General features: G+C 67.5%; 70 protein-coding genes and 2 pseudogenes. 41 read left to right on the plus strand and 31 right to left on the minus strand.

All coding sequences use genetic code 11. The features are described 5' to 3' along the window. A partial coding sequence (locus AWC08_RS36605) for a PE family protein (RefSeq protein ID WP_159460006.1) occupies nucleotides 1-1,262 on the plus strand: 1,262 nt, incomplete at its 5' end. Here AWC08_RS36605 and AWC08_RS18345 read toward each other — a convergent pair. The 6 genes from AWC08_RS18345 to ligD form a co-directional block, all read right to left on the minus strand. Then, nucleotides 1,263-2,666, minus strand: coding sequence for a nitrate/nitrite transporter (locus tag AWC08_RS18345; protein WP_065135676.1), 1,404 nt, complete (start codon nucleotides 2,664-2,666; stop codon nucleotides 1,263-1,265). It abuts the gene before it with no gap. A 123-nt stretch (nucleotides 2,667-2,789) separates the two neighbouring features. Next, the gene (locus AWC08_RS18350; RefSeq protein ID WP_069434763.1) at nucleotides 2,790-3,323 is read right to left on the minus strand and encodes a GNAT family N-acetyltransferase; all 534 of its coding nucleotides are present in this window, start codon (nucleotides 3,321-3,323) and stop codon (nucleotides 2,790-2,792) included. Between the two features lie 24 nt (nucleotides 3,324-3,347). Next, a complete protein-coding gene (locus AWC08_RS18355) occupies nucleotides 3,348-4,226 on the minus strand; it encodes a 5-oxoprolinase/urea amidolyase family protein (RefSeq protein ID WP_065135678.1) in 879 nt (292 codons plus the stop codon). A gap of 8 nt (nucleotides 4,227-4,234) precedes the next feature. Continuing rightward, nucleotides 4,235-4,903 carry a 5-oxoprolinase subunit B family protein gene (locus AWC08_RS18360; protein ID WP_069434762.1) on the minus strand — a complete coding sequence of 223 codons (669 nt, stop codon included), beginning with the start codon at nucleotides 4,901-4,903 and terminating at the stop codon, nucleotides 4,235-4,237. 85 nt (nucleotides 4,904-4,988) lie between these two features. Next, nucleotides 4,989-5,978, minus strand: a complete 990-nt coding sequence (locus AWC08_RS18365) for an ABC transporter substrate-binding protein (protein WP_065135680.1) — start codon at nucleotides 5,976-5,978, stop codon at nucleotides 4,989-4,991. Nucleotides 5,979-6,010: 32 nt separating this feature from the next. Further along, nucleotides 6,011-7,246 carry a non-homologous end-joining DNA ligase gene (gene ligD, locus AWC08_RS18370; protein WP_069434761.1) on the minus strand — a complete coding sequence of 412 codons (1,236 nt, stop codon included), beginning with the start codon at nucleotides 7,244-7,246 and terminating at the stop codon, nucleotides 6,011-6,013. Between the two features lie 69 nt (nucleotides 7,247-7,315). Between ligD and fadD2 the strand changes: the two genes are divergently transcribed. Beyond that, entirely contained in the window at nucleotides 7,316-9,067 is a 1,752-nt protein-coding gene (gene fadD2, locus AWC08_RS18375) for a long-chain-fatty-acid--CoA ligase FadD2 (protein ID WP_082986545.1), read from the plus strand. A gap of 70 nt (nucleotides 9,068-9,137) precedes the next feature. On the opposite strand, the gene AWC08_RS18380 is transcribed toward fadD2, so the two are convergent. After that, the gene (locus tag AWC08_RS18380; protein ID WP_065135682.1) at nucleotides 9,138-11,312 is read right to left on the minus strand and encodes an acyl-CoA dehydrogenase family protein; all 2,175 of its coding nucleotides are present in this window, start codon (nucleotides 11,310-11,312) and stop codon (nucleotides 9,138-9,140) included. 153 nt (nucleotides 11,313-11,465) lie between these two features. Here AWC08_RS18380 and AWC08_RS36610 point away from each other — a divergent pair, with 153 nt between their 5' ends. Further along, nucleotides 11,466-11,621, plus strand: coding sequence for a hypothetical protein (locus AWC08_RS36610; RefSeq protein ID WP_156781368.1), 156 nt, complete (start codon nucleotides 11,466-11,468; stop codon nucleotides 11,619-11,621). A 53-nt stretch (nucleotides 11,622-11,674) separates the two neighbouring features. Here the strand turns inward: AWC08_RS36610 and AWC08_RS18390 are convergent, their stop codons facing one another. Next, nucleotides 11,675-12,790, minus strand: coding sequence for an alpha/beta hydrolase (locus AWC08_RS18390; protein WP_172835211.1), 1,116 nt, complete (start codon nucleotides 12,788-12,790; stop codon nucleotides 11,675-11,677). Beyond that, nucleotides 12,787-13,413 (minus strand): TetR/AcrR family transcriptional regulator, encoded by a 627-nt coding sequence (locus tag AWC08_RS18395; protein ID WP_065135684.1) that lies wholly within the window; start codon nucleotides 13,411-13,413, stop codon nucleotides 12,787-12,789. The genes AWC08_RS18390 and AWC08_RS18395 overlap by 4 nt, the downstream gene beginning before the upstream one ends. A gap of 72 nt (nucleotides 13,414-13,485) precedes the next feature. On the opposite strand from AWC08_RS18395, the gene AWC08_RS18400 reads away from it, so the two are divergent. Next, nucleotides 13,486-14,067, plus strand: coding sequence for a VOC family protein (locus AWC08_RS18400; RefSeq protein ID WP_065135685.1), 582 nt, complete (start codon nucleotides 13,486-13,488; stop codon nucleotides 14,065-14,067). 17 nt (nucleotides 14,068-14,084) lie between these two features. Next, nucleotides 14,085-14,630, plus strand: coding sequence for a hypothetical protein (locus AWC08_RS18405; protein ID WP_065135686.1), 546 nt, complete (start codon nucleotides 14,085-14,087; stop codon nucleotides 14,628-14,630). Here AWC08_RS18405 and AWC08_RS18410 read toward each other — a convergent pair. Next, entirely contained in the window at nucleotides 14,557-15,261 is a 705-nt protein-coding gene (locus AWC08_RS18410; RefSeq protein WP_065135687.1) for a TetR/AcrR family transcriptional regulator, read from the minus strand. The two genes, AWC08_RS18405 and AWC08_RS18410, sit on opposite strands and share 74 nt — an antisense overlap. 75 nt (nucleotides 15,262-15,336) lie before the next feature. Here AWC08_RS18410 and AWC08_RS18415 point away from each other — a divergent pair, with 75 nt between their 5' ends. The 16 genes and pseudogenes from AWC08_RS18415 to eccE all read left to right on the plus strand — a co-directional run bounded on the left by AWC08_RS18415 (nucleotide 15,337) and on the right by eccE (nucleotide 36,477). Then, nucleotides 15,337-16,242, plus strand: a complete 906-nt coding sequence (locus tag AWC08_RS18415; protein ID WP_065135688.1) for an oxygenase MpaB family protein — start codon at nucleotides 15,337-15,339, stop codon at nucleotides 16,240-16,242. A gap of 183 nt (nucleotides 16,243-16,425) precedes the next feature. After that, nucleotides 16,426-18,018 (plus strand): PPE family protein, encoded by a 1,593-nt coding sequence (locus AWC08_RS18420; RefSeq protein WP_085088068.1) that lies wholly within the window; start codon nucleotides 16,426-16,428, stop codon nucleotides 18,016-18,018. 235 nt (nucleotides 18,019-18,253) lie between these two features. After that, on the plus strand, nucleotides 18,254-19,870 hold the full coding sequence (locus AWC08_RS18425) for a PPE family protein (RefSeq protein WP_085088071.1): 1,617 nt from the start codon (nucleotides 18,254-18,256) through the stop codon (nucleotides 19,868-19,870). 134 nt (nucleotides 19,871-20,004) lie between these two features. After that, nucleotides 20,005-20,901: a class I SAM-dependent methyltransferase gene (locus AWC08_RS18430; protein ID WP_085088074.1), complete on the plus strand. Its 897-nt coding sequence runs from the start codon at nucleotides 20,005-20,007 to the stop codon at nucleotides 20,899-20,901. A gap of 44 nt (nucleotides 20,902-20,945) precedes the next feature. Beyond that, nucleotides 20,946-21,494: pseudogene (locus AWC08_RS18435) on the plus strand (PPE family protein); the annotation flags it as partial. Nucleotides 21,495-21,823: 329 nt separating this feature from the next. Then, nucleotides 21,824-23,677 (plus strand): type VII secretion AAA-ATPase EccA, encoded by a 1,854-nt coding sequence (gene eccA / locus AWC08_RS18440; protein WP_065135693.1) that lies wholly within the window; start codon nucleotides 21,824-21,826, stop codon nucleotides 23,675-23,677. Beyond that, nucleotides 23,674-25,269 (plus strand): type VII secretion protein EccB, encoded by a 1,596-nt coding sequence (gene eccB / locus AWC08_RS18445; RefSeq protein WP_069435416.1) that lies wholly within the window; start codon nucleotides 23,674-23,676, stop codon nucleotides 25,267-25,269. The genes eccA and eccB overlap by 4 nt, the downstream gene beginning before the upstream one ends. After that, on the plus strand, nucleotides 25,266-29,258 hold the full coding sequence (eccCa, locus tag AWC08_RS18450; RefSeq protein ID WP_065135695.1) for a type VII secretion protein EccCa: 3,993 nt from the start codon (nucleotides 25,266-25,268) through the stop codon (nucleotides 29,256-29,258). The genes eccB and eccCa overlap by 4 nt, the downstream gene beginning before the upstream one ends. Beyond that, complete coding sequence (locus tag AWC08_RS18455) at nucleotides 29,255-29,563, plus strand: PE family protein (RefSeq protein ID WP_065135696.1); 309 nt, start codon at nucleotides 29,255-29,257, stop codon at nucleotides 29,561-29,563. The genes eccCa and AWC08_RS18455 overlap by 4 nt, the downstream gene beginning before the upstream one ends. Continuing rightward, nucleotides 29,563-31,095 (plus strand): PPE family protein, encoded by a 1,533-nt coding sequence (locus AWC08_RS18460; RefSeq protein ID WP_065136222.1) that lies wholly within the window; start codon nucleotides 29,563-29,565, stop codon nucleotides 31,093-31,095. Before AWC08_RS18455 ends, AWC08_RS18460 begins: the two co-directional genes overlap by 1 nt. Nucleotides 31,096-31,119: 24 nt before the next feature. Next, the gene (esxG, locus tag AWC08_RS18465; protein ID WP_065136223.1) at nucleotides 31,120-31,413 is read left to right on the plus strand and encodes a type VII secretion system protein EsxG; all 294 of its coding nucleotides are present in this window, start codon (nucleotides 31,120-31,122) and stop codon (nucleotides 31,411-31,413) included. A 27-nt stretch (nucleotides 31,414-31,440) separates the two neighbouring features. After that, the gene (locus AWC08_RS18470; RefSeq protein WP_055580201.1) at nucleotides 31,441-31,731 is read left to right on the plus strand and encodes a WXG100 family type VII secretion target; all 291 of its coding nucleotides are present in this window, start codon (nucleotides 31,441-31,443) and stop codon (nucleotides 31,729-31,731) included. 10 nt (nucleotides 31,732-31,741) lie between these two features. Beyond that, nucleotides 31,742-32,614 carry an ESX secretion-associated protein EspG gene (locus tag AWC08_RS18475; protein WP_065136224.1) on the plus strand — a complete coding sequence of 291 codons (873 nt, stop codon included), beginning with the start codon at nucleotides 31,742-31,744 and terminating at the stop codon, nucleotides 32,612-32,614. 61 nt (nucleotides 32,615-32,675) lie between these two features. Further along, nucleotides 32,676-34,085, plus strand: a complete 1,410-nt coding sequence (eccD, locus tag AWC08_RS18480) for a type VII secretion integral membrane protein EccD (RefSeq protein ID WP_065136225.1) — start codon at nucleotides 32,676-32,678, stop codon at nucleotides 34,083-34,085. A 44-nt stretch (nucleotides 34,086-34,129) separates the two neighbouring features. Next, on the plus strand, nucleotides 34,130-35,494 hold the full coding sequence (gene mycP / locus AWC08_RS18485) for a type VII secretion-associated serine protease mycosin (protein WP_232008018.1): 1,365 nt from the start codon (nucleotides 34,130-34,132) through the stop codon (nucleotides 35,492-35,494). Then, on the plus strand, nucleotides 35,491-36,477 hold the full coding sequence (gene eccE, locus AWC08_RS18490; protein ID WP_065136227.1) for a type VII secretion protein EccE: 987 nt from the start codon (nucleotides 35,491-35,493) through the stop codon (nucleotides 36,475-36,477). Before mycP ends, eccE begins: the two co-directional genes overlap by 4 nt. Here eccE and AWC08_RS18495 read toward each other — a convergent pair. Then, entirely contained in the window at nucleotides 36,464-37,678 is a 1,215-nt protein-coding gene (locus AWC08_RS18495) for an alpha/beta hydrolase family protein (RefSeq protein WP_065136228.1), read from the minus strand. The genes eccE and AWC08_RS18495 overlap by 14 nt on opposite strands. 164 nt (nucleotides 37,679-37,842) lie before the next feature. On the opposite strand from AWC08_RS18495, the gene AWC08_RS18500 reads away from it, so the two are divergent. Continuing rightward, entirely contained in the window at nucleotides 37,843-38,625 is a 783-nt protein-coding gene (locus AWC08_RS18500) for a trans-aconitate 2-methyltransferase (protein ID WP_065136229.1), read from the plus strand. On the opposite strand, the gene AWC08_RS18505 is transcribed toward AWC08_RS18500, so the two are convergent. The 3 genes from AWC08_RS18505 to AWC08_RS18515 are packed head-to-tail and all read right to left on the minus strand — an operon-like array spanning nucleotide 38,614 to nucleotide 41,202. Then, nucleotides 38,614-40,020, minus strand: a complete 1,407-nt coding sequence (locus AWC08_RS18505; RefSeq protein WP_065136230.1) for a sulfatase family protein — start codon at nucleotides 40,018-40,020, stop codon at nucleotides 38,614-38,616. The genes AWC08_RS18500 and AWC08_RS18505 overlap by 12 nt on opposite strands. 6 nt (nucleotides 40,021-40,026) lie before the next feature. Next, nucleotides 40,027-40,695 carry a 5,6-dimethylbenzimidazole synthase gene (gene bluB / locus AWC08_RS18510; protein ID WP_065136231.1) on the minus strand — a complete coding sequence of 223 codons (669 nt, stop codon included), beginning with the start codon at nucleotides 40,693-40,695 and terminating at the stop codon, nucleotides 40,027-40,029. A 24-nt stretch (nucleotides 40,696-40,719) separates the two neighbouring features. Continuing rightward, nucleotides 40,720-41,202: a hypothetical protein gene (locus tag AWC08_RS18515; RefSeq protein ID WP_065136232.1), complete on the minus strand. Its 483-nt coding sequence runs from the start codon at nucleotides 41,200-41,202 to the stop codon at nucleotides 40,720-40,722. Nucleotides 41,203-41,259: 57 nt separating this feature from the next. Between AWC08_RS18515 and AWC08_RS18520 the strand changes: the two genes are divergently transcribed. Next, nucleotides 41,260-41,925 carry a phosphatase PAP2 family protein gene (locus AWC08_RS18520; protein ID WP_065136233.1) on the plus strand — a complete coding sequence of 222 codons (666 nt, stop codon included), beginning with the start codon at nucleotides 41,260-41,262 and terminating at the stop codon, nucleotides 41,923-41,925. Between the two features lie 43 nt (nucleotides 41,926-41,968). Further along, on the plus strand, nucleotides 41,969-42,637 hold the full coding sequence (locus AWC08_RS18525) for a L,D-transpeptidase family protein (protein WP_065136234.1): 669 nt from the start codon (nucleotides 41,969-41,971) through the stop codon (nucleotides 42,635-42,637). 18 nt (nucleotides 42,638-42,655) lie between these two features. Here the strand turns inward: AWC08_RS18525 and AWC08_RS18530 are convergent, their stop codons facing one another. Beyond that, on the minus strand, nucleotides 42,656-43,162 hold the full coding sequence (locus AWC08_RS18530; protein WP_065136235.1) for a nuclear transport factor 2 family protein: 507 nt from the start codon (nucleotides 43,160-43,162) through the stop codon (nucleotides 42,656-42,658). A gap of 194 nt (nucleotides 43,163-43,356) precedes the next feature. On the opposite strand from AWC08_RS18530, the gene AWC08_RS18535 reads away from it, so the two are divergent. The 4 genes from AWC08_RS18535 to AWC08_RS18550 all read left to right on the plus strand — a co-directional run bounded on the left by AWC08_RS18535 (nucleotide 43,357) and on the right by AWC08_RS18550 (nucleotide 47,812). Continuing rightward, nucleotides 43,357-45,282, plus strand: coding sequence for an Hsp70 family protein (locus tag AWC08_RS18535; protein WP_065136236.1), 1,926 nt, complete (start codon nucleotides 43,357-43,359; stop codon nucleotides 45,280-45,282). Nucleotides 45,283-45,480: 198 nt separating this feature from the next. After that, the gene (locus AWC08_RS18540; RefSeq protein ID WP_065136237.1) at nucleotides 45,481-46,899 is read left to right on the plus strand and encodes a DUF7159 family protein; all 1,419 of its coding nucleotides are present in this window, start codon (nucleotides 45,481-45,483) and stop codon (nucleotides 46,897-46,899) included. Between the two features lie 33 nt (nucleotides 46,900-46,932). After that, nucleotides 46,933-47,361, plus strand: coding sequence for a hypothetical protein (locus AWC08_RS18545; protein ID WP_065136238.1), 429 nt, complete (start codon nucleotides 46,933-46,935; stop codon nucleotides 47,359-47,361). 40 nt (nucleotides 47,362-47,401) lie between these two features. Beyond that, a complete protein-coding gene (locus AWC08_RS18550) occupies nucleotides 47,402-47,812 on the plus strand; it encodes a hypothetical protein (RefSeq protein ID WP_082986633.1) in 411 nt (136 codons plus the stop codon). Nucleotides 47,813-47,839: 27 nt separating this feature from the next. Here AWC08_RS18550 and AWC08_RS18555 read toward each other — a convergent pair whose 3' ends face one another. Beyond that, complete coding sequence (locus AWC08_RS18555) at nucleotides 47,840-48,559, minus strand: DUF3060 domain-containing protein (protein WP_065136240.1); 720 nt, start codon at nucleotides 48,557-48,559, stop codon at nucleotides 47,840-47,842. Between the two features lie 47 nt (nucleotides 48,560-48,606). Here AWC08_RS18555 and AWC08_RS18560 point away from each other — a divergent pair, with 47 nt between their 5' ends. Next, nucleotides 48,607-49,620: an NADP-dependent oxidoreductase gene (locus AWC08_RS18560; RefSeq protein WP_065136241.1), complete on the plus strand. Its 1,014-nt coding sequence runs from the start codon at nucleotides 48,607-48,609 to the stop codon at nucleotides 49,618-49,620. Between the two features lie 142 nt (nucleotides 49,621-49,762). After that, on the plus strand, nucleotides 49,763-50,638 hold the full coding sequence (locus AWC08_RS18565; protein WP_232008017.1) for a glycoside hydrolase family 16 protein: 876 nt from the start codon (nucleotides 49,763-49,765) through the stop codon (nucleotides 50,636-50,638). Between the two features lie 12 nt (nucleotides 50,639-50,650). On the opposite strand, the gene AWC08_RS18570 is transcribed toward AWC08_RS18565, so the two are convergent. Continuing rightward, nucleotides 50,651-50,881, minus strand: coding sequence for a hypothetical protein (locus AWC08_RS18570; RefSeq protein ID WP_065136242.1), 231 nt, complete (start codon nucleotides 50,879-50,881; stop codon nucleotides 50,651-50,653). A gap of 96 nt (nucleotides 50,882-50,977) precedes the next feature. On the opposite strand from AWC08_RS18570, the gene AWC08_RS18575 reads away from it, so the two are divergent. Both AWC08_RS18575 and AWC08_RS18580 read left to right on the plus strand, forming a co-directional pair. After that, nucleotides 50,978-51,292: a hypothetical protein gene (locus tag AWC08_RS18575; RefSeq protein WP_065136243.1), complete on the plus strand. Its 315-nt coding sequence runs from the start codon at nucleotides 50,978-50,980 to the stop codon at nucleotides 51,290-51,292. A 35-nt stretch (nucleotides 51,293-51,327) separates the two neighbouring features. After that, on the plus strand, nucleotides 51,328-52,827 hold the full coding sequence (locus AWC08_RS18580; protein WP_065136244.1) for a bifunctional phosphatase PAP2/diacylglycerol kinase family protein: 1,500 nt from the start codon (nucleotides 51,328-51,330) through the stop codon (nucleotides 52,825-52,827). Here the strand turns inward: AWC08_RS18580 and xylB are convergent. Genes xylB through AWC08_RS18595 form a run of 3 tightly spaced genes read right to left on the minus strand, consistent with a single transcriptional unit; the run spans nucleotide 52,817 to nucleotide 56,420 of the window. Then, complete coding sequence (gene xylB, locus AWC08_RS18585; protein ID WP_065136245.1) at nucleotides 52,817-54,199, minus strand: xylulokinase; 1,383 nt, start codon at nucleotides 54,197-54,199, stop codon at nucleotides 52,817-52,819. The two genes, AWC08_RS18580 and xylB, sit on opposite strands and share 11 nt — an antisense overlap. Then, a complete protein-coding gene (locus AWC08_RS18590; protein WP_065136246.1) occupies nucleotides 54,196-55,590 on the minus strand; it encodes a mannitol dehydrogenase family protein in 1,395 nt (464 codons plus the stop codon). The genes xylB and AWC08_RS18590 overlap by 4 nt, the downstream gene beginning before the upstream one ends. Next, entirely contained in the window at nucleotides 55,587-56,420 is an 834-nt protein-coding gene (locus AWC08_RS18595) for an AraC family transcriptional regulator (RefSeq protein ID WP_065136247.1), read from the minus strand. Before AWC08_RS18595 ends, AWC08_RS18590 begins: the two co-directional genes overlap by 4 nt. A 9-nt stretch (nucleotides 56,421-56,429) precedes the next feature. Here AWC08_RS18595 and AWC08_RS18600 point away from each other — a divergent pair, with 9 nt between their 5' ends. Next, nucleotides 56,430-57,128, plus strand: coding sequence for a class I SAM-dependent methyltransferase (locus AWC08_RS18600; protein WP_244906511.1), 699 nt, complete (start codon nucleotides 56,430-56,432; stop codon nucleotides 57,126-57,128). 147 nt (nucleotides 57,129-57,275) lie between these two features. Then, nucleotides 57,276-58,217, plus strand: a complete 942-nt coding sequence (locus AWC08_RS18605; RefSeq protein ID WP_142283660.1) for a hypothetical protein — start codon at nucleotides 57,276-57,278, stop codon at nucleotides 58,215-58,217. An 8-nt stretch (nucleotides 58,218-58,225) separates the two neighbouring features. Here the strand turns inward: AWC08_RS18605 and AWC08_RS18610 are convergent, their stop codons facing one another. The 5 genes and pseudogenes from AWC08_RS18610 to AWC08_RS18625 form a co-directional block, all read right to left on the minus strand. After that, the gene (locus AWC08_RS18610; protein ID WP_065136249.1) at nucleotides 58,226-59,110 is read right to left on the minus strand and encodes a cyclopropane mycolic acid synthase family methyltransferase; all 885 of its coding nucleotides are present in this window, start codon (nucleotides 59,108-59,110) and stop codon (nucleotides 58,226-58,228) included. A 72-nt stretch (nucleotides 59,111-59,182) separates the two neighbouring features. Then, a complete protein-coding gene (locus AWC08_RS18615) occupies nucleotides 59,183-62,392 on the minus strand; it encodes an MMPL family transporter (RefSeq protein WP_065136250.1) in 3,210 nt (1,069 codons plus the stop codon). A gap of 82 nt (nucleotides 62,393-62,474) precedes the next feature. Beyond that, nucleotides 62,475-62,621: pseudogene (locus AWC08_RS39665) on the minus strand (TauD/TfdA family dioxygenase); the annotation flags it as partial. A gap of 28 nt (nucleotides 62,622-62,649) precedes the next feature. After that, on the minus strand, nucleotides 62,650-63,675 hold the full coding sequence (locus AWC08_RS18620; protein WP_065136251.1) for an AbrB family transcriptional regulator: 1,026 nt from the start codon (nucleotides 63,673-63,675) through the stop codon (nucleotides 62,650-62,652). 63 nt (nucleotides 63,676-63,738) lie between these two features. Next, on the minus strand, nucleotides 63,739-64,500 hold the full coding sequence (locus AWC08_RS18625; RefSeq protein ID WP_065136252.1) for an alpha/beta hydrolase family protein: 762 nt from the start codon (nucleotides 64,498-64,500) through the stop codon (nucleotides 63,739-63,741). 70 nt (nucleotides 64,501-64,570) lie between these two features. On the opposite strand from AWC08_RS18625, the gene AWC08_RS18630 reads away from it, so the two are divergent. The 4 genes from AWC08_RS18630 (at nucleotide 64,571) to AWC08_RS18645 (ending at nucleotide 70,134) form a co-directional block, all read left to right on the plus strand. Beyond that, nucleotides 64,571-65,209, plus strand: coding sequence for a cutinase family protein (locus tag AWC08_RS18630; protein WP_065136253.1), 639 nt, complete (start codon nucleotides 64,571-64,573; stop codon nucleotides 65,207-65,209). A 136-nt stretch (nucleotides 65,210-65,345) separates the two neighbouring features. Further along, a complete protein-coding gene (locus AWC08_RS35505) occupies nucleotides 65,346-67,547 on the plus strand; it encodes a DUF7159 family protein (RefSeq protein ID WP_142283661.1) in 2,202 nt (733 codons plus the stop codon). A 134-nt stretch (nucleotides 67,548-67,681) separates the two neighbouring features. Continuing rightward, nucleotides 67,682-68,905 carry a formylglycine-generating enzyme family protein gene (locus AWC08_RS18640; RefSeq protein WP_065132147.1) on the plus strand — a complete coding sequence of 408 codons (1,224 nt, stop codon included), beginning with the start codon at nucleotides 67,682-67,684 and terminating at the stop codon, nucleotides 68,903-68,905. A gap of 128 nt (nucleotides 68,906-69,033) precedes the next feature. Continuing rightward, on the plus strand, nucleotides 69,034-70,134 hold the full coding sequence (locus tag AWC08_RS18645) for a ferritin-like domain-containing protein (RefSeq protein ID WP_065132146.1): 1,101 nt from the start codon (nucleotides 69,034-69,036) through the stop codon (nucleotides 70,132-70,134). Here AWC08_RS18645 and mug read toward each other — a convergent pair whose 3' ends face one another. Next, nucleotides 70,135-70,641, minus strand: coding sequence for a G/U mismatch-specific DNA glycosylase (gene mug / locus AWC08_RS18650; protein WP_065132145.1), 507 nt, complete (start codon nucleotides 70,639-70,641; stop codon nucleotides 70,135-70,137). Between the two features lie 44 nt (nucleotides 70,642-70,685). On the opposite strand from mug, the gene AWC08_RS18655 reads away from it, so the two are divergent. Beyond that, the gene (locus AWC08_RS18655) at nucleotides 70,686-71,189 is read left to right on the plus strand and encodes a hypothetical protein (RefSeq protein WP_065132144.1); all 504 of its coding nucleotides are present in this window, start codon (nucleotides 70,686-70,688) and stop codon (nucleotides 71,187-71,189) included. 6 nt (nucleotides 71,190-71,195) lie between these two features. Here AWC08_RS18655 and AWC08_RS18660 read toward each other — a convergent pair whose 3' ends face one another. Both AWC08_RS18660 and mtnA read right to left on the minus strand, forming a co-directional pair. Beyond that, on the minus strand, nucleotides 71,196-73,796 hold the full coding sequence (locus AWC08_RS18660) for a flavin-containing monooxygenase (protein ID WP_065132150.1): 2,601 nt from the start codon (nucleotides 73,794-73,796) through the stop codon (nucleotides 71,196-71,198). A 33-nt stretch (nucleotides 73,797-73,829) separates the two neighbouring features. After that, entirely contained in the window at nucleotides 73,830-74,795 is a 966-nt protein-coding gene (gene mtnA, locus AWC08_RS18665; protein ID WP_065132143.1) for an S-methyl-5-thioribose-1-phosphate isomerase, read from the minus strand. Nucleotides 74,796-74,976: 181 nt separating this feature from the next. On the opposite strand from mtnA, the gene adhE reads away from it, so the two are divergent. Beyond that, nucleotides 74,977-77,610: a bifunctional acetaldehyde-CoA/alcohol dehydrogenase gene (gene adhE / locus AWC08_RS18670; RefSeq protein ID WP_264074389.1), complete on the plus strand. Its 2,634-nt coding sequence runs from the start codon at nucleotides 74,977-74,979 to the stop codon at nucleotides 77,608-77,610. Here adhE and AWC08_RS18675 read toward each other — a convergent pair. The 3 genes from AWC08_RS18675 to AWC08_RS18685 all read right to left on the minus strand — a co-directional run bounded on the left by AWC08_RS18675 (nucleotide 77,570) and on the right by AWC08_RS18685 (nucleotide 82,148). After that, entirely contained in the window at nucleotides 77,570-79,315 is a 1,746-nt protein-coding gene (locus tag AWC08_RS18675) for an ATP-binding cassette domain-containing protein (RefSeq protein WP_065133172.1), read from the minus strand. The genes adhE and AWC08_RS18675 overlap by 41 nt on opposite strands. Nucleotides 79,316-79,353: 38 nt before the next feature. Further along, entirely contained in the window at nucleotides 79,354-80,535 is a 1,182-nt protein-coding gene (locus tag AWC08_RS18680) for a type III polyketide synthase (RefSeq protein WP_065133174.1), read from the minus strand. A gap of 113 nt (nucleotides 80,536-80,648) precedes the next feature. Next, nucleotides 80,649-82,148, minus strand: a complete 1,500-nt coding sequence (locus AWC08_RS18685; protein ID WP_083271223.1) for a fatty acid desaturase — start codon at nucleotides 82,146-82,148, stop codon at nucleotides 80,649-80,651. A 301-nt stretch (nucleotides 82,149-82,449) separates the two neighbouring features. Here AWC08_RS18685 and AWC08_RS18690 point away from each other — a divergent pair. Further along, nucleotides 82,450-83,507: PE family protein (locus AWC08_RS18690; RefSeq protein ID WP_085088079.1), on the plus strand; the 1,058-nt coding region annotated here is incomplete at its 3' end.

The raw sequence follows: 83,507 nt of genomic DNA on the forward strand, positions 1-83,507 counted from the left end.
GCGCCGGCGGCGGCGGCGGATGGTTGTTCGGCAACGGTGGCAACGGTGGCAGTGGCGGCGCCGCGACCTCGGTGACCACGGCCGGCGGCACCGGCGGCGCCGGTGGCAGTGCCGGGCTGTGGGGCTCGGGGGGCAGCGGTGGACACGGTGGCGCCGGCATGGCCGGCGCAAACGCCGTCAACCCCGCATCGGCCACCGACGCAACGCTCAACGGCGAGGACGGCATGAGCAATCAGGTCGGGAATACCGGATTCGCCAGGGGTGGGCCGGGCCTCGACGGCCAGCCCGGCGGCGCGGGTGTCAACGGGGGCAGCGGGGGTGACGGCGGCAACGCGGACGTCACGCAGACCAAGGGCGTGACCAGCGCCGCCAACGCCGTCGCCGGCAACGGCGGAGACGGCGGCACCGGTGGTGCCGGTGGGGCCCGCGGTGGTGACGGCGGCGCGGCCGGCGCAGCCCGTGCCGTGAATGGCGGTGCGGGCGCGGCTTTCGGCGGTAACGGCGGTGACGGCGGCGTGGGGTTCGACGGGCAGTCCGGCGGCGTCGGGGGCGCCGGCGGAGACGGGGGCCGCGGCGGGTTGCTGATCGGCAACGGCGGCAACGGCGGCGTGGGCGGCAGCGGCGGCCTCGGCGGTAGCGGTTCGGTCGGCGGCACCGGTGGTGACGGCGGGGGGCACCGCACCACCGACTCGAGTTCCACCAACGCGGCCTACAGTTCCGGCGGCAACTCCTTCGGCGGGAACGGCGGATCGGGCGGCGACGGTGGCCGGGGCGGGCACGGTGGGTTGGGCGGCGCCGGTGGCGCGGGCGGAAACGCCGGTGCCGGAGGCTATTTGATCGGCAATGGCGGGGCCGGCGGCAGTGGCGGTGTCGGGGGCGGCGGTGGAGCCGGCGGTCTAGGTGGCAATGGTGGGGTCGGGGGGCCAGGCGGAACCGCCGGTGCTCCTGAGGGTTTGGCGGCCGGCGGCTCAGGTGGTAACGGCGGCGACTCGGGCCACGGTGGTGACGGAGGTGGCGGGGGCGAGGGCGGCCACGGCGGCTCGGGCGCGCGCGGCGGACTGTTCGGCAGCCAGGGCCCGGACGGGGGCGGCGGTGACGGTGGCATCGGCGGCACCGGCGGCTTGCCGGGCAGCGCCGGCAGCGGCGGCGCCGCCGGGTTAGGCCTTGGGACGCCCCCCTATAACGGCCTACCCGGACTCGACGGCGCCAGCGGCCCCGACTTCGACGGGACCACTGGCGCCAACGGACGAGCCGGCTGCTAGCTACACGTACGCCAGACCCGGGGCACCGCTCGCATGACCGACCGACGCCAGCGGCCGGCGCACGTAGATCGTCCAGGTCAGTACCGAGGCGGCGATGTAGAAGCCCACGAAGACCCAGAACGCCGAGGTGGCGGTGCCGCTGCTCAAATAGGATTGGCGCAGAGCGAGATTGACCCCGACACCGCCGAGCGCGCCCACGGCCCCGGCGAATCCGATCAGGGCGCCGGACATTGAGCGCGACCACTGCCGTCGTTCGGCCTCGCTCAAGGGCAGCGAGTGGCTGCGGGCTTCGAAGATCGACGGAATCATCTTGTACACAGAGCCATTGCCGATTCCGGACAGGATGAACAGCGCCACGAAGCCCACGATGTAACCGATCATCATCGAGGCGGGCGCCGGACCGGTGCGGTGATCGCCGAAAGTACTGACGCTGACCAGTATTCCGGCCGCGAGTATCATCGCGCAGAACGCGATCAAGGTGACTCGCCCGCCGCCGACCCGGTCGGCCAGCCGACCGCCGTACACCCGCGACAGCGATCCCAGAAGTGGTCCCAGAAACGCGATCTGGGCGGCATGCAGGGCGGCCTGAGCGGTGCTCTGGCCACCGGCGACGAAGTTGATCTGCAGCACCTGACCGAACGCGAAGGAGAACCCGATAAACGAACCGAAGGTGCCGATGTAGAGCATGGAGATCACCCAGGTGTGCGGCTCGGCCAGCACCTTGCGCATCGTGTCGATCTCGATGCGGTACTGCTTGAGGTTGTCCATGTACAACGCCGCGCCGATACCGGCTACCGCCAGCAGCACCAGGTACACCGCGCAGACCCAGTAGGGACTGCGGTTGCCCAGTGTGGCGATCACCAGCAGACCGACCAGCTGGATCATCGGCACTCCGAGGTTGCCGCCACCGGCGTTGAGCGCCAGCGCCCAGCCTTTGAGCCGTTGCGGATAGAACGCGTTGATGTTCGTCATGGACGAGGCGAAGTTGCCGCCGCCGAAGCCGGCCAGCGCGGCGCACACCAGATACGGCCACAGCGGTAAGCCCGGATTGGCCAGCAGCACAATCGTTCCGACGGTGGGGATGAGCAGGACCAGCGCCGAGAAGACGGTCCAGTTGCGCCCGCCGAACTTCGCGGTTGCGAAGGTGTAGGGAAACCGCAGGCAGCCCCCGACCAGCGTCGCCGTGGCACCCAGCAAGAACTTGTCGCCGGCGGAGAAGCCGTACACCGACGCCGGCATGAACAGCACCATCACCGACCAGATCGACCAGACGGAGAATCCGACGTGCTCGGCGGCCACCGACCAGATCAGGTTGCGCCGGGCGATGTCCTTATTGCCGGCCTCCCACGCAATGACATCTTCGGGATCCCACTCGGAGATAGCGTGCGAACGGCGGGCGAACATGAAGACTCCTAACGTCATCGACCTTGCCGCTCACGCTAAAAATCCTTTGTTGCTCGGGCGCTTCCGCCAGTGACCCGGGCGTGTGAATTTCCGATCACCGCAGCGCCACCCGCAGTGTGAGACTTACCAGACGTCCCCGTCGCGCCAATCGCACATCAGCTCCGCGGAGGTGTCCAGGGACACACACACCGGAAGGACGAAGATCGAGCCGTCGTCCTCGGGAGTGCGGGCCGCACCGGTGGGCGCCAGCACCGAGGTCGGTCCGAGCCAGGGCAGCCAGCCGCGGGCCGCATACAGTCCGCGCGCATCCACCGTGGAGCTGAGCGCTCCGAGTTGGTAGGCGCCGCGCATCACCTGCTCGACTCCGTCCAGCAGCGCGCGGACCAGTCCCTGGCCGCGCCAATCCTCGCGTACCGCAACACCTTCCACGTACCCACAGCGCAACGCGTGGCCACCGTAGATCAGCCGCCGCTGCACCACCGCGGCGTGCGCGATGATCGCGCCGTGGTGCCAGACCAGTGCGTGCATCCCGCCCAGCGTGTGTTCCCAGTCGGTGTCGGTGAAGTCGCCGGCGAACGCCGTGGTGACCATCTGATAGATGCTCTGGCGCGTGTGGCTGTCCAGATCGGCGGTGTGGACCAGGCGTGCGGTGTGCACGTCCCTTGTTCTACCAGGCCGTGCTCATCGGGGCAGCCGCGGACGCGCCCAGTGCAGGCGCACGTGCTGACCGGGCCGCACCTGGGCGGCCTTGTCGATGTCCTCGTCGATCAGCACGCCGATCACCGGGTAGCCACCGGTGACCGGGTGATCCGGTCCCAGAATCACCGGTAGCCCGTTGGGCGGCACCTGGATCGCACCGCGGGTGGCACCCTCGCTCGGCAGCTGCCGGTCCGGATCGCGGTGCCGCAGCGGACGCCCGACGAGCCGCATTCCCACCCGGTCGCTGCGGTCGGAGGCCACCCAGTCGGTGTGGACCAGGACATCGGGGTCGACGAACCAGTCGTCGCGCGGACCGGGTATTGCCAGCAACTCGACCGCTTCCGTGGTGATCGCGGCCACCGGTGCCTGATCCAGCTCGGGGTAATCGTCGGTGTGCTCGCCGACCGGCAGCACGTCGCCGGCCTGCAGCGGCAGTGGGCCGATCGCCGACATCACGTCATAGCTGCGTGAGCCCAGCACCGGCGTGACGCAGATGCCGCCGCGCACCGCCAGATAGGTGCGCAATCCAGCCCGCGGCGTGCCGAGGGATATCACCTGCCCGTCCCGTACGTGGTGAATGCTGTTGGTGCCGAACATGATTCCATTGACGGTCGGGTCGGTGTCGGCGCCCGTCACGGCGATGTCGAGGTCCCCGCCGCGCACCCGGGCGGTCAAACCCCCGAACGTCACCTCCACGGTGGCCCGGTCGTCGGGGTTGGCGACCAGCCGGTTGGCCAGGGTGTGCGAGCGGCGGTCGGCGGCCCCGGAGGGGCCGACGCCCAGGTGGGCGAGCCCGGTGCGGCCGAGGTCCTGCACGATCGCCAGCGGCCCGGTGCGCAGGATTTCCAGAGTGGTGGTCATGACGCCCCCTAATCGGCCCGGAACCGGACCCAGCAGCCCTGGGTGAGCAGCGCCGGGTCGGGTCGGTCGATGTCCCACAGGACGGCCTCGGTGTGACCGATGATCTGCCATCCGCCCGGCGACTGCCGCGGGTAGACCGCGCTGAATTCGCCGGCCAGGCCCACCGCGCCGGCCGGCACCGAGGTCCGCGGTTCGGACCTCCGCGGCACCCGAAGCCGCTCGTCGCCGCCGATCAGGTAGGCAAATCCGGGTGCGAACCCGCCGAAGCCCACCCGCCACCGGGTGCTGGTGTGGGCGTGGATGACCTGGGCGGGGCTGAGGCCCGTATGGCTGGCGACGTGGGCCAGATCGGGGCCGTCGTAGACGACGTCGATCACGATGTCCTCGGCAGGGTCGCCGGCGTCGGCAGTGAGCGCGTCGGCGGCCACCCGCAACCTTCTGATGCGCTGCCGGGTGACGCCCTGGAAGCGCGGGCCGTCCAGTTTGACCAGGACCGTTACCGAGGCCGGGACGATGTCCAGCACCCCCGGTAATCTGGCCGCCCGCAGCGCCTCCGTCCATGCCAACACCTCGGCGGTGGTGTCACACTGCAGGATCAGTGCTTGGTCGCCGTAGTCGACCACGGTCATTGCCATGTCGACGCCCCTCGAGAAATCGGTGATCTCCGTCACACTCATGATTCGACGGTAGCCCCGGAACGAAGCCGCGTGCGAGCGATTTCGAGCTCTGCCAGAGCTGCCTTAGCAAACGCTCAGAGCGCTGTCAGCCCAGAACTTTGGCCAGTTGTGGCGGCAGCTGATCGGCAACCACCGGATAGCTCAGCGGGGAGGCGAAGGCGATCGCCCCGGCGAGGTCCTTGGAGGTAAAGATGTGACGCTTACGCTCGGTCGCCTGCGACGCCGCCACCTCGGGGTCGGCCAGTAACGCCTGTTCCTCTTCGGGACTCTCCGTCGACCAGATCACCACATCGGCGGAATCCAGCACATCCTTGATGCGATCGCGGGGGATCACCGCGCGATGGTCGCTGGCGTAGGGCTTGATGCTGTCGGCCACCACCAGTCCCATCTGATTGAGAAAATCGGTGCGCCAGCCCGCCACGGTCGCCACGATCGTGCCCTGCCATATGCGGCCCTGCATCAGCAGCGCCTTGCGGCCCTTCCAGGACGGATTCTTCTGCCCGACGTCGGTGAACTTGCTGTCGACGGCGTTGACCAACGACTTCATCTGGTCGGCCTGGAACACCGCCTGGCCGATCGTGGCGGCCTGGTCTTTCCACGGCTCGAAGAAGGCTTCCCCTTCGGACTGTGCGACGGTCGGCGCGATCGCAGACAGCTTTTGATAGGTGTCGGCGTCCAGGCCGGCGTTGGTCGCCACGATCAGGTCCGGCTTGAGGCCGGCGATCTGGTCGACTTGTATCCCGTTCTCCAAATTGAGCAAAACGGGTTGTGCCGCACCAAGTTTCGGCTGAGCCCAGGGCCACACCCCGAAGGGCTGGTCGCCGAACCAGTTGGTCACCGCGACCGGAACCACGCCCACGGCCAACAGGTCGTCCTGTTCGGTGTAACCGGCGCTGACCACCCGTTTGGGTGGTTCCTTGACGACGGTCTGACCGAACAGGTGGGTGACCGTCACCGACCCGCCGCCGGCCGATCCAGGTGCCGGCTTCGGGTCGGAGCATGCAGCAACCAGCCCGGCCACCCCCGCCACCCCGGCGGCCTGCAAAAACCCCCGCCGACTCCATCCCTGGTGCACAGCGAGAGAGTATCGCGTGTCTTACCGAGCCGTCAGTTACGCGGCCGGGGCTTCGGTGTGTAGTTCTCCCAGGGGGAGTAGTCGGCGATCAGTTCCTCCTGCGGTGGACGTTGATCAGCGGGTACGTGCTGCAGGTTGATGCGGATTCGGTACCAAATCGAACTGGGGCCGCGCATGCCGTCGACCAGCACGTCGACCGGCTCCAGCAGCGCGGCCGCCGCGGGATGACGCTCCCGCCAGGTGTCCAGCGCGGCCAGCGCCTCGTCCTTGGTCTTGGTGCGGGCGACCTCGATCAACGGCATCGAGGACTGACGGCGCCCGTCGGCGGACTTCTGCGCGCCGCGCGGCGCCTTCTCCGGCGGTCCCAATTCTTCGGCCAAGGCCAGCAGCCGGTCCAGACCGCCCACCGCGTCGTCCATGCCGGCCCAGGGGTCACCCAGCTCGGCGAACCGGCCGGGCACCGTCGAGATGGTGAACTTCTCCGGGCGGCACCCGGGCACCTCGTCCCAACGCAGCGGGGTGGAGACCCGGGCGTCCGGGGTGGCGCGCACCGAGTACGCCGACGCGACCGTGCGGTCCTTGGCGTTCTGGTTGAAGTCGACGAACACGCCCTCGCGCTCTTCCTTCCACCACCGGCTGGTCGCCAGGTCGGGAGCCCGTCGTTCGACCTCACGCGCGACGGTCTGCGCGGCCAGCCGCACTTTGGCGAACGGCCACTGCGGAGCGATCCGGGCGTAGATGTGGAAGCCGCGCGACCCGGACGTCTTGGGCCAGGGCGTCAGGCCGTAGTCCTCGAGCACCTCCCGGGCCACCAACGCCACGTCGACCATGCGCTGCCAGTCGACGCCGGGCATCGGGTCCAGATCGACCCGCAGCTCGTCGGGATGCTCGAGGTCGTCGGCGCGCACCGGATGCGGGTTCAGGTCCACACACCCCGTGTTGATCACCCAGGCCAGGCCGGCGGCGTCATGGATTACCGCCTCGTCGGCCGAGGTGCCCGATGCGTAGCGCAACGTGGCGACGTCCACCCAGTCCGGCCGGTTGGCCGGCGCGCGCTTCTGGAACACCGCCTCCTCGGTGATGCCTTTGACGAACCGCTTGAGGATCATCGGCCGCTCGGCCACCCCGCGCAACGCGCCGTCGGCCACCGACAGGTAGTAGCGGATCAGATCGAGCTTGGTCACCCCGAGAATAGGAAAAACGACCTTGTCCGGATGGGTGACGGTGACCTGGTGGCCGGTCACTTCCAGCGACGCGGGTTTGGTCATAGAAGCCGATGGTAATTCGGGGGAAACCTACCCGTCGCTTTGCGACCTCCGTCACATATGGTGAGGAACATGCCTAACCTCAGCGACCTGCCCGGGCAGATCCCTGCCAAGATTCAGCAGTACGTCGAACGCGGCGCTGCCGAACTGCACTACGTGCGAAAGATCTTCGAAGCGGGCGCGTTCAAGATCGAGTCGCCGCTCAAGACCGCGGCCATGGCAGCCGATATCGCCAAGTGGGGCGAATTCGGCATGCTGCCGTCGCTGAACGCCCGACGCCATCCCGACGCCCGCGCCGTCATCGACGAAGAGGGCTCGATGACCTACAAAGAACTCGACGAAGCCGCCCATGCCGTGGCCAACGGCCTCATCGAGATGGGCGTCAAGGGCGGCGACGGGGTGGCCATCCTGGCCCGCAATACCCGGTGGTTCGTCATCGCCAATTACGGTGCCGCCCGAGCCGGTGCGCGCATCATCCTGCTCAACAGCGAATTCTCCGGACCGCAGGTCAAAGAGGTCTCCGAGCGCGAAGGCGCCAAGGTGATCATCTACGACGACGAGTACACCAAGACGGTCAGCAAGGCCGAGCCGGAGCTGGGCAAGCTGCGGGCGCTGGGCACCAACCCGGACAGCGACGAGGAGTCCGGCAGTAAGGACGAGACGCTGGCCGAGCTGATCAAGCGCAGCAGCAAAGAGCCGGCTCCCAAGGCCAGCAAACACGCCTCGATCATCATCCTGACCAGCGGTACCACCGGAACCCCGAAGGGGGCCAACCGCAGCACGCCGCCGACGCTGGCGCCGGTCGGCGGCATCCTGTCGCACGTGCCGTTCAAGGCCAACGAGATCACCTCGCTGCCCGCGCCGATGTTCCACGCGCTGGGCTACCTGCACGCCACCATCGCCATGTTCCTGGGCTCGACTCTGGTGCTGCGCCGCAAGTTCAAGCCACCGCTGGTGCTCGAAGACTTGGAGAAGCACAAGGCGACCGCCATGGTGGTGGTGCCGGTGATGCTGTCGCGCCTGCTCGACGCCATCGAGAAGATGGACAAGAAGCCCGATCTGTCGCACCTGAAGATCATCTTCGTGTCCGGCTCACAGCTGGGCGCCGAGCTGGCCCAGCGCGCGCTCAAAGACTTCGGCCCCGTCATCTACAACATGTACGGGTCCACCGAGATCGCGTTCGCCACCATTGCCGGGCCCAAGGATCTGGAGAAGAACCCGGCGACGGTCGGGCCGGTGGTCAAGGGCGTCAAGGTCAAGATCCTCGACGACAACGGCAACGAGAAACCGCAGGGCGAGGTCGGGCGGATCTTCGTCGGCAACGCCTTCCCCTTCGAGGGCTACACCGGCGGTGGTCACAAGCAGATAATCGACGGCTTGATGTCCTCGGGGGACGTCGGCTACTTCGACGAGGGCGGTCTGCTGTACGTCAGCGGCCGCGACGACGAGATGATCGTCTCCGGTGGTGAGAACGTGTTCCCGGCCGAGGTGGAGGACTGCCTGAGCGGGCATCCCGACGTGGTGGAGGCCACCGCGATAGGCGTCGAGGACAAGGACTGGGGGCACCGGCTGCGTGCGTTCGTCGTCAAGAAGGACGGCTCCGATGTCGACGAGGACACCCTTAAGAAGCATGTGAAGGAGGAGTTGGCCCGGTACAAGGTGCCGCGCGAGGTCATCTTCCTCGACGAGTTGCCGCGCAACCCCACCGGCAAGATCCTCAAGCGCGAACTGCGTGAGCTCGACGTCGACGATGAGGACGAGGCGAAGGACAAGGCCAAGGAGATGGCCCAGCAAAAGGGTGAGGACGCCGAGAAGGGCGACTAACAACCGCGAGCAGACACAAAAGCCCCTCGGAGCGGATGCTCCCGGGGGCTTTTGTGTCTGCTCGCGCCCCCTACGGGTCGCGGGGAAGCCCCAGCAGTCGCTCGGCGATGATGTTGAGCTGTACCTCCGAGGTGCCGCCGTAGATGGTGGTGGCCCGGCTTGACAGCAGGAACTCACCCCACTTGCCTTGCGGGGTGTGCGGGTCGCCGATCACGGCGTCGGTGCCGAAGGACGAGACCGCGAACTCGGCGTAGCCCTGGCCCGTGCGCATCGACAGCAGCTTGGAGATGGCCGCCGACGGCATCGCGTCGCCGCCGGCCAGGGTCAGCAACGTCGACCGCAGGTTCAGCACCTTGGCGGCATGGCCCTCGGCAATCAACTGGCCGGCGCGGTGGCGGGCGACCTGATCGAAATGGCCGTCCCGCACGAATTCGACGAACTGCTGCAGGCTGGCCAGAAAGTTCAGATCGCTACCGCCGATCGAAACCCGTTCGGCGGTAAGGGTATTGCGGCTGACCTCCCAGCCGCGGTTGACCTCGCCCAGCACGTACTCGTCCGGCACGAACACGTCGTCGATGTAGACGGTGTTGAAGAACTCCTGACCGGTGAGCTCACGCAGCGGCTTGACCGTCACGCCCTCGCTTTTCATGTCGAGCAGGAAGTAGGTGATGCCCTGGTGCTTTGGGGCGTTCGGGTCGCTTCTGGCCAGTAGCGCGCCCCACTGCGAGAACTGCGCGGCAGTGGTCCAGATCTTCTGCCCGGTGATGCGCCAGCCGCCGTCCACCTTGGTCGCCTTGGTGGACAGGCCGGCCAGGTCGGATCCGGCTCCCGGCTCGGAAAACAGTTGGCACCAAACCATTTCGCCGCGGAACGTCGGCGGCAGGAAGCGCTGCTTCTGCTCCTCGGTGCCGAACGCGACGATAGACGGGATGATCCACGCCGCGATGCCGACCTGCGGCCGCTTGACCCGCCCGGCGGCGAATTCCTGGGCAATGATCACCTGCTCGACCGGACTCGACGCCCGTCCCCACGGCTTGGGCAGGTAGGGGAGCACCCACCCGGCCTCGGCGATCGCGACCTTGCGCGACTCGCGGTCCATCTCCTTGAAGGCGGCCACCTCGGCCCGGATCTCGGCGCGGAGCTTCTCGGTGTCGGGATCGAGATCGATGTCCACCGCGCGCATCCCGCTGGTGGTCGCGGTGTCCACCACCCGTTGCGGGTATTCCGAGGCGCGGCCGAAGCAGGCGGCCAGCATCAATGCCCGGCGGTAGTAGACGTTGGTGTCGTGTTCCCAGGTGAAGCCGATGCCGCCGTGCACCTGAATGCAGTCCTGTGTGCACCGCTGAGCCGCGGCCGGTGCCAGCGTTGCCGCCACGGCCGCGGCGAACGCCAAGTGCTCGCTGTCTTCATCCAGAGCACGCGCGGCGTCCCACACCGCGGCGGTGGCCCGCTCGGTGTCGGCGATCATCTCGGCGCACTTGTGCTTGATGGCCTGGAACTGGCCGATCGGCCGGCCGAACTGCTCGCGGATCTTGGCGTAACCCGAGGCCGCGTCGGTTGCCCAGCGCGCGACCCCCACCGCTTCGGCGGACAGCAGCGTGGTCATCAGCGCGTGGGCTTTGGTCATGCTCAGGTCGGCCAGCACTACGTCGTCACCCACCTCGACGGCATTGGCGCAGATGTCGGCGATGGGCCGCAGTGGGTCGAGGCTGCGCACCGGATTGATCTCCAGCTGCTCGCTGCGCAGCACCACCCACTCTTCGCCGCTGTCGATGGCCACCGGCAGCACCAGGATGGAGGCTTGCGCGGCCGCGGGCACCGCACGCACTTCGCCGCGGATCACCAGCACGTCGCCTTGTCGGGTGGCCGTCAGTCCCGAGTCCAGCGCATAGGCGCCGATGGCCGCTCCCGACGCCAACTCGGAGAGCACCTTGCAGTCCGGGTCGTGCGCGGCGATCAGCGCGCTCGCGATCGCCGATGGCACGAACGGCCCGGGCACCGCGCCGTGGCCGAACTCGGCCAGCACGACGGCCAGTTCGAGGATGCCGAAGCCCTGTCCGCCGACGGATTCGGCCAGGTGCACGCCCTGCAGACCCTGTTCGGCGGCGGCCTGCCAGTACGGCGGAGGGTTCTCCACCGGTGTTTCCAGGGCCGCATGCAGCACCTCCGACGGTGCTACCCGCGACACCAGTGACCGCACTGAATCGGCCAGGTCTTGGTGCTCCGGGGTGATCGCGATCGGCATTGGTCGCCTTTCCCATGAGGTTCGTGGGCTTCACTTGTGCGCAGCATCTTCCAACCTAACAACTGGCTGGTTGGGGCCACTCAGGACGTTCTATTGAAAATGATTGTCGTATTCAGTACGCTCCGCATGTCACTGATTGAAAGGGAGCCATTCATGAAAGCTAAGTCCGGAAAAATTGCGCTGACGGCGCGGGTGTTGGGCCTGGTCGCGGCTGCGGTGGTGGGATCCTCGGCGCTGTCGGGGTGCGAGGCGCTGTACCACCAGCTCGAGCCTTTTGCCCCGGGTGATCACACCGGTCACGACCACTGATTGAGGACCGCCTGCCGCACGCACGCTGGGCGCCTTTGGTCAGGGTCTGAACCTCACGGCCACCGTTTGGTGATCCAATCGGCGATGACGTCGGCCTGGGCCTCGCGTGCGCCGGGTGTGGTGAAGTAGTGATCGGTGTCGATGACGGCCTGTGATTTGTCGGTGCCGGCCAGTGCGTCGTAGATCCGTTTGGCGTCGGACGGGAACACGCCGGTGTCGGCTTCGGCGTTGATCACCAGGGCGGGGCAGGTGATCCGGCTCAAATGCGGCTCGGCCCTGGTCTGGGCCACCCGCAGGCTCCACATACCCAGCCAGCTGCGCAGCGTGCAGGCCGCGGCGATGCCGAGCGCGGATCTATTGGCCTTGACCGGGCGGCCGGCGTAGCACGAATTGGCCTGACGGTTGGTGGGTTCGATGCTCGGATCGACCATGCGGGGGTCGGCCCAGGTGCGCATCACGGTGAACGGCCGGTCGGAGAAGCCGGCCGCCCGGATCCTTTTGAGTTCGGCTTCGGCCCAATCGGTGATGGCGTGGTTGCGCGCCACCTGTGCCTGCCGGTAGCGCTGTACGAACTCTGTCGAATACGGCGGGCCGTTGTCCTCGTTGAACAGATCCAGGTCGGGATCTGTTGCCACCGGATCATTTTCGTCGACGACGGCGCCGTCCATCCAGGCGGTGAGTACGTCCGGTCGTCCGGGATGTGCGGCGGTGGCGACATACCCGTCGGCGGCGGGCAACTCGGTGACGCCCTCAGCGGGCCGCATGCCTTCCAGCGGCGTCACGTTCGGGTGCACCGCCTGGGACTGGTAGGCCGACATCAACGAACCACCACCCGAGTTGCCGAGCAGGACAACGGTTTCCACGCCGGCAACGTCCCGTAGCCAACGGATGCCCACGCCGATATCGACCAGCGCGTGATCGAGCAGAAAGCTGCTTTCGAAGCCCCGGAACCGGGTGTTCCAGCCCAGGAACCCGATGCCGCGGGCAGCGAGGTAGTCGGCGATGTAGTGCTCGGAGAAGTCGATTTGGTAGTGCGTGGCGATCATTGCCACCTTGGGCCGCTGGCCCGCCGCGTGATGGTAGAGACCCTGGCACGGGTGTCCGCCCGCTCCGGCGCGTCGGGCGGTCGGGGACGGCAGCCCGATGAATTCGCGGATGATCTCGGTCACGAGCGCTGCTCCTCGCTGTAGATGGCCCGGAAGTAGATGTTGGCCAGCGTCCGGATGCAGGCCTCGTCGTCCGGCTCGCCGGACTCGCCGGTGAGCTGGATGTAGCAGAACTGGTTGAACATGGCGACCAGCGCCTCGGCGAGCAACTGCGGGTCGTCGTTGGGGCAGTAGCCCTGCCGCTGCGCACGCCTGACCGAGTCGGCGATGAAAGCAATTGGTATCGAGCACATCTCGGCCCAGTGCTGGGCGAAGTCGGGGCTGACCATCGCGAGTTGGGACACGCTGACCATCTCGGCGAGGCGGTGCCGGTAGGTGTGCCAGTGCGCGGCGGCTGCCTGGTGTGCGCGCTCGCGTTCGGAGAGGCCGTGCTCGGTCACCGCTGCTGCGCGCTCACCGGCCTCGTCGCGGAAGCGCAGCGCCCACTGGCGCACCATCGCCTCTTTGGAGTCGTAGTAGTTGTAGAACGACGCCGCCGACCGGCCGGCCTCGGCCGCGATGTCGGCGACGGTCGTCGCCAGTATCCCCTTGCGGGCGACAACCTTTCGGGCGGCGGCGTCGATCGCGGCCTGGGTTTGCCGGCCGCGGTGGGTAGGGCGCCCGGATGGGGCTGCCGTGCTGGTCACGCGCGCCTTCCCTGGAACGAACCTGAATCTGATGTTAGATTCAGATTTGGATCTTAGGTAGGGGCCGCGAACATGATCAAGCCGCACAACACCAACAGTGAATTCGAGCTCGGCGGAATCAACCACGTCGCGCTGGTGTGTTCGGACATGCAGCGCACGGTGGATTTCTACAGCAACATCCTGGGCATGCCGCTGATCAAGTCGCTGGACCTGCCCGGAGGGGCAGGGCAGCACTTCTTCTTCGACGCCGGCAACGGTGACTGTGTCGCGTTCTTCTGGTTCGCCGAGGCGGCCGACCGGGTGCCGGGCATTTCCTCGCCGGGTGCGCTGCCGGGTCTCGGGGACATCACCAGCGCGGTGAGCACCATGAATCACCTCGCCTTCCACGTGCCGGCCGACAAGTTCGACGCCTACCGGCAACGGCTGAAGGACAAGGGTGTTCGGGTCGGCCCGGTGCTCAACCACGACGAGAGCCCGATGCAGGTGTCCGCAACCGTGCATCCCGGGGTCTACGTGCGCTCCTTCTACTTCCAGGACCCCGACGGCATCATGCTCGAATTCGCTTGCTGGGTAAGGGAATTTACGGAAGCTGACACGCCTGCGGTGCCCAGGACCGCGGCCGATCGCCGCCCGCCGGTGGCGGCCGGCCGGTAGCCGTCGATACTTCTTGGGTGACCGAGGGCATTCTTACCGACGAACAGATCGAGGCGCTGAGCCCTCAACAGCGGCGGGAGTTGATCACCCGGCTGGAGAAGCCGCTGAGCGATCTGGAAGACCCTGAGGTGCTGGCCCGGATGCGGCGGATCCGACTGAGTCTGATCGTCGGCGGCTTGATCGTGATGATCCCCTGGATCGGCTACCTGGCGGTCACCCTGCCGCAGAAGTACGTGGCGCACAACTGGCCGGTCACCTGGATCGGGTTCGACATCCTGTTGCTCGGCTTCATGGCCGCCACGGCGGTGCTGGGCTTTCTGCGCCGTCAGTTGATCGTGCTTACAGGGTTCACCACCGGAGTGCTGCTGATCTGCGACGGGTGGTTCGACCTGATGACCGCCAAGCCTGAAGACGCTGCCGTGTCGGTGGTGACCGCAATGCTGATCCAGGCGCCGATGGCGTACCTGCTCATCTCCGGCGCCTTGCGGATCATGCGTCTGACGTGGCTGCGCCTGTGGCTGCATCCCGAGATGCGGGTGTGGCAGGTACCGCTGATGCCTTAGCCGACCGGTAGAGGCTGGGCTCGGTCAGCTCCAGCAGCAGTGCGGCCAGGTGGTCGGCCAGTTCCTCGGGCTCCATCTTCACGTCGCCTTCCAGCCACGCGCTCAGTGTCTGCCCCACGCCGCCGACCGCGAAATGCGTCGCCGCCTTGACCTGTTCGTTCTCGGGTGCGTGCAGCATGTCGACGACGTGCCGGCCGGTCACCAGGGCGAACAGCGCGGTGGACTCGGCCCGTTTGCGCATCACCACCGCGTTCGCCAGCCTGGTGCTGAACACCAAGCGGCCGATACGGGCGTCCTCGGCGACCGTGCGCACCACGACACCCATCCCAGCGCGGGCCTGCTCATGTGTCGGTCCGGTCGCCGCGGCGGCCTGGATGTTCGCCGCCAGCTTGGCGATCACCCAGTCATACACGTGTGCGACCAACTCGTCTTTGTCGCTGAAGCTCTCATAGAAGTAGCGGGCCGACAGGCCGGCACGCTCGCAGACGCTGCGGACCGTCAACTCCGGTTCATCGGGGGCGCCGAGCAGGTCCAACCCCGCGGCCAGCAACTGATTGCGGCGCGCGGCCAACCGTTCGGTCGCCTCGACGCCGCGATACGGCCGTGCGCTGCGGGGCGTCATATCGACCATCTTGACATCAGTGGCCGGCAGCGGACAATATCAGGAAACATGCGTTGTCAAATTGAGGGACCGCGGGAGCCGACGATGACTATTGACCAGGCCGCGCGCCAGCACGTTCCGCACGTCGAGCGCCCGATAGCCGATCCGCCGCGGACGGGGGGCCCCCACCGCCGGCGAATCGCCGCCGACTACGGACTGATGGGTGTCGCGCTGCTGGCCGGTCCGGCCAACGTGATCATGGAGTTGGCCCGGCCCGGCGTCGGCCACGGGGTGGCGGAAAGTCGTGTGGAAAGCGGGCGCATCGACCGCCATCCCATCAAGCGCGCCCGCACCACCTTCACCTACATCGCGGTGGCCAACTCCGGCACCGACGTTCAGAAGGCGGCCTTTCGTCGCGCGGTCAACCGCGCCCACGCCGAGGTCTATTCGACGCCCGACAGTCCGGTGCCCTACAACGCGTTCGATCCCGAACTGCAGTTATGGGTCGCCGCCTGCATCTTCAAGGGCGGCATCGACATCTACCGCACCTTCGTCGGGGAGATCCCCGAAGACGAGGCCGACCGGATCTATCGCGACGGCATGTCCATCGGCACCACCTTGCAGGTGCCACCGGAAATGTGGCCGCCGGATCGAGCGGCGTTCGACAGGTACTGGGAAGAGTCGTTGGAGCAGGTGCACATCGACGACTCTGTCCGGGAATTTCTGTATCCGATCGCGGTCTCCCGGATCAAGGGTGTGCCGCTGCCGGACTGGCTGCGCACCCCGTTGGAGAGCTTCAATCTGCTGATCACCACGGGCTTCCTGCCGCAACGGTTCCGCGACGAGATGCGGCTGCCGTGGGACGACGCCCAACAGCAGCGTTTCGACCGGCTGATGGCGGTGATCGGGGCGGTGAACGGAGTGCTGCCGAAAGTGATCCGGCAGTTCCCGTTCAACCTGATGCTGTGGGACCTGGATCGCCGGATCAAGGCGGGTCGGGCGCTCGTATAGCAAATCCAGGCCCAACAGGCTCAGTCGGCAAGCCCTGTTATCTGCTCGATAGCCGGTAGATCGGGTGCGCCAATCCCACCGGAGCCGCTTGGTCGGTTATCTAGCGACGTCGCACTAATTGAAAATGATTGTCACATGCAATAAGGGCGTGCCCTGAAGTCGGTGCAGAAGGGGTGGCTTGGCATGGGCACGGTGTGGATGGCGGCGCCGCCGGAGTTGCATTCGACGCTGCTCAGCAGCGGGGCGGGGCCGGGCTCGTTGGTGGCGGCCGCGGCGGCGTGGTCGGCCCTGAGCACCGAGTACACCGAGGTGGCCGACGAACTCGTCGCGCTGCTGGCCGCGGTGCAGGGCGGTGCCTGGGAAGGCCCGACCGCCGCAGAGTACGTCGCCGCCCATGCGCCTTTTCTGGCGTGGTTGACGCAGGCGAGCGTCAACAGCGCCACCGCGGCTGCCCAGCATGAGATTGCGGCCGCGGCGTACACGGCCGCGCTGGCCGCGATGCCCACGCTGGTCGAGCTGGCCGCCAATCACGCCGTCCATGGCGTCTTGGTCGCGACAAACTTTTTCGGGATTAACACCATTCCGATTGCGCTCAACGAGGCCGATTACGTGCGCATGTGGGTCCAGGCGGCCACCACGATGGCGAGCTATGAGGCAGTGTCTGGCACCGCGGCGGCCTCGACTCCGGCGACCAGCCCGGCGCCGGAAATCGTCCACACCGAGGACGACCACGAGGGCGACGAACACGAGCACGAAGAAGGGGAACACGACGAGCACGAGGGCCACGACCACGGCGATCCCACCGTATTCGATTACTTCCTCGCCGATCTGCTGCGAACGCTCACGAACAACCAGTTCGACTGGGATCCCCTCGAGGGCACGGTCAACGGAATCCCGGCACACGACTACACAGACGCCACGCAACCGATCTGGTGGGGCGTGCGTGCCGTCGAATTCAGCTCGCAAGCCCAGAATTTCGTCTCTCAGCTGTCCACAGATCCGTACGGCGCCATGTGGTTCGTCATTGAACTCGCCCTGTTGGACTGGCCCACCCACGTGCTGCAGGTCGTGCAAGCGGCCACATCTCCTCAGCTGATCGCGGTCGCCCTTGGTGCCGCCGTCTCCAATCTGGGGTCGGTCGCCGGCTTGGCCGGCTTGGCTGGGTTGGCGGGGACACCGCCTGCGGCGGCCGTTCCCGCAATGCTGCCGCCGGTTGCTGCCGTGCCGCTGTTGCCGGTGGCCGCCGTGGCCCCGAGTGTGGTCGCGTCAGCCGCGCCCGCCGCGCCGACACCGGCACCCACGCCCACGGCGAGCAGCGTCGCGAGCACCGCGCCGGCACCGCCCCCGTCAGCCCCGGCCGCCGGCTTCGGCTTCCCATATCTGGTGGGGGGTGGCCCCGGCATCGGTTTCGGCTCCGGCATGGCGGCCAGTGCCAGCGCCAGCAGGAAGGCATCCGAACCCGATTTGGCTGCGGTGGCTGCTGCGGCAGCTGCCCGTGAGCAGGCCCGTGCACGTCGGCGTCGGCGTGGCGTGCTGCGCGACCACGGTGACGAGTTCGCGGACATGAACGTCGACGTCGACCCGGACTGGGGCGCGCCCGAGGACCGGGAGCCGGTGGCTTCGCGGGCCGGCGCCGGACGCTTGGGGTTCGCCGGCGCGGCGCGGAAAGAATCCGGCAGTGCTGCGGCCGGATTGAGCACACTGGTCGAAGACGAATTCGCCAGCGGCCCAACCGAGCCGATGCTTCCGAGCACCTGGGATCCGCGCCGCGCCTGACTGACGACACGCCGCGCCCGGCCGCAGGTCATATGCCGCAGGTCATATGAAGCGCGAAGCGAACGCGACGGCTGGCATATCCACGTCAAGCGTCTGATCGACGTCGCGGGCATTCGCAGCTGGTGCGCCCGTTTGCCCCTCGGGCGCCCTCCTGATGCCGGTTCACCATATTGAAAACGATTGTCAAGGTCACTAGTGTCAGGCATCGAGGTCGGTGGTGGAGGGGTGCTTTGGTATGGGCACTGTGTGGATGGCGGCGCCGCCGGAGTTGCACTCGACGCTGCTCAGCAGCGGGGCGGGACCGGGCTCGTTGGTGGCGGCCGCGGCGGCGTGGTCGGCCCTGAGCACCGAGTACACCGAGGTGGCCGACGAACTCGTCGCGCTGCTGGCCGCGGTGCAGGGCGGTGCCTGGGAAGGCCCGACCGCCGCACAGTACGTCGCCGCCCATGCGCCTTTTCTGGCGTGGTTGATGCAGGCGAGCGTCAACAGCGCCACTGCGGCTGGCCAGCATGAGATTGCGGCCGCGGCGTACACGGCCGCGCTGGCCGCGATGCCCACGCTGGTCGAGCTGGCTGCCAATCACGCCGTCCATGGCGTCTTGGTCGCGACAAACTTTTTCGGGATTAACACCATTCCGATTGCGCTCAACGAGGCCGATTACGTGCGCATGTGGGTCCAGGCGGCCACCACGATGGCGACCTATGAGGCAGTGTCCGGCACCGCGGCGGCCTCGACTCCGGCGACCAGCCCGGCGCCGGAAATCGTCCACACCGAGGACGACCACGAGGGCGACGAACACACCGATGAGGACGGCCACACCGATGAGGACGGCCACACCGATGAGGACGGCCACGAGCACGGGGGCGAGGCGACCCCTCTCGACTATGTCGTAGCGGAGTTTCTGCGCGTGATCAGCGGTGGTCGAGTGATCTGGAATCCCACCGAAGGCACGCTCAACGGAATCCCCTTCGAGGAGTACACGAATGCCGCCGACCCGTACTGGTGGGTCGCTCGTGGCATCGAGTTCCCGAAGGATTTCGAATCGTTCGTGCAGGAGCTTTTCACGAATCCGGAAGAGGCGCTGCAGTCATATATCGATCTCGTGTTCTTCGACTACCCCGAACACATCCTGCAAATTTTTCAAGCGGTGAACCAGGCGCCGCAGTTGCTGGCGCTCGCGCTCACTGCCCCGGCTTCCGGTCTTGGAGCGGTTACCGGCTTGGCGGGGCTTTCCGGTCTCGCCGCCATCCAGCCGCCGGCGGTGCTGCCCGCGGCGGTACCGCCTGCTGCCGCCGGTCCGCCGATGCCGGCCGCCGCCGTGGCCAACGGCGTCGTCGCGTCAGGCGCGCCCACGGCACCTGCCCCCGCGCCCGCCCCCGCCACGAGCACAGTCGCCGGTGCCGGACCGGCATCGGCGCCGCCGGCTCTCCCCGCCGCGGGTGCCAGCTTTCCCTTCCTGGTCGGCGGCGGCCCCGGCGTCGGTTTCGGGTCCGGCATGAGCACCAGCGCCAGCGCCAGCAGGAAGGCTTCCGAACCCGACCTGGCTGCGGTGGCTGCTGCGGCAGCTGCCCGTGAGCAGGCCCGTGCGCGTCGGCGTCGGCGTGCCGTGCTGCGCGACCACGGCGACGAGTTCGCGGACATGAATGTCGACGTCGACCCGGACTGGGGCGCGCCCGACGACGGGGAGCCGGTGGCTTCGCAGGCTCGGGCCGGACGCTTCGGGTTCGCCGGCACCGTGCACAGGGAATCGTCGGCTACCGCGGCAGGATTGAGCACGTTGGTGGAGGACGACTTCGGCGGCGGGCCAAAGGCGCCGATGTTGCCAAGCACCTGGGATTCCGACGGGGTTTGATGGTGGCGACCCGCTGCGCCCGGCTGCGCCGCGCTTGCGATCGCCACGGGGCTTGATGGTGGCGACCCGCTGCGCCCGGCTGCGCCGCGCTTGCGATCGCCACGGGGTTGACCGCCCCGCGTAGGGTCGGTTGCGTGCGAAGCGAACGTGACAGCTGGGACATCACCACAAGCGTTGGATCGACTGCGCTATTCGTCGCGACGGCCCGAGCGTTAGAGGCCAAAAAGCCCGACCCGCTGGTCGTCGACCCGTATGCCGAGATGTTCGCCCGGGCCGTCGGGGGTTCCTGGGCTGACGTGCTCGACGGCAACGCGCCCGACCATGAACTGCTCGATGACGACTTCGGTCAGCACTTCGTCAACTTCCAGGCCGCCCGCACCAAATACTTCGACGCGTATTTCCAGCGTGCCGCCGCGGCCGGCGCTCGCCAGGTGGTGATCTTGGCGGCGGGCCTGGATTCGCGGGCCTACCGATTGCCGTGGCCGGATGGAACGACGATCTACGAGCTGGACCAGCCGCAAGTCCTCGACTTCAAGCGGGAGGTCCTCGCCGAGCACGGCGTGCAACCGCGCGCGCAGCGCCGCGAGATCGCCGTCGACCTTCGCGACGACTGGTCGGCAGCACTGCAGGACAACGGCTTTGACCCGATGCTGTTTTCCGCCTGGATCGCCGAGGGGTTACTGATCTACCTGCCGGCCGCCGCGCAAGAACAGCTTTTCTCGGGCATCGACGCGCTGGCCAGCCTTGGCAGCCACGTCGCTGTCGAGGATGGCGCTCCGATGCCGGCCGAGGAATTCCAGGCCAAGGTGGAAGAAGAACGTGCCGCCGCGGAGGAACGTCCCTTCTTCCAGTTGGTCTACAACGAACGCCACGCCCCGGCCGCCGAGTGGTTCGGTGAGCACGGGTGGACGGCGATCGGGACACCGCTCAACGACTACCTAAGGGAGGTCGGCCGCCCGATACCCGGGCCCGACTCGGAGGCGGGGCCGATGTTCGCCCGCAACACGCTGGTGAGCGCCACCAAGCCGTAGCCCCGGCCGGGAACTTTTCCCGATGCGCGTCCGACCACTTGTCTGTGCAGGTGGTGGCGTGGGGGGCCGTCCCGCCCGAGATCCATTCGGCGCAGCTCAGCAGCGGCCCGGGAGCTGTGGGCTGGCTGAAGGCGGCTCAGGGATGGCGCTCGCTGAGTGCCGACTACGCCTCGGCCGCCGACGAGCTGGTCGACATTCTCGCGGTGGTGCAGGCCGGGGCGCGGGACGGGCCGGCTGCAGCCAGGTACGTGACCGCCCACCTGCCCTATCTGCACTGCCTGATGCCGGCCGGCGCGAACAGCGCCGACGCCGCGACACGGCAGCAATCGGCCGCGGCCGCTGACACCGTCGCACTCGCCACCATGCCGACCCTGGCCGAACTCGCCGCCAACCACGTCCTGCACGCCGCGCTGGTCGCCACAAACTTCTTCGGGATCAATACCATTCCCATCGCGCTCAACGAGGCCGACTATGTCCGGATGTGGATCGAGGCCGCCAACACGATGACCGCGTATCAGACGGTCGCCGACGCGGCGGTGGCGTCGGCGCCACCGGCGGAGGCGGCGCCCCCCTCGCCGAGGGCGCTGTCGCCGATGCGGTGGGCCTCATGACGTTCCCCGGCCACCGCTTTGGCGGCGCTGCGGCGGCGCCCATGCCGCCGCGCACCTGGACGCCGGGTCCCGAGCCGCCGCCACCCCGGAGTTGTTAATGAAAACCATATTCAGTAAGCTTCATTACCTTGCCGCCCGCCGCGTACCGCTGCGCGGAATGCGCAGGTCAAGGCCGTTGAGACAGGAGTTCAGGTGGTCAATCGCGCGGCCGGGGTCGCCTCGACAGTTAGCTTAGGGAATGCTAACTTCGTGAGGCCAACCTCAGGCGGAGTTTGCCAATGACGACCTTGACTTCAGGAGACGGCGCGGGCGTGGAACGCGGTGATATCGGCATGCTGGCGGCTGCGCCCCGAGCATCCCGGACGGACGGCAGGGTAGATGGCGACGTTGTCAGTAGGTTTGCCACCTGCTGTCGCGCGCTCGGCATCTCGGTTTACGACCGGCAGCGCCCGGCGGACTTGAGCGCGGCCCGGTCCGGCTTCAGCGCGCTTACCCGCATCGCGCACGAGCAGTGCGACGCATGGACCGGCCTGGCCGCTGCTGGAGAGACCTCCAAGCACGTGCTCGAGCAGGTGTCGCGGACGTCCGCCACCGCCGGGGTATTGCAACGTCAGGTGGAGCTGGCCTCAGGAGCTCTCGGATTCCGTTACGACACAGGCCTTTATCTGCAGTTCCGGGCCACTACCCCGGACGACTTCCACCTCGCCTATGCGGCCGCGCTGGCCGCCGAGCGCCAGTTCGCGGTGGCGCATGAGATTGTCAGCCGCATCAGCGAGCGCCGTCCCAAGTTGCGGGAGGCCCGCTGGATCTCCGTGGTCATCAACTATCGCGCCGAGCGCTGGTCGGACGTGGTCAAGCTGCTGACCCCGATCGTCAACGACGCCGACCTCGACGAGGCCTTCGCGCACGCGGTGAAGATCACCCTGGGCACCGCGCTGGCCCGGCTGGGCATGTTCGCTCCGGCGTTGTCTTATCTGGAGGAGCCCGAAGGGCCCATCGCCGTCGCCGCGGTCGACGGTGCGCTGGCCAAGGCGCTGGCGCTGCGCGCGCACGTGGACGAGGAAGCGGCCAGCGAGGTCCTGCACGAGCTGTATGCGGCCAATCCGGAAAACGAAGAGATCGAGCAGGCTCTGTCGGATCCGAGCTTCGGCATGGTCACCACCACCGCGGCACGCATCGACGCGCGCATCGACCCGTGGGACGCCGAAACCGAACCCAGCGACGCCGATTTCGTCGACCCGGGCGCGCGCGAGCGCAAGGCCGCTCTGCTGGCCGAGGCCGAGGTCCAGCTCAACGACTTCATAGGTCTGGACGAGGTCAAGAACCAGGTCTCGCGGCTGAAGAGTTCCGTCGCGATGGCCGTGCTGCGCCAGCAACGCGGCCTCACCGTCGCCCAGCGCACCCACCACCTGGTGTTCGCCGGTCCGCCCGGCACGGGCAAGACCACCATCGCCCGCGTCGTCGCCAAGATCTACTGCGGACTGGGTCTGCTGAAGCGGGAGAACATTCGCGAGGTGCACCGCGCGGACCTGATCGGCCAGCACATCGGTGAGACCGAGGCCAAGACGAACGCCATCATCGACAGCGCCCTGGACGGCGTGCTGTTCCTCGACGAGGCGTACGCGCTGGTGGCCACCGGCGCCAAGAACGACTTCGGATTGGTGGCCATCGACACACTGCTGGCGCGCATGGAGAACGACCGCGACCGGCTGGTGGTCATCATCGCCGGATACCGCGCCGATCTGGACAAGTTCCTCGACACCAACGAGGGCCTGCGGTCCCGGTTCACCCGCAGCATCGACTTCCCGTCCTACCAGCCGTCCGAGCTCACCGAGATCGCGAATCTGATGGCGCAGCAACGGGACAGCGTCTTCGAGCAGGCCGCCCTCGACGACATGCAGCGGCTGTTCACGCACCTGGCCGAGACGTCCTCACCCGACAGCAACGGGATCGCCCGGCGCAACCTTGACATCGCCGGCAACGGCCGGTTCGTCCGGAATGTGGTGGAGCGCTCCGAGGAAGAGCGCGAATTCCGGCTCGACCATTCGGAGCAGGCCGGCACGGGTGAATTCACCGATGAGGAACTCATGACGATCACCGCACAAGATGTCGGTAACACAGTCGCCCCGCTGCTGCGTGGTCTCGGGCTGTCGGTGCCGGCATGAGCAGGACCGAGCACGACGGCGAACGGGACGAAGAACGCCGTTCGTTCGCTTCCCGAACCCCGGTCAACGAGAACCCTGACCAGGTCCACTACCGCCGCGGATTCGTCACCCGCCATCAGGTGACCGGATGGCGGTTCGTGATGCGCCGCATCGCCTCGGGAATTGCGTTGCACGACACCAGGATGCTGGTCGAGCCGCTGCGGACCCAGTCGCGCGCGGTGCTGATGGGTGTGCTGCTGCTGGTCACCGGACTGCTTGGCTGCTTTGTCTTTTCGCTGATCCGCCCCAACGGCCAGGTGGGCAGCAACACAGTACTGGCCGACCGGTCGACCGCCGCGCTGTACGTGCGCGTCGGCGACCAGTTGCACCCGGTGCTCAACCTCACCTCCGCCCGGCTGATCGCCGGCCAGCCGGTCAATCCGACCACGGTGAAAAGCGCTGAGCTGGACCGGTTTCCGCGTGGCAACCTGATAGGTATTCCGGGCGCTCCGGAGCGCATGGTGCAGAACACCTCTCGCGATGCCGCCTGGACGGTGTGCGACGGAGTCAGCGGGCAGCCCGGGCGCGGCGCACACAGCACGGGTGTGACCGTCATCGCCGGAGCACCCTACAGCGACGGCTCCCGCGCCGCCGCAATCAGTTCCACCCAGGTGGTCCTGGTGGATAACGGCAACAGCACCTGGCTGTTATGGGACGGCAAGCGCAGCCGGATCGAGCTGGCCGACCACGCCGTCACCAACGCGCTGGGCCTGGGTACCGACGTGCCCGCGCCGCGCCCGATCGCGGCGGGTCTGTTCAACGCCATCCCTGAGTCGCCACCGCTCGCGGCCCCCGCCATTCCCAACGCGGGCGCCCCGGCCGGCTTCGCCGTGCCCGCGCCGATCGGCGGGGTAGTGGTGTCCTATGCGGTCGAGCGCAGTGCCTCGGACACCGTCACCTACTACGCGGTGCTGCCGGACGGTCTGCAACCGATCTCACCGGTGCTGGCGGCGATCCTGCGCAACACGAATTCCTATGGGCTGCAACAACCGCCGCGGCTGGGCGCCGACGACATCGCGAAGCTGCCGGTGTCGCGGCTGCTGGAGACCGGTCGCTATCCCGCGCAGTCGGTGACGCTGGTCAATCCGGCCAGCAGCCCGATCACCTGCGCATTCTGGAGCAAGCCCGCCGGGGCCGCCACCAGCTCCCTGAGCCTGCTGGCGGGATCGGCGCTGCCGGTGCGCGAGGGCCTGCACACGGTCGAATTGGTCGGCGGCGGGGCTAAAGTCGCGCTCGCCCCCGGCACCGGATACTTCACCCAGACTGTGGGCGGGGGCGCCGCGGCGCCGGCCACCGGGTCGTTGTTCTGGGTGTCCGACACCGGGGTGCGCTACGGCATCGACAACGAGTCCGACGGCCGGTCCGAGGGTCGCAGCAAAGCGGTTGAGGCGCTTGGCCTGGCGTCGCCGCCGCTGAGCATCCCGTGGTCCATCCTGTCCTTGTTCGCACCCGGTCCGACGCTGTCGCGCGCCGATGCGCTGCTCGCGCATGACGGCCTGCCGCCCGACAGCCGGCCCGGTCACCAGGTAACCGCCGAAGGGGAGCCCCGATGAGCCGACTGATCTTCGAGGCCCGCCGGCGGCTGACACCGCCCAGCGCCCGCAAGGGCACCATCACCATCGAGGCGCCGCCGGAACTGCCCCGGGCGATTCCGCCGTCGCTGTTCCGGCGCGCGATGCCGTACCTGATCGGAATTCTGATCGTCGGCATGATCGTGGCGTTGTTCGCCACCGGCATGAAGGTGATCTCCCCGCAGACGCTGTTCTTCCCGTTCGTGCTCCTGTTGGCCGCCACCGCGCTCTACCGGGGCAACGACAACAAGATGCGCACCGAGGAAGTCGACGCCGAACGGGCTGACTACCTGCGCTACCTGTCGGTGGTGCGGGACAACATCCGGGCCCAGGCGGCAGAGCAGCGCGCGGCGGCGCAGTGGTCACACCCGGAGCCGGAGACCCTGGCCGCGGTGCCGGGCTCCCGGCGCCAGTGGGAGCGCGACCCGCACGACCCCGACTTCCTGGTGCTGCGGGCCGGCCGACACAGCGCGCCGCTGTCCACCACGTTGCGGGTCAACGACACCGCCGACGAGATCGACCTGGAACCGGTGTCGCACAGCGCATTACGAAGCCTGCTGGAGACCCAGCGCACCGTTCGCGACGTGCCGACGGGAATCGACCTGACCAAGGTCTCGCGGATCACCGTGCTGGGCGACGCCGGACAGGCGCGGGCAGCGGTGCGGGCCTGGATTGCCCAGGCGGTGACCTGGCACGACCCGACGGTGCTGGGAGTCGCGCTGGCCAGTAGTGACCTGGAGGGCGACGACTGGTCATGGCTGAAGTGGTTGCCGCACGTCGACATTCCCGGTCGCCTCGACGGCGTTGGCCCGGCGCGCTATCTGACCGACGATGCCGACGAGCTCGCTGACCTGCTCGCGCCGGCGCTTGACGACCGGCCGGCCTTCACCGGGCGGCCGGTAGACGCGTTGCGGCACTTGCTGATCGTGGTGGACGACCCCGACTACGACCTGAACGTCTCCACCCTGTCGTCGGGCCGCGCGGGTGTCACCGTCGTGTACTTCTCGGACACCGAACCGCACCGGGAGCAGTACTCGGACCCGGAAAAGCCGATCCTGCGGGTCACCGGCGGCAGCATCGACCGGTGGCAGACCGGGGGCTGGCAGCCCTACATCGACGACGCCGACGAATTCAGTGCGCACGAGGCCGCCCACCTGGCGCGCCGGCTGTCGCGCTGGGATTCCAACCCGACGCACACCGGCCTGCGCTCGGCGGCCACCCGCGGTGCCAACTTCACCACGCTGCTCGGCATTTCGGATGCGTCGCGGCTGGACGTGCCGGCGCTGTGGGCGCCGCGCAACCGGGACGACGAGTTGCGCGTCCCGATCGGCGTCACCGCCACGGGCGAACCGCTGATGTTCGACCTCAAGGACGAGGCCGAGGGCGGGATGGGTCCGCACGGCCTGATGATCGGCATGACGGGTTCGGGCAAGTCGCAGACCCTGATGTCGATTCTGTTGTCGCTGTTGACGACTCACTCCGCCGACCGGCTGATCGTCATCTACGCCGACTTCAAGGGTGAGGCGGGGGCCGACAGCTTCCGCAACTTCCCCCAGGTCGTCGCCGTGATCTCGAACATGGCCGAGAAGAAGTCGCTGGCCGACCGGTTCGCCGACACGTTGCGCGGCGAGGTGGCCCGCCGCGAGATGCTGCTGCGCGAGGCCGGCCGCAAGGTGCAGGGCAGCGCCTTCAACTCGGTCACCGAGTATGAGAACGCGATCGCAAACGGACACGATCTGGCGCCCATCCCGACGCTTTTCGTAGTAGCCGACGAGTTCACCCTGATGCTCGCCGATCACCCGGAATATGCGGAGCTGTTCGACTACGTGGCGCGCAAGGGCCGCTCGTTCCGCATCCACATCCTGTTCGCCTCCCAGACGCTGGATGTCGGGAAGATCAAGGACATCGACAAGAACACCTCCTACCGCATAGGTCTGAAGGTGGCCAGCCCCAGCGTGTCTCGTCAGATTATCGGTGTGGAGGATGCGTACCACATCGAATCGGGCAAGGAGCACAAAGGCATCGGGTTCCTGGTGCCGGCGCCGGGGGCGGCCCCCATCAAGTTCCGCTCCACCTACGTCGACGGTATCTACGAACCGCCGCAGATGGCGAAAACCATGGTGGTGCAGTCGATTCCGGAGCCAAAGTTGTTCCCCGCCGGAGCTGTGGAGCCGGATCCGGGCACCGTGGTCTCCGGTGTCGACGAGGACGAGCCCATCGGACCGCCGCGCAAGCTGATCGCGACCATCGGCGAGCAGCTGGCCGGCTACGGACCGCGGGCGCCGCAGCTGTGGCTGCCGCCGCTGGACGAGCCGATCCCGCTGACCGCGGCGCTGGCCCGAGCCGGGGTGCCGCCCCGGCAATGGCGCTGGCCGCTCGGTGAGGTCGACAAGCCGTTCGAGATGCGGCGCGACCCGCTGGTGTTCGACGCGACGAGCTCGGCCGGAAACATGGTGATTCACGGTGGGCCCAAGTCCGGGAAATCGACTGCGCTGCAGACGTTCATCCTGTCGGCCGCGAGCCTGCACTCACCGCGCGACGTCACCTTCTACTGCCTGGACTACGGCGGCGGACAGCTGCGCGCCCTGGAGGAGCTGGCGCATGTCGGCGGCGTCGCCACCGCCCTCGAACCCGAACGCATCCGCCGCACGTTCGGCGAGCTGGAGCAACTGCTGCTGGCTCGCCAGCGCCGGGAAGCGTTCCGGGACCGCCAGTCCAACGGGCACGGCAACGGCTCGGTCGCCGACGACGGCTTCGGTGAGGTGTTCCTGGTCATCGACAACCTCTACGGTTTCGGCCGCGACAACGTCGACCAGTTCAACACCCGAAACCCGTTGTTGGCCAGGGTAACCGAGCTCGTCAACGGCGGTCTTGCCTACGGCATCCACGTGGTCGTCACCACGCCGAGCTGGCTGGAGGTTCCGCTGGCGATGCGCGACGGCCTGGGCCTGCGACTCGAGCTCAAGTTGCACGACGCCCGCGACAGCAATGTGCGGGTGACGGGAGCCCTGCACCGTCCCGCCGAGGCGATCCCGCACGACCAGCCGGGGCGCGGCCTGACGATGGCGGCTCAGCACTTCCTGTTCGCGGAGCCGGAATTCGATCAGATAGCCGCGATCAACGCGCGCTACCCGGGGCAGACGGCGCCGCCGGTGCGGTTGCTGCCGACCAACCTGGCGCCACAAGCGGTCGGCGCGCTGTATCGGGGTCCGGAACAGATCGTCATCGGCCAGCGGGAAGAAGATCTGGCGGCGGTGGTGCACAACTTCGCCGAGCAGCCGCTGCTGATGGTGTTCGGGGACGGCAAGTCGGGCAAGACGACCTTGCTGCGCCACATCATTCGCACCATCCGGGAGAATTCGACCCCCGACACCGTTGCCTTCACGGTGCTCGACCGTCGCCTGCACCTGGTCGACGAGCCGCTGTTCCCGGACAACGAATACACCGCGAACATCGACCGGATCACCCCGGCGATGATCGGTCTGGCGAACATCATCGAGTCGCGGCGGCCGCCGGCCGGGCTGTCCCCGGCGGAGTTGTCGCGCTGGACCTATCAGGGCCACACCCACTACCTCATCATCGACGACGTCGACCAGGTTCCGGACTCCGCGGCGGCCAGTGGACCCTACGTCGGGCAGCGCCCCTGGACCCCGCTGATCGGCCTGCTCGGCCAGGCCAGTGATCTGGGGTTGCGGGTGATCGTCACCGGCCGCGCGTCCGGATCGGCGCACGCATTGATGACCAACCCGTTGCTGCGCCGGTTCAACGACCTGCAGGCAACCACGTTGATGTTGGCCGGCAACCCGCAGGACAGCGGCAAGATCCGGGGTCAGCGGTTCAGTCGGCTGCCGGCCGGACGCGGAGTCTTGTTGTCCGACAGCGACACCCCGACATTTGTTCAGTTGGTCAATCCGATGGTCGGTGCGGCCGCGTTATTTGGTGATACGCAACAGGAGGGAAGTCAGTCATGACGTTGCGAGTGGTTCCGGAGGGACTGGCCAGTGCCAGCGCCGCGGTCGAGGCGCTGACGGCGAGATTGGCTGCCGCGCATGCCAGCGCGGCACCGCTGATCACGGCGGTGGTTCCGCCGGCGGCCGACCCGGTGTCGCTGCAGACCGCCGCCGGCTTCAGCGCCCAGGGCCAGGAGCACGCCGCCGTCGCCGCCCAAGGTGTCGAGGAGTTGGGGCGGGCCGGTGTCGGCGTCGCCGATGCCGGCGCCAGTTACCTCGCCGGTGACGCCGCCGCCGCTGCGACCTACGGGATCGCTGGCGGCTGATGAGCTCCCCCCTGGGGCCCATGTGGGTTGCTTCGCCGCCGGAGGTGCATTCGGCGTTGCTGAGCAGTGGACCGGGTCCGGCGTCGCTGTTGGCGGCCGCCGGAGCCTGGACCGCTCTCAGTTCCGAATATGCTTCGGCGGCAGCAGAACTCGAGGGACTCCTGGGGGCGGTCGCGGCGGGCGCATGGCAGGGCCCGAGCGCCGAACAGTATGTTGCCGCACATCAGCCTTACGTGACCTGGCTGCTGCGGGCCAGCGCTGACGCCGCCGCGATGGCGGCTCGGCTCGACACCGCGGCCGCGGCTTACAGCACCGCGCTGGCCGCGATGCCGACGCTGGCCGAGCTGGCCACCAACCACCTGGTGCACGGCGTGCTGGTGGCCACCAATTTCTTTGGCGTCAACATGGTTCCGATCGCCCTCAACGAAGCGGACTACCTGCGGATGTGGCTGCAGGCGGCCGCGACCATGGCGCTGTATCAGGCGGCCGCCGGTGCGGCGCTGGCCTCGGCGCCGCGAACCGGCCCGGCGCCGGTGGTGGTGCATCCCGGAGGTGACCTGACCACCAACGCGGCCACGGCGGCCGCGACGGATCCGTGGCAGTGGCTGCTGCAGGTGCTGCAGCAGTTCTACAACGCCTACACCAGCTTCTACTCCGCGATGTTCCAAGAGATCGCGGCATTCCTGCAAGACCCGATCGGCAACACGATCAAGATCTTCGTTGCCTTCCTCACCAATCCCGAGGCGGCGATCGTCACCTACGGCCCGTTGTTGTTCGCGCTGGCCTACCAGGTGTTCTTCAACATCGTCGGCTGGCCCACCTGGACCATGATCCTGAGTTCGCCGTTCCTGCTGCCGATCGGCCTCAGCCTGGGGCTGAGCGCCATAGCGTTGCTGCCGGCCACTGCGCCGGTGCTGGTGCCGGCCGCCGCGGCGCCGTTGGCGCTGGCCGCCACCACCGCACACGCGGTGTGGCCGGTTGCGGGGATGGTGCCGGCGACGGCCGGCGTCGCGGGCGCTCCCGCCGGAGCGGGTGCTGCCGGCGCCAGCGCGGTCACACCGGCTCCGATGACCGCTACCGGGACGACGATCGCGCCCTATGTCGTTGCGGTGGGCGGGGATTGGGGTCCCAGCCTGGGGCCGACCGTGGGTGGCCGAAGCGGTGCCAAGGCGCCCGCGGCAACCATCCCGGCAGCCGGTGCGGCCGCCGTCAGCAGCGCGTCGGCCCGGGTGAAGCGACGTCGCCGCGCACAGTTGCACGACCACAGCGACGAATTCTTGGACATGGACGCCGGGTCCGGCGCCAGCCCGGAGCCCTTCCAAGCACAGGCCTCCGAACGGGGTGCCGGCCGGTTCGGGTTCGCCGGGACGGTGCCCAGCGACACGCTGTTGCAGGCGGCCGGGCTGACCGCGCTGGCCGCTGATTTCGGCGGCAGTCCGCACCTGCCCATGGTCCCGGGGACCTGGGAGCGGGGTCGAGAGGAAGGGGGAGCCGGAAGTCAGCGAGATGACTTGCCGAGCAGGGAATTCTGATTCAAATCAAGGAAAGGAAGAGCTATGAGTTTGTTGGACGCTCACATTCCGCAGTTGGTGTCCTCGCAGTCGGCGTTCGGCGCCAAGGCGGGGTTGATGCGGCACACGATCGGTCAGGCCGAGCAGGCGGCGATGGGGGCGCAGGCGTTCCATCAGGGTGAGTCGTCGGCGGCGTTCCAGGCTGCCCATGCACGCTTCGTGGAGGTCGCGGCCCGGGTGAACACCTTGCTGGACATCGCGCAGGCCAACCTGGGTGAGGCTGCCGGCACCTACGTGGCCGCCGACGCCGCGGCCGCGTCGTCCTACACCGGTTTCTGAGCCCGCCTTCGATAGAGAGGATTGATCATGTCGCAGATCATGTACAACTACCCGGCCATGCTCGCGCACGCCGGAGACATGTCGGGCTACGCGGGTACCCTGCAGGGCCTGGGCGCCGACATCTCGGCCGAGCAGGCCGCGCTGCAGAACGCCTGGCAGGGTGACACCGGGGTGACCTACCAGGCCTGGCAGGTGCAGTGGAATCAGGCCATGGAGGATCTGGTTCGCGCCTACCAGGCGATGGCCAGCACCCACGAGGCCAACACCATGTCGATGATGGCCCGGGACGCCGCCGAAGCCGCCAAGTGGGGCGGTTAGCCCCGGAGAGATGGACGCTTCGCCTAATGCCGTCGAGCTGACGGTCGATCAGGCGTGGTTCATTGCGGAAACCGCTGGGGCGGGCAGCTTTCCATGGGTGCTTGCGATCACCACCCCGTATCGCGACGCCGCGCAACGAACCGCGTTCTTCGACCGTCAGAAGGACGAGCTGACGCGGATGGGAGTGATGACGCAGGGCAGTTCAGGCGGTGTCATCAATCCTGCGATCACCGAGTGGATCAAGGTGGTGTGCTTCCCAGACCGGTGGCTCGACCTGCGTTACCTGGGTCCGGGTTCGGTGACCGACGCCGGTGACATGCTGCGCGGCATCGTCGCGCAGCGGGCCGGCGTCACCGTGGTCGCGCTGCGCAGCGCGCAACTGGTCACCTTCACCGTGATGGACATCGACGACCCACGAGCGCTGGTTCCGGTTTTGGGCGTGGGATTGATGCAACGGCCGCCGGCCCGCTTCGAGGAGTTCAGCCTGCCGACCAGGGTGGGGGCCCGGGCCGACGAGCGGCTGCGGGCCGGTGCGCCGCTCGCGGAGGTCCTCGAATACCTGGGCATTCCGACATCGGCGCGCGCGGTGGTGGAGTCGGTCTTCACTGGTCCTCGCAGCTATGTCGAGATCGTGGCCGGCTGTAACCGTGACGGCCGGCACAGCACCACCGAGGTAGGGCTCAGCATCGTCGACACCACCGCCGGCCGGGTGCTGGTCAGTCCCTCCCGGGCCTTCGACGGCGAATGGGTTTCGACATTCAGTCCCGGCACGCCCTTCGCCACCGCCGTCGCGATCGAGCGACTCACGTCCTTTTTGCCGGACGGGGACTGGTTCCCCGGCCACCGGTTATCGCGCGACTTCTCCACCCAGACAACGTCATAAGTAGCAAGCAGAAAGAGAGCACGATGTTTCAGCAACGGCCCCAGCAGCTTTGGTGGGTTCAATGACGTCCGGCACCGTCATGCCTATCGTCCGCGTCGCCATTCTCGCGGACAGCCGGCTGACGGAGATGGCATTGCCCACCGAGTTGCCGCTGCGCGAGATTCTGCCCGCCGTGCAGCGTCTGGTGGTCCCGGCGGCCGGCAACGGTGACGATGCGCAAGGTGCCCCCTACCTGAGCCTGGCGCCCATCGGTGGAGCGCCGTTCAGCCTGGACGCCAGCCTGGACACCGTCGGCGTGGTCGACGGGGATCTACTCGCCCTGCAGCCGGTGCCGACCGGTCCCGCCGCGCCGGGCATTGTCGAGGACATCGCCGACGCGGCCATGATCTTCTCCGCCTCGCGGCGGAACCCTTGGGGCGCCAAGCATATTCAGCGCGGGGCGGTGGCCGCGGTGATCGCCGTGACGTTGCTGGCCACCGGCCTGTCGGCCGCCCATCGGGTTGCCACCGGAGCCCTGATCGGCCTGGTGGCCGTCAGTGCGATCGCGGTCGTCATCGCGATCACCGGGTTGCTGAGCACCGCGCGGTCGCCACGCACCGGGGTCGCGCTGTCGATCACCGCGCTGGTCCCGATCGCCACAGCGCTGGCGCTGGCGGTGCCGGGCAGGTTCGGCGCCGCTCAGGTGCTGCTGGCCGCGGCCGGGGTCGCCGCGTGGTCGCTGATCGCCGTGATCGTGCCGAGCACCGAACGTGAGCGCGCGGTCGGCTTTTTCACCGCCTCGGCGGTGGTCGGACTGACGGTCGCGCTGGCGGCGGGGGCCGAATTGCTCTGGCGCTTACCGATATTGACCCTCGGCTGCGGACTGATCGTGGCGGCGCTGTTGATTACCATTCAGGCGGCTCAGCTTTCGGCGCTCTGGGCGCGGTTCCCGCTGCCGGTGATCCCGGCGCCCGGGGATCCCACCCCGTCCGCACCCTCGTTGCGGGTCCTCGAGGACCTGCCACGCCGGGTGCGGATCAGCGACGCCCACCAGAACGGGTTCATCGCCGCCGCGGTCCTGCTCAGCGTGGTGGGCTCGGTGGCGATCGCGCTGCGGCCCGAGACGCTGAGCGTCGCGGGCTGGTACGTGGTCGTCGCCGCCTCGCTGGCGGCCACGCTGCGGGCTCGGGTCTGGGATTCGGCTGCCTGCAAGGCGTGGCTGCTGGCCCAGCCGTTCCTGGTGGCCGGTGTGCTGTTGGTGTACTACGCCGCGACCGGGCGGTTCCTCGGTGCCTTCGTGGCGGTGGCGGTGCTGGCACTGCTCGTGCTGGCCTGGATCGTGGTTGCGCTGAATCCGTCGATTGCGTCGCCGGATAGCTACTCGCTGCCCCTGCGTCGGTTGCTGGGCTTCCTCGCGGCCGGCCTGGACGCCTCGCTGATCCCGGTGATGGCATTCCTGGTGGGCCTGTTCGCCTGGGTGCTCAATCGATGAGACGTGCCGCTGGATTGGGTTGCTGCACGGCGCTTCTGGCGCTGATGCAGGCCCCGGTGATCGCGACGGCGCCGCCGGCGCTGGCGATCAGCCCCCCGGTGGTGGACGCTGCGGCGCCACCGCCGAGCGGCACGCCAGGGCCCGTACAGGCGATGGAGCAGCGCGGCCCGTGCAGCGTCTCCGGCGTCCTACCGGGTAGCGATCCCGGGGCTCCGACACCCAGCCAGTCCCTGCTGAATCTTCCGGCGGCATGGCAGTTCTCCCGCGGCGAAGGCCAGTTGGTGGCCATCATCGACACCGGCGTGCGGCCGGGCCCGCGACTGAACAACGTCGATGCCGGCGGTGACTTCGTGGAGTCCACCGACGGACTGACCGACTGCGACGGGCACGGCACGCTGGTCGCCGGGATCGTCGCCGGCCAGCCCGGAGACGACGGCTTCTCCGGCGTGGCGCCCGCCGCACGGCTGCTGTCGCTGCGGGTGACGTCGGCCAAGTACTCGCCGCGCACTCCTGGCGGTGACCCGACGCTCGCGCGGGCGGCCGTCGACATCGAGGCGCTGGCCCGGGCCGTCGTGCACGCGGCCGATCGCGGCGCCCGGGTGATCAACATCTCCGCGATCACCTGCCTGCCCGCCGACCGCACCGTGGATCAGGCCGCGCTGGGAGCGGCGATCAGGTATGCGGCGGTGGAGAAGGACGTGGTGATCGTGGCCGCCGCGGGCAACAGCGGCCCGACCGGATCGGTCGCCGGGGGCACGTCGTGTGAGTCCAACCCGCTCACCGACCTGAGCCGCCCCAGCGACCCGCGCAACTGGGCCGGCGTCAAGTCGGTGTCGGTGCCGTCTTGGTGGCAGCCGTACGTGCTGTCCGCGGCGTCGGTCTCCTCCGACGGGCGGCCGTCGAAATTCACCATGGCCGGTCCGTGGGTGGGCATAGCGGCGCCCGGGGAGAACATCGCCTCGGTGAGCAACGGCGACGGCGGCGGCCTGGCCAACGGTCTGCCCGACGACCACCAGCAGCTGATACCGCTCAGCGGCACCAGTTACGCGGCCGGCTACGTCTCCGGCGTGGCGGCGCTGGTCCGCTCGAAGTACCCCGAGTTGCCGGCCGCCGAGGTGGTGCGCCGCCTCACCGCGACGGCGCAGAACGGTCCGCGGGACCCGTCCAACGTGGTCGGGGCCGGCATCCTCGATGCCGTCGCGGCACTGACCTGGCAGCTGCCCTCGGCCGCCGGTCAGACACCGGCACCGGCCTCGGTGAAGCCGGTGGCCGTTCCGCCGCGAGCGGCACCAGAGAGCACCACACCGCGCAACGTCGCACTGGCCGGAGCCGGTGTGCTGACCTTGCTCGTCATCATCACCGCAGCGACGGTGGCGGTAATTCGCCGCCGGAAGGAGCCCACCCCGTGAGTCACGCGATTCCCACACCCGGGGCCGCCAGGATCACTCTGGCACTACTGGCCGTGGTGCCGGCCGCGATGGCCTACCCTTGGCAGTCCACCCGTGATTACTGGTTGCTCGGCATCGCCGCCGTGGCGGTGATCCTGCTGTTCGGGTGGTGGCGCGGTCTGCACTTCACCACGATCCTGCGCCGGCGACTGGCGATCATCCGCCGCGGCGGAAGGCCGTTGCCCGAGCCGGAGGTGAACACCCGCACCACCGCGCTGCTGCGGCTGGGGTCCACCCCGTCGGACACTGACACGTTGCCGTTGCCACTGATCGCCGGGTACTCCAACCGCTACGGCGTCCGCGCCGACAGCATCCGAATCACCAGTCGCCACAACGCGTCCGGTGCCACCGAAACGTGGATCGGGCTGACGTTCTCGGCCGTCGACAACCTGGCCGCGTTGCAGGCACGCTCGGCGCGGATCCCGCTGCACGAGACCGCCGAGGTCGCCGCCCGACGGCTCGCCGATCACCTGCGGGAGCTCGGCTTCGACGCCAACACCGTTGCCGCCGAGGATGTTCCGGAGGTGCTGGCGTTCGAGTCCGACAAGACCGCGCGGGAAACGTGGCGCGCGGTGCAGCAGGGCGGCTCCGATTACGTTGCCGCATACCGCATCGCGCCGGGATCGGGGTTGCCGGAAACGCTCGCCGCGGTGCGGGCTTTGCAGGCGCGGGAGGTCTGGACGGCGCTCGAGATCGCGGACTCCGGAGCGCACCGCACGGTTGCGGCAGCGTGCGCGCTGCGCACCGATGCCGCGCCGAATGGCGCCGCGCCGGTAGCCGGCCTGACCTTGGAGCGGGGCAACCAGCGGCCGGCGCTGCAGGCGCTGGACCCGCTGTCCACCCGCCGGCTCGACGGGCACACCCAAGCGCCCGCCGACCTGCTGGAGCGGTTGGACTGGCCTGCCACCACCCAAGGCCCCGTCGAAGCTCTCAGTCGTACATGAACTGACGCAGGAACGGAGTCATCCGGCGTAGGTAGTCCAGCTGGCTCACGTGCAGCACGTGGCTACCGGGGAACCAGTGCAGTGCACACCGGTCCCAGTGCTTCCACAGCGCCACGGCGTGCTCCGGTGGGGCCATCCGGTCGCCCAGTCCGGTGATGATCATCCGGCGGTCCTTGGACAGCAGCGGCCGGTAATTCAGTGGGCCGTGGTAAGCCAGTCCGGCCTGTAGCTCTTCGTCGTCGATGCTGGTCAGCCAACGGCCGAACTTGATGAAGGTGCTCGCCGGGAACCATTCGTCGAACAGGTCGCCCGGTGTGATGACCGGACAGTTGGGGATGACCGCCTCCAGCCGGTCGTCGACCGAGGCGATCAGCGCCGAGGTGTAACCGCCCAGCGAAAGCCCGGTCAGCGCAATCCGATCCACACCGGTGCTGTGCAGATAGTCCACCACGGACCGGAAGTCGTGCACAGCCTGGGCCATCGCCTCGGCGAAACCGCTCAACCCGCTGGCGAAGTATCCGAAGCCGCTGAACGGCGAATGCTTTTCGGCTCGTTTGCCATGAAACGGCAACGTGTACAACAGAACGTCGTAGCCCGAGCGGAAATACCACGGCAGGGAGAAGAACAGGCCGTTCAACAAGTACGAGGACCCCATGAAGCCATGGATCACGCACAATGTGGGCCGCGGCCCGTCGTCATGGCGCCAATGCTGGGCCCGCACCACATTGTTGGCGGACAGCGCACTCCAGCGCTTGCGCATGGCCGGGTTTATCGCCCGGAAGCTGCTGGGGAAAGCGATGTTGTCGATGGTGGCCAGGGCAACTCGCTGCGCGAGCGGACTGGCGTGGCGGGTCACGTTTCTCGGCGGTTCCAACGGAGCCGGGAAGGACAGGCGCGGATCACGCTGGGCGCCGAGTTCGGCATAGAATTTCAGCTTGTCGCGTTCACTGCCCGAATCGCCGCGGCGCAGATTGCCAGCGACGACCACCGGTGCCACCGTGGTGGCCAGCAGGGCCGAGGCCGTAGTCCGCAGCGCGACATCGCTGATCGCCGAGGCTTCCACCACCAGTCGCTGCCGGGGCGACAGGGTGGAGCGGGCGGGCAGTCCCTCGACGCCGACATCGCCGCCGGGTACGTCGGGAATGGGTAACGGGGGACTGATCGGATCAGTGTCACCAACCAGGTCCGAAATCTCAGACATCAAGCCGATCGTAACTCGCTGATTGTGCCGAATGCCGGACGTTTCGACCGGATCGTCAATATTTTCTACCCCCGTGGGCGCGCGTTCTGAGAGAGTCCGGTAATACGGTTTGTTGGTGACACCCGACGGACCGGACCCGGCAGGTGTCGATCAGGAGGACCGAGATGTGGGATCCCGACGTATACCTGGCCTTTGCGGACCATCGCAGCCGCCCGTTCTACGACCTGTTGTCGCGGGTGGGTGCCGACCGGGCGCGCCGCGTGGTCGACCTCGGTTGCGGCCCGGGCCACCTGACGCGGTACCTGGCCAAGCGCTGGCCGCAGGCGGTGATCGAGGCCATCGACAGCTCACCGGAGATGGTGGCGGCGGCGCGCGAACGCGGAATCGACGCCGTGACCGGAGACCTCCGTCATTGGAAGCCCCAGCCGGACACCGACGTGGTGGTCAGCAACGCGGCATTGCATTGGGTGCCCGAGCATTCCGATCTGCTGCTCAAGTGGGTTGGCCAGCTGCCCAGCGGATCATGGATCGCCGTTCAGATTCCCGGTAACTTCGACACCCCGTCGCACGCCGCCGTGCGCGCCCTGGCGCGTCGGGAGCCTTACGCAAAGATCATGCGCGACATACCGTTTCGGGTGGGGGCGGTGGTGCATCCGCCGGCGCATTACGCGGATCTGCTGATGGACGCCGGCTGCCGCGTCGACGCCTGGGAGACCACCTATCTGCATCAGCTGACCGGTGAGCACCCCGTGCTGCAATGGATCACCGGCACCGCGCTGGTGCCGGTGCGCGAGCGCCTCGACGACGACGGCTTCGACCAGTTCCGTCAGGAGTTGATCCCGCTGCTGGACGACGCCTACCCGCCGCGGGCCGACGGCACGACGATCTTCCCCTTCCGCCGGCTGTTCATCGTGGCGCAGGTCGACGGGCGCCGCTTATCCGGTTGATCCGGGCTCGACCACTTCTTCGATACCCCGGTCCACCGCGATCGCCGAGCGACTGGTCGGCGTCGCGCGGTGGATCCGCAGATACGTCTCGGTGTAGCGCACCGAGATACGGGTGCCGGCGAACTCCGACGGGATGACGTCGCCGGTGCGCTGACGCCAATCGTGCAGTCGCACCGCAAGATCGGCCGCGACGGCATCGGACTCCGCGGTGGCCGCCGGGATGGTCAGCAGATTGGTGGTCTCGGTGGGGTCTTTACGCAGATCGTAGAGTTCCCGCTGAGGCCGGGGCGCCTTGACGAAAGGCGCGACAGCCATTCCCGACGGGCTCTCCTCGATGTCCCAGGGCAGGTCCAGCAGCGGCCGGGGCACGTAATTCTCGATGTAGCTGTAGTCCTTGGTGCGGATGGCCCGGATGGGGTCGAACGAGTCGTGGTAGGTCTTCGTGGTGTAGACGTGGTCGCGCACCGGGGCGATCGCCTCCGGCGCGAACAGCGCATCGGCGTGCGAGACGCCCTCGATGTCGGCGGGCACTTCGATGCCCAGCAGACTCAGCAGCGTGGGCAACAGGTCGACGCCGCTGAACAGCTCGTCGTATACCCGCGGCGCCGCGCCCAGGCTGGTCGGCGGCCGGATCATCAGAGCGATGCCGGTTCCCGCGTCGTACAGCGTGGACTTCGCCCGCGGGAAGGCCGGGCCGTGGTCGGTGAAGAACACCACCCAGGTGCTGGCGTCCAGACCGGTCTGCGCCAGCGTGTCCAGTATCTCGCCCACCGCGGCGTCCGCGGTGGTGATGGACCCGTAGAAGTCGGCGAGGTCACCGCGCACCTCGGGTGTGTCGGGCAGGTAGTCAGGCAGCTCGACGGTCGAACTGTCGGCCGGTTCGTAACGGTCGTGGGGGTAGGGCCGGTGGGTCTCGAAGAACCCGGCCGTCAGCAGGAATGGCTGACCGGACAGGTTTTCCGTGCTGTCCTGCAGCCACTCTTTGACCCTCTCCACCACGTACTCGCAGTACGAATTCGACACGTCGAACTCGTCGAAACCGAGCCGCTTGGGATACGACGTCTCGTGCTGCATGCCGAAAAGGGCGGTATACCAGCCCGATTCCGACAGCAGTTGAGGCAGCGTGCGCACATCGGTGCGGTATTCCCAACCGTGGTGGGCCAATCCGAGCAGGCCGTTGCTCTGCGGGTAGCGCCCGGTGAACAGCGAGCCGCGCGAGGGCGAGCACAGCGGAGCGGTGGCATGAGCCCGGGTGAACAGGATGCTTTCGGCGGCGAGGCGGTCCAGCCGTGGGCTCGACACGTCCGGGTGGCCGTAGATACCGAGGTAACGCCCCAGGTCGTGCCAGTGCACCAGCACGACATTCTGCGCGGTTGCTCCCGAGTCACCGGCCACCGTCAGTCACACCATCCTTTCGTTTCCAGGAGTCTGCCATTGATTCTCCGAGACGAACTCCGGCAACGGCCGCGCCGAAGTCCAGCCGTCCAGTTCCAGCGCGGGCCGGTCCGGGAACTCCGGGACCGGCCCGACACACAGAATCGCCACCGGTTCGGCGCCGTCGGGCATCCCCAGCAACTCCGCCAATCCCTGCGGATCGAACAGCGACACCCAGCCCACGCCCAGGCCCTCGCAGCGCGCCGCCAACCACAGGTTCTGGATCGCGCACGACACCGACGCCAGATCCATCTGCGGCAGCGTGCGCCGACCGAAGATGTGCGCCTCCCGGTCGTCGCACAACGCCACGACCAACAACTCTGCGCACTCGAGAATGCCCTCGACTTTCAGCGCCAGGAATTCGGCCTCCCGCGGCCCCAGCGCCGCCCCCGTGAGCTCGCGTTCGGCGTCGACGAGGGCGTGAATGCGGTGTCGAAGGTCCTGGTCGGTGACGCGGATGAAGCGCCACGGCTGCATCAGTCCCACGCTGGGCGCGGCGTGCGCGGCCTGCAGCAGGCGAGCCAGGACCTCCTCGGGCACCTGCTCGCCCGGGGAGAAGCGGCGCATGTCCCGCCGCTCGGCGATCACGCGGTACACCGCGCGACGCTCGGCCGCGGTGTACGCGTACTCGGTCATCCGGTCATCGTAGAAACGCGGCCGTCACGGGCTGTAGGTGACGCCCACCGCCCGGAAAACGTACTCCGGCGGCACGTCGAACGACACTGATCGCCGCGGCAGGAGCGCCAGCACATCCTCGTCGATGGTGTCCTTGAAATGCAGCGAGAGATGGCCGTGGAACCGCTCGTCGACCGCTTCGGTGTCCAGGTCGACTTGCAATCCCGTCGCGGAAATCTCCGCGGTCGCGGCACCGCCGGTCGCCTCGTCCCAGCGCACGTCCACAACCCGACCGGCCAGCTTGGGCACCACCGACAGCGTCGCGAGCACCCGCTGCTCGGTGAGCGCCAGCGAACCCACATAGCTGGCGACGCTGCCCTGGGACCGCAGGCCGGGGATGGACCCGCTGAACCGTCTGGTGACGGCGACGAATTCGGCGAGATGGATCAAGCCTTCGGACTCCACCTGGGCATGCAGGTCCGCGGGCAGCTTACCGACGCCGAACAATCTCCGGAGAATCACGGGCATGACGCCAGTATGAGGTGGTTTGGCGTTCGGTGCATCGAGGCTGTATCGATGTAGCCGATGAGCAGCCCCCGAATCGCGTCCCGACTTTCGTGGTCTGCCTGGCTGGTCGCGGCGGCGGTGGCGCTCTACGCCATGCTCTGGGTGGGGCACCGCGAGCAGTGGGGCTGGCTGCACGCCTTCGACTGGGCGCTGCTGAACCCTGCGCACGACATCGGCATCAAGCACGCCGGGTGGGTTCGGCTGTGGGTGGTGGTGTCGTTCGTGCTGGGCCCGATTCCGCTGCGGCTGTTGACCCTGGCGGTGATGGTGTTCGCGCTGGCGCGCCGGCGGGTGCGGATGGGGCTGCTGCTGATGGCGTGCGGGCCGCTGAACGGGTTCGTCACGCTGGTGGCCAAGAATCTGGCCGGTCGCCCGCGACCGAGTACCGCCCTGGTGTCTGCGACCGAGACGTCGTTTCCCTCCGGGCACGCACTCGAAGCGATGTGCAGTCTGCTTGCGCTGCTGGCTTTTTGGCTACCGATGATCACCAGTCGGCAGGCGCGGGCCGTCGCAATGGCGATGTCCGGGCTGGGCGTCTTCACGGTCGGCGTGGCCCGGGTGGCGCTCAATGTGCACCACCCCTCTGACGTGATTGCCGGCTGGGTGCTGGGCTACGTGTATTTCATGGTGTGCCTGTGGGTGTTTCGGCCCGGGTCACCGCCCCGTGACACAACCGGTTCTTAAGCTTTACTTGACCCTCAGTTGCGGCGGGTCTGACCATTGAACAATGCGCCGACTGCTAGCTCAGCTTTGTGCTGCCGTGTGCGCCTTCACTGTGCTTTGCACCGGGGCAGGACTGTTCGCCGGAATCGCCGGTGCCGCCGGCAACCCCTGGTTCGCGAACTCCGTCGGCAATGCCACACAGGTGGTTTCGGTGGTCTCCACCGGCGGATCGAACGCGAAGATGGACATCTATCAGCGCACCGCGGCGGGCTGGCAGCCGCTGAAGACTTCAATTCCGACCCACGTCGGTTCGGCGGGGATGGCGCCGCAGGCCAAGAGCGGCTACCCGGCCACGCCGATGGGCGTCTACAGCTTGGACTCGGCGTTCGGCACCGCGCCCAACCCCGGTGGGGGACTGCCCTACACGCAGGTGGGGCCCAATCACTGGTGGAGCGGCGATGACCACAGCCCCACCTTCAACAGCATGCAGGTGTGCCAGAAAGCCCAGTGCCCCTTCAATACCGCTGACAGCGAGAATCTGCAGATCCCGCAGTACAAGCACGCGGTGGTGATGGGCGTCAACAAGAACAAGGTGCCCGGCGGCGGCGCCGCGTTCTTCTTTCACACCACCGACGGCGGACCCACCGAGGGCTGCGTCGCCATCGACGACGCCACGCTGGTGTCGATCATCAAGTGGCTGCGGCCCGGCGCCGTCATCGCGATCGCCAAGTAATCGCTAAGTAGGCGTTCGCTATTCGCTCACGTCGGCACGGGCCCGGCCGGGCTTGACGTTGAATTTCAGGTCCGCCACCGACATGGTCGCCTCGTAGGTGCGGTCGTAGCCGGTGGCACTGATCCGCCACCCGCTGGGGGTGCGCCGGTACTGGTCGCGGTAGAACGCGGCACCGATCAGCATGAAGTTGTACTCCGCAACGATGACCCGGTCCTGCAGGTACCAGATGCCCGAAGCGGTGTCACCGCTGACGGTGATCTCCGGATGCGTTACGCGGTGCTCGGTGACCACACCCGGCCCCATCGCTGAGCTCAGGTACTCCACTAGGTCCTTGCGATTATCGAAGTGCAATTCCTTGCCCAGCGACGAGCCGTAGGCGCCGACGATGTCCTCGGTCATCGTCTCGGCGAAGTCGTCCCAGTGCTTGGTGTCCATCGCGCGCAGATAGCGGTATTTGACTTGCTTGATCGCTTCGATATCGGCGATCGGGTATTCGGAGAGGCTCACCGGCTCATTGCAGCACATCGGGCCGGCCGCGGCGCGGGAGGGCCGGGGCGGCTCCGGCGGAACGGCGGTTGTCAAGAGTGCCCGACGTACCGTTTCGGTGACGACACGGCATCGACCGTATACCAATGACGTTGGGGCCGAACCATATTCGAGGGTCCCGCGGCTAAGGTTAACGCTGGCTACCGACCCCCTATCGACGAAAGCATGGCTATATGTACGACCCGCTGGGGTTGTCGATCGGGACCATGAACCTGGTTGCGGCGGTGAACGGAAGTTCTCCGGTCACCCGTCGCGCTGTGCTCACCCTGTATCCGCACTGCGCCCCGAAACTTGGTGTGTTCGGCGAGAATTCGGCCGATCCCGGCACTTTGATGAGTGCGTTCGTGGAACGCATCGGCGATTCCGTGGCGCTGATCTCCCCGGACGGATCAGCGCATGACCCCGACCTGCTGACGGTCGAGGCGCTCGACGCGATGGTGGTTGCCGTCGGTGCCGACGCGAGTTCCGCCGAGATCACGATCGCCGTTCCGGCGCACTGGAAACCGGCTACCGTGCAGGCTTTGCGCAACGCCCTGCGCACGCACGTCGGATTCGTCCGAAGCGGCATGGCGCCGTGCCTGGTTCCGGACGCGATCGCCGCGCTGACTGCGGTGAACGCCGAAGTCGGGGTGCCCACCGGAGGCGTGGTCGGTCTGCTCGACTTCGGCGGCTCCGGCACCTACGTCACTCTGCTCGAGACCAAGGACGAATTCGAACCCGTCAGCGCCACAATGCGTTACGACGATTTCTCGGGCAACCAGATCGACCAGGCGGTGCTGCTGCACGTCATCGAGGAGCTCGGTCACTCCGACGTCGACCCGGCCGGCCCCGCCGTCCTCGGCCAGCTCGGCAGGCTCTCCGAGCAGTGCCGGGAGGCCAAGGAGCGGCTGTCCACCGACGCCGTCACCGAACTGGCGGCCGAGCTCAACGGCGCCAGTGCCAGCATCGAGCTCACCCGGGAGAAGTTCGAGGATCTGATCGCCGACCGGCTGACCGGACTCATCTACGCCTTCGACGACATGCTCGCACGCAACAACTCAAGCTTCGCCGACCTGGCAGCGGTGGTGACGGTCGGCGGCGGGGCCAATATTCCGCTTGTCCGTCAACGTCTTTCGTTCCACACTCGACTGCCGGTGCTGGCTGCGTCGGATCCGGTGAGCGCCGCGGCCAAGGGCGCCCTGCTGATGGCGACCCGCCGTGATCTGATGGATCTGCGGACCCGAACCTCCATCGGATTGCTGGCCGGCGTTTCCCAGGCGGCCGGCGCCGCGGGCAGCGGCGTCATCGACCTGCCGGCCGGCGACGTGATGGTGATCGACCAGGATGCGCTGACCGATCGGGAGCTGGCCTGGTCGCAGACCGAATTCCCCGAGGTGCCGACCCGCTTTCAGGGCGATTCCTACAACGAAGACGGTCCCTGCTTCTCGATGCGGCTCAACATCATCGACCCGCCCAAGGCTCCGCGGCGCCGCATCCGGCTCTCGCAGCTGCTGATCGGCCTGTGTGCCGCGGTGGCGATGACCGCGGTCGGCGGGGTGGCGATCACGTTGACCGCCGTGGAACAACGGCACACCCACCGTCCGGCCCCCGTACTGCCCAGCGTCGCGCCGCCGCCGGTATCGCCCAACGCCAAGTTGCCCAGCCCGATTCCGACGAGTCCGGCAGCGCCCAGCCCGCTGCCACCGCCGCCCCCGCCCAGCGAGGCGATGGCTCCCAGTGCGGCGGCTCCCACCAGCGTCGAGACGCCCCCTCCTGCGCCACCGCCACCGCCGTCGCCGTCTGCGGCGCTGACGACGACCAGGCCGGCCCCGGCCACGACGACGCAGCCCCCGGCCGCCACTACAACGCCGCTCACCTCTGCTCCGCCGTCCACCACCGAAGCGCCCAGCGCGGCGGAGGCGCCCAGTGCGGCAGAGGTGCCGGAAACGTCCGAGCCGCCGCCGGTGAAGATGACGACGCAATGGCTGCATGTGCCGCTGCTCCCGCTGCCGATCCCGATCCAGGTTCCGGCCAACCAGGTCCCAGCCAACCAGGCCCCCAACCAGGTGCCGCAGAACGCCAACCCGCAGAACCCCTTCTCCTCGCCCGGAGGTCCCTGACCGGCGATTCACATTTGAGCTTCCTAGGAATTGGCCCCTACCTCGATGTGCGCGAGTAGGGTTTGAGCTGGCAAACTGCATACAGGCCAGCTCAATCGGTCGCTCCAGCAGTGGGGCGGTTTCTGTCGACGGCGGCCCGGGTGGTGCGCCGGTCCGCCGTAGACCCCGTGGCTAGCTCGCACATGGCTTGGAGGGGTTATGGACATCGTGCTCGGGGTATCGATGGAGCCCTCAGCGGTACGCATGGTGTTGATCGAGGGGGCGAACGCCGACGGCGCGACCGTCGAGGAAGAAAGCATCGAGGTCGCCGACGACGGTGGTGATGCCGCAACCGATCGGGTCATCGCCGCGCTGGTCGGCACCCGCGAAGCCGCCATCGAGGGCGGTTACCAGATGTCCTCCACCGGGGTGACGTGGACGGACCCAACCGAAGTCGCCGCGCTGCGTCTGGAACTCGCCGCCCGCGACGTCGGCAGTGTGATGCTGGTGTCGCCCTTGCTCGCCGCCGCCGCGCTGGCGCAGACGGTGGGCGCCGCGCTCGACTATGAGCACATTGCGATGTTGTTCGTCGAGGCCGGCAGCGCGACACTGGCCGTCGTCGAGATCGCCGACGGCTCCATCGTGGACCTGCACCGCCAGTCCGTCGGCGATCAATCCTTGGCAGCCGGGCTGGTGACGATGGTCGCCGGTCTCGACGCGCCGGGTTCGCGGGCCGACGGCGTGTTCCTCATCGGCTGCGGCGTCGACATCGTCGGCGTCAAACCGGCCTTGGAAGCGGCGACGTCGTTGGTGGTCAGCTGTCCGGAAGAACCGGAGATGGCATTGGCCAGAGGCGCTGCGCTGGCTTCGGCGAATGCGCCGCTGTTCGCCTCGTCGACGTCCGCTCTCGCCTACGCGCTGGATCCGGGCACCGGAGAGGTGAACCCGCACGCGCTCACCCCGAGTTATCTCGACGTCTGCGCGATGGCCGGCGTCAGCGAGGGCGCGCTCGCCTACAGCGCCATAGACGACGAAGCCGACCCCGAACCGGAGCCCGACGCTCGGCGCAGGCCGGTGGCGCTGGTCAGCGCGGCCATCGTGGGCGTCGCTGCCGTGGTGGCCGGAACCCTGATCGTGTCGCTGGGTTCCCACGTCCGCACCACCGCTGCCCAACAGTCCAGCCCGCGCGACAGCGCGCCGACACCGGCGATCCAGGCCCCCGCCACCGAATTGCCGGCGCAGGTGTTGCTGCCGGTTCCGAGCGCCGCGTCGCCGCCGACGGTGGCGCCAGCCCCGAGTGCGGCGCCGCCTTCGGTCGAGGTGGCCGCCGCGCCGCCGCCGCCGGTGGTTCAGCAGGCACCGCCGCAGACCGTCACCCGACCGGCGCAGGCCCCGGCGTACCTGGCCCCCGCGCCGCGTCGTCAGCCCACTCAGCAGGCGGCCCCACCGGTGCAGACACCGGTGCAACAGGCTCCGCAGCCGTCGGCGCCGCCGCCCGCGGCGCCAGCACCGGCCGCCCCGGCGCCCGCCGCGCCGACCCCTGTCATGACGATGTACCTGCACTTGCCGTTCCTGTCGATCCCGATTCCGATCAATCCCCCACCGCCGCCGCCCCCGCCCGCGGAACCCGGTCCGTAGCGGATCGGTCGAGTTGAGCGCAGACTGGGCGATATGAGTGACAAAGGCGGATCAGGCGGCGGCTTCGGGTTCGACCCCGAGGACTTGGATCGGGTGATTCGGGAGGGCACCGAAGGCCTGCGCGACGCATTCGAGCGGATCAGCAGGTACGTCGGGTCGCCCGGCGGACGCTCAGGCTGGTCTTTGCTGTTCGACGACCTCTCCCGGCGCAGCAGCCGCCCGGAGCCCGAGACCACGGGCGAGGCCGGCGACGGGGTGTGGGCCATCTACACCGTCGACGCAGACGGCGGCGCCCGGGTCGAGCAGGTGTACGCCAGCGAACTCGACGCGCTGCGCGCCAACAAGAACAACACCGACCCCAAGCGCAAGGTGCGTTTCCTGCCGTATGGCATCGCGGTCAGCGTGCTGGACAACCCGACGAACGGGCTGACCAAGGACTCGCCCGATCCGCCTGACGCCTAAGCCAGTTCCCGATGACCCGGATCTGACCCGCGAGGACGCCGTGCGCCTGGCGCAAGCCGCGCTGCGGGCCCACGGTCTCCCGAACAGCCCCGGCCTGAATGCTCAGAATTACGGCGGCTTTGACGGCTGGGACGGGCCGGTGGTGTTCGAGTACGACCCCGTACGACAAATGCTCACCGTGCTGGCGCTTTGTTATCGCTTCCGCAAACCGCCGCGACCCGGTGTCATTGCGGGCTTCCAGGAGGAGGAAAGGCGGGGCACCGACACGGGGGGCGGCGCGGTCGAATTCCGGTCAGATTCCGGCGGCCTGTTCCTGACTCGCAGCTACCGGCACAAAACCGACCCGAGGCGCTTCGTCGAGGAAACGGACGAGCTGATGCGGGCCGCTCGCTACTGGGCCGATGAAGTCCTTCCCAACGTCGCCGACAGAGTCTTCGGCCACGACCATTAGTTGGCGCGCAGATGTGCCGGCCGGCGTTCAGCCCTGCTCCACCACGTTCCCGCTTCCGTTCTTGCTGATCTGCGGCGAGCCGGAGTGATAGGTGACCTTGTTGTTCAGCCCGGACGCTTCGATGGTGTCGACGTTGTCGACGGTGATGACGTTCTGCAGTCCGGAGACGTTGACCGTCGCGCAGTGGCCGGTGAGCGTCACCGTGTTGGAGATGCCGCTGATGTTGATCACGGTGCCGTTGCAGGCGACGGTCTTGTTCTCGTTGATCCCTGAGATCGTGACCGTCTCACCCGCGGGCGCGGTGGCCGACGGCGACGGACCGGCGCTGGGCGTGCGCGTCTTGCCGGTCGAGGGTGCGGTCCGGCTGGGTGTCGCAGGTGACGACGTGTCCGCCGACGTGCTTTCGGTGGGCGAGGGCAGGACGAGATCATCGTGGGAGAACTGGCGTGCGGCGTAGGCGGCGATGCCGCCCACCAAGACCAGCACGCCCAGCACGCCGGCCGCGGCCAAGATCCAGAACCAGCGCATGCCCGAGGACGACCGCGGCGTGGCGCCGGGATAGGGGCTGGTGTAGCCGTAACCCGGCGGGGGCATGCTCGACGGCATCGGCGGCATCGGCGGCATCGGCGGCATCGGCGGCGGATAGCTGTAGCCACCCTGCTCGCCCAGCTCCGAGGCGCGCGCCGTATCAGCCAGCGGCTGCTCCAGCTCCCGGATCCGGGCTTCCGGGTCATCCTCTGGTTTCATGCTCAGATGCTCCCATATCGGAAAGGCGGCGGAATAGGCTCGGCGTCGTGCCCGCATTGCCGAATCGCCAGATCCTGTTGCGCCGTCGCCCTTCCGGTCTGGTGCAGCCCGACGACACCGAGCTGATCACCCGTCCGGCACCGGAACTCGCGGCGGGGGAGGCGCTGCTGCGCACCACCTATGTCGGCATCGACGCCGCCGCCCGCACCTGGCTCGACGACCAACCCAGCTACCTGCCGCCGGTGCAGCTCGGCGAGGTGATCCGGGCGGCCGGGATCGGCGAGGTCGTCGAAACACGTTGCGACGCATACGCTATCGGCGACATCGTCACCACGCTTACCGGCTTCCAGGAGTACGTGGTCATCCGCGACGACATCTTCAGCACACCCATCCCGGGCGAGGATGACCAGTTGGCGATCATGTCGGTGTACGGACCGACGGGCGCCACGGCCTACTTCGGCATGACCGACATCGGCCGCCCACAGCCCGGCGAAACCGTGGTGGTCTCGGCCGCGGCAGGTGCCACCGGGTCGGTGGCTGGGCAGATCGCCAAGATCGCCGGCGCCCGGGTGGTCGGTATCGCCGGCGGGCCCGAGAAGTGCCGGGCGGTCGTGGAGGACTTCGGCTTCGACGCGTGCATCGACTACAAGAACGACGACCTGATGGCCGCGCTCAAAGAGCACTGCCCGCGCCGCGTCGACGTCTACTTCGACAACGTCGGCGGCCCCATCCTCAACGCGGTGCTGGGCCGGCTCGCTTCCAGGGCGCGCGTGGTGCTCTGCGGTGTCATCTCCAGTTACCTCACCGGCGAGCACCCCGGACCGGCCAATTACGTGAACCTGTTGTCCAAAACCGCGTCCATGCAGGGTTTCAACGCGCTCGACCAGTGGGGCCGCTTCGACGAGGCGTTCGCCAATCTGCGCCAGTGGGAGTCCGAGGGGCGGCTGCGGCATCGCCAGACCATCTACGAGGGCATCGAGTCGTGCGTCGACGCCCTCAACGGCCTGTTCACCGGGGCCAACATCGGCAAGACACTGGTCAAGATCAGCGAGCCCGGCTGACCGTTCCGGCGCAGTGACGTCCAGGGCGTCCGCTAGCCACCGCGCGAAATGTCCACCCGCAGTGACCAGGAGCTACGCGAAACCGCCTCGCCAGAGTCCACGTAAGGCCAAGCGGGCTGCTATCTTCCTTGCCATGCCACAGATGGACCGCCGCCGCATGCTCATGCTGGCGGGATTCAGCGCACTGGCGGCCGCGACTGCGGCCCCGACAGCAAACGCCAGCCCGTCCCGGCCGGCCGCACCCGCCGGTCCCGCGCCGGTGCCGGCCGCGCCCGCGGCCGGGGCGACCGGTGGATTCATCTGGCACGACGAGTTCGACGGGCCGGCCGGTTCGGCCCCCGATCCCGGCAAGTGGGCGGTGTCCAACTTCCGCACGCCGATCCGCAACCCGGTCGGATTCGACCAGCCACAGTTCTGGGGGCAGTACCGCGACAGCCGCCAGAACGTGTTCCTGGACGGCAATTCCAACTTGGTGCTGCGCGCGACCCACGACGGCCACGGCGGCTACTTCGGCGGCCTGGTGCACGGCCTGTGGCGAGGCGGCGTAGGGACGACATGGGAAGCCCGGATTAAATTCAACTGCCTGGGACCCGGCATGTGGCCGGCGTGGTGGTTGTCCAACGACGACCCCGGCCGCAGTGGCGAGATCGACCTCATCGAGTGGTACGGCAACGGCACCTGGCCGTCGGGCACCACGGTGCACGCCAACCCGGATGGCACCGCGTTCGAGACCAACCCGATCGGCGTGGACGGCGGCTGGCATAACTGGCGCGTCAAGTGGGACGTCACCGGGATGTACTTCTGGGTCGACTACGCCGACGGCGCAGCGCCCTACTTCTCGGTCCCGGCCACCGGCATCGAGAACCTGGACGAGCCTTTCAAGGAATGGCCGTTCAACGACCCGGACTACACGGTGTTCCCGGTACTGAACCTGGCCGTGGGTGGCTCCGGCGGCGGCGACCCGGCCGCCGGCACCTACCCGCAGGACATGCTCGTCGACTGGGTGCGCGTCTTCTGACCTTCTGACGCGCTAGTTCGTCAGGTGCAGGTACCAGAGCCCGTCATCGCCCTGGCGGCAGTCCCAATGCGTGTACGCCCCGTCGTTGTGGGTGATTTCCACGTGTGGACCGTCAGCCTGACACGCCGCCAACGTCGCATAACTGCCCTCGACCTGCACCTCGTCGGCATTGGCCACGGCCACCGCGGTGGTGAACAACGCGGCGCCGGCCGTCAGAATCCCGGCAGCGAACATGGTCTTCATCTCCGAGCCCCCTTCCGAAATCGTTAATTGACGGGTTGCCCAATCCGGCGCAGGACGAAACTGTGACGGGCTCACGTTCGAACGTATGATCGAACGATGGGGCGGCTCGCGTCGATCGGCTACAACGGGCAGCCGCTCCGCGGGCCCTTCCGGCCGGTGCGTCCCCCCGTCCCGGTCCTGGTGGACCTGACGGTGCTGTTTCCGCGTGAGCCGCACCGCTCCGGCCGGTATCAGCCGAACGGGCTGCAGCTGCACAAGGTGGTGGAGGGCAAGCTGAGCTGCTGGGGGCTGTGCGAGCAGGGCGACTGGTGGGGTCTGGTGACCTACCCGGTGGAGTTCGGGGCCAGGCACAAGGCGGTGACGCACTGGGTGCCGGCCTGGACCCTGCGGCGAAAAGGTGAGCGGCCGTGAGGTTCTGCCATTGCCCCACCCGTAGGGTGGACACAATGAGCGAACGGCCGATACGACCGCTGCGTAGTGTCAAACAGATCACCAGGGGGTTGGGGGCTCTCGACCGTGAGCTGTTTGAGGCGGTTGCGGAGAGTCCGACCCCGTTGCTCGACAAGGCAATGCCGCCACTGACCCGGGCGGCCGACCACTCGAAGCTGTGGTTCGTCATCGCGGCGCTGTTGATCGCGTCGGGCAAGCACTCGGCGCAGCGCGGCGCCATTCGCGGAGTGGTGTCGCTGGGGGTCACCAGCCTGGTGACCAACCAGGTCGCCAAGCGCGTCCGCCGGCGGCCGCGTCCGCTCTACGATTCGGTGCCTCTGGTCCGGCGCGTCCGGCGTCGTCCGACGTCCAATTCGTTGCCGTCCGGTCATTCCGCCAGCGCCGCCGCGTTCGCCGTCGGGGTGGGGTTGGAGAACCCGACGCTGGGCTTCGGGCTGGCGTTGCTGGCCGGCCTGGTCGGGTTGTCCCGGGTGGCGGTCGGTGCGCATTACCCCGGCGACGTGGTGATCGGATTCGGCATCGGCTCCGGCATCGCTGTGCTGGGCAGCCGGCTGGTGCCGCCGATCGTCGAAACCGCGCTGCCGAAGACCGAACCGCTGCGCGCGGACGTTCCGGAGCGCCCCGACGGTTCCGGCGTGGTCCTGGTGGTCAACCCGGCCTCGAACAGCGGCAGCGGGGTCCGCGTCGCCGACGAGGTGCGGGGCCAGTTGCCCGCGGCGGAGATCGTCGAACTCGGATCCGATGACGACCCCGTGCAGGTGTTGCGCGACGCCGCCGAGCGCGCCGAGGTGCTCGCGGTCGGCGGGGGCGACGGAACGGTGGCAGCGGCCGCGGCGGTCGCGGCCAACGCCGGAGTGCCGCTGGCAGTTTTCCCGGGCGGAACCTTCAACCATTTCGCCAAGGACATCGGTTGTGACACCGTCGCCAAGACCATTGATGCGATACGGCGGGGCAGCGTCGCGTACGTCGACCTGATGTGCCTGAACGAAAGCCAGATGGTGGTCAACACCGCCAGCATCGGCGCGTACCCCGCGTTCGTCCAAGAGCGCGAGAAGTTGGAAAAGCGGATCGGCAAGCCACTGGCGGGCATGTACGCGATGTTGCACACGCTGCGCAACGGCCAGCCGGTACGCATCAGCTACGACAACAAGACGTTGCAGACGTCACTGATGTTCGTCGGCAATTCGCTCTATCTGCCAACGGGATTCGCGCCGTCCCGGCGCACCCGGATGGACGACGGCCTGATCGATGTGCGCATCCTGGAAACCGGTCGCCGACTGGCCAGGACCAGGATTCTGACAGCGCTGCTGCTGGGCCGGCTGGAACGCAGCCCGCTGTACCACGAGATGCAGGTTCCGGAGTTCACCTTCACCGCCGTCGACGGACCCACCGTCGTCGCCCATGACGGCGAGATCGGTGAGGAGTACGACAAAGCCACATTCGCCTCCATGTACCGGGCACTGCCGGTCTACCGCCCGCTTTCCCTCATTCGGTGAGGTCTCGCACCCGCGCATAGCGGTCACGCATGCCGGGTGCGTCCTGTCCCTCGTATGTGCGGGTGGCCGGCGGTGACCAGGCAGGCGGGTCCGGTGACCCGCTGAATGCCCATGCTGCCTGCCGCGCCGCGCCCAGTGCGACGTATTCGCCCGGGGTCGGGACCACCACGGGCATGCCAAATACGGTCGGCGCGATCTCGCGCACCGCGCGGGACTGCGCGCCGCCACCGATCAGCAGGATGCGGTGCACTCTCACGCCGTGCCTGGTGAGGTGGGCGAGGCCGTCAGCGAGTGCGCACAGCATGCCTTCCACCGCGGCCCGGGCCAGGTTGGCCGGCGTCGAATTCGACAGACGCAGACCATGCAGCGCGCCAGTTGTGTTGGGCCGGTTGGGCGTTCGCTCACCTTCCAGGTAGGGCACGAGTACCAGGCCCGCACTGCCCGGTGGCGCCGACAGGGCCAGCGCGGACAGCTCGTCGTGGCCCACGCTCAGCATTGTCGCCACCGCATCGAGCACCCGCGCGGCGTTGAGCGTGCACACCAGGGGAAGGTAGCGGCCGGTGCCGTCGGCGAAACCGGCCACGAATCCCTGCTCGTCGCGGACCGGGTCGGCGGCCACGGCACACACCACACCCGATGTTCCGATTGAGACGATGACGTCGCCCTCGGCGGCGCCCAGACCCAGCGCCGCGGCGGCGTTGTCGCCCAAACCCGCCCCGAAAACCGTTGCGCCGCCCAATGCCTCGGAGGGTCCGAGCACGCGCGGCAGAGCCGGACTGCGGCCCCGGAGCGCCAGCTCGAGGAGGTCGAGACGGTACCGATCGGTGCCGGCGTCGAAGTAACCGGTGCCGCTGGCATCGCTGCGGTCGGTGGTCAGCGCCGCAATGCCGGATTCACCGCGCAGCCGCCAGGTCAGCCAGTCGTGTGGCAGGCACACCGCCGCCGTGCGATCGGCATTCTGCGGTTCGTGGTCGGCGAGCCAGCGCAGTTTCGCGGCGGTGACCGCCGCCAGCGGCACCAGCCCGACGGCATGCGCCCACGCTCGCGGTCCGCCCAGCTCGTCGACCAGGGCGCGTGCCGTGTCGGCCGAGCGCACGTCGTTCCACAGCAGGGCGGGACGCACCACCGCACCGCCGGAGTCGAGGCACACCATGCCATGCTGCTGCGCACCGACCGCCACGGCGTCGACATCGGCGATACCGCCCGCGGCCGCGACGGCCTGCCGGGCAGCCGATTCCCAGGCGGCCGGGTCGATTTCGGTGCCGTCGGGGTGTGCGGCGCGACCCTGGCGGAGCACGGCACCGGTCTCGGCGTCACACACCAGGACCTTGCAGGACTGTGTCGAGGAGTCGATACCGGCGACCAGGGTCACGGCCGCAGCAGCTTCTCGACCGTCGCGCGGGCGCCCTCGCGGTGCAGCGAGTCCAGCGCCCACAGGTAGGGCTCGACGAAGCGGGGCTCCTCGAGCAGGTTGCCGAAGACGGAACGGTTGGCCAGGAACGCCGACGCGTCGGTGCGTTGCGAGCGGGCGATCGGAATCAGAGTGTCGGCCCGCGGATCCACCACGTCAATCGGGCGGCCTTGTTCGTCGAACCCCTCGGCGTACCGGGCCCAACTCGCAACGATGGCCGCGGAAAACCGCACCGGTCCGCCCGAGCGCAGGTTGTCGCGAACCACCGGCAGCAGCCACTTGGGAATGCGGTCCGAGGATTCGGCGCAGAGGCGGGCCAGCGTGTCGCGGACGTGGGCGTTGGCGAACCGGGGGAGCAGCCCGGCCTTGAACTCGTGCAGCCCGGGCACCGGTGTGAGTGTCGGCATCGCCTCGTAATCCATGTAGCACGTGAGTAATTCGATGAAGAGAGGGTCTTGCGCGGCATCGTGCACCAGCCGGTACCCGGCGAGGTAGGCGAAGTAACACAGGCCCTGGTGGCTGGCGTTGAGCAACCGCAGTTTCATCGCTTCGTACGGCGACACGTCATCGGTGAACGTGACGCCCGCCCGGTCCAGCGGCGGCCGCCCGTCGGCGAAATCGTCTTCGAGAGCCCACATGGCGAACGGCTCGGTGATCACCGGCCAGGCGTCGTCCACACCGAAATCCGTTGTCAAGCTGTCGATCACATCGGGTGTAGTGGCCGGTGTGATCCGGTCGACCATCGAGTTGGGAAACTTGGTGTTGTGGTCCATCCATTGCGCCAGTGCGGGATTGGACGCTTCGGCGTAGGCGGTGAAAGCCTGCCGGGCGATGTGGCCGTTGCCGACGATGTTGTCACAAGACACGATCGTCGGTGATTTCAAGCCCCGCAGGCGCCGGCGGTTCAGCGCCTCGGTGACCAGTGCGAAGACGTCACTCAGGGGTTCGTTGTAACCGCCCTCGGTAATGGTCAGCGTAATGATCCGGACGGCGCGATCGGCGAGCAACTCGATCACCGACTCCGGATCGTCTGGTGCATAACGGAAGTCGACAATGGAGCCGATCACCCGGGGCTCCCGGGTGCCATCCGGGTGTGCCAGGGTGAGGGTGTACAGATGATCCTGGTCGCGCAGCGCATCGCGCATCCGGCGGTCGCGGGGTAGCACACCGACCCCGCAGATGCCCCACTTGCGGGCGATCCCCTGGCTGAGCAGTCGGTCGACGTACATGGCCTGGTGCGCGCGGTGAAAGCCGCCGACGCCAAAATGCACTATCCCGGTTCTGATTCGGTTGCGATCGTATTCGGGTTTGGGTATCTGGAGGGTGTGCAGATTGCGGGCGTTGAGTTTCATGCCGGCAACTCGCTGCCGTGCCGGCGGTAGGCCGACGGAGGCCGGCCCCACGCGCTTCGGAACGCCCGGGTAAAGGAGCTGGCACTATCGAAGCCGACCCTGGTGGCGACCTGGAGCACGCTCAACTCCGAGTCGGCCAGCAGCGCTGCGGCCCGCATCAGGCGAGCTTGTTGGGTGTAGTCGCGCCAGGTCATCTGCAACTCGCGATGGCACAATCGCCGCAACGACCGGGGCGACATGCCCGCGGCCGCGGCGGCGTCGTCAATGGTGATCGACGCCAGCGCATTACGCGTGTGTTTGAGTGCCGCGCCGAGTTGCGGGTGAGTGGTCGTGGGCAGGCTGAACGGGCTCTGGGACCCCAGCAGCTCGGCCAGCAGTTCGGCGAAGCAGCGGAAGTAGGTATCGGCCAGCGGGTCGGACGAATCCCGGTCGATGGGCCACCGGCAGGCGTACATGATCATCTGCCGGATCAATGGCGAAACCATCACGATGCCCGCGCCCGAGTGGGCCGGCTGCAGGTGGATGGGATGCAGGAATATCGACACCGACCTCGCTCGGGTGTCGATCGTGCTGATGTGTCCCAGCCCGGCCGGGATCCAGGCGGCCTGCCGCTCGGACAACACGTAGGCACCGGCATCCGTCTCCACTTCCAGAACGCCCTGCACGACGTACTCCAGCTGGTGCAGGTCGTGCGCGTGGCGCGCCGTGGTCACCCGCTGGCCTTCGTAGACGAACGCGCCGGCCGTGCAGGTGCCGCCCTGGCGCATGTCGACCAGAGCAGGGGTGTCCGCGCAGGACAAGATTGTGGCCGTCTGTGCAGAGAAAGTCATGTTCCTCCGATGGTACGACTGAGTGTCATGTCAGCGCAGTCGTTTACGCCCGCGGCGGGTGACCCTAAGTACACCAAGTACTACGACACCGTCATCGCGTTATTGACCCGCGAAGACCGGTGGCGATCGGCGGTCATCGCGCGGCTCGAGTTGACGCAGGATGATGTCGTCGTCGATGTCGGTTGTGGCACAGCATCATTGGCGATAAGAATCAAACAGCAGCAGCCGGGCGCCCGAGTGATCGGGGTGGACCCCGACCCGCAGGTGCTGGCCATCGCGCGGGCCAAGGTGCGCCGGGCCGGGGTGCAGGTTGAGTTCGTCGAGGGCATGGGAGACCGCGCCGTCGAGTTTCTCGGACCGGGGATGGCCACCAAGGTGGTGTCCAGCCTGGTGCTGCATCAGTGCCCGGTGCCGATGAAGAAGGCGATGATCGGCAACATGTTCACACTGCTGCGCCCCGGCGGAGAACTTGTCATCGCCGACTACGGTCTGCAGCGCGACGCCCTGATGCGCTTGGGTTTCCGTATCGTGCAGTTCGTCGACGGCAAACGGGACACCCAGCCGAACGCGGACGGAATCCTGCCCGGGCTGATCGAACAGGCCGGCTTCGCCGATGTCGCCGAGGTGTCGGTGATCAGGACCGGCACCGGATCCATCTCCCTGTACCGGGCGACGCGACCGGTTTCGGGGGACGAGGCGAACCGATAATGTCAGGCCATGCACCACCCGCGGCCAGCGACGGCGCTGGCGATTTTGTGTTGTGTGCTCGTACTGGTTGCCGGTTGCCACGCCAAACCACCGGCGTCCGATTCGGACGCGCCGCCCGGTGCCGGTTCTTCATCTGGGAGCGCGCCGGTGCCGCCCGGATCGCTGTTCACCACGGCCGTACCGTGGAACGTCGACGTGTCCGGAGCCGCGAAGGCCGGCCGCTCGGATGCGATCATCCACGCGCTGAGCGCGGCGGGCGGCTGGGGGACGGGCGCGCTGCAGACCGACTTCTCCATCCCGATCTTCGTCGCCGACGGCAACACCCGCCGGATGCAGGTCGTCGGCACCGACGAATACTGTTATGACGGTCCGGATTGCGACGCCGTACCCGCTGAGATGCCGGTGCCGGCGAACGCCCACTTCGAAGGTTCTACCAACCTGAGCTGCGATACCACCGGCGCCACCGCAGGACAGGAAGACTGCCATCTGCTGGTCGTCGATCGCGGCCGGCACCAGCTCTACGAGATCTACCACGGCGGCCGGTCCGGTGAAGATCTCACGGCGCAAGGTTTTTTCACGTGGGATCTCACCCGGAAATACCCTGACACCTTGCGCGGAGACCAGTGCACGAGCGCGGACGCGGCCGGGTTCCCGATTGCCGCGATGACGCCCACCGCCGACGAAGTCGCTTCTGGTGCAATCAATCACGCGATTCGCTTCATCCTCCCCAATGACCGGATGAAGGCCGGCGTCTACGTCCGGCCCGCAACGCACGCGGGTGGGCCGACCAGCACGGATCCGAATGCACCGCCCTACGGCGTGCGGTTCCGGCTTCGCGCCGACTTCGACGACTCGCACTTCTCCAAATCCGAGCGGGTGGTCATCGCCGCGCTGAAGAAGTACGGAATGCTGCTCGCCGACGGCGGTCAGGTGCCACTCACGTTTGCCGACGACCGGACGAGCGGCAAGAAGTGGTCCGAACTGGGCATCACCGCGCAGTCTTTCAACGGTATCGGCGTCGACCAGTTCGAAGTGGTCAACCTCGGCGATGAGGTCAAGCTGACCTACGATTGCGTCCGCAATGAGTGAGGCTGAACCTAGGCCTTGGCGAGGGTGAACTGCGCGACGTCGGTGTAGCCCTCGCGGAACAGGTCGGCACAACCGGTCAGATACTTCATGTAGCGGTCGTAAACCTCTTGGGACTGAACGGCGATCGCCTCGTCGCGGTGGGCTTCCAGCGTGGCGGCCCACGTATCGAGGGTGCGTGCGTAGTGCGGGCGCAGCTGCTGAACCCGGGTGAGGGAGAAGCCGGCGCGCTCGGCCTGCTCCTTGACGACTTTAGCGGGCGGAAGGTCGCCGCCCGGGAAGATCTCCTCCATGATGAACTTCATGAACCGCAGCTTGGTCATGGTGATGGGCAACCCGCGGTCGGCGAATTCCTCCTCGCTGGGCTGGATGATCGTGTGCAGCAGCATCACGCCGTCCGCCGGCAGTGCCTGGTAAGCCATCGCGAAGAAGTCGGGGTAACGGTCACGCCCGAAGTGTTCGAACGCACCGATGGAGACAATGCGGTCGACCTTCTCGTCGAACTGTTCCCAGCCCTGTAGCAATACCCGCTTGCTGCGCGGGCTGGGGTGCTCGTCGAGGCGTCGTTGGGTGTGCGCCTGCTGGTTGCGGCTAAGCGTCAGGCCGATCACATTCACGTCGTACTGCTCGAGCGCCCGAATGATCGTGGTGCCCCAGCCGCATCCGATGTCGAGCAGCGTCATGCCGGGCTGCAGCCCCAGCTTGCCCAGGGACAGGTCGACCTTGGCGATCTGGGCCTCTTCGAGCGACATGTCCTCGCGCTCGAAGTACGCGCAACTGTAGGTCCGGGTGGGGTCAAGAAAAATTCTGAAGAATTCGTCGGAGAGGTCGTAATGCGCCTGTACGTCCTCGAAATGTGGCTCTAAAGTTTCGGATTTATTCTGGTCCTCGGGCATGCCTGCAACTCCCCACTCGACTCCTGTCGAGCGTACCGTCGCGAGATCGCAGCCCGATTGACCTGCACCACCCTAGTCGATCGGGAAGCGCCCCGCCGCCACGCGAGGCGCGGACGCCTGTCGCGGTGCGTAGTGGTGCATCATGACGCGCGGGCCGCGCGGGGCCGCCGGGTCGGGCACCACCTGCAGCCTGAGCATGCGACCGCCGATCTGAAGGCAGGCGCCGGGCCGCCAGGTTGTCTGCTCCCACGGGGCGATCCTGCTCCAACCGTAATCCGCCGGCTCGCGCAGGAAGACGCCGTTGGTAGAGCCGCGGTCCACGATGACGACGTGCCCATTGACGAGGCGGACTTCGACGTGCGCCCGCGACAGCAACCCCGCGGGGTCGTCGATGCTGACGGGGCGAAGTCCGTACCGTGCGGCATCCGATCCGCGGGGGTCCCGACCGATGACGCAGTCGCGGTCAATCTCGAAACGAGAGTCGTCCTCCAGAACGGCCCACCGCTTGGGTTGCGGGGACGTAACCGCCGGTGTGGACGGGCGGGGAGTCGACGCCGACCACAGGATGGCGCCGTCGCCGGGCACGGTGCCACTGGTGAGCCGGTAGACACCGTTTGCCCCGATACCGGCCCGCGGCCGCTGACCCAGTTCGTCGACGGTGATCGTCGCGGCCACCGCCGGCATCGGCACGGAGTAGTGCACCAGGCGACCGCGGCCGTGCAGCAGCGTCCGCCCGTCGCCGTCGTCGAGTGCGACCGTCACGCTGCCGCACAGCAGTATCTCCAGGCCGGCCGAGGTGGGCGTGAGGATGCCGACATCGACCAGGGTGTGCGTCCAGGGCTGACGGGACAGCTTGGCAAAGGCGCTGATGAGTTTCTGCGGGTCGGTGCGCCGAACCATCTCGGACAGGGCCGACAGCTGCTGCGCGGCGACGGAGTGCTCCGAAAGCGGCGTCCGCTCGCGGTGGGCCACCACGATGACGGTGCCGTTGACGTTGGCCACCAGGTGCGCACCGGGGATGATCTCGACGTCTGTCGACGGCGTGCTCGACGGCGTGGCAGGGACGTATTCCCGGGCCGCGTGCAGGGCGGCGGCCACCGCGGTGTCTTCGGCGGGTGCCGGGGTCTCGGCCTGCGGCGTCGGCTCCTCAGCGGGTGTTTCGCTGATGCCGATGCGGGAGTGCAACCAGCGCAACGGCTTTGGCGCCCACCAGTTGAGGTCACCGGCGACCCGAAGAAATGCCGGCACCACGACGCCGCGGATGATCGTCGCGTCGATGACGACGGCCAGCGCCGTGCCGATGCCGAACATCTTCATGAACGACAGCCCATTGGCGAAGGAGATCAGCGTGATCGTCAACAGCAGTGCGGCGCTGGTCACGATCCGGCCCACCCGGCCCAGCCCGATCACGGTGGACGCGTCGTTCGACAAGCCGGAATCGCGGGCTTCCTTGATCCGGCTCAGCAGAAAGATCTCGTAGTCGACAGACAGGCTGAACGCGATAGCGCAGAGCAAGACCACCATGGACGGGTTCAGCGGCGCGGGCGTGAAGCCCAGCAGCCCGGCCAGGTGGCCTTCCTGGAAGATCCAGACCAGCACGCCGAGCACCGCGCTGAGCACCAGCAGGTTCAGTAGCAGCGCCTTCACCGGCACCACCACGCTGCCGGTGAACAGGAACAGCAGGATGAAGGTGGCGACCGCGATCAGCGCAATGGCCAACGGAAGCCGGTCGGCGATCGCGGCGCGGCTGTCGATCAGTGTGGCCGTCGGACCTCCCACTTCAACCTGGTGGCCGCTGATCTTGGCGCGGATATCCCGGACCAGGTGCTGGGCCTGGTCCGAGTCCGCCTGCACTGACAGGTAGACGAAGGCGTAGCCGGCCCCGGCCGCCGCGGGCGCAGGACCGACCGGCTGGCCATGCTCGTAGCGGCCGACGGGGCCGTTGACCAGGACGACACCGTCCATGCCCGACACGTCGGCGGCCAGCTTGGCGAGCACGCCGGCGTCGTTGCGGGTCACCAGGGTGATCGCCTGCGAGGGGTCAAGTTGGAAGTCGTGCTGCAGCGACTCGGCCACCAGTCGCGCGCTGGAGTCCGTCGGCAGCGCCCTTTCGTCGGGGGTGGCGTACTGGGCGTGCAGGAACGGCATACCCAGGCCCAACAGGACCGCCACCACCGGCACCGCGTACAGCAGCGGCCGGCGGGTGACCACTTCGGCGAAACGTCGCCAGAACAGTGAGTCCGCCGAAAGCGGCACCTTGCGCCGGATGATGGCGAGTGAGTCGACGCGCTTGCCCAGAAGTGCCAGCAGCGCGGGCAGCACCACGATGGCGCTGAATGCTGACAGCAGGACGGTGGCGGTGGCCGCCATCCCGACCGACCGCAGGAAGTAGGTGGGGAACACCAGCAGGCTGGTCATCGCCAGCGTGACCGTCGCCGCGCTGAACAGGATGGTGCGTCCCGCGGTGCTGACGGTGGCGACGATGGCCTGGTGGTGGCCCTTCCCGTTGGCGCATTCCTCGCGGAACCGGGACACCATCAGCAGGCCGAAGTCGATCGACAGTCCCAGGCCGAACGCGGTCGTGACCGTCAGGGCATGTACCGACACGTCGGTGATCGTCGTCATGAGCAGCAGCACCGACAGGGTTGAGACGATCGAGACGACTCCCACCACCACCGGCAGCGCCGCGGCGATGAGACCGCCGAACACCACTACCAGCACGGCCAGCGAGATGGGCACCGCGATGCTCTCGCTGGTCTTGAGGTCGTGTTTGACCTTGTCCCGGATCTCCTGCTGCACGCCCAGGGATCCGCCGGCCCGCACGGTGACGTTCGGGTCGGTGGGCAGGCTCGCGATGATCCGCTTGGCCGTCTCGGCGGCCTCGTCCGCGGTGCCGCCAACGTGGACGAGAATCAGACCGGAGCGGCCGTCCTTGCTGCGCAGATCGCCGGCTCCCTCGTCGCCGAAGGCCCTGGTGACCTTTGCCTTCGGCTCGGCCGCGATCAGCCGAAGCACCCGATCCCGCACCGGGGCGACATCGGGCGCCTCGACGGTGCCCTCGCGGGGGAGCAGCTGAATGACCAGGTTCGAGGTGGTGCCGAAATGCTGGTCCAGGAACTCCTCGGCCTGGGACGACTCCGCCGCCGGGTCGGTGTTTCCGCCGGTGCCGAGCTTGTCGGACACCGAGCCGCCGAGGATGACGCTGATCCCGAGCAGGACCAGGACCGCCGCCAGCACCGCCTTGGGACGCCGCACGGTGAAGGTGGCCAAGTGCCTCAACATGTGGTTCGCCTTTCCCCCGGAACCGCGGTGATGTTAGAAGTTTTTCGCGCCTGGCTTGGCGCTTTCTAAAGGCGTCCGGCCTTCAGGTGCGCGGTTCGCCGGCCAGCCACAGGCGCACCAGGCAGCGCCGCGCCGCCGCCTCGGGGGCGTCGACAAAGCTGCGCCGGTTGTGCAGTGTCGTGTGGTTGTCGGCGAAGAAGACGTCGCCCGGATTGAGAGTGAACTCGACGTGGTGCGCGGGCGCACCGACGCCCTGCTCAGGCGGTGACGGGGACCAGTTGCGGGTGGAGCGGGGCCGCCTCGGTGCCCCGCGGCGTGAAGCGGATGAACAGCCGCGCCACCAACGGTGCCGCGACCAGCATCAGCACTACCCGGATGACCTGGGACGCCATCACGAACGTCACGTTCGAACCCGAGCCCGCCGCGGTGCCCAGCACCGCGTACACACCGCCCGGGCTGGTCGCCAGGTACCCGTCGAGCATGCTGAGCCCGGCCGAGTGAGCAAGTACCACCCCCAGGCCCGCCGCGGCCACGTTCAGCACCATGATCAACGCGAACGCGCCGGGCAGGATCCGCCGAATCGCACGGAGCGAGTCGCGGTCCAAGGCCATCACGGTCTGTAAGACGATCAGCACGATTCCGGCCTGGAAGAGCGGCATGGGAATCGTGAGCCCGTTGACCATCCCGGCGAATTCCAGACCCATGGTGATCACCATCGGGCCGATCAGCCCGCCACCGGGCAGCCGCAGCCGGCGTCCGGCCACCGCGCCCAGCAGCACGATCGCCGCGATCAGGGGAAGCGTGAGATACCAAGGCAGCGATGCCTTTTCGCTGACGTGCGCGCCCTGGGCGGGTGTGCTGTGATAGAAGGCGGTGGCGACGATGGGCATGGCGGCCGTGATCATTGCCACGCGCAGGTACTGGACGGCCGCGACCACGCGATCGTCACCGCCGAGTTCGCGGGCGATGGCGACCAGGCCGGCCGAACCGCCGGCCACCAGCGCGAGGCCACCGGTCAGCGGCGTGATGTCACGGTGCAGGCCCAGGAGCGCACCGCCCGCAACGCTCAGGACTAGGGTGCTGACGGCGACCGCGATGACGATCGGCCAGTGCGAGCCCAGCGCGGCGAACGAGATGTCGCGGACCATCAGCCCGGTGTACACGCCGAGCACGCCCTGAGCGGCCACGCCGATTCCCGGTACGGTTTTGGGTGCATACCGCGCCATCGACCAGGCGAAGGCCCCGCAGGCAACGGCCACGATGAGAAGGTCAATCGGGTTCATGGTGCAGAGGGTTCAACAGGCGCCTTGGCAGATTCTTGAAACCCAGGACAGGCGAAGTTCGCCTTAGTCCTCGTCGAGGTATGCGTCGGCCCAGGCACCGATGATGCGGGCGGCCCGGCGAGCCTGCCCCCGCGCGGTGAGCAGGTGATCGGAGCCCTCCAGGGAGACGAAGCTGCGGGGATGGCGGGCCAGGCGGAAAATCTCGGTCGCATTCTGGATGCCGACCGTGTTGTCGGTGGGCGAGTGCAGGATCAGCAGCGGCAAGCGCAGACTCTTGATCTTGTCGCGCAGATGAGCGGCGCGGACATCCTCGACGAACGCCCGCTTCAGGGTCAGCGTCCGGCCACCGACCATCCACTCCGCGCTGCCCTCGGACAGGCAGCGGTCGACCACTGCGTCGTAATGCTTTTCGACGTGACTCGGGTCGATCGGGGCGGCCACCGTGACGACCGACCGCACCCCACGTGACTGCCGGGCGGCGGCGAGTGCGGCCGCGCCGCCCCACGAGTGCCCGACCAATATGTCGGCCGCGGTGCCGCGGTCGGCCATGAACTCACATGCCTTGATGATGTCGTTGACCTTGACGGTGAACGACCCGTCGCCCCAATCCCCTTCCGATCCACTGAGACCGAGCGCGTCGAAGCGCAGCATGCCGATCCCGTCTGCGGCCAGCTGCTTGCAGATCCGGGCAGCCGCCGGCGATTCCTTCCCAAGGGTGAAGCCGTGCGCGAACACCCCCCAACCGCGCACCGCACCGTCGGGCACGTCGATGATTCCGGCCAGGTTCGGGCCCGTCGAACTCTGGAACGTGACACGCTCGCCCATGCTGGAGATCTAACACGGCGGCAGCCGGGACGGCTCGGCGCGTTGTCGGCGAAATCCGTAGCATCGCTGCATGAGGCTTGTCGCGATGATGCCAGGCGCGCATTTTGCCCTCAGCCTGGCGATTGCCATTCTGCTCGTTTCCGGATTGTCGATCGGTCCGGCGCCGTTGCTTTCGACAGCGTCGGCGGGCTGCCCCGACGCCGAGGTGGTCTTCGCCCGGGGCCGGGAGGAACCACCCGGCGTCGGCGCGGTCGGCGATGCCCTGGTCAACTCGCTGCGGAGCAAGACGCGTATGTCGGTCGGTGTCTACGGGGTCAACTACCCGGCCAACATCAGCACCGGCACCGGCGCCAACGACATGAGCGCCCACGTGCAGTCGATGGCCAGGGACTGCCCGAACACGCGCCTGGTGCTCGGCGGCTACTCGCTTGGCGCCGAGGTGGCCGACCTGGTGACTGGTGGCCGCCCGCTGTTCGGGTTCACCAACGTGCTGCCACCCGGTGTGGACCAGCATGTCGCGGCTGTCGCCTTGTTCGGTAACGGCACCCGGGGACTGTCCCCGGCGTTTGCCGGAAAGACGATCGACCAGTGCGCGCCAGGAGATCCGATCTGCGGCAGGGGCACGAACTGGCCGTCGCATCTGCAGCCGTCCTATATCGACTCCGGACTAGTGGACCAGGCTGCCAGCTTTGTGGCCGGCAAGTTGTAGCGCCGGGACGGATTCTCAGCTAATACCTAAGTTCTGAGTACGGTGGCGCATCCGATGCGGTGATATTTTGGATCTGCGAGCGTCCCGGAATTCTGGCTGAATCCGGGGCTTGCCAGCTAACGCATTTGGAGAAGAAGTGGACATCGTACTCGGGCTATCGATGACACCCGCAGCGGTTCGTATGGTGCTGGTCGAAGGGCAGAACGCCGATGGCGTCACCATCGAGGAGCGACAGGTAGCGGTCGACGACGCTATTGGATCAGCAACCGACCACCTGGTCACGACGGTGCGAGATGTCCGGGCGGCCGCGGCCGCGGGTGGCAACCGCGTGAGTTCGATCGGCGTCACCTGGACCGACGGGTTAGGTGCTTGCGTGGTGAGCGAGGCACTGGCTGCGTGCGACGCCGACAACGTCACACCCATTTCGCCGTTCGTCGCGGCGACAACCTTGGCGCAGGCGGTCGCAGTGGCGATGGGCTATGAGCGGATAGCCATGCTTTTCGCCGATGCCGAGAGCGTCAGCATGGCCATCGTGGAGGCCGCCGACGCGGCGATCGCCGAAATCCGCGATGAACCGCTCGACAGCGTCGATGCCCTGAGTGCGGTGCGAATACTGGGCGGGTGGGTCGAGGCGCTCAGCTCACGGCCGGGCGGCGTCTTCGTCATCGGCTCCGGGATGGACATCTGTGGGTTTGACATCGTCACGATCAAGCGGGAACTCGAAACGGTGACATCGTTGGCGGTGAACGGGCCGGAAGAGCCGGACACGGCGCTGGCCCGGGGCGCGGCGCTGGCGTCTGCGAATGCGTCGCTGCACGTCCTGTCTACCGATGCCTTCGCCTACGCGCGAGTTGCCGACCCCGTGGAAACGGGTCCTGACGCGGTGACCCTGAGTCGCTTCGACGTTCCCACTGTCCCCGCCGATGCTCAACACATCGAGGGCTTCGCGCACAACCTCTCCCCCGATGGGGACACCGACGTACTGACGACGACGGCGATCGCAACGGCCGAAGAAACCGGTCTCAACGAGACGCTGCAGCAGCGCAGGCCGGTGTTGCTGGTGGGCAGTGTTGGAGCGGTAACGCTGATCACCGGCATTGTGGCGCTTGAAGTTTCGCTTGCGCTGGGGATTCGTCCGGCGGCGGTGGGCCTGCAGCACATCCCTGGGCAGGGCCGCATCATGCCGGCCCCGCTGATGCAACTTGCCCCCCTGGCGGTCGCGGCGGCACCCCGACCGGTAGCGATGCGCCCATCGGGGCCCCCGGCGCAGCTACCACCCTCGGACGGATCGATTCCATTGCCCCACGCGGTGGTACCCGGCGACGGACCGGGAGCGATTCCCGCTCTTGTTGCCCTGCCGGCCTTGATGCCGAACCCCGTGCCGCCGCGGGCGCCGGATGCCGCCTACCCGAATTACCCGATACTGCTGCCGCTGCCGGTTGCGTCGCCTCCGACCGCTGCGCCGAGCGTCCAGCAGCCGTCCGTTTCGGTGACGCAGCCCCCGACGTCGCAGCCGGTGACCTCGGTGCCGGTGACCTCGGCGCCGCCGCCGACGGTTCCGGTGACGCAGCCCCCGACGTCGCAGCCGGTGACCTCGGTGCCGGTGACCTCGGCGCCGGTGACGACGGTTCCGGTGACGCAGCCCCCGACGTCGCAGCCGGTGACCTCGGTGCCGGCGACCTCGGCGCCGCCGACGGTTCCCGTGACGCAACCGCCGGTGTCCCAGCCGCCGACCACGGTTGCCGTGACGCAGCCGCCGACATACGTTCCCGTCTCGCAGCCGCCCAGGCCCGTTCCCGTGGCGCCGCAACCAGTTCCGGCCTCCGAACCTCAACTGCCAGTTAGTCTTCCGGCCCCCGAGGGTCCGGTGATTCCAGGACAGGAGACCCCAACGGTTCGCGGTCCGGCCCTCGAGGTTCCGACGGTTCCTGCCTCGCCGGGCATCGTCGTACCGGCTCAGGATGTGCCGCCGGTGACACCTCAGTTGCCGGGTTCGCTGAACGCGCCTGCGTCAGAGCCAGCGCCCTCCACCGGCGGAGGCGGGGCGCCGTTCGGCGGGAGTGGGGGACCGCTCGGCGGAGGTGGTGCTGGAACCGCCGGAGTCGGACCGTCGGCTGGAGGCGGCGGCTCCACCGGGGGCGGCTCGCTAGGCGGCGGCGCCACCGGGGGCGGCGGTAGCTCCATCGGCGGCAGCAGCTCGATCGGCGGCGGCAGCAGCTCGATCGGCGGCGGCAGTTCCACCGGAGGCGGCGGCAGTTCCACCGGAGGCGGCAGCAGCTCCATCGGCGGCGGCAGCTCCGGCAGCAGTGGCGGCAGTTCCGGTGGCGGCAGAAGGTAGCCACACCGGCAACCCTCGGCCGAGCCGGGCTTGAACCGCGATGTGGCCGCCGGCGGCGCGATGCGGGGCCCTGCACTTGAATTCATGTATCCGCCTGTGGCGCAACGTGAATCGGGCGGCTAGCATCCCCGCCTGTGTCCTCAAAGGGAAGTTGGCCGAACTTTGTCAAAGGCATCTCCGCGGCCGGAGTTGATGAGCTGCGTTCCATCGCAGGTAATTTCGCGGACTGGCAGCTTTCGGCCCCGATAGACACGTCTTTATCCAGCTCGGAGGAGCTGGCCGCCGACTATCTGTCGAAGCTGAAGTATCCCCACCACATCTTCGATGAGCTCTCCTGCGATACGCAGGACCGTGTCGCTGTTGCCGTGGGTTGTCCGCCGCAAGCACAGTGGCAGCAGCCGCCCGTCCCTCCTGGAACGCCGTCATACGCCGAACCGAGCTGGGAGAAAGACGTCTTCGACGTGCTGTTCACACAGCTACCCCCGGAACCGCCGAAACCGCGGCCGGTATCTCAGCGCGCCTCGGTCGCCGGCCAGTGGCCTGAATTCATCGACGATGGGCTGAACGATGGTGCGCCGTGCCGGCGCCTGAGTGCGGAGTTGGCGGCAGCCCTGGGTTCTGACTGGTCTCCGGTTCCCGATGCGGGCGACAATGTGGTCCGCGTCCGCTTCGAGCCCGGCGACCTGATCTTCGTCGTGATACCTGGCGGGCGCATGACGATGGGGATGACCGAAGACGAACTGGCCCAACTAGGCGAACTCGGTGACGAAGTTGCCGAAAGCGTGCAATTCTTCGCGGCGTCGTGGGCTCCGGCTCACGAAGTGGAGGTCGAGCCCTTCCTCTGCGCCGAGACGCCCCTGTTGCAGCGGCATGCGGCGATCTGGTCGATCGAGGGCGACGCCGCCAATTCCCATCGGGTGCTGCGGCAGAGCAGCTGGGAGGCGGCAAAGACAGTGTCGGCAACCGGTTTGCGATTGCTTTCCGAGGCCGAGTGGGAATGGATCGCGCGCGCCGGGGCCCGGCAGTCGTGGATCTGCGGCGACGAGCCGCCCGAGGAGTGGACGGAGCGCGTCGTCGACGGTGAGCCGGACCAGGCCCGTACTCCATTCGGCACCTCAGCCCCGGGCTGGGGGGAGTGGGTGGACGACGGTTGGCACGACGACTACGTCGGTGCACCCTCCAACTCCTGTGCGTGGGAGCCGACGAATAGGCCGGGCGTGGTGCGCGGTGGTGCCTTCGCCTGCTGGCCGTGGCAGGGCGGCGGTGAAGCGGTGTTGCTTCATGCCGCTTCCCGTGACCGGGGCTTGGGCGAGTCCATTCATGCGGTGCGGCTGGCGACAGACTTGCCGCCCCGATGACCACGAGGACGACCGACGCCGGGAGCGCGAAGTTGCCAGTCGGGCTTGACGGCCTCACGGCCGGGGTGCAATGTGGTGTGATACACGTCATATGACCACTGGTCACACCGGGGAGAGGGGTCGCACTCATGACCACCAGGGACAAGTACACCGAAGTCCCCACGCCGTACTCGTGGGAGGTTCCGAGCGCCGGTAACGCGCGCTTCACCTGGGAGTACGACGAAGGCCGCGCCCGGCTCCTGTCCCTGTATCAGAAGGGGAAGGACAAGCAGTGGGACGCTCAGCTGCGTATCGACTGGGCGCAAGACGTCGACCCGTACAACCCGGTCGGGCTGCCCGACGAATTCCATCCGCTGTTCGGCAGTCCGATGTGGGATGCCGCAGACGAAGCCCGTCGCGCCGAGATGCGCCAGCACTTCCAGGCCTGGCAGTTCTCCCAGTTCCTGCACGGCGAGCAGGGTGCGATGGTGTGCGCGGCCAAGATCGTCGAGGTGGTTCCTGACCTGGACGCGAAATTCTACGCGGCCACCCAGACGATGGACGAGGCTCGGCACGTCGAAGCGTTCTCGCGGTTCCTGCAGGAAAAGGTCGACCTGGTCTACCCGATCAACAAGAACCTGACCGCGCTGCTGGACGACACCTTGCGTGACTCGCGTTGGGACATGCCCTACCTGGGCATGCAGGTCCTCATTGAGGGCCTCGCACTCGCTGCCTTCGGGGTGCTGAGGGACATGGCGGCACCGGACTCGCTGGCCAAGCAGGTCTTGGCCTACGTCATGCAGGACGAGGCCCGGCACGTCGCATTCGGCCGAATCTCGCTGAAGGACTACTACGCCGCTCTGACCGACGCCGAGCGGGACGAGCGGGAAGAGTTCGTCGTCGACGCCTGCTATTTGATGCGCGACCGGTTCCGCGGTGAAGAGGTTTTCGAGACCCTCGGCATGAACGTCCAAGAGTGTGCCGAATGGGTCGACAAGTCGCCGCTGATGATCCAGTTCCGTTCGCACCTGTTCAGCCGCATCGTCCCGATCGTCAAGGACATCGGGCTGTGGGGCGACAAGGTGCAAAAGGCCTTCCGCGACATGGGTGTTCACGACATGGCCAGCTTCGACATCGAGGCGCTGATGAAGGCCGACGAAGATCAGGCCGAGGCGCTGGACAAGGCTCACGCCGAGATGGCCGAGCGGGCGATCGAGGTGGACCAGGTGATCGCGGCGGGCGCAAGCTGATCAGCTCAGCGCGCGCCGCAGCTGCGTGTAGGCAGCTACCAGAGCGTCGAGGCTGAACGCCCGATTCAGCCCGCTCGGATTGGGCAGGATCCACACCGTCGCATCCGCAAATCGTTCGGGATATGGGCCCCAGGCGAGCCCGGGATCGTCCATCATCGCCGAGAAGCCCCGCTTGCCCAGGAACGCGATAACCCGCGGTGCGCATCGGCGCATCTTCGCCTCGAAGTCCGGACGCGCCTGCCGGAATTCGTGCCGTGAGATCTCATCGGCGCGTTTCGTTGCCCGTGTGACCACAGCCGTTATGCCACAGCCATATTCGAGCAACCGGTGTTCGTCCTGCGGTTGCAGACGCACGTCGGTGAAGCCGGCGAGGTGCAACACCGGCCAGAAGCGATTGCTGCGGTTGGAGAAGTTGTGGCCGTCAGCCACGGCGGTGCAGGCGGGATTGATTCCACAGAAGATGACGTCGAGGCCGCGGGCCAGGACGTCAGAATCGAAGCCGGTCAATAGTTGTCCTTCGGTGCCGACTGTTCCCGCTTTAGGCTCGGCGGATGAGCGGCCACGCGTGGATGGAGACCATCCTTCTGCTGGGTCTGCTGGCTGTGGGCGCGGTCATCTTCTATTACGGTCACTCCGATTTTGCGTCTAAACGCAACACCCGGATACGCAAGGTGAGAGCGCAACCGCACCGGACGCCCGGCGTGCACCTCGGCCCCGAGGGAACCGTGCCGTTCGATAGTTTGGATCTGCCCTGCTCCTGGGTGTTCCAAGAGGTCAGACATCAGGTCAGTCATCTGTTTCCTCGCCACCCGGACTTCTCCAAGAGGGTTTTGATTTTCGGAGACCCGCAGGCGATGCAGCACCTCTTCACCGACGCCGTGGTTCGCGCAGTCTCGCATTACCCGAACATATGCATCGAGGGTTGGGGCGATCAGATGGTGGTCTACGAGGTGCAGAAAAGGGTCAGCCCGCAAAGCATTCCGGGATTTCTCAATGAAGCCATGTGGCTGATGCAGCACTTTCGCACTGAGCATCCACCGTTGCAGTACCGCTGACGCACGTCATCCCACTGTTTGCGCCGCAGTGCTCTGAGCGGCGTCGGGCGCAAAGAACCCGAGTAACGCGTCGGCGATCTGCGCTCGAATTGGGGCCCCGGATACGACCACGTCGACCATGGACAGTGACAAGTGCGTGTGCCCCCTGGCTCGCACATGCTGCGTCGGAACCCCCGCTGCGGCAAGTGCTTCCGCGTACGCGTCCCCTTCATCGCGCAGCGGGTCGAACTCCGCTGAGACGACGATTGCCGGTGGCAGCCCGGACAGGTCCGGAGTGCGCAGCGGCGCGACCCTGGGGTCATCCCGAACGTCTGGGTCGGCGTAGTGGTCGAAGAACCATCGCATCAACGGCGCGGTGAGACCGTAGCCGTCGGCGTTCTCCATGTAGGAGCCCCGCGTTTGGTCGGCATCGACAACGGGTGTGATCAGCGCCTGACCGACTATCGTCGGCCAGCCCGTGTCCCGGGCCAACCGGCAGATGACGGTGGCGATGCCGGCGCCGGCGCTCCACCCGCACACGGCCAGGCGTCCGGGAATGCCGCCGAGTTCCTCGGCGTGCTCGGCGACCCAACGCACTGCCGCCCAGCCGTCGTCGAGTGCGGCCGGGAACCGGTGCTCGGGCGCGTGCCGGTAGTTCACCGACACGATCAGGGCGCCGGTGCGCACACACAGATCCCGGCACAGCGGGTCGTCGGAGGTGTGGTCACCCAGAACCCAACCCCCGCCGTGGAAATAGACGACGACCGGATGCGGGCCCAGGCTCGCGGGTCGATAAAGCCGGTAGGCCAGGGACCCCGCGGCGCCGGGCAGGGTTCCGTCGACGACTTCGCCGACGTCCGGGCCCGGCGGCCGTGCGAGGTTCATCTCGTCCATGAAGGCGCGCGCCTGCTCGTGCGGCAGCGACTCCAACGGCGGCAGGTCCAGCAGTGCCATCTGGTCGAGAACCATCTGGACGTCTGGCTGCAGACGGCGCACCACGCCGTCGTTGCACTGTGGACCGGCAGGTCCGGATAACGCGAAGCCCAGGTAGTCGCGGGCCACGACCTCCTCGCACGCCACCCGGTAGAAGTCGACGCCGGCGGCGTAGGCCATGAACGTGCGCGGCTTGCCCGGTATGTTGGCGCCGACGTACCACGAGTTCGCCTGCGGGAAAAGGGTTATCGAGGCGGCATCGTCAACGTGCTGCATCCAGCCGGCCTCGGCGAGCTTAGTGGGCTCGATCCGGTCGAAGCCGTGGTCGCGCAGATAGGTCAGGGTGTCGGCAACGAAGTCAATGTGTTGCTCAATGGACACCGCCATGTTCGACAGCACCGAGGGGCTCTGCGGGCCGGCAATCAGAAACAGGTTGGGGAAACCTTCGGTCATCAAGCCGAGGTAGGTCACTGGTCCGTGCGACCACTTGTCCTTCAATGCCAATCCACCGCGGCCCACGATGTCGATCGCCGCGACGGCACCGGTGATTGCGTCGAATCCGGTGGCGAAGACAAGCGCGTCGAACTCGAAAGATTCTCCGGCCGTGTCGATCCCGGAACGAGTCACGCCCAGCAACGGCTGGTCCTGCAGATTCACCAGTCGCACGTGGGGCAGGTTGAAGGTGGCGTAGTAGTTGGTGTCCAGGCACAGCCGCTTGGCGCCGACGGGATAGGTGGTGGGGCACAGCGCCTCGGCCGTCTTGGGATCGTGCACGATGCCACGGATCTTGCCGTGGATGAAGTCGGCAAAGTCCTTGTTGGCCAACGGGTTACTCATCACGTCGGCGTAGAGGTTGAGCACCTCCAGCAGTTCGCCCCGTTGCCAGGCTCGTTCGTAGCGCTGCCGGCGTTCCTCGGCAGACACCGAGAAGGCCGGGGTGATGGTGCGCTCGACGGGCACGCCACCGAAGGAGTATTTCGCCGCCTGTCGGTAGGCCGTTTCGTCGACCATCTGCGCCAGCTTGTCCGGCGCAACGGGACCGTTCTGGGCGGGGATCGAAAAGCACGGCGTGCGTTGAAAGACCACCACTTGCTCCGCCTGCGCGGCGATCAGCGGAATCGATTGAATCCCTGAGGATCCGGTTCCGACGACGCCGACCCGCTTGCCGGTGAAGTCGACGGGCTCATGCGGCCACCTGCTGGTGAAATACGTCTCGCCGGTGAAGTTTTCGACACCGGGGATATCCAGCTCCTTGGGTACCGACAGGCAACCGGTCGCCATGACGAGGTAGCGGCAGCTGATCTCTTCGCCGCGATCGGTGCTCACGCGGTAACCCGACGAGGTGTCGTCCCAATGCGCACCGGTGACCCGGGTGCCGAACTGGATGTCGCGACGGAGGTCGTGCTTGTCGGCAACGTGATTCAGATACCGCAGGATCTCGGGCTGGGTCGCGTACTTCTCGGACCACTGCCAGTCCTTCGCCCAGTCGGCATCGAAGCTGAACATGTAGTCGACGCTGGGGATGTCCACCCGCGCGCCCGGATAACGGTTCCAGTACCAGGTGCCGCCGATGTCGTCGCCGGCCTCGAATATGCGCATCGACAGACCCGCGAGGCGAAAACGGTATGCCGCGTACAGGCCGGCGAAGCCGGCGCCTACAACCACGACGTCGGGGTTGGAGTGTTGATCAGCCATGTGAATCATCATGACCACTCGAGCGCGTTTTGTTTAGGGGCTAAATCGGCCGTGCTCAGTGACGACGGCGGTGATCAACTGGGCCGGGGTGACGTCGAAGGCCGGATTGAAGACATCCGCACCTGGCGGAGTGATGGTGACGCCGGCATATGACCTGAGTTCTTCGGGCGCGCGTTCCTCGATGGCGATGTCGGCGCCGCTGGCGAGTGACTTGTCGATCGTGGATGACGGCGCGACCACGACGAGCGGCACGTGGTGATGACGGGCCGCGATTGCCAGGCCGTAGGTGCCGATCTTGTTGGCGACGTCGCCGTTGGCGGCGATCCGATCGGCGCCGACGAGCACGCAGTCGACCACGCCGCGCGCCATCGCCGCCGCCGCGGCGCCGTCCGGCTGCACCCGGTAGGGCACGCCCGCCTGCGCCAGTTCCCATGCCGTGAGCCTTGAGCCCTGCAGCAGCGGCCTGGTTTCATCGACCAGGACGGATTCGACCAGCCCGCGCTGATGCAGATGCCAGACGACGCCGAGCGCGCTGCCCCAGGCAACCGTGGCGAGGTGACCGGCGTTGCAGTGGCTGAGTAGCCGCAGCGGGCGGCGATCGCAGAGCCCCAGCACGATTTCGGCGGCGTGACCAGAAGCCGCGCGGTTGAGACGTTCGTCCTCGTCGAGGATTGAAAGTGCTTCGGCGAGTACGGCTTCGGCGCCCTCGTCGAGTTTCTCGAGCGCGCGCGCTACCCCCCAACTGAGGTTGACGGCGGTTGGTCGTGCCTGGGCGACGCGGTCGGCCGAGGCCCGGACGTCGCCGCCCGCGCGGGTCGCGAGCACGACGCCGAGTGCTCCTGCGCCGCCGAGCGCCGGGGCACCGCGGACCGCCAAGCGCGTGATCGCGTCGATGAGTTCGTCGACGGTGCGCAGACGGAGGATGCGGTATTCGGCGGGCAGCGCGGTCTGGTCGATGATCGTCACCGCGTCGCCGTCCCAGTCGATCGTCCTGCGCACCTGCTGACCCTAGCTGTCGATCTGGTGCGAAGGCTGGAATAGCTCGCGGCCGTCAGCGGCCCGACACCAGTGAGTGACCGCAGCCCCGGGTCGGCGCGGACTTAAGCCTCTATCCGCGTCGGCGCAGCTGACCGACGATGGCACCGGGCAGCTGTCGACGGCTGCGTGAGGAGGATTGCCCGTGTCAACCCAACTGGGGGCGGCTCCGCGGGATGCGGCCGCGAAGACCACTGGCAATAGCGATGCCGCGGAGAACGACGAGCGCCGCCGCGATGAGATCGACGCGATCGTGGATGTCGCCGCTGCCTCGGCCGCCGAATTCCGCAAGCTCGATCAGGTCCAGGTCGACCGGATCGTCGAGGCCATGGTGCGCGCCGGCGTCCGTGCCGCCGCCGAACTGGCGGGCTTGGCGATCGAGGAGACCGGCTTCGGCGTCTTCGAGGACAAGGTCGTAAAGAACTACGTGGCAACGGAGTTCCTGCACGACTATTTGCGCGACAAAAAGTCGGTGGGTGTCGTCGACGAGGACATCGAGAACAACATCGTCCACGTCGCCGAACCGATCGGCGTGGTGCTCGCGATCACTCCGGTGACCAACCCGACGTCGACGGTTCTGTTCAAAGCGATCGTGGCCGCGAAAACACGCAACGCCGTCGTCTTCCGGCCGTCACCGTATGCGGTGCGGTCCTGCGAGCGCAGTGTCGAGATCCTGCGGGCGGCGGCCGAAGCGGCCGGTATGCCGCCCGGCGCGCTGCAGGTCATCCCGGATGCTGCCCACGAGGTGACGCACTATCTGTTCAAACATCCCAAGATCGACTTCATCTGGGTGACCGGCGGACCGAAGATCGTGGCGCTGGCCAGTGCGACAGGGAAACCGGGACTGTGTGTCGGACCCGGAAACGCGCCCATCTACGCCCATCGGACCGCCGACGTGAAGGGCGCGGTCGTCGACATCCTGATCTCGAAAACCTTTGACTCCTCGGTGATCTGCCCCGCCGAGCAGACATGCATCATTGACGACGAGATCTACGACGCCATGGTCGCCGAGTTCGAGCGGATGGGCGCCCGGTTGCTCACCGACGACGAGGCGGCCGCGATATCCCGGTTCGCCTTCGGCTGCGGGGACAAGATCTCCCTCGACGCGCTGGGGCAGCAGGCGCCGGAACTTGCTGCCCGCGCGGGCTTTTCGGTGCCGCCGACGGTGAAGGTGTTGCTGGCCCCGCTGCCGGCCGATCTCGGCGAGCTCGCCGCACACCCGCTGGTGCAGGAGAAACTGATGCCCGTCCTGGGTGTGGTGCGGGCCCGCGACGTTCAACATGCCATCGACGTGGCGGTGCTGGTCACCGAACACGGCGGGCTGGGCCACACCTCGGCGGTCTACGCCAACGATCAGGCGGTGATCGACGCGTACAGCGCGGCGGTGCGTACCGGGCGCATCCTGGTGAACGCACCGACCGCGGTCGGCGCGCTCGGCGGTGTCTACAACAATCTGACGCCGACCTTCTCGCTGGGCTGCGGAACTTGGGGCGGGTCGAGCACGACCGAGAACGTCAACTATCGCCAGCTCCTCAACATCAAGACCGTCGCGAAACGCCGAACCCCGCCGCAGTGGTTCCGGGTCCCGTCCAACACCTACTTCAACGCCGGTGCGCTGGAGAATCTGCGCGAGCTCGACTGCGATGCCGTCGTGGTGGTCACCGATGCCGTGAGCGATGAGCGCGGTGTGGTCGACCTGCTGCGCGGCAAGCTGCGAACCCGCCACGTGCAGGTGTTCAGTGAGGTGACGCCCGAGCCGGACGAGACGACCATCCGCCGCGGCGTCGAGCTGCTGGAACGCGTGCAACCCGAGGTCCTCATCGCGGTGGGCGGCGGTTCGGTGCTCGATGCCGGTAAGGCGATGCGGTTGTTCTATGAGCACCCGGAGAAGACGCTCGACGAGCTGACCATGCCCTTCCTCGACCCCCGCAAGCGAGTGGCCGACTATCCGACGGACCGCCACCGGCTCCAATTGGTCGCCATCCCAACGACTTCGGGCACCGGCTCGGAAGTGTCGCCGGCAGCGGTGCTGACCGTTCAGGGCAAGAAGGAGACGCTGGTCGACTACAGCCTGGTGCCCGACCTGGCCATCATCGACCCGGAGCTGGCATCGACGATGCCGCCGGTGTTGACCGCGGACACCGGCGTCGACGCGCTCACGCACGCGCTGGAGGCGGCGGTGTCCATCTTCGCCTCCCCGTACACCGACGCGCTGTGCGCGCAGGCGTCGCGGCTGATCTTCGAGTCATTGCCCAGGGCGTACCGCGATCCGGATGATCTGGCGGCGCGCACCGACATGTCGAACGCGGCGACGTTGGCCGGGCTGGCCTTCTCGAACGCGTTCGTCGGGACCAACCATGCACTGGCTCACGCCGTCGGCGCGAAGTTCGGTATCGCGCACGGCCGGGCGAACGCGATCTTCCTGCCGCACGTGCTCCGTTACAACTCGGGTCTGCCGACCAAGTTCATGCCGGCTCCGGGTTACTCGGCCTACATCGCCCCCGACAAGTACGCCCAGATCGGCCAGCTGATCTTCGGTGGTCACGAACCCGAAGACAGCCGCGGCCGACTGTTCAAGGGAGTCGAAGATCTGCTGGACCGGGTCGACATGCCGCGCTCACTGAAGGAGCTGGGCATCGCCGAAGAGGCGTTCACGGTGGCGTTGCCGCAGCTGGCGATGACTGCCTTCGAGGACCTCAGTAACCGGACCAACCCCCGGATGCCGCTGGTCACCGAGATCACCGAGTTGCTGCGGCTGGGCTACTACGGCACCGGTTAGCGGCGTCCTGCCGCGCCGCCGCCACCTGGCCGAAGTCGAGCTTGACCAGCTGGTCGGCGGACTGGAAGTAGCGATCATCGTGGGTGATCACAATGACGGTCTTTCCGCGCTTCTTCAGGCCGGGGAGCAGTTCGGTGTAGAACACCTCACGAAACCGTGGCTCCTGGTCCGCGGCCCACTCGTCGAACACGTAGATCGACCGGTCTTCCAGCAGCGCGGTCAGCAGCGCCAGTCGTTTGCGTTGGCCATGGGACAGCGCGACGGTGGACAACCGGCCATCCTGCACGGTCACCTTGTGCGCGATCTGCAATTGGTGCAGGTAGTGGCGCACCTCGTCGTCGATGCCGGGCCGGTCGAAACCGAGGTAGTCATCGAAGAGGTGGAAGTCGGTGAAAACCGCGGAGCAGTGCTGGCGGAACCACTCGACGTTGTCGTGGCCGATCTTTTCTCCGTTCAGCACCAGGGATCCGCTGGCCGGCGGGTACAGGCCCGTGATCAGCTTGGCCAGAGTCGATTTGCCGCTTCCGTTGCCGCCGACGACGAAGGTGATCTGGCCCGGTTCGAAGGTCAGGTCCACCGGGCCGAGCTGGAATCCCGGTCCGGCGCCCTCTGGTGATGGCGGTGGTCCCGGGGGCAGCGGCCGGCCCGCCTGGCCACCGCCGGGACCCGGGGGAACCGACGGGGGCAGCTCCGATTGATAGGCATAGCTGACATTGATCAGGTCCAGCCTGGCCTGGCCGACGGGCGGCCGCTCGATGCACGGCAGCCGCTCCTGATCCCGGTGATCTTCGATGGACAAGTTCAGCGTGCGGATCTTGGCCAGCGCCACGTCGCCCCGCAGCAACTCCGGGATCTGCTTCATCAGGCTCTGCATCGGCCGTGACAGGAACATCGTGACCAGCAGGTAACTGACCATGGTGTCCCTCGGCAGGGCGAGCGCGGCGGCGACCACGAACAGGATGAGGCCCATCGTGGCGAGCTGGAACAGCTGACCAAATCCCTGCGCCGCCGAGAGCCACGACCCGGCCCGTACGTTCTGGGTCCGCAGCGTGCGGGCCGACCCGAGCAGGTGCCGGTCCATGAAGTCGCGCCGCCGGCTGCGGTGCAGCTTCAGTTCTTTGATGCCGAGCGTCATGGCGGAAAACGACCGCAACAGCGCGTCCTCGTTCTCACGGGCCTGGTGGTACATGTGCCGTACCCGTCGCAGCACGGTCTCGGCGCTGGCGATGCTGATCAACGTCCCCGCAATCGTCACCGCGAACAACGGGCCCGACACCGCCGCAAGGAAAGTCAGCGACCCCACGATGGTCGTCACGTCGATGCACATGTTCGGGATGGCCGTCACCGCCTGCGACAACGACCGCACGTCTTCGGTCAGGGTTGCCATCAGCCGGTGCAGTCCCATCCGTTCCAGGTCCTGCAACGGGGCGTTGATCACTTTGGCACTCAGCCCTTGTCGCAGTTGGTAGATCGCGTCCTGGGTGAGACGGATCAGGAGAACCTGGGACAACAGCGCTCCGGCCAGTGCGACCAGCCCCGTCGCCGCAAAGCGCTGCAGGGTTGCGGCGGAATGGTTTTCCGGCGACAAGACGCTGTTCATCAGCGTCAGCAGGTAGGTGCTGGCCACGCCGCTGATCAGGCCGGTCACGAAGACGGCCACTATCCGCGCCCGTGAGATCGAGAGCAGGAAGTTGAGGAGTTGCATCGTTGTGCGCCTTTCTTGGCTGTGATGTCGGTCTTTGCTCAGCCGCCGATGATGTCGAAGAGCATTCCTTCGACGGCGACGCCGGGTGCGAATGAGAACGCCATGCCGGTGGAGATGTCGCTCTTGTCCTTGGCTTGCTGCACCATGAGATCCAGGACGAAGAGCAGCGATACGCTCAGCATGTTGCCGAACCGGTCGAGGATCTCCCAGCTGGGCGCCACCTCGTCGGTGGAGATGCCCAGTGATCGTGCGGATTCTCCGATGATCTTCGGCCCACCCGGGTGGATCGCCCACAGGTCGATGTCTGACTTCTGCAATCCGTTGTCCCGCAGTATCTCTGCTATCGCCGGGTCGACGTTGTCGTAGATGTAGGTCGGCAGGTTCTCCGACAGTTCGCAGGTGATGCCGTTGTCGTTGACGCCGAGCACGATGCCGTCTTCGGTGTCGTCGAGCAACAGGCTGAAGCTGTCGCGGATCACCACCTTGCCGCGGTCCAGCGGCTGTTGGGTCTGGCTGGACCCGATCACCAGCGCGCCGCAGCCGTCACCGAACAGGCTGGAAATGATGACGTCGTTGATGTCGTCGGCGAAAGTGGCGTTCACCGAGCACAATTCGATGCACACGACCAGCGCCTTCCGGCCGGGGTTGGCGCGAACGTAATCCCGGGCGGTGCGGATCGCGTTCATCGCGGCTGCGCATCCCATGAAGTTCACCACAACACGCGAAACCGATGGTGACAGGCCGAGTTCCTTGATCACCGCCACATCGACACCAGGAGCGATGAATCCGGTGCTCGTGACGAAAACCAGGAGGCCGATCTCCGTCGACGGATCGTCGACGCCTGCCAGCGCCCGCCCGGCCACGTCCACCGCTAGCGGAACGGCGTGCCGGTAGAACAGCTCCATGCGGTTCCGGATCGTTCCCGCTTGACGCCGTAACGCGTCGAATTCGGCATCGAGCGGATCAACCGCCATTCGGCGGGTGCCGATCATCGTCTTCTGGTAGAGACGCGAAATCCGCTCCCGCTGTCCGGGATTGTCGAACAGTGCGGCGACCTGATCGGCGACCTGCAGCTGATCGACGACATGGCTCGGAGTTCCCGTCGCGATGCTCTCGATCACCGCCACGGTAGTCGGCGGGGCGGGTGGCAGCTCGGTAAGCGTGGGCCCGGCCTCGCCGCCGCCCTGCCGCCACATCAGGAGTTCGTCGTTGACGTACATGGCACTTTCCTTCGTGAATTTCATTCGGCGGTAACGCTGATCGGTGGTCAGCTGTACGTATCGTCGGGTGGTGATATTGGCGAAATCTGCACGGATTCTTGGCGTCTGGCGGCTCACACCGAGCCGAGTCCGCCGAATCCGGAGGCCGCATAGGCGACGCTGGCCTTCCAGGCCGTCGGTGAGCAATGTTCGCGGACCAGTCCCCACTGTCGTTCCTGCGCTTGCCGGGACGGCGACAGGAGATACGCGCGGGCGAGCTTCGGTAACCGGTCGGTGACGAAACTTTTTGCGGGGAGCCATTCGAGACCGAATTTGACTGCCTCCTCCCGCAGCACGTCCTCCGTGGCGATGTTGGCGAAACCGCTGCCCTGATAGGGCAGCACGTGGTGTGCGCGGTGCGAACTCAGACCGGCGGACAGGAAGCAGTCGACATAGCGATTGCCAATTACTTTCAGGTCATAGGCCTCCGTGAGCTGGTGGATGCCCCAGTCCTGCGGATCGGCATCGTCGGCGGCATGTTCGTCGGTGTCTTCCTCAAAGTCATGGCTCGAGACGATCAAGAACGTGCTGATCCACAGTGTGGCCACGAATTGCGGTGCCCAGGAAAGGAAGTCACCGGCCAGCGCGTAGGTCACCAACTCGCCGATCAACAGCAGACGCAGAGCCACCGAGCCGGCGAAGTGGGGGATGGCGTTGCGCCAGGTCCCGTAGACCTCCGTGACGCCGATCTTGCGGGTGATCCGCAGGACATCCACAATCCGGATCGGCATGCCGGTGACCAGGTGGCCGAATTTGTGAATGGTGTGGACGGGCACCCGAAGCAGGCAAGGCAGCCGCATCATCATCGTGAAGACGTTCTTCTTGATGTCGACTTCACTTTGGGTGTGCGGATGGTGCAGCAGCGTGTGTCCGTCGGCGGTCACTAATCCCAGTGCCACGTAATTGATGTCGAAGGCGTTCGCGAAGACCCTGTTGAGCCCCTTTTGCCTGCGGTGGACCGCGTAGTGCCCGAACCCCGCCAACGAGCAGCGCAGCAGCACCATCGCGATTATGAAGAGCGGCAACGGCATCCATTGCGGCGCGGCTATTCGCATAGCCTGCACCGCGACATACGCGACCGCTAGGCCCGCGACCACGATGTTGAAGAGCCGGTCCATCTTCTTGATGCGCGCGGCCAGTTGAGGTTGCCGCAGTCGCGCTTTCACCCGGTGCAGGAGGTCATCCTTGTTGTCGAAGCGGTACCTCGGGGTGTCCCGCCAGCTGTTGAAGTCCTCCTTGAACAGGAATTCCGGTGCGTTGCATTTCGGGTGGACGTCCCCGGGACGGGCGTCGCGGTCCAGCGCATACCGCTCCAGGAGCCTTTCGATCCCCTCGGGATTCTTGTGGTAGGCGTGAATGATCGAGGTGATGTCCCGGTTCTTGGTGCGGCCGATGAAGAACGCTCCACCCGGATGCTTGGCGATCCACTCGGACAGGTCGTAGGCGCGTCCGTTGTAGACCCACACGTCGGGCGGCGGTCCCGCGGGAGGACCGGCGGGAGGTCGACTGGATGGGCCCTCCTCGGGCCGGCCAAGCGGTCCACGCGTGTCCAGTGCTGGCGGTTCGATCGTCATTTCTTTCCTTCGGGGTGTTTCTGCTGCGCAGGTCGTGTTCGCTTCAGGCGACGCTGTGCCGCTGTGTGTCGAGGTTCGGGCGGCAGCCTTGGTGGATTCGTGAGAAATGCTTGGCGTCTCTCGGGCGCCGGCGTGGATCACGACTAAATAGCGGAGGCGACGACGGAAATCGGAAGTGCATAGTCGGAAGGGGTAGAAATCCCCCTCGACAGCGGCCTAAGGCGAGATGAAGTATCGGTTCGGCGATCGACCCCAGTCGGGTACGGGTCGATCCGCCCTGAACTCATCGAAGGACGGCGGGATGTCATTTCTTATTGCGGCGCCGGAGGCGATGTCCACGGCAGCAACGACTTTCGCCAATGTCGGCTCGTCGCTCACTGAGGCCAATGCAGCGGCCGCAGCCGCAACGACAGAGATGCTGCCGGCGGCCCTCGATGAGGTGTCGGCGGCCGTCGCCGCCATCTTCGACACCCGTGCCCAGACCTATCAGGTGCTAAGTGCGCAGGCCGCCGCCTTTCATACCCAGTTCGTGCAGGCGCTCAACGCGGGTGCAGGCACCTACGCGGCCGCCGAGTCCATCAATGTCGGGCAGCTGTTGCTCGATGTCATCAACGCGCCCACCCAGGCGTTGCTGGGGCGCCCGCTAATCGGCGACGGCACGAATGGCGCTCCGGGCAGCGGCGCCAACGGCGGCGACGGTGGGCTGCTGTGGGGCAACGGCGGCAACGGGGGGTCGGGCGCGCCCGGTCAGGCCGGCGGCCACGGCGGCAGCGCGGGGCTGATCGGGTCCGGCGGATCCGGCGGGGCGGGCGGGGCGGGCGCGCTCGGCGGCCAGGGCGGTTCCGGTGGATGGCTGAACGGCAATGGCGGCACGGGGGGCCAGGGTGGTGCCGCCACGGCGGGCATCAACGGCGGCCTGCCCGGGCGCGGCGGTGCCGGCGGCAACGCGCTGATTTTCGGCGCCGGCGGCGCCGGCGGTCAGGGCGGCACCGGTCTGGCCGGCGCCAACGGCGTCAATCCCGTGGTCAGCGGCACGGCTGCGACGGGCAGCGCCGGCGGCAGCACCTACAACCCGGCCACCGGCGATGCCTTCGGCTTTACCGGCGGTGACGGCGCGGACGGCGGTCTCAGCGCCACGGGAGGCACCGGCGGCGCGGGTAGCACGGTGTACTCCCCGTTGAGCGGTACCGCACACGGCGGGAATGGTGGCACCGGCGGTTCCGGCGGCAACGGGGGTGCCGGCGGTGCTGGCGGGGGTGCAGTTGCGCAAGGCAGCGGTCTGGCCGTAGGGGGCGCCGGGGGAAATGGGACTAATGCATCGGCCCCCGGTGGTGTGGGCGGTGCGGGGGGTACGGGCGG

This window comes from Mycobacterium gordonae (assembly GCF_002101675.1).
Lineage (GTDB): Bacteria > Actinomycetota > Actinomycetes > Mycobacteriales > Mycobacteriaceae > Mycobacterium > Mycobacterium gordonae.

What these genes read in the sequence shown, in the direction of transcription:
- AWC08_RS18625 (WP_065136252.1), bottom strand. Translation starts at nt 64,500, where the DNA reads ATGGGCGAGCGTGTCACGTTCCAGAGTTCGACGGGCCCGAACCTGGCC.
- AWC08_RS18565 (WP_232008017.1), top strand. Translation starts at nt 49,763, where the DNA reads ATGGACCGCCGCCGCATGCTCATGCTGGCGGGATTCAGCGCACTGGCG.
- AWC08_RS18535 (WP_065136236.1), top strand. Translation starts at nt 43,357, where the DNA reads ATGTACGACCCGCTGGGGTTGTCGATCGGGACCATGAACCTGGTTGCG.
- eccB (WP_069435416.1), top strand. Translation starts at nt 23,674, where the DNA reads ATGAGCAGGACCGAGCACGACGGCGAACGGGACGAAGAACGCCGTTCG.
- AWC08_RS18355 (WP_065135678.1), bottom strand. Translation starts at nt 4,226, where the DNA reads ATGACCACCACTCTGGAAATCCTGCGCACCGGGCCGCTGGCGATCGTG.
- AWC08_RS18655 (WP_065132144.1), top strand. Translation starts at nt 70,686, where the DNA reads ATGAGCGGCCACGCGTGGATGGAGACCATCCTTCTGCTGGGTCTGCTG.
- AWC08_RS18580 (WP_065136244.1), top strand. Translation starts at nt 51,328, where the DNA reads ATGAGCGAACGGCCGATACGACCGCTGCGTAGTGTCAAACAGATCACC.
- AWC08_RS18555 (WP_065136240.1), bottom strand. Translation starts at nt 48,559, where the DNA reads ATGAAACCAGAGGATGACCCGGAAGCCCGGATCCGGGAGCTGGAGCAG.
- AWC08_RS18645 (WP_065132146.1), top strand. Translation starts at nt 69,034, where the DNA reads ATGACCACCAGGGACAAGTACACCGAAGTCCCCACGCCGTACTCGTGG.
- AWC08_RS18415 (WP_065135688.1), top strand. Translation starts at nt 15,337, where the DNA reads ATGACTATTGACCAGGCCGCGCGCCAGCACGTTCCGCACGTCGAGCGC.
- AWC08_RS18680 (WP_065133174.1), bottom strand. Translation starts at nt 80,535, where the DNA reads ATGTACGTCAACGACGAACTCCTGATGTGGCGGCAGGGCGGCGGCGAG.
- AWC08_RS18410 (WP_065135687.1), bottom strand. Translation starts at nt 15,261, where the DNA reads ATGGTCGATATGACGCCCCGCAGCGCACGGCCGTATCGCGGCGTCGAG.
- AWC08_RS18460 (WP_065136222.1), top strand. Translation starts at nt 29,563, where the DNA reads ATGAGCTCCCCCCTGGGGCCCATGTGGGTTGCTTCGCCGCCGGAGGTG.
- AWC08_RS18610 (WP_065136249.1), bottom strand. Translation starts at nt 59,110, where the DNA reads ATGCCCGAGGACCAGAATAAATCCGAAACTTTAGAGCCACATTTCGAG.
- esxG (WP_065136223.1), top strand. Translation starts at nt 31,120, where the DNA reads ATGAGTTTGTTGGACGCTCACATTCCGCAGTTGGTGTCCTCGCAGTCG.
- AWC08_RS18630 (WP_065136253.1), top strand. Translation starts at nt 64,571, where the DNA reads ATGAGGCTTGTCGCGATGATGCCAGGCGCGCATTTTGCCCTCAGCCTG.
- AWC08_RS18675 (WP_065133172.1), bottom strand. Translation starts at nt 79,315, where the DNA reads ATGCAACTCCTCAACTTCCTGCTCTCGATCTCACGGGCGCGGATAGTG.
- AWC08_RS18500 (WP_065136229.1), top strand. Translation starts at nt 37,843, where the DNA reads ATGTGGGATCCCGACGTATACCTGGCCTTTGCGGACCATCGCAGCCGC.
- AWC08_RS18520 (WP_065136233.1), top strand. Translation starts at nt 41,260, where the DNA reads ATGAGCAGCCCCCGAATCGCGTCCCGACTTTCGTGGTCTGCCTGGCTG.
- fadD2 (WP_082986545.1), top strand. Translation starts at nt 7,316, where the DNA reads ATGCCTAACCTCAGCGACCTGCCCGGGCAGATCCCTGCCAAGATTCAG.
- AWC08_RS18515 (WP_065136232.1), bottom strand. Translation starts at nt 41,202, where the DNA reads ATGCCCGTGATTCTCCGGAGATTGTTCGGCGTCGGTAAGCTGCCCGCG.
- AWC08_RS18590 (WP_065136246.1), bottom strand. Translation starts at nt 55,590, where the DNA reads ATGAAACTCAACGCCCGCAATCTGCACACCCTCCAGATACCCAAACCC.
- AWC08_RS18595 (WP_065136247.1), bottom strand. Translation starts at nt 56,420, where the DNA reads ATGACTTTCTCTGCACAGACGGCCACAATCTTGTCCTGCGCGGACACC.
- AWC08_RS18575 (WP_065136243.1), top strand. Translation starts at nt 50,978, where the DNA reads ATGGGGCGGCTCGCGTCGATCGGCTACAACGGGCAGCCGCTCCGCGGG.
- AWC08_RS18470 (WP_055580201.1), top strand. Translation starts at nt 31,441, where the DNA reads ATGTCGCAGATCATGTACAACTACCCGGCCATGCTCGCGCACGCCGGA.
- AWC08_RS18400 (WP_065135685.1), top strand. Translation starts at nt 13,486, where the DNA reads ATGATCAAGCCGCACAACACCAACAGTGAATTCGAGCTCGGCGGAATC.
- AWC08_RS36610 (WP_156781368.1), top strand. Translation starts at nt 11,466, where the DNA reads ATGAAAGCTAAGTCCGGAAAAATTGCGCTGACGGCGCGGGTGTTGGGC.
- AWC08_RS18660 (WP_065132150.1), bottom strand. Translation starts at nt 73,796, where the DNA reads ATGGCTGATCAACACTCCAACCCCGACGTCGTGGTTGTAGGCGCCGGC.
- AWC08_RS18685 (WP_083271223.1), bottom strand. Translation starts at nt 82,148, where the DNA reads ATGACGATCGAACCGCCAGCACTGGACACGCGTGGACCGCTTGGCCGG.
- AWC08_RS18620 (WP_065136251.1), bottom strand. Translation starts at nt 63,675, where the DNA reads ATGAACCCGATTGACCTTCTCATCGTGGCCGTTGCCTGCGGGGCCTTC.
- AWC08_RS18545 (WP_065136238.1), top strand. Translation starts at nt 46,933, where the DNA reads ATGAGTGACAAAGGCGGATCAGGCGGCGGCTTCGGGTTCGACCCCGAG.
- mycP (WP_232008018.1), top strand. Translation starts at nt 34,130, where the DNA reads ATGCAGGCCCCGGTGATCGCGACGGCGCCGCCGGCGCTGGCGATCAGC.
- eccD (WP_065136225.1), top strand. Translation starts at nt 32,676, where the DNA reads ATGACGTCCGGCACCGTCATGCCTATCGTCCGCGTCGCCATTCTCGCG.
- AWC08_RS18455 (WP_065135696.1), top strand. Translation starts at nt 29,255, where the DNA reads ATGACGTTGCGAGTGGTTCCGGAGGGACTGGCCAGTGCCAGCGCCGCG.
- AWC08_RS18425 (WP_085088071.1), top strand. Translation starts at nt 18,254, where the DNA reads ATGGGCACTGTGTGGATGGCGGCGCCGCCGGAGTTGCACTCGACGCTG.
- AWC08_RS18530 (WP_065136235.1), bottom strand. Translation starts at nt 43,162, where the DNA reads ATGTGCTGCAATGAGCCGGTGAGCCTCTCCGAATACCCGATCGCCGAT.
- bluB (WP_065136231.1), bottom strand. Translation starts at nt 40,695, where the DNA reads ATGACCGAGTACGCGTACACCGCGGCCGAGCGTCGCGCGGTGTACCGC.
- eccCa (WP_065135695.1), top strand. Translation starts at nt 25,266, where the DNA reads ATGAGCCGACTGATCTTCGAGGCCCGCCGGCGGCTGACACCGCCCAGC.
- AWC08_RS18570 (WP_065136242.1), bottom strand. Translation starts at nt 50,881, where the DNA reads ATGAAGACCATGTTCGCTGCCGGGATTCTGACGGCCGGCGCCGCGTTG.
- AWC08_RS18475 (WP_065136224.1), top strand. Translation starts at nt 31,742, where the DNA reads ATGGACGCTTCGCCTAATGCCGTCGAGCTGACGGTCGATCAGGCGTGG.
- AWC08_RS18615 (WP_065136250.1), bottom strand. Translation starts at nt 62,392, where the DNA reads ATGTTGAGGCACTTGGCCACCTTCACCGTGCGGCGTCCCAAGGCGGTG.
- AWC08_RS18525 (WP_065136234.1), top strand. Translation starts at nt 41,969, where the DNA reads ATGCGCCGACTGCTAGCTCAGCTTTGTGCTGCCGTGTGCGCCTTCACT.
- AWC08_RS18495 (WP_065136228.1), bottom strand. Translation starts at nt 37,678, where the DNA reads ATGTCTGAGATTTCGGACCTGGTTGGTGACACTGATCCGATCAGTCCC.
- AWC08_RS18345 (WP_065135676.1), bottom strand. Translation starts at nt 2,666, where the DNA reads ATGTTCGCCCGCCGTTCGCACGCTATCTCCGAGTGGGATCCCGAAGAT.
- AWC08_RS18540 (WP_065136237.1), top strand. Translation starts at nt 45,481, where the DNA reads ATGGACATCGTGCTCGGGGTATCGATGGAGCCCTCAGCGGTACGCATG.
- ligD (WP_069434761.1), bottom strand. Translation starts at nt 7,246, where the DNA reads ATGACCAAACCCGCGTCGCTGGAAGTGACCGGCCACCAGGTCACCGTC.
- AWC08_RS18600 (WP_244906511.1), top strand. Translation starts at nt 56,430, where the DNA reads ATGGTACGACTGAGTGTCATGTCAGCGCAGTCGTTTACGCCCGCGGCG.
- AWC08_RS18380 (WP_065135682.1), bottom strand. Translation starts at nt 11,312, where the DNA reads ATGCCGATCGCGATCACCCCGGAGCACCAAGACCTGGCCGATTCAGTG.
- AWC08_RS18420 (WP_085088068.1), top strand. Translation starts at nt 16,426, where the DNA reads ATGGGCACGGTGTGGATGGCGGCGCCGCCGGAGTTGCATTCGACGCTG.
- AWC08_RS18360 (WP_069434762.1), bottom strand. Translation starts at nt 4,903, where the DNA reads ATGAGTGTGACGGAGATCACCGATTTCTCGAGGGGCGTCGACATGGCA.